The sequence below is a fragment of the Bartonella sp. W8122 genome (genome assembly GCF_016102485.1).
GTDB lineage: Bacteria > Pseudomonadota > Alphaproteobacteria > Rhizobiales > Rhizobiaceae > Bartonella > Bartonella apihabitans.
Genome location: NZ_JACFOO010000001.1, coordinates 2,133,844 through 2,220,446, shown reverse-complemented (window position 1 = coordinate 2,220,446; position 86,603 = coordinate 2,133,844). Strand labels below are relative to the sequence as shown.

The following is an 86,603-nucleotide window of genomic DNA, read 5'->3' as shown; positions in this document are numbered from 1 at the left end:
AAATGCGGTCAAGCCGCAACAACAACCCAAGAGAAATCAAAACGCGATCGGTTGTAACAGATTAGAAAATGCGGTCAAGCCGCAACGGGTAAATATCGTACCGCCAAGAATGGCCGGTTGTAACAGATTAGAAAATGCGGTCAAGCCGCAACATTGATGTGAGCGACTAACTCTTTCATGGGGTTATAACAGATTAGAAAATGCGGTCAAGCCGCAACGGCTGACACTGCTCCCAAAGTTGCAAAAGAATTGTAACAGATTAGAAAATGCGGTCAAGCCGCAATAGAACGCTGGTAAAACGTCGCTATACTCAATCTTTACTTACTTAATTATGTTATTCATTGATTTGTTCCTCTTATTCTGTTATATTTAAGATGCGCCGAGTAAGGAACGCCATGGCTTTTAGCGATGTGGGGATTGCATTTCCGGCCCCCCGGCGTGTTACTTTCCTTTCTGTGATATACTTCTTTTTCTGGTTTTTATCGCAATTTGTTTGTTTTATACTTCAGGAACTGTCGAGGCTTGCGGCAGGTTTCTTCTCTATCGAATGTCGGGTATCCGTTTTTTGCTTTGATACTCACTCATCATTATCAATTTTCCGATTTTATGGTGTAGGTGAGTGATTTCCGAAACAGCAGAGACGATAAGGTCTGATTATAGGTTGCTCGTTGTTAGCAAATGCTAATTTAGAAGGTGTTCCAAGCGGTGAGAGATTTAACCACTTTTCTGAATTGGCAACCCATTTGAAAATGGTTGGATTTTTACGGAAAAGCTTGGAAGACACGTCAAAAAAATCGAAAATTGCCGGTGTTATTTTAATGAAAAACGGCATTTTTTTTAAAAAAAATATCCACTTAAACCTAATAAAACAAAGGGTTAAGTGGACATCGGTTGTAACAGATTAGAAAATGCGGTCAAGCCGCAACAGTTACGTTGTCTGTTTTTATCGGAACCATGTTGTAACAGATTAGAAAATGCGGTCAAGCCGCAACCATATTTTCGGCGAGCTCAAAATATGCTTGTTGTAACAGATTAGAAAATGCGGTCAAGCCGCAACAGGAACTACGATCGTCAAACCTGATCTCTGTGTTGTAACAGATTAGAAAATGCGGTCAAGCCGCAACTTTACATCCGCGCCGTTGAACGGCTGCTTGTTGTAACAGATTAGAAAATGCGGTCAAGCCGCAACTATGTGTACCGCGTCCGGCGCCAACGCCATCGTGTTGTAACAGATTAGAAAATGGGGTCAAGCAGCAACTAGTCGTTGCTCCAAGATAGCGAAACCAATGTTGTAACAGAGTAGAAAACGCGGTCAAGTTGCGACGGAACGCCGGTAAAACTTCGTCATAATCAATCTTTACTTACTTCTTGATACTGTTTGTTGAATTTATTTTTCAATTCCAGTATATTTTTCTTGGACACCGAGCCATCCGGAGCGCCACCTTTTTGGTGTTGGGGGGGGGCGACCCAACGGTGTCGTCAAATTTTGCTTTTTCCGCTTTCTCAAAATTTCCGGCATCGTTTGAAGTAAAGTCGTTATAAATATTTCTTCCGAGCGTGTCTTTTGCAGATCGCTTAGCGAATGTTTACTGCCATAATAATTGAATGCGGAAATATAGCCATTTTGACTTTTTTAAATTCGTTTTCCAAAATTTCGTGTTCGGTGATTGAGGAATAAATTTCCGATGTCGCTTTGATATGATGCTTACGTTTACGGATTAAAACACCTTTGCCTGAACGATGAAATTACGATATTTTTTTGCCTTAAGGGGCAAGCAAATTGATCGTGCGCTTATGTGAAAATATGATTAGATTTTCAGGTAAAACGTGGACGACACGTCAAAAAAATCGAAATTTACCGGTGTTATTTTAATGAAAAACAGCATTTTTTTTAAAAAAATATCCAATTAAATCTTATAAAACAAAGGGTTAAGTGGATATCGGTTGTAACAGATTAGAAAATGCGGTCAAGCCGCAACGACACATGGACGACGTTAAACAATAAAGTGGTTGTAACAGATTAGAAAATGCGGTCAAGCCGCAATTAAACACCTGATCGACAGACGGGCCATAGAGGTTGTAACAGATTAGAAAATGCGGTCAAGCCGCAACTGCTGGCATTGCTTAATAAACTCCATACAGTTGTAACAGATTAGAAAATGCGGTCAAGCCGCAACAAAAGGCAGCGGCGAAATACACTTTAAAGGGTTGTAACAGATTAGAAAATGCGGTCAAGCCGCAACTAAACGAATGATTGAGCAGTGCGGCCTCGAGTTGTAACAGATTAGAAAATGGGGTCAAGCCGCAACTGTCATGGGGAAATCCTTTTGCTTTTCAAAAGTTGTAAAAGGTTAGAAAATGCGGTCAAGCCGCAACAGTGTCGACCGGCACAATCGCTTTCATTTTGTTGTAACAGATTAGAAAATGCGGTCAAGCCGCAACTAAAAATCGAATTAACTTCTTCAACGCTAAGTTGTAACAGATTAGAAAATGGGGTCAAGCCGCAACTATCGCGGTTATGTAGACACAATCGAACGCGTTGTAACAGATTAGAAAATGTGGTCAAGCGACTGTAGAATATGTTTTGGTTTCATCAGTGTTGTGCAGTGGATTGTTTGCTTTTTTCGTTCAAGGCATGGCCTGCATCACAGGGCAATGTGCGGAAGATGAAGAAAGCAAGTGCCGAGATGAAGCCGACGACGAAAAAGCCCGTATGAAAATCGCCAAGTTTCAATATATTGTCGTGAAAGGAGCTCGCAATTTCCAGAACCGCGCCAGCAATTGCAATGCCGAGCGCCATTGAAGCCTGTTGGGCAACGGCTGCAATCGGCGTTGCCTGACTGATGTCTTCTTTGGCGATATCGGAAAAGGCAAGGGCATTGACACCGGAGAAGAAAAGCGAGCGCAAAAAGCCGCCGAACAAAAGCACGACAATCATCAGTAAATAGGGTGTGGTGGGGTAAAACAGGCCATTGGAAGCGGTAAACATTGCCGAGACGAGAGAACCCGCCATCAACACCTTCCGAAAGCCGAAATGGGCATAAACTTCTTTTGCGCCGAACTTCATGCCAAGCGAGCCGATGGCCGCAGCAAGAACCATAAGGCCGGATTCAATCGGCGAAAGGCCAAAGGCAAGTTGCAGCATCATGGGAAGCAGGAAAGGCACGGCTCCAATGCCGAGCCGGAAAACGCTGCCGCCGATAATGGCACGTGCAAAAACCGGATCGGAAAAAAGCTTAAGGTCAAGAAGCGGAGCTGTGCGGTTTTTGGCGTGTTTGATGTAGATGGCGCCGAAAATCACGCCCAAAATGGTGACACTTATGCCGACACTTTGCGGCAAGGCGGGAAGGCTCACAATCGAAAGCCCGAAAATGAAGCCGGAAAGGCTGATTGCCGAAAGGAAAAAGCCTGTCCAATCAAGCGGGCGGATATATCTCTTTTCATTTTTTGGCAGATAGATTGATGACAGCACAAGCCCGATAAAACCGATCGGGATGTTGATGAGGAAAATCCAATGCCATGAAAAAAAGGTGGTAATGAAGCCGCCAAGCGGCGGACCTACAAGCGGGCCGACAAGGGCGGGAATGGAAAACCATTGAAAGGCAATGACAAGCTGGTTTTTCGGCGTGGATTTGACGAGAAGTAGCCGGCCGACAGGTGTCATCATTGCGCCGCCTATGCCTTGCAAAAAACGCGACAAAACAAAGGAATGGAGCGAAAAGGAAAAAGCGCAGCAAACAGAGCCTGCAAGAAAAACCACAATGGCAACACGGAAGATAATGCGCGCGGTGAAACGGTCGGAGATCCACCCGCTTATGGGAATGAAAACCGAAAGTGCCACGAGATAGGATGTCATAGCGAGTTTGAGCGCGATGGGGCTTGTGTTCAAATCGGCGGCAATGGCGGGAAGGGATGTGGAAATCACATTGGAATCCACATGTTCCATAAACAAAGCGACAGCCAGAACCATAGGAAGAATATGCATTAAATAACCCGAACCCGATTTTTGAACGATGGAACCTTTATAACCAGTGTGCCTATATAGACTGAAAAACCTTTATGACTCTAAAACCTTTATAGATGAAAAAACTGATATGGCCTAAACCGATAGAACCTGAAAACTGTTTGTGACAGAAAATCGCGACAATCCCGATACCATCATTTAGACCGACATTATCTTGACCGGTTTCAACTGTGAAGAACAGTGAGAGCGACAAAAACCGGCTTCACTTTATCGTGGTTTTTCATTTCATTCTTGACCTTGAGAGAAAAATAAATTCTTCATCACATGTGTTCATGGAAAGTCCGAAAGGGCTACACATAACATTTACGACACCTATATGTTTTATATCATTCTTTAAAAACGAAGTTTTATCCGCTTCGGGTCAATCATTTTCAAAAAAGCGCTGATGGAGCGTCCACTTGCCGCATAAAAAAACAATTGTTCTCACTAATCTGACTGAAGGCCCGATCACCAGAACGTTGCTTCTCTTTGCCATTCCGACATTGCTTTCCAATGTTTTGCAATCGCTCAACGGTTCGATCAACACAATCTGGGTGGGGCGGTTTTTGGGCGAAAGTGCACTTGCGGCAACGGCCAATGCCAATATCATCACCTTTCTTTTGTTTGCCCTTGTTTTCGGTTTCGGTATGGCGGCAACCATTATGGTTGGCCAATCCATCGGGCGCAAAGATTTGCACCGTGCGCGACAGGCTTTTGGCGCATCTATCGGCTTTTGTCTGTTTCTCTCGGTGGTTCTTGCGGTTTTGGGCTGGTTTTTTTCGCCTGAAATCCTGCGCTTTCTTGAAACACCGGCAGATGCTTTTACGCTGGCTGAAGATTATTTGCGGGTTATCTTCCTTGCTGCACCCCCCGATCTTTTGATGGTCATGATTATGATGGGGCTTCGCGGGGCAGGAGATTCCATGACGCCGCTCATTTTCATGTGCGTCAATGTTGTGCTCGATATTATTTTTAACCCCGTGCTCATCTTGGGCTTGTGGATTTTTCCGGAAATGGGCATTGCGGGGGCTGCCGCCTCGACATCGGTTTCGGGCTATCTCGCGCTTTTTGCCATGAGTATCTATATCTATGTGAAGAAATTGCCTTTGCGGCTTAAAGGGCGGGAACTCACCTATATCTGGCCGGATTTTAGCCTGATGCGCTTTATCGTGCTGAAAGGCTTCCCGATGAGTCTGCAAATGGTCATCATTGCGACATCCGGCCTTGTCATGATTGGCCTTGTCAATCAGGAAGGTGTGACCACCATTGCCGCCTATAACATCATGCAGCAATTATGGACCTATCTGCAAATGCCTTCCATGGCGGTGGGAGCGGCGGTAAGCGCAATGGTTGCACAAAATATCGGCGCCGGTCACTGGAACAGGATTTCCAAAACCACATTGATCGGCTGCGCTGCAACATTTGTCATGACAGCCATTCTGCTTGGGTTATTGCTCATTTTCGATCGGCCGGTCATTATCCTGTTTTTGGGCAATGACAGCGCGGCCGTACCAATGGCGCAGCATATTCAGGCAATTGCAAGCTGGAGCTTTCTGTTTTTCGGCCTTGCAATGGTGCTCTTTTCAACAGTTCGTGCCAATGGCGCGGTTCTTGTGCCGCTCATTTGCCTGTTCATTGCCGTCTATCCGGTGCGGCTTGGCTTCTACTACATGTTTTATGGTTCCATGAAGGCCGATGCCATTTGGTGGAGCTTCACCGTCGGTGCTTTTGCCTCGCTCATTCTGGCGCTTTGCTATTATCTTTCGGGCACATGGAAAAAACAAAAAGTGCTTTAGGTTTCTATAAGGTGTGAAGCAGCGACAGCTTGATCGCGCTTGGCTCTTCAAGCAAATTTAACAGGAAAAGCTTGCTTCAAAAGAGAGCAAAAAAGAGGGAGAAAAGCTCTTTTGTGGCAAGGGATAAAAAGCTGCTTGAAGGGAGGCCCAAGAATAAGCGGCTTAAGGCAAAATCTGCCAAAGCTGGTGGACTTTGAAGAAAGTGACGAAACAGCGAAAGGCCGGAAGCGTGCACCGTTCAGGAATTTTCAAGAATGGTTTTTGGCTTTGGTGTTTTGGGTTTGAGATATTTTTGCCCGAACACCGTTAAAATTAGCGCAAGAAAGCCGCCGACAATGGAAACATAAAAGCCGCTTTCGGGGTTAAAAGCATCAATCAGTTTTCCCGAAATGGCAGCTCCTGCAGCGACCCCCATTGCCATTCCGGTTATTCCCCACGACATGCCTTCGGTGAGTTTTTCAGGCGGTACAATTGTGTCGATCAATGACATGGCGATGATGATTGTGGGTGAACAGGCGGCACCTGCAATAAGAAGCACAATGCTCAAATTCCATAAGTTTGTAACAAGCAAGAGTGGCAATGTTGTAACCGCTGCAATGGCTGTGGCAACGAGAAGCTGTTTTGACAATGTTATGCGGGCAGGCAGTGCACCATAAACAATGCCGGCAATGAAAGAGCCTGCCGCATAAAGCACAAGTGGCAGAGCAGTGTAATTTGTCTGTTGTAGCGATTTGCCGATCGCCACGGCCGAAATTTCCGCAGTGCCGAAAATGGTGCCGACGCAAAACATAATAACTGTGAGTAGCGCAATCGAAAAAAGCCGGATAACCGAAGTGGAGCCTTTTTGCCGCTTGCCATGGGCGACCGGCTCGGTCGATTTTTGTAAGGTAAAGACTAGGCCGGCAATAAGCATGATAAGACCGGCAGCAAGCGGTCCGGCAGCCGGAAACAGATGGTTTGTAAGCTCGATCGCAATAATGGGGCCGACCATGAAGATCAATTCATCAACAATCGATTCATAGGCAAAGGCCGAACGCAAAAGCGGCGAACCATGATAGAGTTGCGACCAACGTGTGCGCACGAAAGAACCGAAACTCGGCATAAAACCGATGAGAATTGCGGCAATAATCAAGATGAAAAGCGGCGCTTTATATTGTGCGGCAATCAACAAGCCGCAAAGCGACAGAAAAGAAATAAAAAGTGCCGGACGCGCCACACGGGCTTGCCCGTATTCATCGGCAAGTTTTGATATTTGCGGCGTAATAATGGCATTGGAGAGAACATAACTTGCCGAAACGAGACCGGCAGTGGCATAGTCCAAGCCTTCAATGGCAAACATCGTCATAATGCCGATGGAAATCATCGATATCGGAATACGTGCAAATACCCCCGTTACCGAAAAGGCAACAGTGCCGGGTTTTTTGAATAATTCGCGATATATATTGGCCATGACAAATGTCCTCAAGCGCCCTTCAAAGGCGTTTCCTTCATCTATTGACATCACGTGCTTATGTCAATTTCTGCAGCCTTTAAATGAATACCGTTTATTGTGGGATGAATAGCTGCTTGAAAAACTATTTACCCATTTTGCCTGATTGGCAGGGGAAAAGCAAAATTATCTCAAAAAACATGGCAGAAACTCAAGCGTGTATTGCTCGACTGAAACGCGTGATCAATTCTGTTCAAAGCATTCTGATTGTTTTTTTCAGGAATGCGGTTGATGGATTAAAATCCTGACCATTTTGCCAAGACTATCGGTGGGAAGAAAAAAGAAGCGCGCGAGTCCCATTCGTTTTATTGGAAAAATGTAAACACAATGCGCTTACTCGCTTGTGTTGCATAGATAAAAGCGAGGCGTTGAATTCATCCGCAAAGATTTGCCGCTATGGGCTTTGAAAGCTATAGCTGAAAAATTTTTTTCTTGAACGGGGCGGATGCCATGAGCCTCAAGATTGTTAAAGGAAAATGTATCTTTGCCAGAACTTTAGTGAGACAAAAGATATTCCCGTTGAAACTGTAGCGTTTTGATGCGCGTTGGTTTTTCAATGCAGACAACGCCGGTTCACGTTCCGGCGTTACACAAAAATCATTTCAAATACGTTAGTCTGGACAATTTATGTTAGTATATCATGTTTAAAATATACAATTTTAAAATTTTAAAAGTTTACTCTTAACTTAAAAAAATAAACATATTAAAATTATTTTGAATGTATCTTGTCACATATATCATCTTTTAATTTTTGAGCTTGAATAAAGTTAACTATAAAATATGCAATAGAAAACAAACAAAATATCAAATTTAAATATTGAATAAAAATATTCGTATTAAATAATATTGTTATATTTTTATACAAATATATATAAATAGATAAGTTAAATTCACTTGTAAAAAATACAGAAATATACAATACAGTTGAAATTGAAAAAAACAATATATACGCATTTCTGATAACATTTAACCGTCTTCTAATAGCTCTGATATACTGTACATTTTTAATATTATTTAAATCAAACGTTATTATCAACCCCATACCGACCGAAAAAATTATACCAGACACATTGTAAATAGTAGATAAAACATTGTTATCCAAAGAAGCCCCAAAGCATCCGTAGATAAACAACGAAAGTAAAAAAATAGAAATTAGCCGTTTAATCTGTATCATCATTTTTTATTTCATCAATGAATCTTAACATATCGAGTCGCATCTGTTTTTCATCTAGACTACCATCGTCTGTTATACTTATATCAATTGTTTTTGTACGTTCAATTTTACTTCCATTAAATTTTCTCCCTTTTTTGTCGGTAAAAGTGATAGCATCTGAATCGTTTATATTCTTTAAAAACGTTCCATATTCCTTCTGGAAATCCTCTTTACTCATGCCGCGTGGTTTTTTAATTCGCAAAATGAGTTTCGCAGTGATGATGTCATTTTCTTCAATGTCCTTAAGTTCAGCATGGTCGGACAATATCAAAGATAATAATTTGTTTCCTAAAGAAATTAATTTTAATTTCTCATCGTGGTACACTCCCTTTTCGGAGCTACGTTCTATACCTGAATTGAGACTTATTTCCTTGAGATCTGTGAGTTTTATTTCTTTAGGTAGAATAAGTTTTGGAGTAAATATGTAAAACTGTGTATTAAGTAACCAGTTGACATAAGTTTCGAAACTGCTCTTTATATTTCTGTTACCTGAAAGGTTACAGATAAGATATTCATCTTGGATGAGAAAATAAAATCTGTTGACGTTAACGTAAGAAGATTTATGATCGTTACCATTGATAAAATCTTGAACACTAAATTTTTTCTTTGATAGCAAATCATCCGAAATGTTACCAACTTCGTTGGAACGTTTTATTCTAAGCATAGTTCCAAATAAGTGTTCTGCTCCGAATTCGTTACTTTTATCATAATTGCAACATAAATCAAATTCTTCATCTGAACTAGATGGGTTCATTGGCATCATTCGGTCTAACGAATTGTTAGTATTATCTAACTTAGTGCTAAGATCATCTAATAAGCTAGTTTTATTCATATCCTTTAACGTAATAATAAAGGCACGTAATTTCACCTTGGATGTGTTTTTCATTTTTTCCCCTTAAGGCTATATTAGATAAATATTAATAACGAAATTTATTGTATTCTCTCCAGCTTTAGGGGTAGCAAAATCTTAAAATTTATGATAGCAAAAAAAAGAGAACAAAACAAGAACAAAATAATTTTATTACACAAAAAGAAGTGTTAAACGAAGCAACTTCGCTTTTGCGAAAAAAGCTAAATTAGATTTTTCCGATGTGAGGTTTAGAAATAATATATTCAAAAATAGGAAAAATCAAATCCATAGTCTAACAGAGTAAAAATAAATAAAAGCGCTTACGATATTTTGATTTTCGTATGCTGCCCATTCAATTATTTTTAATCGTCGGTTATCTCATGCCGGAAGTCTCAGTTACCGATTAAACGAATTACAAGTTATAATGCTGAAACTACTACAAGTAACTTATTCGCCCCAAGTGCGTTCCAGAACGGAGATCCAGTTTTTCGAGGTGATTTTCTCGATCTCGTCATGGTTGAAACCGGATTTTTCCATTTCGGCCACAAGCTTCGGCAATTGTGAACAATCATGCAATTCATTCGGAATTGTTGTGCCATCGAAATCCGAACCGAGGCCGACATGTTCCACACCGACAATATCGACGATATAGCGCATGTGGTTGATAATGGTTTTAAGCGGTGTGTCGCGGTTGCGTTCGCCATCTTCGCGCAGGAATTTGACACCGAAATTGATGCCGACCAGCCCCTTGCTTTTTCCGATTGCGCGCAATTGCTCATCGGTGAGGTTACGGCTTTGATGGCTCAAGTGATAGGCGTTGGAATGGGAGGCAACAAGCGGCGCATCGCTCAATTTTGCAATGTCCCAGAAGCCTTTTTCATTCATATGCGAAAGATCAACCATAATGCCGAGCTTGTTACACTCGCGAACAAGTTTTTTGCCTGTATCTGTCAAGCCCGGTCCAATGTCGCCGGTCGAACCAAATTTGAACGGCACTCCGAAACCGAATATATTGGGTCTGCTCCAGACGGGACCGAGGCTGCGCAATCCATCCTGATAAAGGCGGGCAAGCTCTTCCAGATTTTCGCCAATAGCTTCCGCACCTTCAATATGAAAAACCGCAGCAAATTGGTGCGCCTTGATTGCTTCTTTAATATCACGCGCGGTTTTGCAAATTTTGAAACGTTCGGGTTTCAGCTTTTCAATATCATGGAGAAGCTTTGCCATTTCCATGGTGGGCTTTGTAGCGTCTTTTAACAATAATTCGGGATAGACACCGTTTTCATCCGGCTGAAGATCAACCGATGGCGGATAAACCGCACAAAGCCCGCCAATAAGGCCGCCTTTTTCAGCCTTTGGCAGGTCAAGTTCTGCACTTTCAAAACCATTGATGAAAGCCGAAGGGTCAAGGTTTTTCTCGTCGCGGATTTTGGAGAGAATGTCATTGTGCCCGTCAAAACATTGGATGAGTGTTTCAGCCATAAAAATTGCCTTATCAGAATGTGTTTTCAAATCATTATTCTTATACGCCACTATTGAGCTTTAAAACAGCAACTGACAAAAGTTTGATTGTGGGGGAATTTTCATGTCTATTTTCTGCTCGCCCCCGAACAAAGTTTTCCCTGTGTCGGGAGAGGTGCGTTTAACATTAAGGAAAACGCGAAGAAAACCTGAATGGAGCGGGCTTAGTCCGGCCGCAAGAAGGGCGGCAGAATAGGCCAAAAGCTTGACGAACAAATGCGGCAGGCTCCTCACGACGATGAGCCTTTTAAAGCATGGTTAGCTTTAACGGTTGTTTGCCATTCAAAACTCACGGTTTCAAAACATGAGTAGAGTTTTGGCTTCGAAAATTTTCGCTTTGCTAAAGTTTTGCCCGCCAAAATTTTGCCTTCGCAAAGTCTCGCCTCGACAGCCCGTAGTTTCGCCTTACCAGAGTTTTGCGTGCCGGTTTATATCTTTATAGAGGAGATAACGGAATGGTTCCGGCCCGCCCGCATAGCAGGCTTGCGGACAAAATGCGCGCAACCACATAAAATCGCCTTTTTCGACTTCCACCCAATCATCATTCAGCCGATAAACGCCTTTGCCTTGCAAGACATAAAGCCCGTGTTCCATAACGTGGGTTTCCATGAAAGGAATATGAGCGCCCGGCATAAAGGTGACAATGGCAACATTCATGTCATGGCGCATGTCGTTCATATCCATGAAACGGCTTGTCAACCATACACCCTCATGGCCTTTCATTTCGGCAGGCGTTATTTGCTGGTCGGAAGAAAAAATCGCATCAGGTTTATCAAGCCCATCCACTTTTTCATAAGCTTTGCGGATCCAGTGAAAGCGCGCGGTGGTTTTTGCTTCATTCCATAATTGATAATCTTGCCCCGCTGGAAGATAGGCAAAGCCACCTTTGTGAAGAACATGTTTTTCGCCTTCAAGCACAATGGTGAGTGCACCATCGGTCACAAAAAAGACCGCTTCCGCACGCTTGTCGTTTTCCGGATGTGTGGAGCCACCTGAAGGTTCGATCTCGCCGATATATTGGGAAAATGTTTCTGAAAAGCCGGTCATCGGGCGCGCCAACACCCAGAAGCGGGATTTTGTAAAAAACGGCAATTGGCTTGTGACAATATCCGTCATGACAGAAGCGGGCATCACCATATAGGCGTCTTTAAAGGTGGCTTTGCTGCTTAAAAGTTCGGAACGTGGTTGTAATCCGCCAAGCGGAAAATAATAGTCTTTCTCATTCATGGAATTGTTATCTCCTCTTTTGTGAGCGCTTTTTCAAAAAGTCTCACTTGTTAAAAAGTCTCTTTCGTCGCAAGCCCGGCTCGTCAAAAAGCTTTTAAAACCCCTTCAAAAATTTGCTCCAATTTTTCGTGTTTACTCGTCTTGTTCGTCAAGATTTTTAAAAAATATTTCATCTGACAATCTTTGAACCAGTTTCGCGCTGTCGCAAACAGATGTTATAATATTTACTCTGCCTCTTTTTCTTCTCCGGAAAAGTTTGGATTGCGTGGTCCAAGACTTTCTTTCATTTGTTCCATCAATACATGTTGAAACTGTTGTTCAACCGGTTTTAACACGCGGCTTGTCTGGTGAAACAATGTCAAAATGCGGTAGGCCGGATGGGTAATCACGGGAATGAAGAGAAATTCATCGTTAAACCCTTCCGGCAATTCTGTGCGGCTTAAAATGGAAACATAGTTTCCCGTTGCAACGAGTTGAACGATCAATGGAATGGATGATGTTTCGACAATCGGAACGGCGGTCACAAGCGGGGGCCCAAGCGTTTCGATGAGCGATTTCAATTTTGTGCCTTTTTCGGGAAGCACCAAAGCTTCGCCGATAATTTCGGCAAGATTGACTTTGGTTTTTCCTTGCAAGCGTTTTTCGAGACTATGACCTTTGCGAAGAAAAAGCCCAAGCGGGCATTTCACCTCTTTATCAATTGCAAAACGGGGCTGCTTTTCAATGTCATAGGCCAAAGCAAGATCGGCTTTGCCATCAAGAAGCACATTTTGTACATCTTCATTTTGCGCGGTCAATACGTTGATTTTTGTAGATTTATGGTTTTGCTGGAAGTCGACAATTGCTGAAAAAAGAAGAGTAGCAACGAGATTTTCCTCGCACACAATTGTCAAATTCTGGCGGATAACACCTTTGAGAGCTTTAATCTCGCTCAACATCCGCTCTTCATTGCGCATTGTTTCGCGGATATGTCCAAGCACCAGTTCGCCGGTGGCGGTGAGTTCCAGCCCCTTATGGCTGCGGGAAAAAACCGGTGTGCCGATTTCTTCTTCAAAGAGCTTTATTTGCCGCTGGATGGCAGAAGCGGCAACATGAAGCTTTTGTGCGGCACTCCGTATCGAGCCGGAACGTGCCACCTCGTCAAGATATTTCATCAAACGGTGTTGCAAAATGTTTAATCCCCCCTTGTCCGTTTTTTATGTTTTGGAGCTTTTCTATTTTCAACCCTTTTTGATACTCCACGGGAAGAGAAGTTTCTGGGTAAAAATAACAAGTTGGAACAAGATAAGCGATATGGCAGCCAACACAAAAAGCCCCGCCCAGGCTTGTGGTATTTTATAAATCGAGGTGGAAAGCTGGAGGAAGAAACCGATGCCCTTGTCGGCCGAAACAAATTCGGCAACAACCGCACCGATAACACATAAAGTAATGGAAATTTTCAAGGCCGAGAAAATATAGGGCACGGCATAGGGCAGGCGGATTTGCAATATTTCACGGCGAACCGGTGCGCGGAGCGATTTTGACAATTCGATAAGTTCGGGCGGTGTAGAAAGAAGCCCTGTCGAGGTGGCAATAACCAGCGGAAAAAACGAAATAAGAAAGGTGATGAGAATGCGCGGAAAGTCACCCGAACCGAAGGCAACAATGACAATCGGTGCAATGGCAACAACCGGTGTCGACTGGATAATGACCAATAACGGATAAACCGTTTTTGATAAAAGCGGCGAGCGGATAAGACAGACAGCAAGCGGCAAGGCAATCAGAATGGATACAAAAAAGCCGAGAAGTGCCACCCGCAAAGTTGCAAATATATGAACAGCCCAACGCGATCCATCAATCACATGGAAAGCTTTAAAAATTTCAACCGGCGCCGGCAGAATGAAAGAGGGAACGGCAAATACCGTCACCGCTATTTGCCAGATCACAAGAATAGCCACAATCAGCAACACTGACGGTAAAGCCGACAAGAGCGAGGAGAGGTGAAACAGCTTTATCTTCCTCATTTTAAGCGAGCTTTGGCTTGATGAGGAGGTTTCTGAGGGTGTGAGCGAAGTCATGGACCACCTTTTGGTTTGCAGTTTCGGCGTTGCGTGGCCGTCCGAGCGGCACGTCGAGTTCGGTTAAAACAGTTCCCGGCCGACCGGCGAGAACGAGTACACGGTCGGCAAGAATGGCAGCTTCATTGACAGAATGGGTAATGAACAACACGGTTTTAGGCCGGTCGGCAAAAATTCTTAAAAGTTCAAAACCCATTTCATCGCGGGTTAATGCATCAAGGGCGGAAAACGGTTCATCCATCAACAAAATATCGGGGTCGAGATGAAGCGCACGGGCAATGCCGACACGCTGCTGCATACCGCCCGACAATTCGTCCGGCATACGTTTTTCAAAACCGGTAAGACCGATCATGCGCACAAGTTCGTGGGCTTTATCAATATCGGCGGAATTGACCTTGCCGAATTTGTGTTTGATCGGAAAAGTAATATTGTCCACAATATTGAGCCATGGCAGCAGTGTCGGACGCTGAAAAACAATGCCGACATCTTCGCGTGGTTCCGTAACCGGCATCCCGAAAACTTCCACCTTGCCTTGTGTCGGCTTGAGAAGACCGGCGATCAACCGCAAAAGCGTGGATTTGCCACAACCGGAAGGACCCAATACCGCAAGAAATTCGTGATAGCGAACATCGAAACTAATATTGTGAAGCGCTTCTGTCCGCCCTGTTGATGTTGTGAAAAACTGGCTTAGCCCTTCAAAACGGATAGAGGGGGGAGAAATCGCATTGCCGGATTTCATTTCCATGGATTGCAATTGGCTTGGTGTCATTTGAAGCCCTCCAGATTTTCGGAAAAACCGGTTTTAACGGCACTTTCAGCAGTCACCGCATTCGGGTCGAGGTTTAAAGCTTCGGCAGTCTTTTGCCATGTGCGTTGAAGCTTGTCGCGACGGTAAGTGCCAAGGCCGTATTGATCTGTCTCGTCATTGTAAATGAGCTTCAATGTATCCTGAAGCGACCCTTTAACACTCTGCCGATCAAGTTCGGGAACACTTTCCATCACCGCATCCACCGCCTCATCCGGATGTTCATGCATGAATATGATCGACTGGCGATAGGCCTTGATAAAGCGGGTGAGAACCTCGGGCCGTTCGGAAATGAATTTGTCTGAGGCAATCAGCGAACTTCCATAAAGATCAAGGCCGCTTTCCACCCACGGAAAGGCTCTGATTTCTTTATGCGCAATTCTCGCCTGCTCTTCATAGCGCGTATAATCGGTGAGCCACGCAATAATCACATCGGTCTTTCCTGTTATCAACATCGGCCCCAAAGCACCGGAGTCTACCCGTGTAAGCGCAATATCATCCATGGATAAATTCTGCGTTTTCAGGAAAGGCGGCAAGAAAAGGTTGGAAGCGGTAAAAGGCGAGGTGGCAACGGCTTTGCCCTTTATGTCGGCTATCGAGTGAATGGGACTGTCGGAAAGGACATAAAACGCATGTGGCGTTTTGTTGAAAATTGCCATAACCGCGCTCACCTTCACATTTGCGCTTACACGCGCAGCCATAAGCGCGGTGATGTCGGCTGCCCCCACATCGCTCACTCCGGCAGCAATGCGGGTAATCGCGTCATTGCCGCCACGCCCGGGTTCAATGGCAACATCAAGCCCTTCGGATTTGCAAAAGCCTCTGTTCACACAAACATAAATCGCGGTTTTATCGCCACCGGGTAACCAGTCGAGTTGAAAACGCACTTTGTCAGGGGCTTTTTGAATCTCTTTGGCCTCAATCGTTTGGGAAAACAAAAGAAGCGCCAAACTCCCACAAAGAAGACTTGATGAAAGAAAACTGGCCGAAAAAAGTCTTCTTGGAAAAAGACTTTTCAAAGCAAATTTCATGGCCTGAAAACTAGCAATCGGAAAAGCTTGTTTAAAAGTTGAAAAACCTTGTCTGAGCGTTTTCGGGATAAAGCTTTTTATATCCGCCCTTTCGAGGCGCAGTATTTTTGAAGTTGCAATTTTCATTTTGCCTTCGAGGCAAGAAGTGAGGCTCATTGAAGAGCCGGTGCGAGGAAGGGAATGAAAAGCACTGTCGCTATTGTTTCGGCATTTTGCCTGCATGGACTTTTCCTCTCCCGCTTAAAAAAGCATTGCGGTTTTTTTAAAAAACCCGAAAAACCGAACGGGCATTATGAACAATTTTGAGTTATGCCATTTGTGCTGTCGGGTATTATCCGTTTTCAAAAAACCGGATAATCAGCACAAGAAAGGCGGCGTATAGACATTCAACTTACGAAACCAAGCGTATTTTTTAACCTATAGTGTCATCCTGTATTTGCCGGAAAACCTTATTCTCTCTCTTTGAAGATGTTTTTTTCTTCTTTTAAAAAAGAAAACCGGTTTTATTTCCGACACCCCAAGATTTGCACGAACAACCTTTGAAAACAAGAGAAAAAACTTAAAAAATAGGCGTTTTTAGTTATTGATTAAATTTTATGCAATTTTACAAATAAGAAAATGAAAGAATAAAAAGATCAAATAAAATCAATGATTTGAAAAAACACTATTGACCGGCTCCGGTGCAGCCTCTGCGCTTTTATTAAGCGTTCTTAAAATTCGCACGGGTTGATCTAAATTCTCTTAATACTGCTTTCGACTTTCGAGCGGGGGAAGAGTGAATTCAGGGCTTAAAAAATCAAACATAAGAACAATAAAAATCGCGCCACAAAGGGCGCGATTCTCAATGATATTCAAAGAAAAATGAAAAATTCTGTTGTTTTTCGGAAAAGCCGGTTTTGGCAATTGCCAATTATCCGTTCACCCGAATGGCTTTTAACCGGCTTTTCCCATGGCGACCGGTTGGGGTGCTGTCAATTCCTTCTCGTCAAATGATCTCAGAAGGTCATAATGATAATCGGCATCTTCGCAGAACAATTCACTGCTCACCCCATAGGCAAGTCTGCGAACACCGAATTTCAAAGCCGAAATTCCCGCCGATGCGGCAAGGCTTGGCATACCGGCAAAAGTATAAGTGAAAATGCGTTTGAGATAAGGCGCTTCACCTTTCACCTTTTCCTGAAATTGGAAGTTTTTCCCAAGATAAGGGCAGCTTGCAATCACCGCATGTTCTTCACCCGCTGGCGGGGTAAAATGGTCGCCCCAGGTTTCGATTTTATCGGCAAAACGGGCAATTTCCGGCCGCGTTTTAAGGTCGATAATCAAGCCTGTGCCGACAATCAGAAAATCGAATTTATCACTTTCATGCGGTGTGACAAGAACAAGCTTTTCACCATCCATCCGGCAGCTTTTAATGGGGCTTGCAAGTTTCAGTTCATAATTGTCGAATTTTGTGCACCGTAAATAGGAATCCTGTGTTGGCGGCTGGTTGACATCGAAGAGATATTTCATGAACTGCCATTTCTTGTCGTCATCAAGATCGGCAAAATGGCGCAAAAACCCGCTATATTCCATAAAACGGTAAGGGTTGACTGTTGGCAAAATGGAACGTCTGACAAAATGCGTTACCGATTTTGCCCCATGTTCCAAGGCTGTGGCACTATTGTCGAAAGAGGATGAACCACCACCGACAACGGCAACACGCTTGCCGGCAAGTTTGTCAAAATTGATTGCTTCGGCCGTGTGAGCATAAACTTTCTTGTCAAGATTATCCTTGAACATGTCCGGCACAACCCATTGGCCGCTTCCCTCAATACCGGTCGCTAAAACCACAAGGCGCGTATAGATTATATCGGCTTTGCCGTTTCTTTCGATATGAACTGCAAAAACATCATCTTGCACCGGCTCTATATCGGTGACAATTGTCCGGTTTGTCACCTCTATATGGGTAACTTTTTTCAACCAGTCGAGATATTCTGCCCAAAGATTAGTCGGGATTTTATAAAGCTCTTCCCATGATTTATGCCCAAAACGCGCTTCCCACCAGGCACGCACTGTCAAACTGCCAATGTCGAGATCAGGTCCTGTCACATATTTCGGTGTGCGCAATGTGTGCATACGGGCGTAAGTGCGCCATGGCCCTTCAAAGCCGGCTTCATTTTTATCCAGAATGGCAATGTTTGTAACGCTTTCCCGCCGCAATTGTAGCGCCAATGTCAAACCGCTTTGTCCGCCGCCAATAATCACAACATCCTTCACCGGATTGCCGTGATATGTCTTCGGTTTTACCCATTGACGGGCAGGATAGTTCAAACATTCAAGATCGTATTTTGCCTGCCGTTCAAGCTTGGCAAGATTTATTTCGCTATTTTCTGGCATGTCTATTCCCCATTATTGGCAGGCCAAGGAACAAGCTCCGGCTTTTAAAAGAACCTTGGCTGCCGGTTTAAAACGGGGATGACACTTTCTGTCCGGATCGACCCGATCGACCCGCAATACGCTTTATGCCGGTGGTTGAAAGGCTAAATATAAGGCAGAAAGTTGTCAAGATTAAAAATTAGGCAAAATCAAATATAATTTGCTGTTATTTCAAGCAAAACTCACTGGTTGGCACGTTTAAATAGGTTTTTATTTTGCTTGTTTTCCGTTTTGGTTTGTATTTTTTCGCCAGTTCATCACTCGTTCAATATTATTCATTTTACTTGTGGGTAAATAAAAGAACGGAAACAACCGGTGCGGTCTGCTGCGCCGCAATTAAGAGAGGCTCTGATAATCCGGTGAAACACCGGAAAGGCCATAACTCCCCATAAAGAGCACTGGCGGAATGGATGAAAGCGGACAGATAAAAAGCACTGCCGGAAAGGAAAAACACGCACAAAAATTTTTCCTGAAATATCGGCGCGATTATGCCCCGAAAGTCAAGTGGCATGGCTCTTGCTTTTCATATTTTCAGCAACTGTTCAGATGCGGAAATTCCATTCGACTTCTGGACAGTGTTTTCAATTTTGTTCTTTGGGGAAGAAGAACCATGCAATCCAAGAAAGACTACCGCACCCGCGAATTTTATGGCTATGGGGCGAACCCGCCAGACCCCGAATGGCCGGACGGGGCAAAAATTGCGGTACAATTTGTCATCAATTATGAAGAAGGCGGGGAAAGCAATATTCTTCATGGTGACAAAGCCTCCGAGCATTTATTATCCGAAATTGTCGGCGCAGTCCCTTGGGAAGGGCAGCGCAACCTCAATATTGAATCCTTGTATGAATATGGCGCACGTGTCGGCTTCTGGCGGCTTTACAGGCTTTTTACCGAAAGAAATATGAAGCTTACAGTATTTGCCGTAGCCAAAGCTTTGGAGCTCAATCCGGCGGTTGCAAAAGCCATGGTCGAAGCCGATTGGGAAATTGCCACCCATGGCTTTCGTTGGCTTGAGTATAAGGATGTTGACGAAGAGGAAGAGCGTTTTCACATTCGCGAAGCGGTACGCATCCAGAAACAACTAACGGGTGAACGTCCATACGGAATCTATCAGGGGAAACCGTCAATCAATACTTTGCGGCTTACCATGGAAGAGGGCGGCTTTATCTATTCGTCAGACACTTATGCCGATGAACTTCCCTATTGGGTGGAAGGCATTGATAAGCCTTTTCTGATGATTCCTTACACATTGGATGTCAATGATATGCGCTTTGCAACCGCGCAAGGCTTCAACAGTGGCGAACAATTTTTCAATTATCTGAAAGACAGTTTCGATGTTCTTTATGAAGAGGGCGAAAAAGGCGCGCCGAAAATGCTTTCTATCGGCTTACATTGCCGCCTGGTCGGCCATCCGGGGCGGGCAAAAGCGCTTGAAAAATTTCTTGATTATGTGGCAGCCAAAAAGTCGGTTTACATTGCGCGGCGAATAGATATTGCCCGCCATTGGCAAAAAGTGCATCCGGCCAAATAAGCCTCAAACAGAATAAGAAAAACCGGAGAACACAAAACAATGGTCGAGCAGGAAAATCATAAAAACCAATTGCACGAGCTTGCCGTTTTAAAAATCGGAAAAGCCGAATTTTCTCCTTTTGGCGATGTAATCGACGTGAGGGAAGAAACAATTGCGCCCGACCAAATGGGTAAAGAAAATAATAGAGGCTCGGCTTACCAAAAAAATCCGGTTATGATCCCGATCAATCAGGGGCGGGCAATCCGCTTCCATGATCTTGCAAAGGTTGAAGCAGAGGGGGAAAAGTCCCGCGTCCTCATCAATGTCTTCCGGTCTCTGCCGATCAGTTTTCCCTTAATCATCGACATGATGGAGCGTCACCCTTATGGCTCGCAGGCATTTCTGCCAGCGGGCGACAATCCGTTTCTCGTTGTTGTGGCAAAGGATGACGGGGGCAAACCTTCCGCCCCTCAAGCCTTTTATTGCCCTTCAGGTGTTGGCGTTAATTATCATAAAAATGTCTGGCATTTTCCGCTTCTTGCACTTTTCAAGACGAGCGATTTCTATGTGGTTGATCGCGGTGGTGTCGAAAACAATCTGGAAGAATATTTTTATAAAGACGAGGCTTGGCAAATAAGCCGGTTGCCGGATTTTGCCAAATGACGGAAAGACTTCGCGAACTTGCGTTTTAAAGAACTTTAATAAGTGGAATATCAGAAGACATAAAAATACAGGCAAACAAATAGAGGGAAATAGGCCCCGTGAAAATTGAACAATTGAACACTCTTAGAACCACCGCTTTTATTGATTGTTTAAGCAGCATTTTCGAGCATTCCCCTTGGGTGGGAGAAAGTGTTGCAGGAAAACGGCCATTTGAAAATCTCGATGCGCTTTATGAAGCTATGGTCGAGGCGGTTCGGCAAGCTCCGGAAGAGTTGAAAGACAGGTTGATTTTGGCTCACCCCGATCTTGCGGGTAAACTTGCCCGTTCATCAAAATTGACGGCGCAATCGGAAAAAGAACAAAAAGGGGCTGGGCTTGATCGTTTAAGCGAAGATGAATTCGATCAATTTCAGAAATTGAATGAAGCCTATCGGGCAAAATTTTCCTTCCCCTTTATTATTGCCGTGCGGGGGCATGGTGGCAAAGCCCATGACAAATATTCCATTCTCGCCAATATGAAAAAGCGGCTGAACAATGATAAAGATGAAGAAAAAGCCACAGCATTAACGGAAATCTTCCGCATTGCGCGCTTGCGGCTTGAAGATCTCATCGATAGCGAGGGATAAATCATGACCGGTTTGACAACCCATATTCTTGATACAGCATCCGGTAAACCGGCTTCCGGCATCAAAATTCAGCTCTACAAGCTTTGCAAAAAAAATGTTCCGGAAAATGAAAATAACGGGACAATAAACAAACCTCATGGGATGGATGAAAAAACGCATTTGGCGGGGGAAGAAACGCAATCCGTCGTCAAAAAATTACTTGTTGAAACAAAGAGCAATCAGGACGGGCGAACGGAAAAGCCGCTTCTTGATGAAAAGGCAATGGAAAAAGGGCAATATGAGTTGCATTTTTTCACTGCTGCCTATTTTTTAAACCAAGGCGCAAAACTTGATAACCCGCCTTTTCTTGATGAAATCATCATCCGCTTTTCAATAGCCGATAACACCGCCCATTATCATGTTCCGCTCCTTGTCAGCCCGTGGAGCTATTCGACCTATCGCGGCAGTTGAAAAATGAGGCCGGATATGCAGTTAAAAAACGGGGCCGAATATTAAAATGAGGCCGGATATTATGACCGGATATTATGAGACGCGCACATCATTCTCGCCGCCACTTTCAGGCACAAGTTTGTGCGCACTTGTTTCAGGCTTGCTGAGTTTTTTTAGCGCTCTTGGGTTTAAAGTTCGTCGTAACGCTTGCCGATTTTCTTTCCGGAAATTGCCCAGAGACAGGATAAAACAAGTGCAAGCAGCATAATGACCGGCGGCTGGACAAGGTTTCGGATAAGCGTATCAACCCAGCCCCAGAATGCATCCGACCCGCGATAGACAAAAGTATCAATAGCGTTTTTGGCACTGAAACGCGAATTTTCATCAACTGCCGAAAAGAGCATTTCACGGGCAGGGCGGGCAAGTGCATATTCTCCCACACGCCGCAATATCATCGCAATTGCAACAATCGGAAAACAATAGAATATGCCGAGCAGGCCAAACAGGATCACCATCATGACAGGCAGGCTCACAAGCAAGAATGTCACGCCGAATTTTCTTGCAATGCGGGCGGTAACGAACATCTGGATAAGAATGGACGAGGTTTGCACAACTGTATCCATAATGGAAAAAAACTGTGTCTGTTCAGCAGGATTGGTAAAGGTAGCCTGAACAAGGCGCGCCTGCGCGTAATAAAGAAAAGTGGTTCCGGCCGAAGTGAAAATGGCATAAACGGCAATTTGGCGGAGGTAAGGCGATTGCACAATGAGTTTCAAGCCAATCCATATGCCGGAATAGGTTTCACTGTTTTCTGTTTCCGACGCGGTCACTCTGGGAATATTTTGTTTCATGTCTTTGCCGCGGCCAAAATTGTTTCGCCAGTTCACAAGCAAAAACCAGAGAAAAAGCGTTGATAAAAACAGCGCTGTCGAAATTAAAAGCAGTCCTGCATAGCCCACTTTTTCAACCATAAATGCACTTATCAGCGGGCCGGTTATGCCACCAAGGCTTGCTCCTGCCGATAGGGGGCCAAACAGGCGCTGTGCCTGTTCTTTGGTAAAAACCTCGGCCAAAAAGCTCCATGTCAGCGAAATAACAAACAGGTTATAAACCGAAACCCAGACAAAGAATGCGCGCCCCACCCAGACATTGCCGCTATTATAATAAAGGCTTATCGTAAAGCCGAGCATCACAAGGCTACAAAGAAGCGTCGAATAGATAAAGAGATTGGTCTTTTTTACTTTCTGGCTGATAAAGCCGAAAACGGGCACAACGAGAAACATGGCGCAAAACGTGGCGGTAAAAAGCCATGAGAGATGATCGACACCACCGGCAATGCCGAATGTTTCCCGCACCGGCCGCAACATGAAATAGCTGCAAAAGACAAGAAAAAGTGTGAAAAAGCCACCTAGAAAAGCAACTGTTTCATGCGCTTTTAGCGCGAACAGACGTTCAAATATATGTTGCAGCTTGTTTATCATTATAGGCCAAGGCGTTTTCGCAATTTATCTGCCGGAAGGTGGGCACGAAAACCCGGCTCGCCGGGGGCAAAAATATGCGCTGTTTCAAGTTTGCCGGTCATGACAGGTTCGCAACCGGTTTCGCGCACAAGTTCCGCCGCAATGTCCAACGCTTTTTCATCGTCACTTGCGATTGGCATGCCAACAGCTTTTATCCTTTTATTGAAACAATCTTCAATGACTGTGGCGTCAACCGCCGAAAAAGCACGGACAAGGCGCACATCCGGCACATATTTTACTGTTTCGGCAATACCATTTTTCTTTGCTTCGATTGAAAGAGGCTCTAAATCTCCTCCCCACAAAGGCGGGTTTGTCGCATCAATAACAATTTTCCCCTTCATTTCGGTGGTAAAATCTTTGCCGATTTCTGGCCAGGCTGAAAACGGCACTGCAACAAGAATAACATCACCAAATTGTGCCGCCTGACGCGGAGTGCCAATTGAAGCTTTTTCGCCAAGCGGGTTTGTCAAGCGTCGCAACTCATCCGGATGGCGCGAAGAAAACATCACCGAATGGCCGGATTTCACAAGGAGGGTTGCAACGGTTCCGCCAAGCGAGCCGGCGCCAATGACCCCGATTTTAAGATTTTTGACATCAGCTTCCGTTTTTGTTGCGGGGCTATCGTTGACTGCATCCGCTTTGGATGAATTTGAAGCTTTACCCGCCGAATTTTCGGTATTTTGTGAAAAAGCCTGCGACAGGGAAAAAATCTCGGCAAGAGACAGAGCCAAAGCGGATTTTAATATAAAACGACGATCAAGAGACATGTTGAACCTTCCTGCCTCGAATCTTCTCGTCCAGAACGGGAAAACTTTCTTGCTCAAATCGGGAAAGCCTTATCAAGTTTTGCAAGATCGTCTTCATCAAGATGAAGAGAAAGTGCGGCGCTGTTTTCACGGCAATGGGCGGGCGAACCTGATTGGGGAATGGAAATGGTAAAATTGTTTCGGATTGTCCAGCCAATTGCGACGGCCGCAGCAGTCATTTGATGTTTTTGCGCAATGTCTTTTAACACCGCGTTTTGCAAAAGCGGGGTTTTACCCGAACCAAGCGGTGAATAGGCCATAATCGGCATAGCGTTATTTTTTGACCAATCGAGAAGGCCTCCTTCAATAGTGCGGTCAACAAGCGAATATTCAACCTGATTGGTTGCGCATTGGTCGCCCTTTTCAAGGCTGAAAAGATCATTCATGTCGTTAACGGAAAAATTGGAAACGCCCCAATCGACAATGGAACCTTCGCTTTTTAATTCTTCAAACGTATCAACCACGGTTTTGAGGTTTGAAATTCCGCCACGCCAATGCAAAAGATAAAGATCCATCTGCTTTAATCCCAAGCGTTGAAGGCTGTTTTTGCAGGCATTGCGAATGTCTTCGGCTTTTGTTGCGTGCGAAGGCATGACTTTTGAAACGATATAAGGCTTTGTTCCGGCCTTTTTGATCACACGGCCAACCATTTCTTCAGCTTTACCGGAGCTATAAAGTTCGGCAGTGTCAATGAGGTTCAAGCCAAGATCAAGACCGGTTGTAAGCGCTTCCTCTTCCTGTTCGAGAGGGCGTTGACCGGCTGCAAGTGTCCATGTTCCCATGCCAAGCGTCGGGATCATCCGGCCGGTTTTAAGACGGATTAAAGGGTTTTTTATAGCTGTGGCTTGTGTATTTGCCGAAATTGTCGGGCTAACCATGAAAGCTGCACCACAGGCGATAGCAAATTGTCGACGTGTTATGTCCATTCTAGCGCCTTTCCTGTTTTTAATGAGTGCAAGTATAATCGAGCTTTCAAAAACGAAAAAGATATTATTGTTCATTTGAACGATGAATGAAAATCATGAATGAACGCGCTCGAAACAGAATTTTTATCAAGCCACGCTTTAGAGGCTGAAAAGCTTCTCATGAGGTCACAAGGTTCTCGAAAATAAGCCACTTCGACAGATGAAAGTCTCGAAATTCTGTTTAATTGCAGCGGCAATCAGAGCAAACAATAATCAGAATAACTTTTTTAAATAAATCAAAAATGTAGCATATGTTGAAATATAAAAATATTTATTTGAAAGAAACATATGGTCTGATGACCTGATTAAAATCCGAGATTATTTTATATGCCTCTTCCTGAGTTTTCAAATTAGAAAAGGATAATATTAATCCACTCAAATCTTTTCTTTCTATTTGCCGGTTTGAAATGCAGCCAATTCCAAAATTTTCTTTTTGTGCAATTTTCATTAATTCCAGATCGTTACACTCAACGCGATTTTTGCATAGTAATAATGTATTAAGTCCGTGATTGAAATTTTTTACATGAAATATATCGGAAACATATCTATTCAATGCATTTTGTAAAAATATTTGTCGTTTTTTATAATTAAGCCTCATTTTGTTCAAATGTTTGGCAAAATTACCAGAATCCATAAATTCTGATAATACAGATTGATTTAATATTGGAAATCCATCTATCCATCTTTGATAAAAATCGGTTATTTTTGGAACCATATATTTTGGAACAATAAAATAGCCTAGTCTTAGGTCAGGATTAATTAATTTACTGAAACTACCGATATAGATCATATTGGCGTTTCTATGATTATTAAGACTAGCAAGAGCCGGTAGTGGTTTATTATCATATCTGAATTCACTATCGTAATCGTCTTCTATTATAAATGTACCGTTTTTCTCCGACCAATCTAATAAGGTGTTTCGGTTATCATCTCCAAGGACGTAGCCGAGGGGGCTTTGATGATTGGCTGTGACGATAATAAATTTAACATCAGGATGGTTTTTTAAAGCATCAGAAATTTGCATTCCGTTATGATCGACAGGAACGGGTACAATATATGCATCCGAGCTTTTAACAATATCCAAAGTGGGAGGAAAACACGGGTCTTCTAAAAAGACTGTGTCTTCCGGTTCACCAAGCGCTTGCATGAGCAAATTTAAAGCTCCGCGAAAGCCGCTACTGATGAAGACCTGATCGGGTTCACAAACGATTCCACGGGACAGCCCGACGTAACGGGTGATGCTTTCTTTTAACTTTTTAAGCCCTGTTGAATGCGGATAAAACAGTGAATTATGCGTTTCAGCAATCTTTCGCTTTAAAAGACCACTCCAATATTTTGCGGGAAATAAATCAATGGCCGGTAAACCGATCTGGAGCTTTTTGAAGGCCGTTCCTTCCGCATAAATGGACCGATGTTTTACCGAATTGGTCTTAGTCTTTTTTGACGAGCTTTCAGGGGCGAGGGAATGGCTTGCAACATATGTGCCGGCAGGCCCTCTGGAGACGAGATAACCATCTCCAATGAGGCGACTATATACGCTTTCGACGGTGTTTTTTCCAATCCCCAGTTCACGCGAAAGAGCCCTGATCGAGGGTACGCGCTGTCCTATTTGAAAAGTACCGCTATCGATTAATGCAATGATCTTTTGGTAGAGCCTATCACCAATTCCTGCGCGGGACGACTTGGGCGAATAGCTTGTGCCCGTCAATTTTACGTCTTTAAGCCCGTTTGACATTCGTTTCCTCGCCGTCAGAAACATTCATAACAATCGATTTTAGAAAGAATATATATTCGCATTGAATGGGTCAAACCGGTGAAGAGTAGCGCGAAAATTTTAAACATGAGCGAGAGCGGATTTTTCTGCCCGACTTTGATTTTACTGACTTAAACGAATTATAATCATGACGAGGCGACCCACGGCTCATCACAATCCGGTTTCCCGTCATCGGTTGAAAGTAAAGACATTCTTCAAGAGGTCGGCATCATGAGTTTAACGAATGGCAGAGGGGTTGGCGGGACAATGTCGTTTTCATAAGAAAAATGAACGCATGTTTGATATTTTTCGCATATGTTTTTGCAAAAAAGAAAAACAAAACATGTCTGATTGATACCCGGACGCGCCCGAAGAAGTGACGCCCGAAAAAGCGTAGAAAAAGCCGTTTTCTATTTTTCATGCGGTAGCAGAATTATTAATACGGTAGTAGACGCCATCAAGAGCACAGCCTACCGCGTGCCAGAGTGAACTTTCTTATTCAAGCGATCATTCTTGGACCATAGGTTTTTGGACCAAAGAAGTGGTTCATGCAGCAAAGAGCGCTCTTATTTTATTCTCGATCACATCCAACGTCTCCGCATCTTTTGCAACGGCTGTAATAATACCGGGACAGTTGGCCAAGTCGGTGGTCAAAGGGATTGGACTATTGTCACCGAAAAAAAGTTTTACAGTGGAAACACCCGGAATAGATTGGAAATCTCTGATCAAGCGTGACGTATCGGTGACATGTCTATCCGCTTTTTCATTTATCAAAAAGATGATACGCCCGTTTGTTCCAAGAATTGCGGGTTTTGAATTGAAGTTATCCGAGCATACAGAAACGGCTGTCTCGAGCAATCCGTTACTATAGCACTCGTTGAACAAAAGCGGGGCAATGCCGCCGTGTAATCTCGCTCCGACTTCAACCATCACCGGACCTGTCTTTGTCCATATGAGTTCCAAATGAGCCGGCCCATATTCGATAGCAACAGCTTTGATGCACTCAACAGCATAGGACAATAACGGTGCATAGTCCTTGATTGTCAGGTCCAGAACCTCCAGCGCTTCATAAACAAAATGGCTGTTATTATGCGTTCCTTTTCTGTACCGGCATAAACTACAAACTTTTGTCACTCCTTTGAAGGAAACGAGATCAACGACATATTCATCGCCCGTCAGTCTTTCTTGCAGGAGAAATGACGTGTTTTTCTGGCCAACGGCATTTGTTCTATCCCAGTCGATTTCTTTGATGTGCTGCTTCACTTCATCAGGGTTTTCAAAAAACAGAACATCATCGGTTAAACAGGATTCGTTCGGTTTCAATACATATCCGGCTGGAGACGAAAATATAGGGAAATCCTTCATTTCCCGAGTGATCTCGATTGTCTTGATATGTTTTAATCCATTGATTTTGAGGCGCTTCTGCATGTCAATCTTGCTACGGCGCCAATTTGTATGATGCACGTCATTGCCTGGAACGCCGAAATAATCGGCAAGCGCTTCTGTGCAGTAGACACCCGTTTCAGCGCCGCATAAGACCGCAAACACATCGTTAGAACCGAGCTTTTCTTTAATTTCGTCAGCCGAATATAAATTTTTGTCGAAAAAACCTTCACCGGTAAAACTATTCGCAAATTTGGGGGGAAGATTTGGGTCAGACTGTATACAATAACACAAATATCCAAGTTTCGATATTAAAGGGGCATAGAGAGCGCCGGTTGACATTGGATCAACAATAATAACGCAATTTTTATTCATTCCGTTGCTCCCGATGAACTTCTGACTAAGACTATCCAAACAAACATGATCAGGGCGACAGCGGGGAAAAGATAAATTGCCGAATAAGCCCCAAGAACGGCCTTACCCGTTAGAATTCCAAAAACCATCGGCCCGATGGACTGCGCTAAAGTATACATAAGCGCACTAACGCTACTTACCTGATCGGCCTCGTTGTCACTGCTGGTCTTATCGATGACTGTTTTACGTGCGTGAATGCGTATGGTGTTTATTGAAAAGCCGATAAATAAACATGCGACGATCGCCATATAGGGATGCCAGGAAAGGGTAAAAATCAAATCCGCAAGAAGGAGCGTTATTGCCGGTATCAAAAACCGGAACCAGCCAAGGTTTACAAATGCTGCCGAGAAAGCGCCAAGGCCAGCTACGGCACAGCATAAGCCAAAATATTCGCTGTTCAAATTTTTTACTTTTTGAAAAATGATCGGTGTAAGTACGTTGAATGCGCTAATATGAAGCCCCACCAAGGCAATGACGATACAAAGATAAATCAAACTTCTGGGGAGAGGCTTTCCTGAAAAATGAGCTGGTCGATTTGCTTCCTCAATTGTTGGTCCGGATTTTTCGGAAAAAATAAACCGTGCCGTTGCGCTGACGATGATGTCGAAAATACATATCAGCGCGATCAGCTTATTATAATTTAGAAACAATAACAGATATCCACTCGCCATCGCTCCGAAAAAGGAACCGAGCTGAACGATTGTCTGCATCGTTCTCGATGCCATTTGCGAGCTGATGTATCCCTGAAGAACAAGCTTTGTGTTTGCCGCTTCCAGTACTGTCAGTGTGAGTAGGGAAAGATAACCAATGCAAAGCGATGTGATGATAAAACCTATCCACGTGTCGGCAATAGAAAATAGGCTTTCCACCAATATCACCGCGAATACAATTATTCTTCGAAGATAAAGGCCGGCTAAACTTATCGATTTCTGCTCGTAACCACGTGCCAATTTTTTTAAGATTAATGGAAATATCACCCCTATCGAGAGTATGCAGCCAAGGAATAATGGTGAATTTGTAACCCGAAGAGAATTCCAGATATTGGCGAGTAACAGCACCATATCGGAAAAATAGAGAAGGACGAGCACTGAATAAAATCTGTAGGCATGTGGATTCATAATTTCCATGACAGCGCTCGAGGTCAAAAAGACAAGAAACAGATCTTTACGTTTGTTCTGAAGACATATCCCTACAATGCATTTTTTGTGTTCGAAACCGAAAATCGAATGTCACTATCAAATTGTCCCGATATGTCCCTATCGCAGTCAAAGAGTTTGCGACATTGTCTCATTCACAGAATTTGAGAATGGTGACGCATGTTTGACTTTGGCAAATCGTCTACGCAAAGGCGGGGCATTTTTTTTGCTAAAGGGGGAATATATTTTGCTAAAGTCAGTTTAGCTATCAGCTATCTTTCGGCTGTATTTGACCGTTTCGGTTTTTGGGGTCATTTCGGTGAAACAGGTGTTTCATGGGGCTCGATGACCCAATTTTTCAAACATGTCTCAATCCTGTGTCCCTGGGCTCCGGAAAACATGATTCCTGTTATTGGCTGGGTGGTCACAGTTTTAGAGGCAGTCATCGCTTTATCATATATTATCAACGCAAATAACAAATTCATTAACATTGCGAATATATTTATATTAATATTATTTATTATAAGTATGTCATTTTTTCAAAGTATAAAAATGATGATTAATTTTAATGTTATAGTTTGTTTTGCACTTTCGTTATTAATATATTTTGCAGACAATAATGAGAATAAGGAGAAGAGAATATGAAAAATCTTAGGCTGAAATATTTTGAACTATCACCGGAGCTCATGAGTGGTTTTAGAGCCGTGAAAGTCGGCCTTGAAAATAGCGTTGTCGGACAAAAATTGATTGAACTGGTCTATCTTAGAGTTTCTCAAATCAATGGATGCGCATATTGCCTCAATCTCCATACAAATTCCCTGCTAAAAGATGGTGAAACACAGCGCCGCATAGCGGAAGTGGCCGGTTGGCGTGTGAGTGACCAATATTCTGAAAAAGAACAAGCAGCACTGAACTGGGCCGAGCAGTTAACAAACATATCGACAAGCCACGCCGATGACGAGTCCTACGAGGCATTAAAAAAGGTCTTTAGTGACAAAGAAATATCAGACCTTACATTTGCAATATCGCTTATGAATGGAATGAACAGACTTGCCATTTCTATGCGGCAGTGACCTCTATTAAGGACAATGTCGAACAGTTGTGTAAAGGAACTCATAAGTCATTTTACGGATTTTAGTTGAGGCGCTGGTCATCTCTTTTCTAAAGCTTTAAGCGCTTAATCAGGATAGAGACGAGATCTATCTTGAAACAGAAATGACCAGCGTTTGAGCAAAAGGTCTATAAAAGCTTTTGATTAAATTCTTTCCATGAAGACTTTAAAAGCATTGTGGAATGGTATTGAGACGATAATATTTATAAAAAATACGTTGTTTTTATTTTGTTGAATTTTGTTTTGCACGAATTATTCATTTTTAGCACTCGATAATTTATTTTTAAGACCCGTTCCGATTAATAGAAAAATACATTTTGATATACTTGGTGAATCAGCCGAGAAATTTGCGTTTTCTTCAAGTATTGCGGATAGCCAGACTTGATCTAACAAACATTGAAAGACGTGAAAATATCAGAATTGTCGACGCAAACTTCATTTCTCATTTGAAGATGGAAGTTGTCCGATCGTATCTTGGACTTACTGGTTTTCGGGCGATGATATAGGAATGACTTGCTATTGTTCGGGAGCGATCGGGATTCCTCACGCTGTAACATGTCAACATAAACAATTTTTTGATGGTAAGTGTGAACACGTGCTCGGGCTTGTTCGGAAACAGATTTGATTAAACTTAACCGCCATGCGCCCCGACAAACGCTTAAGATCTTTTGGTAGTATCTGTTCAAAATAGGCTTTGGTGCCGCGCAAGGATTGTGCAGAAGTGTTGATCTGTTCGAACTTGATGGCTGAGGTAAGCGGGTGAATGTGCATGAGAAAATCTGTCTCGGACTTTTGCCAAGGAGCGGGATGAAAAGCGAAGATCGGGTTGATAAGTGAAGATAGCAAGATCGTCTCGCACCTTATAAACAGACGACGACCAATAGAAGATTCAGAAGTCGTATTTCTCTTCGAAATGTGCTAATTCGGATTTATTTGGGTGGAGGAGCAATTCAGTGGTTAAAAATACAGACAAACCATTCGAACCTGTGTTTGCTGTTTTGGATTATGTTGCCAGTTCTCTCAGAGCTGTCTCTACCACTGAAATTTCAGAAGAACCGGAACGGCCACTGGATAAAACTAACCGAATTGTTGCCAACCTCGTAGCACAAGAAATTTTACGCTGTGTAGAAGACGTAAGACAGAGAGTTATCGGTCCGGTTCTTGATCTCGAAACGGGCTTTGCTCGCCGAAAGGTTGCCGACCATATTGTATTTACGGATTACGCCGAAATCATTGAAAAAAACATAGCTGAAACATTTTTTAAATCACCGAAAACCGACCGTGCGCGCGAGTTTTTAAGCCAGATCGTTCATTAAAAAGAGCTATTATCATGACACTACAATTACGAACTGAAACGGATACATTGGGAACTGTAACTGTACCTGCCACAGCCTATTACGGGGCTCAGACAACGAGAGCGATAAACAATTTCCCGATTTCAGGACAACCCATTAGCCGTTTCCCTGATTTGATTAAAAGTCTCGCCTATATCAAGTGGTCGGCAGCGAAAGTGAATATGCGTCTTGGACTGCTTGATCGAAAAAAGGGAGAAATTATTTGTCAGGTTTGTGACGAAATCATCAAGGGCGATCATCTCGACCAGTTTCCTATTGACCTTATCCAAGGGGGAGCCGGCACATCCACCAACATGAATATGAATGAGGTCATCGCCAATCGCGGCCTTGAGATCATGGGCAAAAAGAGGGGACATTATCAGGCACTTCATCCCAATGATGATGTCAACATGTCACAGTCGACAAACGACGTTTATCCGACAGCCGTGCGTCTGGCCATCTTGTTCACTCATGAAAGACTGGTGAAATCCATTTCTGTTTTATGTGCGAAGTTCAAGGAAAAAGGCGTCGAGTTCAAAGACATAAAGAAGGTTGGACGCACACAATTGCAGGACGCCGTTCCTATGACGCTGGGTGAAGAGTTTCAGGCTTTCGCTTCTACACTCGAGCAAGACATCAACCTCATCAAACAAGCCGTTTTACTCGTTCAAAAAGTCAATCTTGGCGGAACAGCCATTGGAACCGGCATCAATGCGAAGCCCGAATATCAAAAATCAATTGTGGAAGAACTGTCTGAAGCAACAGGGCTATCACTCGAGCAGACACCCGATAAGATCGCGGCAAGTTGGGACATGGGCGCTTTTGTTTCGATTTCAGGTGCTTTGAAACGGACTGCAATCAATTTATCGAAAATATGCAATGACCTGCGTTTGCTTTCAAGCGGTCCACGCGGCGGTCTCCATGAAATCAACCTTCCGGCAATGCAACCCGGATCGTCAATCATGCCCGGTAAAATCAATCCCGTTATTCCGGAGGTCGTCAATCAGACGGCTTTTCTGGTCATGGGCAATGACCAGACCATCACACTTGCCGCTGAAGCCGGACAATTGCAGCTCAATGCAATGGAGCCGGTCATTGCGTTCAAAATTCTGGAATCAATGGAATTCATGTCTAATGCCATTCATATACTTGCTGAAAAATGCGTTGCAGGGATAACGGCGAACAAAAATGTCTGCCTTGAATTTTTGGAATCCAGCACGGCAATGGTCACGGCCATGTCACAACAAATAGGCTATGAAAAGGCTGCACAACTGGCTAAGGAAATTATTCAAAATGACCTGAGTTTTTCAGAGGCACTTGAAAAGCATAAGGAAATAAATGCTGAAAAATTCATCTGAAATACGTTTATGAAAATGCCAGAAATTGAATGGTCAATAATCTCGAAGCCCCTATATAAGGATCTTCAGAATAGATTGAGGCTATAATGTATTATAAAAACTTATTTATGAACCTACTGGCAATTGTTGTGCTGTATGGATGTGGAGCTCACCACAGCAGGTTTGAGTCTCAATACCCGGATCGTCCTAGACCAGATAGCGAACGTGATATATTGCAAACTTTTGTGGGTAAACCTGCCTCAACCTTAAACCGCTACTTGGGTAGCCCGGATGACCAACGTTTAGGTATTTGGGTATGGGGAGAAGAAAAATGGGTTTATGCATCAGTTAATCAGAGCAATATAGGATCAACTGATATGAAAAGATCTAATAGAGATACATGTAGGGTTGTAGCAAAGACGAATGAACAAGATATCATTCAAAGCATTTATTATGAGGAAGATATTCTTGAATCAGGAAGCGTTAGATGCCCGACTATAGAAAATTTGAACAAACTTACATATATAGTAAATCCTGCGTTGTATGAATATGATAAGAAACATGGGATAAAAAGAGATAATTACTGGATACCTAACTGATGGGAAACCTCATTGAGTTTTTTAGTCAGGCGGGTTTTAGTTGGCCTCACTCACGTTTAACATATTCAATTAATTTCCTTTACCATCAATTGCGTTTCATAGCTGAGCGGAGATGCTGCAATCAGCCTTCGGAATCAAAATAATTGTAACTTCATTTGTCAGCCAAATATGCTCATCAGCGTACTGGTGCTGTTGATGCTTCTATATATTTCCGTTTTTTCCAAAAAACCAATTCGTTTAGCCCTGAAATAATGGTTTCTGATTATCAGGAAATACCCGAAAATGAATTTCGGTCTATGACAAATTCTAGTACCGCTTTGATAGGTTGTGGTGAACAATAGGACTTGCAAGGTCTGGAAAAATTATGCGCATAGCCGTGGTTCAATGACTTGGTTTAATGCAACGGCAGCACTTGATAAACGTGGAGAGACAGGCGTTCTATCCAATACTGATGTTCATTATTATGGACCTCTCTCCAATGCGTGAAAAAACAGCTGATCTATTAAATAAATTAAGTAAAGGAAACAAATATAGTGTTGAGCTGCAACGTCATAAGTATGATTTTGTTGGTCTGCTCATTGGTGGCAATCCTGCAACAATGTATGAGGCACCCGAAGGTTATAACCAATTAAAAGCAATTGGCGGTATGTTTGGTTTTGATGGCAAAGACTTTTCTGTTCATAGTTGTTATGGTCTTGGGAAGAGTGATTGTGGGATGACTTATGGGAATGCAAAATCTAAAATTATCAAAGCTCAAGGACGCTCGTTTAAAAATGTGGAAACCAATATGAATAGAAAAATTGTTCTATTATTATGCTTGTCGTCATTAAGTGTTTTTAGTGGTTGTGGTACTGTATTTGAGGATGGTTATGTAGATCCCGGCCCCCCACTATCTGGTGCCTCATGGTATCAAAAGCCAGGCGCAACACCAAAAGAAATATCTGAAGCATATGACAAATGTGACGAACGTTATCCAGATGATATGAAACTCGACCAAAATGTTAGACTGAATATCTACTTTAAACAAAGGTTTTGTATGGAAGATCAAGGATATTTTCCAAAGAGTGGAACCAGAGCGATAAAGTCTTGTAAAAATTTTCGTAATCCAAAAGTTCCCATTTGTGAGGCGAGGGGCGCTTATAATTAAAATAATGGAGTAATTATTGAGCTCTGGCCCAGAAGCTCATGCACAATAAACTGTCAATTTATTGAACAAATTGAGTGCTGGTAAAAAAACGGGATGATTTTGTTGGTCTGCTCATTGGTGGCAATCCTGCAACAATGTATGAGGCACCCGAAGGTTATAACCAATTAAAAGCAATTGGCGGTATGTTTGGTTTTGATGGCAAAGACTTTTCTGTTCATAGTTGTTATGGTCTTGGGAAGCGAGGTTGTGGTGATATGTATGGTTCTGCAAAATCTAAAATTATCAAAGCTCAAGGACGCTCGTTTTAAAATGTGGAAACAAAAATGAATAGAAAAATTGTTCTATTACTATGCTTGTCTTCATTAAGTGTTTTTAGTGGTTGTGGTGTGTTTAAGCCTGGTTATATAGATCACGGCCCACCATCTGCTAGTCAATGGTATCAAAAGCCAGGTGCAACACCGAAAGAAATAGCTGAAGCATATGACAAATGTGAAAAACGCTATCCAGATGATATAAAGCTCGACCCAAATGTTAGACAGAATATCGCCTTTCAAACATTGTTTTGTATGGAAGATCAAGGATATTTGCCTAAGGATGGAACCAGAGCGATAAAGTCTTGTAGAAACTTTCATAATCCAAAAGTTCCCATTTGTGAGGCGAGAGGCGCTTATAATTAAAATAATGGAGTAATTATTGAGCTCTGGCCCAGAAGCTCATGCACAATAAACTGTCAATTTATTGAACAAATTGAGTGCTGGTAAAAAAGACGAGATGATTTTGTCGGTGGGCTCATTGGTGGCAATTCGGCCACGATGTATGAGGCACCCGAAGGTTATAACCAATTAAAAGCGATTGGCGGTATGTTTGATCTTGATGGCAAAGACTACTCTGTTCATAGTTGTTATGGTTCAGGAAAGCTTGAGTGTGGAAGTACTTATGGTCCTGCACAATCTAAAATTATCAAAGCTCAAGGACGCTAGTTTTTAAATGTGGAAACAAAGATGAAGAAAAAAATTGTTCTATTACTGTGCTTGTCTTCATTAAGTGTTTTTAGTGGTTGTGGTACTGTGTTTGAGGATGGTTATGTAGCTGACGCTCCACCATCTGCTGGTCAATGGTTTCAAAAGCCAGGCGCAACACCGGAAGAAATATCTGAAGCATATGACAAATGTGAAAAACGCTACCCAGATGATCCAAAACTTGACATACATGTTAGAGAGAATATCGTCTTTCAAAAATTGTTTTGTATGGAAGATCAAGGATATTTGCCTAAGGATGGAACCAGAGCGATAAAGTCTTGTAGAAACTTTCATAATCCAAAAGTTCCCATTTGTGAGGCAAGGGGCGCTTATTAAAAAAGTATAAATTGTATTTTACAATTCGTATATTTTTTGAGGAAATTGAAATGAAAAACAAAACAACCGCTGATCATTCGGTTAGGGATAAAGGTTGGCGGTTGTTTGGCATTGAGCGTTAATTACTATTTTGAAGCTTATGACGCCAATTAACAAGAAATAACAAGTAGAATTCAGTATTCTTCCCACGGTTATGGTATTTGTCGAGTGCGCAATGCATTTTGTTCGAGCCTTAAAAGTGAGGCTTTGCGCATTACTGATGCCGATAAGGGCAATGAGATAAAAAGTGAAAGTTCTTACAAGTGGCGTCCATGCATGAAAATGATATTATCAAAAATAATTCAAGGTGAGGTTTCAATGAGAAAATTTCTCTCTCTTTTATGTGTCGTCTTTATGCTAAGTGGCTGTTGGCTTTCTCTGAACTTTAGTCAGGAAATTCAAGATAAATGGCGTGGGCAACCTATTGAAAATATCATCAACCGGTTAGGCCCATTCCATGTTGCACAAAATAAAAAGGGAGAAAAATATATATACTGGGAACAATCTTTTCAAAAAAGTACACCTACAGGATCTGAGTTAGCTTATTGTGAAACCCGCGCGTTCTATGACGACCACGGCAAAATTACAAGGCTGGATACTTATTCGAGAGGAGCTAATTGCGCTCTTAGTTTTAGAAACTCGTTAAAGTAAAACAGTTGTTATCGGTTGGTTTTTAATTTATTCAGCATGTAGAAAAATTGTCTTTATTAGGGCTGTTGTTAAAATGAAAAAACGTGCAATAACTATATTTGTTTTCATCGTTTCGGGTCTCTTCCTCACCGCTTGTCAACAAACCACCGCGACGTCGTCTCAAGAAAAACCGGCTATGGTAAAAAAAAGCGAAAAGCTTTGTGAACGACTAGGGTGTCATGTGACATATCACCCATAATTCTGAATTATTTTCATGGCCTTTAGAGGCGTTGTCAGAATAAAGTTGTACTTGGGCAAAGACTTAACCCTTTAAAGACGAGATACATTCATGGTGGTGACTTTAGCGCGATGAAGTCACGTGACTGCATGTTGCTACGCGAAAGCCCTTATAAATGTAGATAAACCCACTACTTCAAATCCGAACTATAATGAGCGCAATTCAGTCCTTTATTATAAGTGACAAATCTTGTGATCTTGTCCTCATTATCAACATACACACGCAATTCACATGATTTAGTAGCATACCCCCCGAGCGGATTACCTGAACCAGTTACCAAGAAGTTGCCTTCCTTTTGTCGATAATACTACTTTTCACCCTTTTCATCCACGCTGAAACCTCCCCCTGACCCGATGGCTTTTTATAAATCACTGATTGGCCGACCTCGCCATGTTTCCTGTATGTTAGCAGGGATATTGGTTGAAAACCAACAGCCGCCCAAAAGCACGAAAAGCGGTGCCAGTATAAGCAACTTACGCATTGGCTTTTCTCTCCGTTGGGTTGATAAGTTTAATCTTTATAGAGTGTAACATAGTCAAACAACAATTTATTGCACAAAAATTTATTCAAGAAACATCTTTGTGTAACAAAAGAATAAATTAAATTGCTTTGGGAAGACAAAACTAGGTTTCGTCCGTTTTTTCTACCGTTTTGTTGCAGAACTATAAACCAGTCGGGCTGCAACCAAATAAGATAATCTATTCCGACAACCCAATTCCCGCCGGATATGATCGGGTTTATTGTCGGTTTACCGTTGTTCTCTCCAACACTATCAGTTCTGCAAGGGAATTTGGTCTCAATGATTGATGTCCCCGCAAATTTATCACCGACCTTCATTTCTCCGCATACGTAAAGGACAGCCATTCTCGCTGAACAGCCGGTCATCTATATTTTTAACAGCGATTGCGGGTTTGCTTTAAGGAACCTGAATTTTAAGGAACCTGAATAATGGGGGATTTTCTTCTTGGGGTCAGACGAGAAAGGGCGCATCGTCGACCGTATTTCATCAATAGTTATAAGCGCCACAGATGGAAAAAACGGCTGGCATAAAAGCGCTATCCTCAGAAACGCTGGCGAGACGTTATGGAAAAGGAAAAGAAGTTTATCCATTTTGAAAAAGGCGGTTAGAGCCTATTTCATAATGGCTTCTTCGTACGTCGCTTGGCAGAGAGTAATATGAGCAGTTTTTGAAATCATTTCACATTGATCAGGGGAGTAAGGCAAGGAAAAGGTGCCCATCACGACCATGAGCCGTCATAAAAAGGAAGAGGGAACATCCACTTAAAAGCGCTCATGATGAGTGTGATTGATCAGTCTCGCTTGTTTTTAAATACAATAAACAAAATGCTGTTTTTCCACTCTGGCTCGGAAAGACAAGAGGATTTCGGACGGCAATCATTTCGAAGGAAATGGGGAGGATAGTTTCAAATCATGATTGATTGAAAGCATTATCAATCAAAAGCAATTCCCCTCACATATTTTAAAAAAATAGTAGAGACTGGTTTTTATTTTTTAAAAATGGAAAAGTTTGGTGTTTGGAAGCTATAGTGAAATGCCAAAATTTAAATGGCGCACCCGAAGAGATTCGAACTCCTGACCCCCAGATTCGTAGTCTGGTGCTCTATCCAGCTGAGCTACGGGTGCACTTTTGAAAACCACCGAAATGATGTTTCCAGCCAGTCTCCTCGTCGACATCGGGTTTCGAATATCTTCAATCGACTGACAAGCGGTTTCCTAATTGGTTCGCGAAAGAAATGCAAGAGAAGATTTTATTTTTTTGTTCATTCTTGTCGTTCATTTGCCTATATAAGCGCGAAATTCCAGCCTTTTACACGTTGAAAGAAAAAATTCGTTATTGGCGTTTCATATTGGCAAAACGGTAGAGTGAAGCTTTGAACACCCGAATGCTTCGTGAAAGCCATGATGATTTGTTGTCATAAACGCAATAAATCACTGTTCCGGCTTAGTTTTTCGCTCCCCTGTCATTTTTCGCTCCCCCTGTCATTTTTCGCTTTCTTTCTCATTCTTCGCTATGTGAGGGGAGATCGGGAACGCGGATTTCAAAATGCGCGCCCTCCTGTTCGTCCTCGATGAGTGTAATTGTGCCACCAAGAGCGTGGATAAGCTCTTCGCATATCGTCAGCCCCAAACCCGAACCATTGCGGCGGGTTGACCCCTGAAAGGGTGAAAACAGATGTTCTTTTGCCTTTGCCGGCAAACCGGGGCCGGTGTCCACGACGTCGATAACGGCTACATTGTCGATTCGGTGCCCGCTAATGGTGAGTTTTTTCTGGAACTTTTCGCTGTCTTCCCGCTCCACCATTGCCTGAACGGCATTGCGGCATAAATTGGTGATGACACGGTGGAGCTGTTCTTCATCCGCATCAATGGTCATATCAAAGGGGACGGAATCAATAAATTCGACCTGATCGGAACCGGGAAGAGTGAGCGATTCAAATACATCTTCGACAAGATCGTGAAGGAGAAGCGTTTTGCGCTTTGGGGCTTCTTCCTGTGTGCGCCCGTAAGTGATGACGGTCTGGCTATAAGTGACGGCGCGGTCGATAGCACGGATAAGTTTGGGCGCAATCTTCTTCACCATAGGGTCTTTTGCATCGGCAAGGTGATCCGACATCAATTGTGCGGAAGCCAGAATATTCCTCATATCATGATTGATTTTTGAAACCGCAAGCCCGAGATTGGCAAGATGTTTCTGGTGGGCATAGCTTTTTTGCAATTCGCTTTCGATAACCGAAATACGTTTCTGCGTGATACCGAGTTCATCGCGCCGCGCTTCCGGAACAAGGATTTTGCTCGGATTATGCGGTTCCATCACAAAATCCAGCATATTGGTGTAGATATTCTGTAAAGGGCGCACCAGAAGTTCATGCACAATCAAGTAAATCGTTGTTGCCGCAACAATCGCAATGGTGAGCGAAATGACAATAAAATGCCACGAAAAGTCAATCATTGCCTCACGCAATTTCGCGTCTGCAACCGTTACTTCAAGTGTAATATCTGTCCCTTCAATGGGACCGCGCAGGAGCAGGATATTATTGCCGCCAAAATAGAGCGTCGAGAGAGAGTCAAGCAGCGCCTTGGTTTCGCTATAATCGGGAAGGTTGATTGTTTCATTGACCTTTGTCAAATCCGGCGAGGTGGCAAAATTAATTCTTTGGTTATTTTTAACAATACTGATAGCCAATGCGTCGGTGGCTGTCAGAACATTTTTTTGCAAGCTCGGGCTTAAGGTGATTTCGGGGCTTGAAGCCAGAATCATGCTGATGGCTTTGGTCGACTGGTGGTGGTCTTCAAGCCAGCTTTGTTGCATGCTGGCAATAGAGGGCATGAAAACCATAATTTCAGTGATGAAGACCGAAAGTGTAATGAGCAATATGAGGCGCACACGCATACGCCGGTGGAACGGTATTTGTTCATGCTCATGTTGAAGCGACAGGCCTGCCGATGTCGGCGCTTGTTTACCGCTTGTTTCTTCTTTAGCCATTCAACCTCTTTTGACGACCGTCCTCACGGCAAAATGTCGCGTCGGTTTGACCTATAACGAGTCAATTTTGCCTCATAAAACCCGCATTTTAAATCCAGTCTATAAAAATCCTTGATTAAGAACAAATTGTTTTTTGCACTATGCGTTCGCTATTTGTGATCGTTCTAATATTACCGAAAATTAACTGGACTAAAAATTGCGGATTTTGCATGAATTAACTTTATTGAAATCGGGGCAATAATCTAAACTCCGTTTCACAAGACTCCGAGGAATGTTAAAATTTGTAGAAGACTTTAAAAACAGAGTGACAAAAAACAGTATCGGATAATAATCTGTCCGGTTTTCTCATCCTTTGATGAAAGCAGCGCGATGAAACGCCCGTCGAAAATTACCATCATCGTCATTATTGGTCTCATTATCGTCGGCTTGTTTGTCTGGCAGGGTTTAAAGAACGGAAAAAATGCCGGGCACACTTCCGCATCGGCCCCGAAAACAAACGAGGTGGTTGTAAAACCGGTAAGCCAAAAGCTGATCAATGACCGTTTAAGCGCCATCGGCACGGGAAGGGCCCTTGCAACGGTTGCCGTCACCCCCTGGTCTAGCGGTGTGATGGACAAGATTTATGTGAGTGCAGGAATGCACGTTAATGTCGGCGATCCGGTTGCAAAGCTTGATTCCGATAATGAAGAAATCGCCGTCGAGCGCGCCAAAGTGGAAGTCAATGATGCGGAATTGACCATGGCAAGAACGGTCAAGTTGCGTGCCTCCAATACGGCTACCGAAGTGCAGGAATTGTCGGCAAAACTTGCTCTCGACAAGGCAAGGCTCGCACTGCGCGATGCCGAGCTTGCAGCTGATCGGCGCACAATCCGCGCGCCGGTAAGCGGCATCGTTGGTATTTTACCGGTTGACGCAGGAAATTACGTAACATCCGATACAACAATCGCCCGCATTGATAATCGCGACCATATTCTGATTGACGTTTGGGTGCCGGAACGTTTTGCCCCGCTCATCAAAATCGGCCAACAAGTGAAAGCGACCTCAATTGCCCGTCCCGGTGAAGAATTTGTCGGCCGCATCAGCGCCATTGACAATATGATTGACGAGCAAAGCCGCACTTTGCGCATTCGTGCGGAAGTCGATAATGCCTCCGGTGTGCTCCAGTCGGGCATGTCCTTTTCTGTGTCTCTTGCTTTTCCGGGTGACCCTTATCCGGCAGTAGACCCGCTTGCAATCCAGTGGAACGCCGAGGGAGCCTATGTCTGGCGGGTGAAAAATGGAGTTGTGGAGCATGTGCGGGTGGGCATTGTCCAGCGCAATGCGGATTCGGTGCTGGTCACCGGTGCACTTCATGAAGGAGATCTTGTTGTCACCAAGGGCGTGCAAAATCTGCAAGATAAAAGTACCGTCGATATTTTGCCGGATGAGGGCGTAAAAGAGGCGGGGAAAAGCGTTTCTCTTGGCAATCAGAATAATCGTTCTGCTCAATCCGGCGGCAATAGTGGACACCATGAAAAAGCAGCAGAAGCGACTTCGGATGAAGCCAAGAAAGCAGCCGTTGAACCTCAAGAAGTGAAGGGAAACGAAAAGAAAGCCCCTGAGGGAGCAAACCGGTAATGGCGGGCGCTTCTCAGAAATCCGGTGAAGGCGAAAAGAAACGCGAAAAGGATAAAGGCGGGCTGGTTGCGCTTTTCATCCGCCGACCGGTTTCGGCTTTTGTGCTCAATGTGCTCATCATGGTGGCGGGGCTTGCCGCACTTCAGGGCATTGATGTGCGCGAATTGCCGGATGTCGACCGTCCGGTGGTAACCGTTTCAACCGATTTCGATGGCGCGGCGGCTGAAACAATCGACCGTGAAATCACCCAGAAACTTGAAGATGCGGTGGCGCGTGTTTCCGGTGTCAAAACCATTTCCTCGCGTTCTTCTTTTGCCCGCTCGCGGGTAACGGTCGAATTTAATGACGGTGTCGATCTTAATGTGGCGGCAGCCGATATTCGCGATGCCATTTCGCGTGTTACCAATGATTTACCCGATGATGCCGATTCATCCCGCATTATCAAGGCCGATTCCAATGCCGATGCGGTGATGCGCCTTGCCGTAACGTCAACAACAATGAGTGTCGATGATTTGACGGTTTTGACTGAAGACCAGATTGTCGACACACTTTCGGCCGTTTCCGGTGTTGCGGATGTGCAGGTCAATGGCGACCGTGACAAGATTTTCAGAATAGACATTAATCCGGCGAAACTTGCAAGTTATGGCCTGACCATTGCCGACGTTACGAAAACACTTTCCGATATGGCACTTGATGCGCCGGCCGGTTCGCTCAGAAGTTCCAGTCAGGCGCTGGTGGTGAGAGCAACCGCCAATATCTCCACGCCGGAAGAATTCGAAAATGTCTATCTCAACAATCGCGTCCGTATCGGCGATATTGCCAATGTCACTCTGGGGCCGGATGTAGAAACCTCGATTGTACGGGTCAATGGCAAACCCGGTGTCGGGCTTGGTATTGTGCGGCAGGCCCAATCAAATACACTCGATATTTCCGAAGGGATAAGAGCGGCTGTTGACAATCTCAACAAAACACTTCCTGAAGGCGTGCAGATTACCATTACAAGCGATGATGCAAGCTTCATCAAAGGCGCTATTCATGAAGTCGAGGTTGCGCTTATTGTTGCGGTTTTAAGCGTTGTAGTCATCATTTTTCTGTTTTTGTGGGATTTGCGCGCCACTTTCATTCCCGCCCTTTCTATTCCCGTCGCCTTGATCGGCACATTTGCCGCCATTTATCTTGCCGGTTTTTCGGTCAATATTTTAACCCTCCTTGCGCTTGTTCTTGCGACTGGTCTGGTGGTTGACGATGCGATTGTCGTTCTGGAAAATATTGTGCGTCACCGCAATCTTGGCGCAGGGCCGAGGGCTGCGGCGGTCATTGGCACAAGAGAAGTGTTTTTTGCCGTGATTGCAACAACACTGACCCTCGTTGCCGTCTTTGTGCCGATTTCCTTTTTGCCGGGTCAGGCAGGCGGGCTTTTCCGTGAATTCGGTTTTGTGCTGGCAATTGCCATTCTGCTTTCGGCAATTGTGGCTTTGACACTTTGCCCGATGCTTGCTTCAAGATTTCTGAAAGATGTCAAAAAGCCTGCCGGAGACAGTGCCGATAACGAGGAAAATTTAAACGGTGAGGAAAACCGGCGCGTTCAGGAAAACCAGAGCGTTCGGGAAAATAACGGGCAGGAGGCCTTAAGCGGCGGGCATTCCAAACCGGCATTGCTTTTGAAATTTGCCCATGCATTACAGAACTTCTATGCCCGCAGCTTGCACCGTGCTCTTGACCATCCGTGGATTGTGGTTTTGCTTTCGATCGGCTTTGTTGTTTTAAGCGCTGGTGGCTACCTCACTTTGCGGCAGGAATTGACCCCGTCGGAAGACCGCGCACAGGTGTTTTTGCGCATCAACGGGCCACAAGGAATTTCTGTCGATTATCTCAATGATGAAATGCGCAAGATAGAAGATGCGCTTTTACCGTTCAAAGAAAGGGGCGAAATCATCAATACCTATTCGGTATCAGGCACTTTCGGCTCGTCCAATAACGGTTTTCTCATGCTCAATCTTGCTCCCTGGGGCGAGCGTCACCGCAGCCAGCAGGAAATTGTTCAGGAAATCAATCAAATAATGAAGGGTTTTCCGGCTGTGCGTGTCATTGCGGCGGAAGGTAATTCGCTCGGCATCAGGGGGGCGGGTCAGGGCTTGCAATTTGCAATTCTCGGCACCGATTACGCCAAACTCCAGCCGGTTGCCGATCAACTTGTCAGGAAAATGCAGGAGGACCCGCGTTTTGTGCAGCCGCGCTTAAGTGTTGAAGCAACGCAGCCGCAATTGTTTATCGACATTAATCGCGAAAGGGCAACCGATCTCGGTATTGACATTACCGGCCTTGCCAATGCCGTGCAATCCATGCTTGACGGGCGCAAAATCGGCTCGGTCTATATTGGCGACCGCTCCTATGATGTGAAGCTTGTGTCGAATAGCACACCGGTCAATGACCCGACCGATCTTGAAAATATTTTCATGAAAACGGCAGATGACCGTTTCGTGCCGATGTCGGTGGTGACAACGGTTAAAGAAAAGCCCGTTCCGCCGGAACTCGGGCGGGAATCGCGCATGCGCTCTATCGCCTTGACGGCAAGTCTTGCACCGGGTTTTGCTCTCGGCGAAGCGTATCAGCAGGCGCTTGAACTTGCAAAACCCATATTGCCTGCGGGAAGCTATATCATTCCGCTTGCCGAGGCTGCCACGTTGAGTGAAACCTCTTCCGGTCTTATTATCGTCTTCGGCTTTGCCTTGGTCATTATTCTTCTTGTTCTTGCCGCACAATTTGAAAGTTTCATTTCCGGCCTCATTGTTATGGCAACAGTGCCGCTTGGCCTTGGCAGCGCGGTTTTTGCCATGATGGTGAGCGGGGTGAGCCTTAATGTCTATAGCGAAATCGGGCTGGTGCTGCTTGTCGGCATTATGGCCAAAAACGGCATTCTGATTGTCGAATTTGCCGACCAGCTCAGAAACCGCAACCAGAGTTTGCGCGAGGCAGTGGAAAATGCTGCCAATATACGTTTGCGGCCGGTATCAATGACAATGATTTGCGCCATTCTTGGCGGTGTACCGCTGATCCTTGCAAGCGGTGCGGGTGCGGAAGCGAGAATTTCTTTGGGCTTTGTGATTGTGGGCGGGCTTGGCCTTGCAACCATTGCAACGCTTTATGTCACACCGGTCACCTATCTCTTGCTTGGCCGCTTTATCCGCCCGAAAGCCGAAGAGGATTTCGAGCTTGAGGAGGAACTCGATGCCGCGCAAAATGCCAAAACAACCGGCTGAATGACGAGCGAAACAGGAGACAAACAAAAAAGTGCGGTGATGCACCCGCATTTAAAGGGGAGCAATTTTAAAATCGTCTTACTCGGCTCAAGCGGCGATGATAAAAGCAAACGATAAACACAAAAAGCGCGGGCAGGATAATAGAGATAAGAGATAAGCTATTTTGCCGGTTTGTTGGCGGCCTTGCCGGTCGTATATCGGGAGCCTCAAGAAAACCGGCCTTTAATGGCGCGATAAAGGGCTCTGGTTAAAGCCCCGTCGAGTTTATTTTTCAGTGAAGTTGAACTTTCTTTCAAGCGAAATGGATAAAGGCAATTTTACCTCTTTTACTTCACTATGTTTCATCTTAAATTCTATTTACACAATGGAGGGTAGCTTGCCATGTTCCGCAACGAAGAAAAATTTCGCGCCGCTTTCAATGCATTAAAAACCCATGCAAAAGATCCGGAGCTTGGCGATATTCGCTCACTATTTAAAAATGACCCGCAGCGTTTCGAACATTTTTCATTGCGGCTTGATGATTTGCTGTTCGATTTTTCCAAATGCGGGGTGACAGCGAAAACCTTGGAGCTTCTTGATAATCTTGCCGATGCTGCCGGTTTGAAAGAGCGGCGCGAGGCCATGTTTAACGGCGAGGCGATCAATTTGACCGAAAATCGTGCGGTTCTTCACGTTGCATTGCGTGCACCGGAGGGGAGCACAATTATGCTTGGCGACAAAAATATTGTCGAGGATGTGCAGTCGGTTCTCTCGCATATGGAAAAATTCTGTGAAGGGGTGCGCTCCGGTGCCTTGAAAGGTGAACATGGAGGCAAGATTACCGATGTTGTCAATATCGGCATCGGCGGTTCCGATCTCGGGCCGAAAATGGCAACGCTTGCTTTGAAACCTTATCATGACGGGCCGAATAGCCATTTTGTCTCCAATGTCGATGGCGCCGATATTGCCGATACATTGTCGCGGCTTGATCCGGCAACGACATTGATTATTATTTCTTCCAAAACCTTCACAACCGCCGAAACCATGACCAATGCGCGTGTTGCGCGCCAATGGATTGCAGAAAAACTGGGTGAAATGGCGGTTTCAAAACATTTTGCGGCGGTTTCGACAGCACTTGGCAAAGTGGCCGATTTCGGCATTGACCCCTCGCGTGTTTTCGGCTTCTGGAACTGGGTCGGCGGGCGTTATTCCGTCTGGTCGGCAATCGGCCTTTCGGTGATGATGGCAATCGGGCCGGAAAATTTCAGAAAGTTTCTGGCTGGTGGTCATGCAATGGATGAACATTTCCGCACCGCACCTTATTCTCGAAACCTTGCCGTCCGGCTGGGGTTGATTGGCTTTTATAACCGCGTCATCTGCGGCTATCCGACACGCGCTGTCATCCCTTATGAAGAACGGCTGTCGCGTCTTCCCGCCTATCTCCAGCAACTCGACATGGAATCAAACGGCAAACATGTAACCATTGATGGCAAGCCGGTTACAATGCCAACAGGCCCTGTTGTCTGGGGGGAACCGGGAACCAACGGACAACATGCTTTCTTCCAGCTTTTGCATCAGGGAACCGATATTATACCGGTTGAATTCATTGTTGCTGTGAACGGGCATGAAGAAAACTTGCGTCATCAGCACGACATGCTTCTTGCCAATTGTTTTGCCCAATCGGAAGCACTGATGCGCGGTAGAAGTCAAGAAGCTGCCAAAGCCATGTTGATGAAAGGTGGTATGAGCGAAGCGGAAGCAGAAAAACTGGCCCCGCATAAAAGCTTTGTCGGCAACCGTCCGACATTGACGCTTGTTCATGACAAACTTACCCCCTTCACATTGGGGCGGCTGATTGCACTTTATGAACACAGGGTTTTTGTTGAAGGCACGCTCATGAATATCAACTCCTTCGACCAATGGGGCGTGGAATTGGGCAAGGAACTTGCCAATGAACTATTGCCCATGGTTTCAGGTCAAGAAAGTACTGACGGCCACGATAGTTCGACAAGCGGTTTGATCGCTTATGTCAAAGAGCGCCGCACGCACTGAAAACGCGAATCTGAAACGATAGAAGGCAGCGTATCTAAGAAGGCGCTGCTTTTATATCTGTCTATAAATCCTATTTTTCTTTTCCGTCACATTTTACTTTCATTTGTGACATCCCGCTCACGCCTACATCCCGTTTTGTCCGATAAGCCTTTTGCGATATTTCATTTTGTCGATATGTCGGCCTATCTGACAGATCGGCTTTCCGGTTGCGTTTCGCGAATTTGCAATCATGCTTTAAAAAATTAACTCATTCTGCCTTTGAAAGAGTCACGTGATAGTGCAATGAACAAGAGTGACTTTTGCCAAAGCTGTTTCCGGCGAGGGCTTTTTCCCGTTTTTTGGTCTCGCAAAAAATGGTCTGCAAATGGCTGACGGTCGTTATCGGCGTATATTTTTAAAATTCCGGTTTTGAAAAACTCCGGTTCATGGAAACTTGAAAGCCATGTGAACAAATCTCGCCCGAAAAGCGGTATTTTTGTTTGGCACATTTCGATGCAGCAGGGCTTAAGTAAAAGAAAAAATAGAAACGTGTTTTTCCGATAATCTCTTTTTTGAAGGCAAAGCCGAATACTATGGGGCACTCGAAAAAAATGTCGAGTGAAATAGCAGAAAACGGGGGGATGGCAAAAACGGGAAATGGGGCGATTGCTTTGCTTTTTAAAAGCGCGACGATTTTTATAAGCCAGTATGATTTTTAAAAGGCGCAGTAATTTATCTATAGAGCAGGGGGATTGTTTTGAAGTTGAAAATTTTGATGGCGCGGCACATTTGTTTTTAAGGGCGGGGGGTGCAAGGGTTAAAGGCGCTTCATCCCATAAGTTGGCGGGAATTTTTTCGGAAAGAGCGGGTTTGGCTTAGAATCAATCGTGTACCGAGCGCATAGAGGTCGAAATTCTTTGCCGAATTCAGCCACTCGTGGAGAATGCCGCCCACCACACACACAAGCACGCGCGCGCCATCTTCGGGTTCCCATTCATCGGAAAGCATATCGCGGCTTCGCGCCACATAGAGCATGCGTGTAAAAAGATCGAGCATGCTGTCATGGGCTTCCCTCAGGCGTAATATCATTTGCGAAAAATCATCGACATATTCGCAACGCAAAGTGATGATTGTCATGACCCGCTGCTGGTGCTCGTCCTCGGCAAAACGGCTGAGCGAAGCACAGGCCGATTTTTCTAAAACATCAATCGGATTGACAGAATCATTGCGGCTTACTTCATCAATAAGGTCTTCTTGCGGAAATTTGATGCGGTCGATAATGGCATTATAAATGGCCGGTTTGTCGCGGAAATGGAAATAGATTGCTCCGCGTGTAACGCCGGCCCGTTCGGCAATTTCGTTCAATGACGTTTTGGAAACACCTTTGGTTAGAAAAGCCGTTTCTGCAGCGTCAAGAATGGCTTCACGTGTCTCGCTTGCCGCGGCTTTTGTCCGGCGCATCTTGTTACCCCTTTTTGTCCCGTCATAGTCCCCGCAAACACCACATCTTGTCCTGAAAAAGCAAAATCCTGATTAAAAAAGTTCGATTGAGTCTTTCATGCCGGTTGTGACGCCTTATTATTGCTGTTATTAAGTGGTTATTAGCGAATTAGCTATTTACAAACATCCATGTATGTATATTTTACCGGACACGAAAAAAATATCAAGGTCTGACATCCTATGACACTATTAAGGAAAATATCGGCCGCTCTTTTTGTTGGCGTGCTGTCTTTTGGACTCGTTGCCTGTGGCAAACAGGAAAAACATATGCCGCCGCCATCACAAGCCAGCGGCAAGGTTATCCATCAGGCAGAAGTTCCGTTAAATTACGAATATGCAGCCCGTGTTGTTGCCTATCGTGAAACCGAAGTTCGTGCCCGTGTCGGCGGTATTTTGTTGCACCGCAATTTTGTTGAAGGCTCGGAAGTCAAGCAGGGCGACATATTGTTCGAGATTGATCCGGACAAATACGAGGCTGCTGTTGCATCGGCGCGCGCACAGGTTGCGCAGGCACAAGCCAATTACGACCAGTCGGTTCGTGATGCCGACCGTGCCGAAGAACTGGTCAAGCAAAAAGTCCAGTCAACTTCATTGCGTGATCAGGCTTTTGCCAAACGCGATGCCGATGAAGCAACATTGATGCAGGCAAAAGCCGAATTGCGCACTGCCGAACTCAATCTCGAATATACGAAAGTTGCCGCCCCGATTAGCGGGTTGACCAGTCGCGAGGCTGTTTCGGAAGGTTCGCTTATCGGAACCGACCCGACGTCGAGCCTGCTCACTACAATCACCCAGCTTGACCCGATCTATGTCAACTTCTCCTTTGCTGATGGTGAATATGACCAGATTCGCCATTTAATGGACGAGATGCAGAAGCGCGGCGAAAAGATCGACAATCTGAAAGTCACTGTCCGCCTTGGTGAAGGGGTTGATTACCCCGAACAGGGTACGGTCGATTTTACCTCGCCGACAATTGACAAGCAGACAGGAACCTTGGGTGCACGTGCTGTTATTGCCAACCCCGATCGTCGTCTGGTTCCGGGTATGTTTGTACGCGTAACGGTCACCGGTATCAAATTAGCGAATGCCATGACCATTCCGGAATCGGCTCTCATCCAAAACAGCAGTGGCCAGTTTGTCTATTTGTTGAAAAAGCCCGAGCCGCCAAAGGCCGACCCGAACGCTCCGAAAGGTGCTGAGGCTCAAGCTCCGGCTGCCACCAATGGTGGCGATGCTGGCAAGGGTCAGCCACAAAAGCGGGCCGGTCGGTTGATGGTTGTCGAGCAACGTCCGGTCAAGGCCGTGCGCAAGATGCAAAATGGCGACTGGCTGATTGACAGTGCCGAATTTGATTCAAAAGACAAAAACAAGATCGTTCAGGGGCTTCGTGACGGAGATGAAGTTGTCACCGAAGGCCAGGTTTATATTGAACAGGGGCTGATGCGTGTTCCCGAGGGCAAGAGCCTGATGGTTAATGTCACCGACGATGCGCCGCAACAGGCACCTAACGGGGGCAATGCAAAAGCTTCGGGACCTGCACAATGAGCTATAGTTTCTTTATTAACCGACCGGTTTTCGCGTCGGTTATATCCATTATCATCGTATTGGCCGGCTTTATGTGTATGCGCATATTGCCGATTGCCCAATATCCTGATTTGCTGCCACCGCAAGTGGTGGTTTCGGCGCAGTACCCGGGTGCCAGTGCCGAAACAGTGGCGCAGACTGTGGCTGTGCCACTTGAGCAGCAGATCAACGGCGTTGAAGACATGATCTATATGCAATCGACCAGCAACGCGTCCGGTACATTGCAGATCACTGTTACTTTTGCGCTTGGAACAGACCCTGATCAGGCAACCATTAACGTCAATAACCGCGTTCAACGTGCTTTGACAACTTTGCCGCAGGAAGTGCAGCGTCTCGGTGTTGTTGCCGATAAACGCTCCTCTTCCATTCTCGGTCTTGTTGCCATGCGTTCGACAACCAATGCCTATGACCGTATTTATGTCGGCAACTATGCATTGCTTAACGTTGTTGACGATTTGAAACGTATTCCCGGTGTCGGTGATGCGCAGGTCCTTGGACATGTCGATTATTCGATGCGTATCTGGTTGCGGCCTGACAAGCTTGCCCAATATAATATGACACCGACCGACGTTATCAATGCGGTCAAGGAACAGAACAATCAGTATCCTGTCGGTCGTATCGGTGAACAGCCAGATATTAATGGCGCTTTCACCTATTCGGCAACGACGCAAGGCCGCCTTGTTACAACAGAAGAATTCGGTAACATTATTCTGCGGTCGGATGATACCGGTGCTTCTCTGCGTTTGAAAGATGTTGCGCGTATCGAACTCGGTACCCAACAATATTTCATTGAATCCAATTTGAACGGCAATCCGATGGTGCCGATCCTGATCTTCCTGCAACCGGGTGCCAACGCCCTTGCTACCATGCAGGCGATCAAGCAACGTATGGATGAATTGAAAGTTGCCTTCCCTCCGGGGATTGAATATTCGGTACCTTACGATACCACCAAGTTCATTCAGGTTTCCGTCGAGGAAGTTGTCCACACCTTCATCGAAGCTATTCTGCTTGTTATTGTGGTTGTGTTTATCTTCCTGCAGAACTGGCGAGCGACGCTTATACCGATTATCGCGGTGCCAATATCCATTATCGGGACGTTTGCGGGTATTTACGTGCTCGGCTTTTCGATCAATATGTTGACACTGTTCGGGCTGGTGCTTGCCATCGGTATTGTGGTTGATGACGCGATTGTGGTGTTGGAAAACGTCGAACGCGTTATGTCGGAAGAAAAGCTTTCGCCGCATGATGCTGCAATCAAGTCGATGAGCGAGGTTACAGGGCCGGTTGTCGCTATTGTGCTGGTTCTGTGCGCCGTGTTCATTCCGGTGTCGTTCATGGGCGGTATGGCCGGTGTTATGTATCAGCAATTTGCTGTAACAATCGCCATTTCGGTTGTGATCTCCGGTACTGTGGCTTTGACATTGACACCGGCTTTGTGCTCGCTCTTGTTGAAACCGCGCCATAGCGAACCGATTGCACCGTTCCGCTGGTTTAACGAAACATTCCAGAAGATCACCAATCTTTATGTTTCCGGTGTCGGCTTCTTCGTCCATAAATTCTGGTATGGCATTATCGGTTTTGTGCTGGTTTGTGTCTTTGCTGTCTTTATGTTCGAGAAGGTTCCTTCCTCTCTCGTTCCGGATGAAGATCAGGGCTATGTGCTTGCGGTTTCGTTCCTGCCTTCGGCTTCCTCCCTTGAAAGAACACAAGGTGTTGTCGACAAGGCCTATAAAATTCTCAAGCAGAACCCTGCGGTTGAGAATATTGCCGAACTTGCCGGTTATGACCTGCTTTCGGGCGGTTTAAAGACAAGTTCGGGCGCCATGTTCGTCATGTTCAAGGATTGGAAAGAAAGACCCGATCCAAAGGATGATGCACGTGTGATTGCCCCACAAGTCATCGGCATGACGTCAGGCATCAAGGACGGTGTCACCATTGCTTTCAACCCGCCGCCCATTACCGGCCTTTCGACAACAGGCGGCTTTGAAGTGTATCTGCAGGACCGCGCCGGTGGCTCGATTGATGAACTCTTTAATATGACAATGAAACTCGTCAAAGCTGCCAACCAGCGTCCGGAATTGAAGAATGTCCGCACCACTTTTGACCCGAACGTTCCGAAGTACGACTTCCATGTCGATCGTGTCAAAGCCCGTGCTATGGATGTGCCGATCAATTCGATTTATGATGCCCTTTCGGCAACATTCGGTAACATCTATATCAACGACTTCACCCTTTACGGACGTAACTATCAGGTTAAAATCCAGTCCGAAGGCGAGTTCCGTAAAAGTGCGGAAGACATCAAGCAGGTCTTTGTGCGGTCGAATTCCGGCAGCATGATACCGTTGAATGCGCTTGTCCAAACAACGCGTATTACCGGTTCCGACCAGCTTGAACGCTTCAATGCTTTCTATGCCACCAAGATCATGGGTGATCCGGGAACCGGCTTTACCTCCGGTGATGCGATCAAGGCCATGACCGAAGTTGCCGGTAAGGTTTTGCCCAATACCTACCAGATCGCCTGGACAGGTTCCGCCTATCAGGAAGTTGTGGCCGGTGGTGCCGGTTCAACCGCTATGATCTTTGGTATCATTATGGTGTTCCTCATTCTGGCTGCGCAATATGAACGCTGGAGCCTGCCTTTTGCGGTTGTCACTGCTGTGCCGTTCGCAATTGCCGGCGCCTTGACATTCACTTACCTAAGGGGGCTGAGCAACGACGTTTATTTCCAGATCGGCCTCGTTACACTTGTGGGGCTGGCTGCGAAAAACGCTATTCTGATTGTCGAATTTGCTGTGCTCGAGCGTGAAAACGGCAAATCGGCTATTGATGCGGCGATTTCTGCAGCACGTCTTCGCTTCCGCCCGATTGTGATGACATCTCTGGCGTTTATCCTTGGTGTTGTCCCCTTGGCAAGATCTACCGGTGCCGGTTCCGCTAGCCGTCACGCAATTGGTACCGGTGTTATCGGCGGTATGTTGGCTGCAACATGTATTGCAACCTTCTTTATCCCGATGTTCTACAGGCTGTTTAGCGGAAACCGTGCCGGAAGAACTGCTGGTGGAGAGCCGACAAATGGCGGCAATGCACCGGAAGCGCAATCCGCACCCGACAAACAGTCAGGCAATAATGTTCAACAAGCCTGATTGCTTGTTGACAAAGCCAAAAACAAAACCCCGGTCTCCACCGGGGTTTTTTATTGCCCCGATTGTTCCATAACTTGAATTTCAATGACTTGAATCTCGCGGTCATCCTTTCGGGTCCCACAGCGGCACACGGTACAAGCCAAAGGATTGGGGGAGCGATGTAATTTTAAGGATTTCAAGAAAATGATAGCCCGACGACGAATGGAAAACGGAAAGGGGCAAGATGCAGGCAGAAAAGCCAGACTGCCGGCGGAAAAAGGATAGGGGGAGGATAAAAGAAGGATTGCCGCTGGCAGGAACAATCATCAAACTCGGGGAAACGGGCGGGGATGCGCTACTTTGTAAAACCAATAAATCTATTGAAGCTTAGGAGCAGAACGAGAAGATGGTGCTCGGCAGCGAGAAAATTCCTTTGAATTGAGGAACAGAGCAGCAAAACGCAGCTGACCTGCAAGAGTAGATCTCCGGAGGCTTGAAAACAGGTTAGCAAGTTAGCGCTCGGCAACAAAAATAAATTTACCAAAGTCGAGGAAAAGGGCGGGGATGCGCTACTTTGTAAAACCAATAAATCTATTGAAGCTTAGGAGCAGAACGAGAAGATGGTGCTCGGCAGCGAGAAAACTTCCTTTGAATTGAGGAATAGAGCAGCAAAACGCAGCTGACCTGCAAGAGTAGATCTCCGAAGGCTTGAAAACAGGTTAGCAAGTTAGCGCTCGGCAACAAAAATAAATTTACCAAAGTCGGGGAAAAGGGCGGGGATGCGATATACGGCGGCACCAATAAATCCATTGAAGCCTGCGAATGGGATGAGAAGCTGGTGCTCACCAGCGAGAAAAATTCCTCTGAATAGGGGAGCAGAGCAGCAAAACGCAGCTGACCTGCAAGAGTAGATCTCCGGAGGCTTGAAAATAGGTTAGCAAGTTAGCGCTCGGCAACAAAAATAAATTTACCAAAGTCGCTAAAAAGGGCGAGGATGCGATGCCGCAACACCTTTTAAATCATTGAAGCCAGCGATTGGGATGATAAGTAGCTGTCCACCAGCAAGAAAAATTCCCCGCGTTTGAGGAACAGAGAGGGGATGCGCTACCCCATAGCAGTAATAAATCTAATGAAGGTCAGAACCAGAGTAAAAAGATTTCACTCGACCGCAAGATAAATCTTACGAAGTTCTATCCAGCAAAGTTCACGGGAAGGACGTAAAAGCCGCATGAAATTGGCCGCTCGAATGTTATTAAGCCTGACAAAAACAGTCACGAAAACGGATGTTTCATGCACCTCGACCTTATAGAACGCGTGAAATGGCAGGTAACAGGATATATTGCCCGTTAGCCGATCTTATTCATGAAAACGGACTGAAGATTACGAAAGGCCTTCGATTTCCCCGTTTTCATCAAGGTGGATTTTTTCAGCCATCGGGTGGCGGGGAAGCCCCGGCATGGTCATGATATCACCGCAAATCACCACAACAAATCCGGCACCGGCACTCAATTTGACCTCGCGTACAGGAATGGTGAAATTTTCCGGCGCGCCTAAGAGTTTCGGGTCGGCCGAAAATGAATATTGCGTTTTTGCCATGCAGACCGGCAAGTTCCCGTAACCTTCCTCGTCCCAAGCCTTTAATTGGTTCAGAATATTGGCCGGAATATCGGCACCACGCCCGCCATAAATCTCGCGCACAATGGTGTTGATCTTCTCTTCCAGCGGCAAGTTGTCGGCATAGAGTGGGTGAAAGTTGCTTTTGTTTTCGGAAATCATCTGCACGACAGCACGGGCGAGTTCCTCGGCACCTTCACCACCTTTTTCCCAATGGCGGCAAATAATGGCCTGATGGTGGGTCTCCGCAACGATTTTCTGTAAAGCCTCTATTTCCGCATCGGTGTCGGAATTAAAATAATTGACCGCCACAATGACCGGCACACCATATTTTTCCATATTCGAAATATGGCGCAACAAATTGGCTGTGCCTTTTTTCAATGCCCCAACATTTTCATGGGCAAGATCGCCTTTTGCAACGCCGCCATTCATTTTCAGCGCACGGATTGTTGCAACAATGACGGTTGCATCAGGTTTCAATCCGGCTTTGCGGCATTTGATGTCGAAAAACTTCTCGGCTCCAAGATCAGCACCGAAACCCGCTTCGGTGACCACATAATCGGCAAGCTTCAACGCGGTTTTTGTGGCAATGACCGAGTTGCAGCCATGGGCAATATTGGCAAAAGGCCCGCCATGGATAAAAGCCGGATTATGTTCGATTGTCTGCACCAGATTGGGCGCCAAAGCATCGCGCAACAAAACCGCCATTGCCCCTTCTGCATGAATGTCGGAAGCGGTGACAGGTGTTTTATCGTAACGGTAACCAATAATGATTTTGCCCAAGCGCTTTGTGAGATCGGCAAGGTTTTCGGAAAGGCAGAAAATTGCCATGATTTCGGAGGCCACCGTAATATCGAAACCGCTTTGGCGGCAAAAACCGTTTTTGACCCCGCCAAGGGAAAGCACAACGTCACGAAGCGCACGGTCATTCATGTCGACCACGCGTTTCCATGTAATCCGGCGGGAGTCGATATTCTGTTCATTGCCCCAATAAATGTGGTTATCCACCATGGCGGCAAGAAGATTATTGGCCGATGTGATGGCGTGAAAATCGCCGGTAAAATGCAAATTGATGTCTTCCATCGGAATGACTTGCGAACGTCCGCCACCGGCTGCACCACCTTTCTGGCCGAAATTTGGCCCTAAGGATGGTTCGCGTAATGATGCGACAGCTTTTTTTCCAATATGATTGAGCGCATCGGTAAGGCCGATTGTTGTCGTGGTTTTTCCTTCGCCCGCCGGTGTCGGGTTAATGGCGGTCACTAGAATAAGTTTGCCGTTTTTATTGTTTTTGAGCGTTTCGATATATTTCGCGCTGATTTTTGCCTTGTCATGGCCGTAAGGAACAATATCTTCGTAAGGAATATCAAGCTTGGCGGCAATGTCACGGATAGGCAGTTTGGTTGCTTGACGGGCTATTTCAATATCTGAAAGATTCATCAATATTCTCTATTATCAGGCGCAACAGGTAAAAATTGCGGTCATTTCTTCGATTTGGCAAAATGATTGCCATTTTGTCAATCAATGGGGGTTTCTTACCCCACATTTAACAATAATGCCATTTTTAACCGGCAATAAACAATGACCGTACCATAAAATTGTCTTTTCTTTTAAGCTTTCAACCAAGGCCAATTGCCTTTGCGGCGCGCGTAGCCGGCTGGAAACAGCATAAACTCCGTAAAGTTAGTGAACGGAAATAATTTTGAAAAAAGCCTAAAAGAAAACGGCCAAATGGCGCGAAACCGCTTTAATATTTCGGGCTGTTGAAAATTTAATCCCGCCGCTGCTCAATTCTTCCCTGACATTTTATTTTTTGAAGGAAAACTCTCGCACGAAGACTCATAGGTTAAGCGAGACAGTCGAAAAATAGCCGGAAACCGGTGGACAGGAAAAATCGGGAAAATAAAGGGATTGGGGAGCAGTTGTAATATTTAAACGCTTTTCCTCCGACGCTCATGTTTTTGACCAGAGACGAGAAAAGCAAAACGAATCACAAAGCGCCACATGGGTGGCTTGCCAAAAAAAGCGAGCAGCAGAAACAAAACAACAAATCCATCCGGATTGGTTCGTTCATTTGCCGGTGTTTTTAGTCTCCAAAACACGAGATCAAAGGTTTCAATAAAACCGGATAAGCCCGACTTGGCAAAGTAACAAAAATGATGGGGGAAGAGGAGAAACAAGCCGGAAATCTGATAATCGCAAGACAAGCGGTGAATAGCGCCGCAATACGCAAATGGTTGAAAGCTTCAAGCGGGAAATATCAAAACCGGTTGATTTGCCCCATAATGATACAAAGATTACTTAAAATTGATGAGGAAAGAAAAATCGGAAATTTTTCTATTCAAAAAAGAAAAACGCTTTTTTAAATAATTGAACGGATTTTTTAAGGGACGGTTTTTAGGGCGCATTTTTTAAGATACGTTTTATCCGGATTTTATAGACTTTCTCGTGCGGCAGACCAATAATCGCGCTGCTTTTTCGCTTAATGTTCAGATTTTTCGTTTAACACGCTACTTCTTCAATTACCGCGCCACTTTTTTGCTAAACGCGCTGCGTTTCCCATAAAGCGAATGAAATCTTGATGCGCCTCGGCTACCGGTTTTGTGCTTTTAACCAGCAAAAAGTGCGGCAAAAAGACCGGCGATGCGGCGTTTTTAACTTGAAACAGCAAGACTTGGGGCGCGGCACCTCGGGAACAAGTTTTTTAAAAAATCAAGGCTCCCGATTTCCCGAGACGAAAGCCATTATGAAAGACTTTATCGTTATGAAGCAAGCGATCAAGCGGAAAGCTATTAAAAGCGATCAAGCGGGAAGCAATCAAAAAGGGGAGAAACGGCGGCTTTGGTAGCGGAGGAGGGATTTGAACCCCCGACACAAGGATTATGATTCCTCTGCTCTGACCTACTGAGCTACTCCGCCACAAAAAATGTCTTTTTAAAAAAACATTTAGCCGTGGCGGCGATATAAGGGGTTCAATCCCACTCTGTCAAGCATCGTTTTTGAGCTTTTCTCTTGTCAATGGCGTTCATGACCGATATTGAACAGATAAGATATTGCTTTTCAGTTCAGCAATAAGGATAAGGCATAGACAATGGCTCCACGCGTAGCAGTTTTGGGATGTGGTTATTGGGGGAGCAATCACATACGTACTTTGAAAAGTCTGGGAGCGCTCGCAGCCGTTTCCGACGTGAACGTTCATCGTGCGGAAGGGTTTGCAGCAGAACACGATGTCGAGGCAATCCCCGTTGAAGAGATTTTCACCCGTAAAGATATAGACGCTATGGTTCTGGCACTGCCGCCGCAATTTCATGCGGAAAACGCCATCAGGGCGATTGAAGGCGGTAAGGATGTGCTGGTTGAAAAACCGATTGCGCTTAATGTCGAGGATGCAGAGCGCGAAGTGCGCATTGCACGCGAACACAAGCGCATCTTCATGGTGGGGCATGTTTTGCGCTACCATCCGGCATTTGAAAAATTGCTTGAACTTGTCAATCAAGGCGCATTGGGCGAAGTGCGCTATATTCATGCACACCGTTTGGGGCTTGGCAAGTTCCACACTGAAAGTGATGCATTGTGGGATCTCGCGCCCCACGACCTTTCAATGATTTTGGCTATAACAAAATGCGAACCGTCGGAAATTCACGGCGAGGGCGCGGCGATTATCGACAACTTGTCCGATTTTGCCCATGTCCATATGAAATTTCCCAATGGCATGCGCAGCCACCTTTTTGCGTCCCGCCTTAATCCCTATCGTGAACGGCGTTTGACGGTGGTTGGCACCAAAGCCATGGCCGTGTTTGATGATGTCGAACCTTGGGGAAGAAAGCTTGCCATTTATCGTTTCGAGGTTTGGCAGGATAATAATCAATGGGCATTTACCGCCGACGAGCCGGAATATATTCCGGTTGAAGAAGCAATGCCGCTTACCCGCGAATTGCAGCACTTCCTGCACTGTATCGAAACCCGTGAGGAACCGCGCACCAATGGCGATGAAGCCATTGCCGTTTTGCGTATTCTGACGGCCGGCAGTGTCCATCATAAAGCAAAGGAAATTTCTGGTAAAACGCAGGCAAAAAATAAAGAAACGGCAAAGAAATAATGTAAAAAGCTGTTACATGCGTCATAGAACTTTGATTACATATTGTTCGTCTAAGGCGTTATGTTAGGCAAGCCGCGCCAATGAATGATTCGGCCAGCTAAACAATTATAGCAACGGAGTGAATATGCAATTTATAGATCTTGGAGCGCAAAGGGCGCGTATTAAAGATAAAATCAATACGGCTATTGCCCATGTGATTGAAAGTGGCAAATATATTCTCGGGCCGGAAGTCGAAGAATTCGAAAAACGTATGGCCGATTATATCGGCGTTAAACATGTGATCGGCTGCTCAAACGGCACTGACGCATTGTTGATGCCGCTTATGGCTGAAAACATCGGACCGGGAGATGCTGTTTTCTGCCCAAGCTTTACATTTGCCGCAACCGCCGAAGTTGTTGCATTAACCGGCGCAGAACCGGTTTTTGTCGATATTCTGCCCGATACTTTCAATATGGATCCGGCAAAACTTGAAGAAGCCATTGCAATGATCAAAAAAGAAGGCCGCCTCACACCACGGGCGATCATTCCTGTTGATCTCTTCGGTCTTCCTGCCGACTTTAATAGAATTTCGGCAATTGCTGCCAAAGAAAACCTGTTTATCATTGAAGATGCCGCACAAGCCATTGGCGGAAAACATGAAAATGCCATGTGTGGGGCTTTCGGCAATGTTGGCGCAACAAGCTTCTATCCGGCAAAACCGCTCGGCTGCTATGGTGATGGCGGGGCAATGTTTACCGATGATGATGACCTTGCCGAACGTCTGCGTTCAATCTATTTCCACGGCAAAGGTTCATCCCAATATGACAATGTCCGCATCGGCTTGAACTCGCGTCTTGATACCATTCAGGCTGCCATTTTGTTGCAGAAGCTTGATATTCTTGAAGACGAGATGGAAAAACGCGCTGTTATCGGCAAACGTTATAGCGACGGTTTGAAAGATGTTGTCAAAACCCCAAAAATCGAAAAAGGGTCGCGCTCGGCTTTTGCCCAATACACAATCGTTGTAGAAGACCGTAACGGGCTTCAGGCGCACCTCAAAAATGCCGGTATTCCATCCATGATCTATTACATCAAGCCGTTGCATTTACAGACTGCTTACCGTCATTTCCCGCAAGCCAAAGGTGGCCTTCCGGTTTCCGAACATGCAGCCGATCACGTTTTGAGCTTGCCGATGCATCCTTATTTGCCGGAAAGCGATCAGGACAAAATTATCGGCTTGATCCGGGAATTTTGTGGCAAGTGAGAATAGCTTTGCTATCACCGACCGAACGATCGGGAATAGCGATTGAGAATAAAAGAAGAAGACCGGTTTCATACCGGTCTTTTTTATTTCCAAAAAATTTATCGGGCTGTAAATTTAAAACATAGCAAATTTATAACGTAGCAAATTGATCGGATAATAAATTTATCGCGTAATGAATTTATTCGTCTCAAAAACGTCTTTTTCATTGGGCTTAGCTTTTCCATTCCTCTTGATGAACTTCTCGTCACCCTTGTCATTTATCACATGTGAAAAGACAGCGGATGAGATCGCTCATTCAACAAAAGATTGGCCGCAAATTTTGAGGCCCGCTTTTGGTCCCCCAAAAAAACTCGTTCAGCTTTATTGATTTCAGAATTCGGGCAGGCTGTTCAATGAATGGATGAAAAGCAAAAGCTTGGAAAAGACCAAGCACTCGAATAAAAACCTGCGCTATGTGCCTGACAACCGGAAAGATTTTAGAGGCCAAAAATTGGCGAGTGCTCTATTGCAGACAAGCGCGAGAGGGCATCAGCCCTCCGCAATCCCCGCCTCAATAAGGGGGAGAACGTTTATCCATTCTAGGAACCCTGCTTTAAGGGCGGAAGAACGGAATAGCCGTTTTAGAACACTCCGCCTTCCATCAGAAAACGTATGATGAAGAGGAGAGCGATAATCCACGTTGCGGGGTGAACATCACGCCATTTGCCGGTAATTGTTTTCAAAATAGCATAGCTTATGAAGCCGATGGCAAGTCCATTGGCGACGGAATAGGTAAACGGCATCAAAAGCGCGGTAAGTGCTGCCGGCACCGCTTCGACAATGTCGTCCCAGTTGATTTCGGCAAATTCACGCATCATCAGACAGGCAACAAAAATCAATGCCGGTGCGGTGGCATAGGCGGGAATAGCAAGCGCAACAGGAGCAAAAAACAGAGCGAGCAGGAAAAACACACCTACGGTGATGGCGGTAAGTCCTGTGCGCCCGCCAGCAGCAACGCCCGAGGCACTTTCAACAAATGCGGTGGTCGAACTGGTTCCGATAAGGGAGCCGGCAAGAATGGCCGTGCTATCGGCAAAAAGTGCGCGGCCGAGATTATTGGGTTTGTCGTCGGGAATAAGACCGGCGCGTTTGCCAACGCCGACAAGTGTGCCGGTGGCGTCGAATATTTCGACCAGCACGAAAACCAGAAGCACATGGAAAATGCCGGTATGCAGTACACCCAGAATATCAAGCTTAAGAAAGGTCGGTGCAACAGAAGGAGGAAGCGCAATTCCGCCTGAACTAACCAGAGTTTGAAAACTCTTATAGCCGTCATCGGTAAAGATGAAAGAGAGAATGGTTACAGCAATAATACCAATCAGAATGCCGCCGCGTATCTTGAAAGCATCAAGGGCAACAATAATAAAAAGCCCGATACCGGCAAGAACAGGTCCCGCTTTGGTTACATCGCCAAGCCCCACCAGAGTGGCATCATTATTAATAACAATGCCCGCACTCTGGAATGCCACAATGGAAAGAAACATGCCGATACCGGCACCGATAGCACTGCGCAAAGACTTTGGCACACCGGCAATCAGCCATTGTCTGACACCGGTTGCTGTCAATATCAGAAAGACAATGCCCGAAAGGAAAACCGCTCCCAAAGCCTGTTGCCAGCTATAGCCCATAGTAATGACAACCGAATAGGCAAAAAATGCATTGAGCCCCATACCCGGCGCCATGCCGATCGGCCAATTGGCAAGCAACCCCATGATGAAAGAGCCGACCGCGGCAGCAATACAGGTCGCAACAAAAACCGCCCCCTTATCCATTCCGGCAGCGCCAAGAATAGTGGGATTGACAGCAAGGATGTAGGACATGGTCAAAAAAGTTGTAAGACCGGCACCAATTTCAATTCCGGTACGCGTATTGTTCGCTTTCAAGTGAAATAGTTTTTCGAGCATCCTACCGATCCCTGTTAAAACTGTTTTTCAAGGTGGCTTTGCTATTTTGTTACCGCCACTCAAAACCCTGTTGCGGGTGCTGAACCAGTTAGCCTTTTATAACATTTTGTCGGCATTAGGCTATAAGGGGAGAAGTCTTCAAAGCACAGTTATCGCCTTTGATTCACAGCTTTCTCTTTTGTCGGAAAATTTCTTTTTGTGTGTAGAGGGGCGAAAGCGCTGAAGCCAAAAGATCAAGCAACCCATTTTGGCGTGTGGCGGGCTGTTGAATGAGCCTCTCTTCAGGAGGCTTTCAGTAAAGAAACGATATTTTCGAACTCTCCGAAGAAAAAATAAAAACCGGAAAATATGACGGATAACTTTCTTTTCCCTATCCGATTCGTATTAGCGGTTTATCATGCATCCGTTTTCAAAGACCGGCTGTTGGGTTTCAGCACTGGTCTGAAAAGAAAGGTTTCATCAAAGCTCTTTCGGTGAGCTTATGCTCTTTTACGAAAAACTTTCCAGTAAAATTGTCATTCAACAATATTTTCACAGCGTCCGGCACTTTGCCGTTTGAGCGGGAGAGACTTCAATTTTGTGCCGATTTGGTTGTTTTTTTACGTGTTGACGTTTTCTTACGGGAAGCGGGTTTTGCAACTTTTGCAGTGCTTTCACCGGATTGTTTTTTGTGGTTGTTCAGTTCTTTTTTTATGCGTGCTGCCAGACTTTTTCTATCGCGAACTTTTTCAACAAGCTCCGGTATGGGGGAGGATTGACCTTCGGAAATTGCTACTTCTGCGGTGAATTTTGCAGCAGTGTTCAAAATTTCCTGCCTGAGATTTTCCATATCGGTTTTGGTGGTTTTATTTGCCAAGGCTTCCTTTTTTGCGGCCGCGACTTCTTCTTTCAAAGTTGCGACTTCTTTTTCCAGTGCTTTTAACTGGTTAGTCCGGTCCGCCTCAGCGTGGCTCGCCTGCTTTTCCTGTTGCAACAGATCACGGATTTCGGCAAGTTCCTTGCCTTTATTGGCGGAAAGTGTGGCGGTAAGCTGCCGCTCGGTTTCGAGTTCTTCGGTCTGGTCTGCCAATTGTTCGGCAAGCAGTCCGGCACGGTGTTCGGCATCACCAAGACGGAAAAGCTCCTCTTTGGCGTGGTCGAGTTCACGTTTCTGAGTGGCAAATTTTTCGCTGAGATGTTCGAATTTTTCATCGCGCGTTACGAGCTCAACCGCCTGTTTTGCACGTAGAAAATCCCTGTCTGCCTCGACTTCGGTGAGGGAAAGCGGTACCTCGGCGGCAATTGCCTGACGGGCTAGATAAAGCACACGTCGCCAGATTGTCGGCGATAAAAGAATAAGAACAAAGGTTGTGGCTGCAACGCCAAGAATGAAAAACAGTACCGATTGGATAAGCATAAAATGCCTCGGGAGCCGGACAAAAGTTTAAAACGGATTCCAGGTGGCAGCCGGTGTCAATTTCAGATAACCGATATTGACCCCCAAACGTGCGCCAACACCGGTTCTGACCGGTACCAAAAGGATGTTTCCTTTCTTAAGCACATGAAAGCCTACGCCTGCAACAAAATAAGCTGAACCAGAGATACCTGCATAGCGTCCCCAAAGATTATTGACGTTATCAAGCTCGTAAACCAGAATCATCAGTCGCGACCCTTGACCACCAATATCCCAGCCGACTGTCGGGCCTTGCCAGAAAACCTTATGGTCACCGGCGTTTTTTGTGTAAAGCGTTCCCTCTCCATAGGTAAGGCCGCCGATAATGGCGCCGGAGCCTTCTTCACCCAGAATATAGCCATTCGGCAAACCGTATTTCGCAAATACTTTTTCAATTCCGGTTGCCATGCTACCTGCTGCATCACCAAAAAAACGGTGGCCGGAATCAATAATTTCCTGTGCCGAATAGCGCCCGTTTTGCTGCTGGGTTTGAGCCTGCGCCGGTATCAATCCGATATTTGTAAATAAAGCCAACGCAAAGAGAAGAACGACTTTACGCCACTGAATTTGGATGGAACGGAACATATTGTTTCACCTCTTCTGGTCACTCAATGGTTTGAATCTTGACGTAAGCAAAGATCCGGTTTCTTCTGATTCTAGCGGGCAAAGTTGTTTAAATTCTTAAAAACCATAAAAACACTGAAAAAGGACCGGAAGATTTGGCCAAAAAGGCATGTTTTAAGGAAGTTTGTGTGTTTTCCGGACAATCAAAAACGAAAAATTGTCCATGGAATCTTAAGGGTTTTGATTTAAGGAACGGGAAAAAGAGTATTCTGGAGTTCCAATTATTATGCCACTAGCCGTTACATTAAGCCCTGCCGATCTTGCCGCATTGTTATGCAGCCGCATTTGTCATGATCTTATTTCGCCGGTCGGGGCAATCAATAATGGGATTGAACTTTATGACGAAGCCGATGCACAGGAAGACGCGATTGAACTTATCCGCATGTCGGCGGTCAATGCATCGTCCAAATTGCAATTTGCCCGTATTGCTTTCGGAGCCGCCGGTTCGGCAGGAAGCGAAATTGACAGTGGCGATGCCGAGACAGTGGCAAAAAATTACATGGAAAATGAAAAAGGCAATCTTGACTGGAAAGCGCCACGCCTGCTTTTGCCGAAGAACGAAGTCAAGCTTTTGCTCAATCTCGTTCTGATTGCAAATCTTTCCATTCCGCGCGGTGGTGATATTGTTGTCGAGATTGGCGAGAACAGCGGAAAACGCCTTTTCCAGTTGAAGGTAAGTGGAAAAATGTTGCGTGTGCCGCCAAAATTCCTCGAATTATATAATGGGCAGGTACCGGAAGAACCGATTGATGCCCATAGTGTCCAGTTCTATTACGCTCTTTTATTGTCGCAAATGTCGAATATGCCGATCAAAGTTCAGGTACAGCCAGAAATTATTACCATTGTAGCAGGCTGAGCCGACCAAATTTCTGACCGGAAAGCCAGTCCGGTCAAAGAAGCTGAAACTCGGCGATAAACCACGCACAAAATACCGGTATTGACCGAAAAAGCGGTTAATGCCGGTTTTTAGTTGGAAAAAGCCGTCTGATCTTAAAAAAATTTTGCCGCTTACAAAATTGAACAGCGACAAAATTTATCCGGTTAAAATTGCTTTTTAAGGTCGGAACAGCTTTTAAAGCTCAGGGGGCGAGCCGGTACCGGTTTTTAAAAATCGGGACGGCAATTTTTTTAAAGCACAAATAAAAAGACTGAAAATTCTGGCAAAAAGACAGAAATTGCCGCCCACAAACGATTTCTGCCTAAAAAATTGGTGCCAAAAAAATTACTGGCAAAAAAATGCCGGAACTTTTCCCGAATGGAAAAAACTCCGGCATGATGATTCAATTTTGAAGAGATGAAAGTGTTGAAAAATCAAGCAGTTTCGCGCATCGGTTCTTCATTTGGTTCACGCAGCACATAACCGCGTCCCCAAACCGTTTCGATATAATTGACACCGCCTGAAACGGCATCCAGCTTTTTGCGCAATTTGCAAATGAAAACGTCGATAATTTTGAGTTCCGGTTCGTCCATGCCGCCATAGAGGTGGTTCAAGAACATTTCCTTGGTTAAAGTGGTTCCTTTACGCAATGAAAGAAGTTCGAGCATCTGGTATTCTTTGCCGGTCAGATGAACCGGATGGCCACCGATTTCAACTGTTTTGGCATCAAGATTGACAACCAGATCTCCGGTTGCAATTACCGATTGGGCGTGACCTTTCGAGCGGCGAACAATAGCATGAATACGAGCGACCAGTTCGTCTTTATGAAATGGCTTTGTCATATAATCGTCGGCACCGAAGCCCAAACCGCGTACCTTGTCTTCAATACCACCCATACCGGAAAGGATAAGGATTGGTGTTTTCACTTTGGAAAGGCGCAATGTGCGCAAAACCTCGTAACCGGACATATCCGGCAAATTAAGGTCCAACAATATGATGTCGTAATCATAAAGTTTTCCAAGATCTACACCTTCCTCTCCAAGGTCTGTCGTGTAGACATTGAAACTTTCCGATTTGAGCATAAGCTCGATGCTTGTCGCTGTCGCGTGGTCATCTTCAATCAATAATACGCGCATATCCTATATCCCCTTTCCACTTGCCGAATCAGGCGTTATCAGAGTCCGTACAAATTTCTGCACCGACTATTGTGCAGTTAATTTAAAAAACACCATAAAATCATGGCATTAACTCAAACACGATTTTTTACTTCGGCAGCGTCAGAACAATTCGTTGCCTTCATTAACCAATTTGCACCAAAATGGTTAACAAAATATGATTCTTGTTGGCAAGAAGTTAATAAATTTTTCTGAAAAAAACGTTGTAGTCCGTTGATTCATGGATATAAAAGCTAAAGATTTATGCTTAATTTTTACTTTAAGAAATCGCTCTAACTGACTCTTTCGATTCACTCTTTTCGAATTCGAAAAAAGGTCTTTTGTTTACCGAGCTTTAAGGGACTTCCGCTATAGTGCTCAAAGACCGTAAACAATTGGTTAAGAAAGCTTGTTATCGCAGCTCCATACGGGTTTTTAAGGAGCATGAGCTTCCATGGAGTTTTCCATGGTCTCTTTGTGGGACACGAAGGGAGAAACCGGTTTCCGGTCGTGTGTAAGAGTATAAAGGCGTGAACAGTGTTTGTTCACGGTAGTCAGGGAGTATTGCGTATGAAACCGCGTGAAAGTGTGGTTCGGTTGAAAATGTTTCAGGTGCGCGAAAAACGCCGCCAGATTTCTCAACTCGATATGATGATGAGTGAATTCGACCGTATGGCAAGTGAACTCGAAACGCAAATTGCCAATGAAGAACGCAAATCGGGCATCACCGATGTCAACCATTTTGCCTATCCCACCTTTGCACGTGCCGCCCGTCAACGACGTGAAAATCTCATCAATTCCATTCGTGATTTGCAAATCCAGAAGGCTTCCGGTGAAATGAAGCTGCATGAGCTTGAGGCGGAACTTGAACGCGCTCAAGCTTTGGAAGAACGTGATGGCAAATCTCTTCCCAGTGAAGACGTGGTATTTGTCCAAAGTCGATCAATGATCGGTTGAGGTCTTCCCCTCAAAAAGCAGAATTTGGCAAAACCGAATCTGGCAAAGCGGAATCCGGCAAGACGGAAGTTTTTAAAGCGGACTCCGGCTTTTTGTCATTAAAATAGTCAAACGCCATCGGGACAGTGCTTGCGGTCTCGAAAGGCGTTCTCATCACATAAAAGCTCAAAACTCCGTTTATGAAAACAATAGACGCCAAGAGTGCCGGTTGAAGCCCTCGGTGTCAATATAGGCTGAGTCGATATAGGCTGACACTGTGAATACACGCTATACGCTGATCAAGCCGATAGACACGCATAAACGGGAAAAGATAGCGCATTGTGTTGACTATTCTTGTTTCAGGCCAATCACCGTTTTATCCCACCGTTCAATCTTGGATTGGTGTATTGATTGAACCGTGCATCGGCGTGTATTTGCGTGCGCAGAATTGTGTTTCCCGAAGCTTCACTTGACGCGTGGTTTTGCGTGTCTCTCGCCATTTATTTTTATCGTTCGCCCGTTTGTCTTTTTGATCAACAAAAAGCCGGAAGGATTATTTTCCCGTTATAAATATCAAGAAAACGAAAATACGGAATTGTTGGGGAGTTGCTGCCTGACAAAGCGCGGAAAACAACCGCAATGAAGAAAATTTCTGCCAAACCGGAGCGGCGCAAGCAAGTGATGGGCAAGCGATAGCGATAGCAAGTGATGGCAAATGATGGTGAGGGCTCGTTACTTTATTTGCCAACATGACGGATAAACAGAGTGAACCGTTAAGCACGGAAGATTCGTTTTGCGGCTTGCCATTTTCGTTAGCAAGTGGGCTGTCCGGTTTCAGGAAACATGTCGCCCGACAATTCATGAATTTGCCGGAATATAAAACAACCGTTTCCTGAAATTCAAGAAACGGTTGTTTTATTTACGCTTGAAGGCAAAATGGGTCATGCTTATCAATGGCGGTATTGCTGGATACGCGTTGTACGTAAACCGGCAAGACCATGTTCATCAATCGAGCATTGCCAGGACAAAAATTCTTCCACCGTCAATGTATAACGTTGGCAGGCTTCATCCAGACTGAGCAGTCCACCTCTGACAGCGGCTACTACTTCGGCTTTGCGACGGATAACCCAGCGCCGTGTGTTGCTTGGCGGCAGGTCGGTGATCGTAAGTGGACTCCCATCTGGGCCAATAACGTATTTTACTCGTGTTCTTACTAACTCGGTCATTGTACTCTCTACTCTTATTCAAGGACCTGAAGCGACAATAACCGCCGAGCTTTAAAAAAGAGCTAAACCGCCGGAAAGGAAAATTTAACAAATACACAGGCGCAAAATTGTGTTCGTTTGTAAAATGATAGAAAAATCATAATGTTAGATAAATTTTACTGCAATCAAACAAACTTGAACAAAAAACGCTACTTTATTTTTTTTTGTTTTTTTATAAACTGGGGTTGTGAGTTTTTTAAAAAATGCTCGATTTATAATCTCTTTTTCGAGACGACGGTTGTGTTGTGTCGTTAAAAACACGATATAGTTTAACGAACCGTCCTATGAGTTAGAAGGTGAGTTTATGTCTCTCAACAGTCTTGATCTTCCAAAACGTCCCGAGGATACACGTGTGGTTGTTGCCATGTCGGGTGGTGTCGATTCGTCCGTTGTTGCGGGATTGTTGAAAAAAGAAGGCTATGATGTTGTCGGCGTCACTCTTCAACTTTATGATCATGGTGCTGCGACCCACCGTGTCGGCTCCTGCTGTGCCGGTCAGGATATCGAGGATGCGCGGCGTGTTTCGGAAACTTTGGGTATTCCCCATTATGTGCTGGATTATGAAGCCCGCTTCCGTGAAGCGGTGATCAATCCTTTTGCCGATAGCTATGCCCATGGCGAAACGCCAATTCCCTGTGTTGCCTGCAACCAGACAGTGAAATTTGCCGATCTTCTTGTGACGGCAAAAAATCTTGGTGCTGATGCTCTGGCAACGGGCCACTATATAAGAAGTCGCCCTAATGGTGCGCACCGTGCATTATATCGGCCGGTTGACGCCAATCGTGACCAGAGCTATTTCCTTTTTGCCACAACGCAGGAACAGATTGACTATTTGCGTTTTCCTTTGGGTGATCTGGCAAAACCCCATGTTCGCGAAATTGCTGCCGAAATGGGACTTTCTGTTGCATCCAAGCATGACAGTCAGGATATTTGTTTTGTGCCCCAGGGGCGCTATTCGGATGTGATTGCCAAATTGCGTCCAGAGGCTGCCAATCCGGGAGAGATTGTCCATATTGACGGGCGCATTCTTGGTCGCCATGCGGGTATTGTCAATTATACCATTGGTCAACGTCGCGGCATTGGCATTGCAACCGGTGAAGCGCTTTATGTTGTCTATCTTGATGCGGAAAATTCCCGTGTCATTGTTGGGCCGAGAGAAGCACTTGAAACGCGTAAACTGTTTTTGCGTGATACCAATTGGCTTGGCGATGAAAATCTTGATGAATTCCCCGAAGAGGGAATTGAAGTTGCCGCCAAAGTGCGCTCCACACGCCCGCCAAGACCCGCTATACTCAAATATGAGGACGGCGCTCTGACGGTTGAACTATTGGAAGGTGAAACCGGCGTTGCTCCGGGGCAGGCTTGCGTTCTTTATGATAATGAAAGCAATGATGCCCGTGTTCTGGGCGGCGGTTTCATTACCCGTTCGGAGCGGGACGCCCGTGCCGAAGCGATGCTTAAAAATTTGCTCGATCAATCGCGTGAAAACACGGCTGCCTGATCAGCGTCCAATATTGAAAAGCAAAAACAACAATAAAAGCAGAGGCAATCATGTCTCTGCTATTATCTTCTTGTTTGAAAAAATGATCCGGATATAAGATTGCCCACTAACGGGAATTTCCCGATAAAAATCCGGCAAAACGAATACACTGTAACACTGTTACACGGGTGTTTTTAGCGCTTTTGCACCGATGTTTTCGTTTATCAGTAAAAAAGCTTTTTTGTGTTTGTTTTCAATTCAGTTTGTCGAAATCGGCAAAATGTTCAAGTGCCAGTCCGGTTGCAGTGGCAACGTTCAGACTGTCAAAATCATAGGCAATGGGAATGCGCAAGGTTTCGGTATCTTTCAACACAAAACCCGGCAAGCCTTCGCCTTCTGTCCCGAAAACAAGCGCGGTTCTTTTTGCAACTTCGGCATCTTTCAAATAGTTTGAAGCGGCCGGAGAAAGCGAATAGATACGGAAATCGGCCTTTTCAAGAGCTGCAAGAATAGTCTTAATATCTTCGCCTTGTGTATAGGGTACTTTTAGTGCCGCCCCCACCGAGACGCGAATGGCTTTGCGGTAGAGCGGATCGCAACAGGTTTTATCGATGATGATGCCGTCGGCTGCAAATGCCGCAGCATTCCGGAAGATCGAGCCCATATTATCATGATTGGAAATGCCGCATAAAACCGGAACCAGTGCTTTTTCCGGTAACCCCGCCAGAAATTCATCAAGTGTCGGGGTGCTTACACGTTCTCCAATGCCGAGAATGCCGCGATGCACGTTGAAGCCTGCAATATCGTCCATGATTTTTTGTGGGACACAATAGATCGGGCAGGTGGGTTTTGTTGCATCCAAGACCGGCATTAATCCCAGAAGCTTGGCTGCTGCAACAAGCAGTGACTGTGCTTCAAAGCGTTTGGAGCGCAAAAGAACAGACAAAACAACTTTGCCTTCGGCAATAAAATGATGTTCACGACCGACAAGATCCCGCTCCTTGATATCCCGATAGGGAGCAAGACGAGGATCATCAACATCGCTTATTGTCGTAATATCCAAACTCATAAAACACACCTATCACCGTTTCTGGTGTTCTGCCAGATGATGGATGATGTCTTCTTCGGTAATTACGCCGATGACACGTCCGTCTTCAGCCACACCGATTGCTCCATTTTTCCGGTCACAAACACTGATGAGATCAGGTAAACTCGTATCAGGTTTTGCCATGGCTGCAACTGAAATATCACCATTTTGGAAATTATAGGGGCGCATGACCTGTCGGGCTGTTAAAAAGCTCAACGGATTAATGTGGCGTACAAAATTGGCGACATGTTCATTAGCGGGCGTTAGCACGATTTCTTGTGCTGTTCCGCATTGTAAGATTCGCCCGTCTTCCATAATGGCGATGCGGTTGCCCATTTTGATGGCTTCATCAAGGTCGTGGCTCACAAAGATCAATGTTTTATTGAGCCGCTTTTGCAGTTCCAGAAGCTCGTCCTGCAAATGGTTGCGTATAAGCGGGTCAAGGGCTGAAAACGGCTCGTCCATTAGTAGCACCGGTGCGCCGGTTGCAAAAGCACGGGCAAGGCCGATTCTTTGTTGCATACCGCCGGAAAGCTCGGTCACCATGCGGTTTGCCCATTCATTCAACCCGACGAGATCAAGCTGTTCGGCAATAATGGCCTGACGTTGCTTCTTTGGCACCCCCGCCACTTCAAGGCCGAAGCCGATATTATCGGCAACGGTGCGCCATGGAAAAAGGCCGAATTGTTGGAATACCATAGAAACAAGGCGCGTGCGCACATAACGCAGTTCATCACTCGACGCGGTGGTGACATTAATTTCTTTTCCCGCGTTACCAACATAGATATTGCCTTCAACCGGCTTTATCAAACGGTTGATGGTGCGCAGCAAAGTCGATTTTCCCGAACCGGAAAGCCCCATTAGAACCAGCGTTTCACCTTCGGCAATGTCGAGTGAACATTCATGGACACCAAGCACGGTATTGGTTAAATCTTTTATTTCTGCCCGTGAAGCACCCTGATCTGCAAGATCAAGCGCCTGCTTGCGGCGATTGCCGAAAACCACACTCACATGATCGATAATCACTCTGGCCATTAGCGTACCTTTCCCGGACGGAACAAGCGGTCAAGGACAATGGCCACCACCACAATCACGCAGCCCGCTTCAAAGCCCATGGCAGCATCATGTTGCTGGAGGGCACGGTAAACTTTGACACCCAGCCCATTACCGCCAACAGTTGCGGCAATCACCACCATGGAAAGCGAAAGCATAATGGTTTGTGTCATTCCGGCGCGTATTTCCGGCATTGCATGGGGAAATTCGATTTTCCATAAAATTTGACGACGGTTTGAACCGAATGCTTTGCCTGCCTCAATCAAGGCTTTCGGCGTCGAGACAATACCCTGCTGGGTGAGCCTTATGGGGGCGGGGAGCACGAAGATAATTGTTGCGATCAATCCCGGTACCATGCCGATGCGGAAAAATATGATAGCCGGTATCAGATAGACAAAGGTTGGCAATGTCTGCATAAGGTCGAGAATGGGCTGTATCACACGATAGACTTTGGGCCGATGGGCGCAGGCTATGCCAACGGGAACACCTATTCCCATACAAAGAATGCATGACCAGAAGAGCAGGGTTATGGTTTCCATGGTGTCAACCCAGTAACCCTGATTGATGACGAACAGGAACCCCAGTCCGGTAAGCAGCACGACCCGCCAGTTTCTCTGTATGGCAAAGGCAAGGACACATAAAAAAGCAATCAACAATAAAGGATTTGGCCACAATAACAGTGCCAATGTGGCTTTCAACAAGCTCCCCAGTCCGACACGAAGGGCGGTAAAAAAGAGCCCGCCATGCTCTTTCAAAAATTCGACAACGATATTTGCTGTTTCCCCGACCGGAATTTTATAGGCAAAATGTGTTTCGTTGGCTGGTGATTTCAATGCTTTCTCGACGGCGCGATTAGCATTGCTTCCGTCAAAAGCGGTAACGCCGGAGAGCCAGACTTTCACTCTTTCCGGATTGTCGACGAGAAAGGAACGGGCGGCCTGTTCGGGAGCCTCTCCGCTATTGAGGATTTTATCCATCAAGCGGTTTTCCATATCGACATCAAAGGTGAGATTGCCGAGAAAATGCGCGACATTCGGGCAGTCTGTACGATAATTCCGGCGGATATTCGTGCCCACTTTGGCATTGCCGAAATTTTCCCCGAAAAATTTGTCGCCCCCTGAAAGATAGGCCATTTTGAAGCGCATATTCATCGGGTGCGGTTCCCAGCCTAAAAAAACGATAGGCCGTTGTTCCTCAATGCGCGCCTCGACTTCGGCGAGCATCGCCTGTTCGGATGTTTCAACAATGTGAAAATCGGAAAGTCCGAAGGTGGAATCAGCAAGTAAAGAAAGAATGAGCCGGTTACCGTCATTGCCGGGTTCGACCCCGTAAATGGCATAGCCGAGTTCGGGGCCAAAGCGTTTTATATCCTGAAAAGTTTTCAAGCCTTTGTTGTAGACAAATTGCGGCACAGCCAAGGTATATTTGGCGCCTTCAAGATTGTAACGAAGAAGTTCGACACTGCCGTCATCCCGATAAGGTTTGAAATCGGGCGTCATGGACGGGTTCCAATAGCCGAGAAATACGTCGAGATCGCCGTTTGAAAGCGAAGCATAGGTAACCGGAACCGATAAAATCCTTGTTTCGGTGTTATAACCCAGTGCTTCAAGTAGTGTCGTGGCAATCGCTGTTGTCGCGGAAATATCGGTCCAACCGGTATCGGCAAAGCGCACCATTTTACATGTTTGCGGATCGCTCGAAGGCGCGGCTGCATATCCTGCGTCTACAATCAGAAACAAGCTTACGAAAAATACAGCTATCTGTTTTAAAATGCCTGACAAAGTTTCGGGCTACTCCATGATTACGCAGCATACAGCTTAAGGATGGGGTTAGACTATTTCAACAAAGAATGAAATAAGGTTCACAAGAAAAGCCTTTTATTTACGGAATCCTATCATGCAACTTCCTGCCAATTTGAGAAGCGCACTCGACGAGCTTTTCGAACAGACAAATCCGTCCGAACTCGAAAAAGCGTCAAACCGGCTCACCCGACGCTATCGCGATGAAGTGCTGGACGGGAAAATGCATATAAGCGATAAAAATGCGGCTCTCGGCTATATTGCAGCGCGCTTTCCGGCAACCTATGGCGCGGTTTATTCCGCACTTGATGAAGTGGCTGATATATGCCCTTCCTTTTTGCCGTCTAGCCAGCTTGATGTCGGAGCGGGGCCGGGGACTGCCGTTTTTGCCGCAAGCCGAATTTTTCCGTCTCTTAAAAAGGCAACGCTTGTCGAGCAAAGCAATGACATTATCGCTATTGGCAAAGAATTGTTTTCCCGTTTGAATGACGAAGAAGAACCCGATATTTCCGCCGGACAATCCGACGAATTGTCCCGCGGAGCTTCTTCTGAAAACGATTGTCAAACCACCTTTTCAACCAATTGGCAAAAAGCCGATATTTCCACGCTTTCCGGTGAAAAATTGCCGAAAGCCGATCTTGTCACGGCAAGTTACGTACTCGACGAGCTTCAAGAAAAAACACAGGATTTTCTTGTCGACAGACTTTGGGAAAAAACTATTGGTGTGCTTTTGCTGGTCGAACCCGGAACGCCTGCCGGTTTTAAAAGGCTGATGCGTCAACGCCAAAGATTACTCGAACAATCTGCCCATATCCTCGCTCCCTGTCCGCATGAATTGACCTGTCCGGTTCAATCTCCCGACTGGTGCCATTTCTCTGTCAGGGTTGAACGTTCGCGCATGCACAAGCTAGCCAAACAGGCAGTTGTTCCCTTTGAAGACGAGAAGTATTGTTATCTTGCCGTGTCAGAAAAAAAGCCGGATGTGCAATATTGTCGCATCCTTTCGCGTCCACAACGTTCAAGCGGAAGAATAAATATTTCGCTTTGCTTGCCAAATGGCGAAAAAAACACTGAAATCTCAACGAAAAAGAACAAGAAATTATATAGCCTGATGAGGCGTGTGGAATGGGGATCCAGATTTGAAAATATAAAACCTTAGGTTGTAAAAAATTGTTGACTATTTTAGCCCCTCCTCTATATTTGAAATCACCGCACTAAAGAACCCACGTTCTGGTTGTGTTGGTTACAGGTGTTTAGGTCCCCCGCTATTTCCTACGCCTGTGTCCCCCCTTTCTTAAGAGGGGGAGAAAAGTCCGGGTTCCCAATGCCCGGACTTTTCTTTTTTTGTAAATAGACTTTGCACTTTATTGCTTCGACCGCTATGTATTTATCCAATCTATATTTGCTAAAAAGCCTCGATTTTTGTGAAGAAATATTTCAAGAGCGGTTTTTCTTCTTCATTCCAGAAATCGGCAAGAGAGAACCAATAACTTAAAAAGGTGGGCTTTGACCTGATTGTTGGGAGCAAGTCTTCTCACCGAAGCCTATCCCGATCTATGAGTGGTTTTGTTGGTTCAAAATCCGGTTCAGGTTGACGATTGACGGGCGAAAAAAGCCGGATTTTCAGGAAAAAGCATTTCCGTCAGCACAGAAGAAAAGGCTGAGACGTTTAGCCAAAAAAATGATTGTTCAAAAGGCGGGTGAATAAACCCGATAGTGTCGGACAAACAGTGGCAGTTCAAGGCAATTTTAATAATTTCATTATCGGGATGAGTGCTATCGGTCAAAAATTGGCTCATCCTCTATTCTTGACAAAAAGAGGTTAAAGCTCATCTCTTTTTCATTATTGCTGTTTTCTGTTGCTATAGAATATCGGACAGGTTAAAAGGATTTCCATGAACAATAAACGTACATTCATGATCTGGTGGTGGGGTTGCTTTTAGCGGCCTCAGCTTGTTTGTGCACAAAATTCAGGACAAGGTCGCGACGGAAAACCGGGCGGCCTTTTTTATATACTCCGTTCCGGTGGTGACCTTCAAAACAGGACGGAGTTTTAAATATGGAAAAGAACATGGCTGGTGAAAAAGCTTTTGAATACCGCACGAAAGGGAACATAAAAGTTAGCCGTTCTTGCGAGAATATTGCCTATGAAAGTGCAATTGACAAAATGGTTGATGCACTTGATAGCCACCGTGGGGCAATTTTTTCTTCAAACTATGAATATCCAGGGCGCTATACGCGGTGGGATTCCGGCATTATCGACCCGCCAATTGCCATTACTTCGCGCGGGCGGGTGATGAAAATCGAGGCGCTCAACGAGCGCGGTCAAATCATCCTTGATATGATCGAGCCACGCCTTGAAATTCTTGACGCGGTGGAAGCAACAGAGCGCACCTCCAACAAATTGGCAATTACGGTCAAAAAACCGGGTCGTGTCTTCAGCGAGGAAGAACGCTCCCGTATGCCATCGGTTTTTTCTCTGTTGCGGGCTATTTGCGATATTTTCCATTCGACAGAAGACCAGAGTCTCGGCCTTTACGGTGCTTTCGGCTATGACCTTGCGTTCCAGTTCGAGCCCATCGAGTTTAAAATAAAACGTCCTGACGACCAGCGGGATATGGTGCTTTATCTGCCGGATTCCATTCTCATTGTCGACCATTATTCGGCACGCGCATGGATAGAGAATTACGAATTTTCCGAAGAGAAAAAAACAACTAAAGGTTTAATTCGTCATACCGAAGAAAAGCCGTTTAAAGCAGCCAAAGCGGTTCCGCAAAAAGGCGATCATGAAAAGGGCGAATATGCCGCTTTGGTGAGGGAAGCCAAAGAAAGTTTCAAGCGCGGCGACCTCTTCGAGGTGGTGCCGGGGCAGACATTTTACGAGCCTTGTCCGGCAAGTCCTTCGGCAATCAGCAGAAGATTGAAACTTACCAATCCATCTCCCTATTCTTTCTTTATAAATCTCGGAGAACAGGAATATCTCGTTGGCGCTTCGCCTGAAATGTATGTTCGGGTGACGGGAAGGCGGGTTGAAACCTGCCCGATTTCCGGAACAATCAAACGTGGGCAGGATGCCATTGCCGATTCCGAACAGATATTGGCTTTGCTCAATTCCAAAAAGGATGAGTCGGAATTGACCATGTGCTCGGATGTTGACCGTAATGACAAAAGCCGTGTTTGCGAACCGGGTTCGGTGAGGGTCATCGGGCGCCGGCAAATTGAAATGTATTCGCGCCTTATTCACACGGTCGATCACATTGAGGGGCGCTTGCGAAACGGGCTTGATGCGTTCGATGCTTTTTTGTCCCATGCATGGGCTGTGACTGTAACCGGTGCACCGAAATTGTGGGCTATGCGTTTTATCGAAAACCATGAAAGAAGTGCGCGTGCATGGTATGCGGGTGCTATCGGCATGATTTTCTTTAATGGCGACATGAATACGGGGCTCACTCTTCGCACCGTGCGCATCAAGGATGGTGTGGCATCGGTCAGAGCAGGCGCAACATTACTTTATGATTCCATTCCGGAAGAGGAAGAAAAAGAGACAGAACTGAAAGCCTCAGCCATGATTGCCGCTATCCGTGACAGTGCCAAACCTTTGCCAAAGGCGGTCAGGGAGGAGAAAGAAAAACCCGGCACGGGTATCAATATCCTGCTTGTCGACCATGAAGATTCATTTGTGCACACGCTTGCCAATTATTTCCGTGAAACGGGCGCGAAAGTGACAACGGTGAGAAGTCCGGTGGATGAAAAAGTGTTTGAAACGGTCAATCCCGATCTTGTTGTTTTGTCACCGGGACCGGGAACACCGAAAGATTTCAACTGTGAAGACACAATCAATAAAGCAAGGGCGCGTAAAATTCCGATTTTCGGCGTTTGTCTGGGGCTGCAAGCATTGACAGAAGCTTTCGGCGGCAGCCTTCGGGTGCTTGATCAACCGATGCATGGCAAACCGTCACGCATTCATATTACCGGCAAAACCCTGCTGTTTAAGGATTTGCCGAAAGAAATAACGGTTGGCCGCTATCATTCGATTTTTGCCGACCCGAGCCGCTTGCCTTCCGAATTTAACGTAACAGCAGAAACCGCAGATGGTGTTATTATGGCAATCGAACATAAAAGCCAGCCGATTGCTGCTGTCCAATTCCATCCCGAATCAATTATGAGCCTTGGTGGAAATGTCGGAATGGCAATCATTGAAAATGTTGTTTCAAGACTAATTAAGAAAGCATGGCAATGATAGATGCGAATTCAAGGCTGAAACAATTGGCAATATGGTCTATCCCTGTTGCCATTGTTGTTTTTGCGCTCAAATATTTCGCTTATTATATCACCGGCTCGGTGGCTCTTTATTCCGATGCACTGGAGTCGATTGTCAATGTCATTGCGGCAATTGCTGCTTATGTTGCCATCCTTATCAGCATGAAACCGGCCGATAACGATCACCCCTTCGGCCATACCAAGGCAGAATATTTTTCGGCAATTCTTGAAGGGGCGATGATTTTTGTCGCCGCCATTATGATCTTGCATGAATCATGGCCATTGCTTACTTCGACCCATTTGCCTGAACAACCGGGCTACGGGCTCGCAATCAACCTCCTTGCCAGTGTCATTAATGCAATCTGGGCCTTGGTTTTAATAAAACAGGGCAGGATTTCCCATTCTCCGGCATTGAAAGCCGACGGTATGCATTTGATGACCGACGTTTTTACCTCTTTTGGTGTGCTTGCCGGTCTTCTTGCCGCAATCTTGAGCGGTTGGGCCATTCTCGACCCTGTGCTTGCCATTATTGTGGCCTTGAACATTCTCTGGCAAGGCTGGAAGGTTATCAACAATTCGGTACAAGGCTTGATGGATGTCGGTGTCGAGCTTGAAGAGACAATGCGCATAAGGGACATTATTTCAAGCCATGCAGCCGGTGCTATTGAAGCGCATGATTTGCGCACACGTGTGGCCGGTCAGATCACCTTTATCGAATTCCATCTGGTGGTTCCTTCCAAAATGACGGTAGGAGATGCCCATGATATATGCAACAGAATAGAAGATGCTCTGAAACAAGAAATCGAAAAGGCACGTATTGTCATTCATATCGAACCGGAAGAGGAAGCAAAACTGCCAAAGGGAACCACTGCCGTTCCCATTGCATGAGGAGCATTATGTTAAAAATCAGAAATTTGAAAGAAACTGTATTATCCGACCATTGGACAAAACTGACAGCCGTTTCCTATGAGCAGCAAGATGCTGCCGGCGAATGGAGAACAGTAAAGCGTGAAACCTACCATAATCGCAATGGAGCTGCCGTTTTGCCTTATGACGAGGAAAGAAAAACAGTGCTTTTTGTCAAGCAGTTTCGTGCACCTGTTTATCTTGCATCCGGTTCCATGTATGTGCTGGAAGCTTGTGCCGGCCACATAGAAAAAGACGAATCGGCCGATGAAACCATGCTGCGCGAGGCAAAAGAGGAATTAGGCTACCAGATCCATAATCTCGAACTGGTTTTTAAAGGCTTTACAACCCCAGGATTTTCAACCGAGCAGCTTTGGCTTTATCTTGCCCGCTATCGCCCGCAAGACCACCGTTTTTCGGGCGGAGGGCTCGCCAATGAAGGAGAAAATCTCGATATTGTTGAAATGAGTGTTGAAGAGGCAATCAAGCTTAACGAAAAAGGACAAATCAATGACATGAAGACAGCTCTGTTGATTAACGAGCTCAGTCACCGATTGAAATTGTGAACCGTGCCTATTGAATTGCAAAACTTGAATTTTAGGTCTCAATCACGAAAAGCATGGCCTTGAGTGGCAAGAAGCGCAATTTTGAACACGAACCGGTGAAGCTTTGATAAAACGGGTTGCACTTGAAAAAAAGCTATGTCATATTTTCGCTCATGAAAAATTATGGCGCACAAAAATTATTGGATTTTGACCGCATTAGCGATGCGGGCTTTTGTGCTTTGCCTTCAAATTTGCTTCTTCTCGGGCTTATGAGCGACTGCCGGGGCCGGTGAGGGGCGCCCGGCGGTCGTTACCTGCCGGCGTAAATGCTCCTCTTCAACAATCTTCATTTTAAAATATCAACCGGTTACCGGTGTTTCAGACGAGCATAGATCATGAGTATTTCCCCGAATTTTTCACAAAAAGGCATGCCGACAGCATCGCAAAAATATCAACCTTACCCGCAAGTGACATTGGAAAATCGCCAATGGCCTGACAAACGCATCGAAAAAGCGCCAATCTGGTGTTCTGTCGATCTGCGTGATGGCAATCAGGCTTTGATCGACCCTATGGGGCAAGACCGTAAAGAACGCATGTTCCGCTTGCTTTTGGAAATGGGCTTTCCGGAAATCGAAATCGGTTTTCCATCGGCTTCGCAAACCGATTTCGACTTCGCGCGCTGGTGTATCGAACATGGCAATGTTCCTGAAAATGTGAGCTTGCAGGTTCTGGTGCAATGCCGTCCGGAATTGATTACCCGCACATTCGAGGCGCTGGAAGGAGCCAACCACCCGATTGTGCATTTTTACAATTCAACGAGTGAATTGCAACGGCGGGTTGTGTTCGGAAAAGATGTTCAAGGCGTTAAAAAAATTGCGACCGATGCTGCAAAAATGGTCATGGATATGGCCGCCAAAGCCGGTAAACATTATCGTTTCGAGTATTCGCCTGAAAGTTTCACCGGTACCGAGCTTGAAGTTGCACTGGAAATTTCGAATGCCGTCATCGAAATTGTCAATCCGACGCCCGACAATAAAATGATTTTGAATTTGCCTTCTACGGTTGAAATGTCCACTCCCAATATCTATGCCGATGAAATCGAGTGGATGGGAAGAAATATTGACCGGCGTGACAGTGTTCTGATTTCTCTGCACCCGCATAATGACCGTGGTTGCGGCATTGCGGCCACCGAATTGGGCCTGCTCGCCGGTGCCGACCGTGTTGAAGGGACACTGTTTGGAAATGGTGAACGCACCGGCAATGTGGACGTTGTCGCTCTGGCGTTGAATATGTTTACCCAAGGGGTTGATCCGGAACTTGATTGCTCGAATATCGAGAAAATCAAGGAAGTCTATGAATATTGTAACCAGCTCAGAATTCCGGAACGCCACCCTTATGTTGGTGAATTGGTTTATACTGCTTTTTCGGGTTCGCATCAGGATGCGATCAATAAAGGCATGAAGGCAATGAAAAAGTCCAATAAGACTTTGTGGGAAGTGCCTTATCTGCCGATTGATCCGCAAGATGTCGGCAGAAGCTATGAAGCCATTATCCGCATCAATTCGCAATCGGGCAAAGGTGGCATTGCCTATATTCTGCAATCGGATTACGGTCTGAACCTGCCGCGCGCTTTGCAAATCGAATTTCGCGATGTTATCCAACATATTACCGATGAAGAAGGCAAAGAATTGCCGTCGAAGCGGATTTATGACGAATTCGTCAAGACTTATGTCAAGCAGAACCATGGCCGTTTCGGTTTTGTCGACTATAAAACCAAAGCAGACCCGAAGGAAAAAGGTCGCATTGATGTGACGGCAACAATTACCGATCATGGAAAAGAAAAAACCATCAAGGGAAGCGGTACCGGTCTGGTGGACGGCTTTATCAATGCTTTTTCCAAATATCTTGATAAAAAGCTTTCGGTCGTTGACTATTCGGAACATTCTTTGCAACGCGGTTCGGATGCAAAAGCCATTTGTTATATGGAAATAGCCTATCCGGAAGGCAAAATATTCGGCGTTGCTATTGATGAAAACATTACAACAGCCTCGCTCGATGCTATCGTTTCGGCGGTTAACCGGTTGAAACTTTAATGTTTTACGGGCGGCAATAAAGACATCATGTCTTGACCTTGCCGCCCGTTAAGTTCTCGAACCCCACTAAATTCTCGAAAATCGTGATAACGCGAGAATAGTAACCGGCCTTTGACAAATTGCCAGCGGAAGTTTGAAATCGCCAGCGGACGGTTGAATAGTCTCGTCAAAAAGCCGTTCCAGAACGCTTATTCAGCCTGTAGCCTTTCTCACCACTTCAAAACACTTAATTCACCTTATGTAGCCCTCTGAATAGGGGGGACAAACCACGCTTATTATTCGCTACGAAAAACAGAGCGGTCGAAAAAGGGAAGATAACGAAAAAACGATCGGGAGCAATTGCGCCTCACCAGAGTGACAAAGCAATCGCCACAAAAAGTCCGGAAAAATAGGGGATTTCAGTGAGCCACGCGAAATATCTATTAACAACATGGCAATCGATAGACATGAAAGCCAAGCGATAATTATAATCAAGGCCAACGCTTTGCTTTATATGGATTTTTCGTCTTTTCTTGGGCAAAAATTTTGCTTCAAAATATCGGTGTTCCGTCTATTTTTCATGAGTTTTGTGAGCATATGAAATCCAACTCACAATAGGATATATTCACGGTCAAGCAACGCCGTTTCATACCGCGTTATCATTATTTTGACGCGGAATTATTTTAAACCCGCTCGGTGCCAGCTCGTTACAGGAAAATTGCTGTCAGGCCTTTTGCCCGAATGCACTAAATCGAATGCACTAAAAAAGCGGAACTTTTTCGGTGCAGTGGATTTCGTTCTCTTTATTGACGATAGTATAGCGTTCAAGACCGCAATGCCAACTTTCGCAATCACCATCAATTGTAAACCAGTTGTAATTGGCAGGAGGCTTTTTGCCGCCAAAAGCTTGTGAAGCCGAAGCAACGCCGACAACCGGAACGTCACGTTCTTTCCCTTCAATATGTTCAAGAGAGGGAACATGGGTATGTCCATGGAGAATAAGTTCGGCACCATATTGTTTGATGACGCGCTGGAAACGTTCAATGCCCCATAATTTTTTATGCCAATAAGTTGCATTTTTATAGGGCGGGTGGTGAATCATCACCATTCTGAAAAGATTGCGTTCTTTTGCTTCACGTAAAAGATCAGCCAGATGATAGGCCTGAGCGCTATCAAAACGTCCGGTTGCGAAAAAAGGCGGTGTGGCAATGGCTGAAGAAACCGCGATAATAGCCACCTGATCACGAATGCGCATATAGGGGAAAACGGCACTCCATGCATGGGCTTCTTCGCTGGTAATCCACGGGCGAAAGGTTTTGCAAGCTTTTCTGAAAGCACCCCCCACATAGGCATCGTGATTGCCGAAGGTCAGTGAAATATCGCTTGCAGGGCCTTGCGCCACAAGCCAATCTTTTGCAGCAGCAAATTCTTTCGGCAAAGAGAGATTGACGAGATCTCCGGAAATAACGAGGTGGTCAGCCTGTTTTTCTTTGATACTTTCCATCAAAGCATCAAGTGTTTGCCGTCCCATTTCACCGGTACGGTTTTTCTTCCAGTTAATATAACCGGTTAAACGCTTTCCTATGAGCTCGAAAAAACGAGGGTCTGGAAGCGGCGACAAATGAATGTCGGATATATGAGCCAAGTGAAACATTCCACTGAACATAGCGAGACAATAAAAATAGGCAACAAAAAAACAACAACGGTCCGGAAAGAAAAGATTATAAAGACAAAGATGGCAAATAAAGGTGGAGAATAGCTTGTAAAGCTATAAATAGCAGCAAAAAGAGACAGTTATTTACCTGAAATCCTTGAAAGATAACAAAATACCAAACTGCAACCGGATTTGAGTTTTTTAAAAACAACCGGTTTTTGAACATATCGGGCGGCAATAAAAATGGGGAAACCAGTTTCAATGCGATTGATGAAACCGTAAAGCCCTGAACTTTTTTAAGCTCTCGACTTTCTGTGTTCGAAACCATAAGCGCTTTTCCGGAAAGCTAAGCGAGCCAGTCCCATTGCCTTTCAAAAGAGGAGAACAAACGAAATTGAACCGGATTTTATTTTTGAAACAACCGGTTTTTGAACTTAACGGCGGCAGTGGGAATGGGGAAACTTTCAACACTTTTGAAAGAGCCTCGAAGGTTTTGTAAACAATTATATCAATTTTCATAATCATGTCGAAAAACCGGCATGGCGAAAGACATCCGGTTTTGCAGACAAAAAATTTTATCGAAAATAGACTTGTTTTATAAAGGCTGTGGCCGGTTCAGGTTTTGGTCACTGAATTTTTTGGCGAAAGACGGTTCATTTTATCGTCGTGTTTAATGGCGCGGCGATTTAACTCCACGTCAATAGATATTCACTGTTAAAAGGGATACCGTCCTTCAAAAGATTAAAAATGCCCTTTAGGCTTTGATAATGCATTGCAATATTGTGCGTTTTCATTTGAATTTTTGAACCGGAGCATGATCAACTTCCTTGAAGGCCAAATTGATGCGATAACCGGAAAGATGAGGTAAAATACATTTGTGTAAATAAATGCATTACTGATTTGGCAGAAGAGATGAGAATGAACGACGATAATAGGATATGCTAGCGAAAGAGCAAGCCTGATAAAAAGCAACGTATAAAAAAGCCAGCCTATTAAAAAAGTCTGCTTATAAAAAAATCCAGCTCATTAAAAACCAGCCAATAAAAAGCAGTATCAACAAAATTCATCAGCTTGTTGATGAATGGACAAACTTGTTTCTCGGAAAAACGCATAAATTATTTGGGGAAGAGCATGACATCGGCAATAGAGCGAACAGTTCTATTAAATAACCGGCATTTTTTAAAAAATAACGCATTCAGGAAAAAGCCGGTTGCACATTTTTTACGGAAAAATTGAATTCTTTCCCAAGAAAAATGTACTTATTCTATTTAACCGGAAGCGTAATTGCTGTGTCTTCAGGGGGAGGGCAATTAAGCGGAGATTGTTTGTTGACGGAGGAAATAGTTTTCAGTGAAAGCTGTTCTAAACGCCCTCCATGAAATATCAGCCATTCCAATTTCCCGATTTCCAAAAAAGCGGATACCGAGATTTTCAACGGGAAATTTTATCGAACAAAGTGAAGCTTGCCAAAGCTTGCAAATAAAACGTCTCCCTTTGGCAAAGCAGCTTTTTTGTAACGTTTAAGAGAAAAGTTAGTCGGAAATTGTCGCCGATTTCGCAGAAGAGAACGATTTCTCCACGGAGGTCGATTTCGCCACTGAGGTTGATTGTTCCACAGCGATCGGTTTCGTCACAGAGGTCGATTTTTCGGAAAGCGTGATCAAAAATAAAGCAGGCACAAAAAAAGGACGCTCAATAGCGTCCTTTTTTGTGAAAAGTAAACCAAGCCCCCTCAATTTACTTTATCAAGCCCCCGCCTTTGTTAGAAGCGATAGGTTACACCAGCGCCGATCAGCCAAGGATCAAGATCGGCTTTACCACTGATCTTCGTGCCATTGAGCTTGGCGTCAAAGTCTGGACGAAGGTAAAGTTTCTTCACGTCCATGTTGAAGCCCCAGTGTTGGTCGAGCATGTAGTCGAAACCAACTTGAACAGCGCCACCCCATGTGTTGTCGATGTCGAGGCCGGTGATGCGTCTGCCGCTGTTACGACCAGCGTCGTTGCCGTCTTCGTTGTAGAAGATTGTGTAGTTAACACCACCACCGATATATGGCTTGAATGCACCGAAATTGGTGAAGTGGTATTGAAGAGTAAGGGTCGGAGGCAAAATCCATGTTTTACCAACTTTACCGATGCTACCGATTGAACCACGGCCATCTATTGACGAATAGGTTGTACCCAAAATCAATTCGGCAGCGATGTTGTTGGTGAAGTAGTAGGTGATGTCGAGTTCAGGGATAACTGTGCTCGAGAAGTTCAATTCCGAACCAGGAACACCATTAACATGGCCTTTGTCACGCGGTACAACGCCGAGAGCGCGAACGCGGATCTGCCATGGGCTCTGGGCTTCCTGAACAACAGGCTTGGCACTCTGAACATCGGCAGCCGAAGCTGAACCTGAGAAGCTGAGTGCTGCTGCGATGGCAACGATACTGCTACCGATCAATTTCTTCATATCTATGTCTCCTAAAAAGCGGTGCATGTTTCACAACTGTAATTT

The 86,603-nt window shown here is 45.2% G+C and carries 64 protein-coding genes, 2 tRNA genes, 1 pseudogene and 2 CRISPR repeat arrays; of the genes and pseudogenes, 33 read left to right on the top strand and 34 right to left on the bottom strand.

Annotated features, from left to right (window positions below):
* Positions 1-889: 889 nt before the first annotated feature.
* A CRISPR array of direct repeats spans positions 890-1,324; the repeat unit is 37 nt; unit sequence TGTTGTAACAGATTAGAAAATGCGGTCAAGCCGCAAC.
* Positions 1,325-1,368: 44 nt separating this feature from the next.
* On the top strand, positions 1,369-1,542 hold the full coding sequence (locus tag H3S83_RS11715) for a hypothetical protein (protein ID WP_370541349.1): 174 nt from the start codon (positions 1,369-1,371) through the stop codon (positions 1,540-1,542).
* A gap of 401 nt (positions 1,543-1,943) precedes the next feature.
* A CRISPR array of direct repeats spans positions 1,944-2,559; the repeat unit is 21 nt; unit sequence GTTGTAACAGATTAGAAAATG.
* Between the two features lie 34 nt (positions 2,560-2,593).
* On the opposite strand, the gene H3S83_RS09620 is transcribed toward H3S83_RS11715, so the two are convergent.
* Positions 2,594-3,985 carry an MFS transporter gene (locus H3S83_RS09620; protein ID WP_198239546.1) on the bottom strand — a complete coding sequence of 464 codons (1,392 nt, stop codon included), beginning with the start codon at positions 3,983-3,985 and terminating at the stop codon, positions 2,594-2,596.
* A gap of 437 nt (positions 3,986-4,422) precedes the next feature.
* Here H3S83_RS09620 and H3S83_RS09615 point away from each other — a divergent pair, with 437 nt between their 5' ends.
* Positions 4,423-5,799 (top strand): MATE family efflux transporter, encoded by a 1,377-nt coding sequence (locus H3S83_RS09615; RefSeq protein WP_198239545.1) that lies wholly within the window; start codon positions 4,423-4,425, stop codon positions 5,797-5,799.
* Positions 5,800-6,037: 238 nt separating this feature from the next.
* On the opposite strand, the gene H3S83_RS09610 is transcribed toward H3S83_RS09615, so the two are convergent.
* The 9 genes from H3S83_RS09610 to H3S83_RS09570 form a co-directional block, all read right to left on the bottom strand.
* Positions 6,038-7,249 (bottom strand): MFS transporter, encoded by a 1,212-nt coding sequence (locus tag H3S83_RS09610; RefSeq protein WP_198239544.1) that lies wholly within the window; start codon positions 7,247-7,249, stop codon positions 6,038-6,040.
* Between the two features lie 1,199 nt (positions 7,250-8,448).
* The gene (locus H3S83_RS09605; RefSeq protein ID WP_198239543.1) at positions 8,449-9,387 is read right to left on the bottom strand and encodes a hypothetical protein; all 939 of its coding nucleotides are present in this window, start codon (positions 9,385-9,387) and stop codon (positions 8,449-8,451) included.
* 411 nt (positions 9,388-9,798) lie between these two features.
* Positions 9,799-10,833, bottom strand: a complete 1,035-nt coding sequence (locus H3S83_RS09600) for a dipeptidase (RefSeq protein ID WP_198239542.1) — start codon at positions 10,831-10,833, stop codon at positions 9,799-9,801.
* 444 nt (positions 10,834-11,277) lie between these two features.
* Positions 11,278-12,099, bottom strand: a complete 822-nt coding sequence (locus tag H3S83_RS09595; protein WP_198239541.1) for a bifunctional allantoicase/(S)-ureidoglycine aminohydrolase — start codon at positions 12,097-12,099, stop codon at positions 11,278-11,280.
* Between the two features lie 224 nt (positions 12,100-12,323).
* On the bottom strand, positions 12,324-13,268 hold the full coding sequence (locus tag H3S83_RS09590) for a LysR family transcriptional regulator (RefSeq protein WP_198239540.1): 945 nt from the start codon (positions 13,266-13,268) through the stop codon (positions 12,324-12,326).
* Between the two features lie 51 nt (positions 13,269-13,319).
* Entirely contained in the window at positions 13,320-14,102 is a 783-nt protein-coding gene (locus tag H3S83_RS09585) for an ABC transporter permease (RefSeq protein WP_246741742.1), read from the bottom strand.
* Position 14,103: 1 nt separating this feature from the next.
* Positions 14,104-14,877, bottom strand: a complete 774-nt coding sequence (locus tag H3S83_RS09580; RefSeq protein WP_198232759.1) for an ABC transporter ATP-binding protein — start codon at positions 14,875-14,877, stop codon at positions 14,104-14,106.
* Positions 14,878-14,921: 44 nt separating this feature from the next.
* Positions 14,922-16,214 carry an ABC transporter substrate-binding protein gene (locus H3S83_RS09575; protein ID WP_198239538.1) on the bottom strand — a complete coding sequence of 431 codons (1,293 nt, stop codon included), beginning with the start codon at positions 16,212-16,214 and terminating at the stop codon, positions 14,922-14,924.
* Positions 16,215-16,925: 711 nt separating this feature from the next.
* On the bottom strand, positions 16,926-18,368 hold the full coding sequence (locus tag H3S83_RS09570) for an FAD-dependent oxidoreductase (RefSeq protein ID WP_198239537.1): 1,443 nt from the start codon (positions 18,366-18,368) through the stop codon (positions 16,926-16,928).
* Positions 18,369-19,017: 649 nt separating this feature from the next.
* Here H3S83_RS09570 and puuE point away from each other — a divergent pair.
* The 4 genes from puuE (at position 19,018) to uraH (ending at position 21,656) form a co-directional block, all read left to right on the top strand.
* Positions 19,018-19,938 carry an allantoinase PuuE gene (puuE, locus tag H3S83_RS09565; RefSeq protein WP_198239709.1) on the top strand — a complete coding sequence of 307 codons (921 nt, stop codon included), beginning with the start codon at positions 19,018-19,020 and terminating at the stop codon, positions 19,936-19,938.
* A gap of 39 nt (positions 19,939-19,977) precedes the next feature.
* Positions 19,978-20,580: an ureidoglycolate lyase gene (locus H3S83_RS09560; protein WP_198239536.1), complete on the top strand. Its 603-nt coding sequence runs from the start codon at positions 19,978-19,980 to the stop codon at positions 20,578-20,580.
* A 98-nt stretch (positions 20,581-20,678) separates the two neighbouring features.
* Positions 20,679-21,206: a 2-oxo-4-hydroxy-4-carboxy-5-ureidoimidazoline decarboxylase gene (gene uraD, locus H3S83_RS09555; RefSeq protein ID WP_198239535.1), complete on the top strand. Its 528-nt coding sequence runs from the start codon at positions 20,679-20,681 to the stop codon at positions 21,204-21,206.
* 3 nt (positions 21,207-21,209) lie between these two features.
* The gene (gene uraH, locus H3S83_RS09550) at positions 21,210-21,656 is read left to right on the top strand and encodes a hydroxyisourate hydrolase (protein WP_198239534.1); all 447 of its coding nucleotides are present in this window, start codon (positions 21,210-21,212) and stop codon (positions 21,654-21,656) included.
* A gap of 167 nt (positions 21,657-21,823) precedes the next feature.
* On the opposite strand, the gene H3S83_RS09545 is transcribed toward uraH, so the two are convergent.
* The 6 genes from H3S83_RS09545 to H3S83_RS09520 form a co-directional block, all read right to left on the bottom strand.
* The gene (locus H3S83_RS09545) at positions 21,824-23,116 is read right to left on the bottom strand and encodes an NTP/NDP exchange transporter (RefSeq protein ID WP_198239533.1); all 1,293 of its coding nucleotides are present in this window, start codon (positions 23,114-23,116) and stop codon (positions 21,824-21,826) included.
* On the bottom strand, positions 23,116-23,922 hold the full coding sequence (locus tag H3S83_RS09540) for an NADPH-dependent F420 reductase (protein WP_198239532.1): 807 nt from the start codon (positions 23,920-23,922) through the stop codon (positions 23,116-23,118). The genes H3S83_RS09545 and H3S83_RS09540 overlap by 1 nt, the downstream gene beginning before the upstream one ends.
* A 53-nt stretch (positions 23,923-23,975) precedes the next feature.
* Positions 23,976-24,887 (bottom strand): aldo/keto reductase, encoded by a 912-nt coding sequence (locus H3S83_RS09535; protein ID WP_198239531.1) that lies wholly within the window; start codon positions 24,885-24,887, stop codon positions 23,976-23,978.
* A 310-nt stretch (positions 24,888-25,197) separates the two neighbouring features.
* Positions 25,198-26,661 (bottom strand): PLP-dependent aminotransferase family protein, encoded by a 1,464-nt coding sequence (locus tag H3S83_RS09530; RefSeq protein WP_198239530.1) that lies wholly within the window; start codon positions 26,659-26,661, stop codon positions 25,198-25,200.
* A 564-nt stretch (positions 26,662-27,225) separates the two neighbouring features.
* Positions 27,226-28,437 carry an ATP-grasp domain-containing protein gene (locus H3S83_RS09525; RefSeq protein ID WP_198239529.1) on the bottom strand — a complete coding sequence of 404 codons (1,212 nt, stop codon included), beginning with the start codon at positions 28,435-28,437 and terminating at the stop codon, positions 27,226-27,228.
* Positions 28,434-29,603, bottom strand: coding sequence for a hypothetical protein (locus H3S83_RS09520; protein ID WP_246741740.1), 1,170 nt, complete (start codon positions 29,601-29,603; stop codon positions 28,434-28,436). The genes H3S83_RS09525 and H3S83_RS09520 overlap by 4 nt, the downstream gene beginning before the upstream one ends.
* Before the next feature lie 189 nt (positions 29,604-29,792).
* On the opposite strand from H3S83_RS09520, the gene H3S83_RS09515 reads away from it, so the two are divergent.
* The 11 genes from H3S83_RS09515 to H3S83_RS09465 all read left to right on the top strand — a co-directional run bounded on the left by H3S83_RS09515 (position 29,793) and on the right by H3S83_RS09465 (position 37,185).
* Positions 29,793-30,257 (top strand): hypothetical protein, encoded by a 465-nt coding sequence (locus H3S83_RS09515; protein WP_198239528.1) that lies wholly within the window; start codon positions 29,793-29,795, stop codon positions 30,255-30,257.
* The gene (locus tag H3S83_RS09510; protein WP_198239527.1) at positions 30,254-30,685 is read left to right on the top strand and encodes a carboxymuconolactone decarboxylase family protein; all 432 of its coding nucleotides are present in this window, start codon (positions 30,254-30,256) and stop codon (positions 30,683-30,685) included. Before H3S83_RS09515 ends, H3S83_RS09510 begins: the two co-directional genes overlap by 4 nt.
* Before the next feature lie 991 nt (positions 30,686-31,676).
* The gene (locus H3S83_RS09505) at positions 31,677-32,039 is read left to right on the top strand and encodes a hypothetical protein (protein WP_198239526.1); all 363 of its coding nucleotides are present in this window, start codon (positions 31,677-31,679) and stop codon (positions 32,037-32,039) included.
* A 14-nt stretch (positions 32,040-32,053) separates the two neighbouring features.
* A complete protein-coding gene (locus H3S83_RS09500) occupies positions 32,054-33,415 on the top strand; it encodes an aspartate ammonia-lyase (protein ID WP_198239525.1) in 1,362 nt (453 codons plus the stop codon).
* A gap of 86 nt (positions 33,416-33,501) precedes the next feature.
* Positions 33,502-33,993, top strand: coding sequence for a hypothetical protein (locus H3S83_RS09495; protein WP_198224094.1), 492 nt, complete (start codon positions 33,502-33,504; stop codon positions 33,991-33,993).
* Positions 33,994-34,471: 478 nt separating this feature from the next.
* Positions 34,472-35,140 (top strand): hypothetical protein, encoded by a 669-nt coding sequence (locus H3S83_RS09490; RefSeq protein WP_198239524.1) that lies wholly within the window; start codon positions 34,472-34,474, stop codon positions 35,138-35,140.
* A gap of 74 nt (positions 35,141-35,214) precedes the next feature.
* Complete coding sequence (locus tag H3S83_RS09485) at positions 35,215-35,448, top strand: hypothetical protein (protein WP_198239523.1); 234 nt, start codon at positions 35,215-35,217, stop codon at positions 35,446-35,448.
* A 15-nt stretch (positions 35,449-35,463) separates the two neighbouring features.
* Positions 35,464-35,817: a hypothetical protein gene (locus H3S83_RS09480; RefSeq protein ID WP_198239522.1), complete on the top strand. Its 354-nt coding sequence runs from the start codon at positions 35,464-35,466 to the stop codon at positions 35,815-35,817.
* Between the two features lie 135 nt (positions 35,818-35,952).
* Positions 35,953-36,120 (top strand): hypothetical protein, encoded by a 168-nt coding sequence (locus tag H3S83_RS09475; protein WP_198239521.1) that lies wholly within the window; start codon positions 35,953-35,955, stop codon positions 36,118-36,120.
* 21 nt (positions 36,121-36,141) lie between these two features.
* Entirely contained in the window at positions 36,142-36,495 is a 354-nt protein-coding gene (locus H3S83_RS09470; protein WP_198239520.1) for a hypothetical protein, read from the top strand.
* Positions 36,496-36,702: 207 nt separating this feature from the next.
* Positions 36,703-37,185 (top strand): hypothetical protein, encoded by a 483-nt coding sequence (locus tag H3S83_RS09465; protein WP_198239519.1) that lies wholly within the window; start codon positions 36,703-36,705, stop codon positions 37,183-37,185.
* Between the two features lie 787 nt (positions 37,186-37,972).
* Here the strand turns inward: H3S83_RS09465 and H3S83_RS11595 are convergent.
* The 3 genes from H3S83_RS11595 to H3S83_RS09450 form a co-directional block, all read right to left on the bottom strand.
* Entirely contained in the window at positions 37,973-38,347 is a 375-nt protein-coding gene (locus H3S83_RS11595; RefSeq protein WP_198239518.1) for a proline racemase family protein, read from the bottom strand.
* Positions 38,348-39,029: 682 nt separating this feature from the next.
* Positions 39,030-39,106: transfer RNA gene (locus H3S83_RS09455), tRNA-Arg, on the bottom strand.
* A gap of 376 nt (positions 39,107-39,482) precedes the next feature.
* Positions 39,483-40,967, bottom strand: a complete 1,485-nt coding sequence (locus tag H3S83_RS09450) for an ATP-binding protein (protein ID WP_198232753.1) — start codon at positions 40,965-40,967, stop codon at positions 39,483-39,485.
* A 369-nt stretch (positions 40,968-41,336) separates the two neighbouring features.
* Between H3S83_RS09450 and H3S83_RS09445 the strand changes: the two genes are divergently transcribed.
* The 3 genes from H3S83_RS09445 (at position 41,337) to pgi (ending at position 47,875) form a co-directional block, all read left to right on the top strand.
* Positions 41,337-42,584, top strand: coding sequence for an efflux RND transporter periplasmic adaptor subunit (locus tag H3S83_RS09445; RefSeq protein ID WP_198239517.1), 1,248 nt, complete (start codon positions 41,337-41,339; stop codon positions 42,582-42,584).
* On the top strand, positions 42,584-45,844 hold the full coding sequence (locus tag H3S83_RS09440; protein WP_198239516.1) for an efflux RND transporter permease subunit: 3,261 nt from the start codon (positions 42,584-42,586) through the stop codon (positions 45,842-45,844). The genes H3S83_RS09445 and H3S83_RS09440 overlap by 1 nt, the downstream gene beginning before the upstream one ends.
* A 381-nt stretch (positions 45,845-46,225) precedes the next feature.
* On the top strand, positions 46,226-47,875 hold the full coding sequence (gene pgi / locus H3S83_RS09435; RefSeq protein ID WP_198239515.1) for a glucose-6-phosphate isomerase: 1,650 nt from the start codon (positions 46,226-46,228) through the stop codon (positions 47,873-47,875).
* Positions 47,876-48,682: 807 nt separating this feature from the next.
* Here pgi and H3S83_RS09430 read toward each other — a convergent pair.
* Positions 48,683-49,315, bottom strand: a complete 633-nt coding sequence (locus H3S83_RS09430) for a TetR family transcriptional regulator (RefSeq protein ID WP_198239514.1) — start codon at positions 49,313-49,315, stop codon at positions 48,683-48,685.
* A gap of 219 nt (positions 49,316-49,534) precedes the next feature.
* Here H3S83_RS09430 and H3S83_RS09425 point away from each other — a divergent pair, with 219 nt between their 5' ends.
* The 3 genes from H3S83_RS09425 (at position 49,535) to H3S83_RS09415 (ending at position 54,451) form a co-directional block, all read left to right on the top strand.
* Entirely contained in the window at positions 49,535-50,899 is a 1,365-nt protein-coding gene (locus H3S83_RS09425; protein WP_198239513.1) for an efflux RND transporter periplasmic adaptor subunit, read from the top strand.
* Positions 50,896-54,081: an efflux RND transporter permease subunit gene (locus H3S83_RS09420; RefSeq protein WP_198239512.1), complete on the top strand. Its 3,186-nt coding sequence runs from the start codon at positions 50,896-50,898 to the stop codon at positions 54,079-54,081. The genes H3S83_RS09425 and H3S83_RS09420 overlap by 4 nt, the downstream gene beginning before the upstream one ends.
* Before the next feature lie 223 nt (positions 54,082-54,304).
* Positions 54,305-54,451, top strand: a complete 147-nt coding sequence (locus H3S83_RS09415; protein ID WP_198239511.1) for a hypothetical protein — start codon at positions 54,305-54,307, stop codon at positions 54,449-54,451.
* A gap of 989 nt (positions 54,452-55,440) precedes the next feature.
* On the opposite strand, the gene H3S83_RS09410 is transcribed toward H3S83_RS09415, so the two are convergent.
* Together H3S83_RS09410 and H3S83_RS09405 are read right to left on the bottom strand one after the other, a co-directional pair.
* Positions 55,441-57,114: a formate--tetrahydrofolate ligase gene (locus H3S83_RS09410; protein ID WP_198239510.1), complete on the bottom strand. Its 1,674-nt coding sequence runs from the start codon at positions 57,112-57,114 to the stop codon at positions 55,441-55,443.
* Positions 57,115-58,516: 1,402 nt separating this feature from the next.
* A tRNA-Met gene (locus H3S83_RS09405) sits at positions 58,517-58,593 on the bottom strand.
* A 172-nt stretch (positions 58,594-58,765) separates the two neighbouring features.
* Here H3S83_RS09405 and H3S83_RS09400 point away from each other — a divergent pair.
* Together H3S83_RS09400 and H3S83_RS09395 are read left to right on the top strand one after the other, a co-directional pair.
* Positions 58,766-59,773: a Gfo/Idh/MocA family protein gene (locus H3S83_RS09400; protein WP_077972234.1), complete on the top strand. Its 1,008-nt coding sequence runs from the start codon at positions 58,766-58,768 to the stop codon at positions 59,771-59,773.
* Positions 59,774-59,897: 124 nt separating this feature from the next.
* Positions 59,898-61,016 carry a DegT/DnrJ/EryC1/StrS aminotransferase family protein gene (locus H3S83_RS09395; protein ID WP_198224126.1) on the top strand — a complete coding sequence of 373 codons (1,119 nt, stop codon included), beginning with the start codon at positions 59,898-59,900 and terminating at the stop codon, positions 61,014-61,016.
* A gap of 620 nt (positions 61,017-61,636) precedes the next feature.
* Here the strand turns inward: H3S83_RS09395 and H3S83_RS09390 are convergent.
* The 3 genes from H3S83_RS09390 to H3S83_RS09380 all read right to left on the bottom strand — a co-directional run bounded on the left by H3S83_RS09390 (position 61,637) and on the right by H3S83_RS09380 (position 64,976).
* Positions 61,637-62,959 carry an NCS2 family permease gene (locus H3S83_RS09390; RefSeq protein WP_198239509.1) on the bottom strand — a complete coding sequence of 441 codons (1,323 nt, stop codon included), beginning with the start codon at positions 62,957-62,959 and terminating at the stop codon, positions 61,637-61,639.
* Positions 62,960-63,530: 571 nt separating this feature from the next.
* A complete protein-coding gene (locus H3S83_RS09385) occupies positions 63,531-64,355 on the bottom strand; it encodes a hypothetical protein (protein WP_198239508.1) in 825 nt (274 codons plus the stop codon).
* A gap of 27 nt (positions 64,356-64,382) precedes the next feature.
* Positions 64,383-64,976 (bottom strand): DUF1134 domain-containing protein, encoded by a 594-nt coding sequence (locus tag H3S83_RS09380; protein ID WP_077972221.1) that lies wholly within the window; start codon positions 64,974-64,976, stop codon positions 64,383-64,385.
* Between the two features lie 265 nt (positions 64,977-65,241).
* Here H3S83_RS09380 and chpT point away from each other — a divergent pair, with 265 nt between their 5' ends.
* Complete coding sequence (chpT, locus tag H3S83_RS09375; RefSeq protein WP_198239507.1) at positions 65,242-65,871, top strand: histidine phosphotransferase ChpT; 630 nt, start codon at positions 65,242-65,244, stop codon at positions 65,869-65,871.
* Between the two features lie 455 nt (positions 65,872-66,326).
* Here chpT and ctrA read toward each other — a convergent pair whose 3' ends face one another.
* On the bottom strand, positions 66,327-67,028 hold the full coding sequence (gene ctrA, locus H3S83_RS09370; RefSeq protein WP_077972217.1) for a response regulator transcription factor CtrA: 702 nt from the start codon (positions 67,026-67,028) through the stop codon (positions 66,327-66,329).
* Between the two features lie 588 nt (positions 67,029-67,616).
* Between ctrA and H3S83_RS09365 the strand changes: the two genes are divergently transcribed.
* Positions 67,617-68,003, top strand: a complete 387-nt coding sequence (locus H3S83_RS09365) for a flagellar export protein FliJ (RefSeq protein WP_077972215.1) — start codon at positions 67,617-67,619, stop codon at positions 68,001-68,003.
* Positions 68,004-68,535: 532 nt separating this feature from the next.
* On the opposite strand, the gene H3S83_RS09360 is transcribed toward H3S83_RS09365, so the two are convergent.
* Complete coding sequence (locus H3S83_RS09360; protein ID WP_198239506.1) at positions 68,536-68,844, bottom strand: hypothetical protein; 309 nt, start codon at positions 68,842-68,844, stop codon at positions 68,536-68,538.
* Between the two features lie 88 nt (positions 68,845-68,932).
* The gene (locus tag H3S83_RS09355; protein WP_075868936.1) at positions 68,933-69,208 is read right to left on the bottom strand and encodes a DUF1153 domain-containing protein; all 276 of its coding nucleotides are present in this window, start codon (positions 69,206-69,208) and stop codon (positions 68,933-68,935) included.
* 343 nt (positions 69,209-69,551) lie between these two features.
* Between H3S83_RS09355 and mnmA the strand changes: the two genes are divergently transcribed.
* A complete protein-coding gene (gene mnmA / locus H3S83_RS09350) occupies positions 69,552-70,748 on the top strand; it encodes a tRNA 2-thiouridine(34) synthase MnmA (protein ID WP_078039803.1) in 1,197 nt (398 codons plus the stop codon).
* Positions 70,749-70,980: 232 nt separating this feature from the next.
* On the opposite strand, the gene H3S83_RS09345 is transcribed toward mnmA, so the two are convergent.
* The 4 genes and pseudogenes from H3S83_RS09345 to choX form a co-directional block, all read right to left on the bottom strand.
* A complete protein-coding gene (locus H3S83_RS09345; protein ID WP_198224134.1) occupies positions 70,981-71,796 on the bottom strand; it encodes an RNA methyltransferase in 816 nt (271 codons plus the stop codon).
* A gap of 12 nt (positions 71,797-71,808) precedes the next feature.
* Positions 71,809-72,849, bottom strand: a complete 1,041-nt coding sequence (locus tag H3S83_RS09340; protein ID WP_198237581.1) for a glycine betaine/L-proline ABC transporter ATP-binding protein — start codon at positions 72,847-72,849, stop codon at positions 71,809-71,811.
* Positions 72,849-73,700, bottom strand: coding sequence for a choline ABC transporter permease subunit (gene choW, locus H3S83_RS11500; protein WP_225868370.1), 852 nt, complete (start codon positions 73,698-73,700; stop codon positions 72,849-72,851). The genes H3S83_RS09340 and choW overlap by 1 nt, the downstream gene beginning before the upstream one ends.
* A 9-nt stretch (positions 73,701-73,709) precedes the next feature.
* Positions 73,710-74,606 (bottom strand): annotated as a pseudogene (gene choX / locus H3S83_RS11495) (choline ABC transporter substrate-binding protein); the annotation flags it as partial.
* Positions 74,607-74,763: 157 nt separating this feature from the next.
* Here choX and H3S83_RS09330 point away from each other — a divergent pair.
* The 5 genes from H3S83_RS09330 (at position 74,764) to leuA (ending at position 82,470) form a co-directional block, all read left to right on the top strand.
* Positions 74,764-75,825 carry a small ribosomal subunit Rsm22 family protein gene (locus H3S83_RS09330; RefSeq protein ID WP_198239505.1) on the top strand — a complete coding sequence of 354 codons (1,062 nt, stop codon included), beginning with the start codon at positions 74,764-74,766 and terminating at the stop codon, positions 75,823-75,825.
* A gap of 900 nt (positions 75,826-76,725) precedes the next feature.
* A complete protein-coding gene (locus tag H3S83_RS09325; protein WP_198239504.1) occupies positions 76,726-78,906 on the top strand; it encodes an anthranilate synthase in 2,181 nt (726 codons plus the stop codon).
* Entirely contained in the window at positions 78,906-79,814 is a 909-nt protein-coding gene (locus H3S83_RS09320; RefSeq protein ID WP_370541372.1) for a cation diffusion facilitator family transporter, read from the top strand. Before H3S83_RS09325 ends, H3S83_RS09320 begins: the two co-directional genes overlap by 1 nt.
* 8 nt (positions 79,815-79,822) lie before the next feature.
* On the top strand, positions 79,823-80,398 hold the full coding sequence (locus tag H3S83_RS09315; protein ID WP_198233194.1) for an NUDIX hydrolase: 576 nt from the start codon (positions 79,823-79,825) through the stop codon (positions 80,396-80,398).
* A 374-nt stretch (positions 80,399-80,772) separates the two neighbouring features.
* Positions 80,773-82,470, top strand: coding sequence for a 2-isopropylmalate synthase (gene leuA / locus H3S83_RS09310; RefSeq protein ID WP_198239502.1), 1,698 nt, complete (start codon positions 80,773-80,775; stop codon positions 82,468-82,470).
* Between the two features lie 739 nt (positions 82,471-83,209).
* Here the strand turns inward: leuA and H3S83_RS09305 are convergent.
* Positions 83,210-84,115, bottom strand: coding sequence for a metallophosphoesterase (locus tag H3S83_RS09305; protein ID WP_198239501.1), 906 nt, complete (start codon positions 84,113-84,115; stop codon positions 83,210-83,212).
* 1,750 nt (positions 84,116-85,865) lie between these two features.
* Positions 85,866-86,585 (bottom strand): OmpW family protein, encoded by a 720-nt coding sequence (locus H3S83_RS09300; protein WP_370541348.1) that lies wholly within the window; start codon positions 86,583-86,585, stop codon positions 85,866-85,868.
* Between the last annotated feature and the right edge of the window lie 18 nt (positions 86,586-86,603).

Bases quoted from the DNA above. Each gene is read 5' to 3' on its own strand.
- H3S83_RS09525 (WP_198239529.1), bottom strand. From the start codon at position 28,437: ATGAATAAAAATTGCGTTATTATTGTTGATCCAATGTCAACCGGCGCT.
- H3S83_RS09355 (WP_075868936.1), bottom strand. From the start codon at position 69,208: ATGACCGAGTTAGTAAGAACACGAGTAAAATACGTTATTGGCCCAGAT.
- H3S83_RS11595 (WP_198239518.1), bottom strand. From the start codon at position 38,347: ATGACCGGCTGTTCAGCGAGAATGGCTGTCCTTTACGTATGCGGAGAA.
- H3S83_RS09385 (WP_198239508.1), bottom strand. From the start codon at position 64,355: ATGCTTATCCAATCGGTACTGTTTTTCATTCTTGGCGTTGCAGCCACA.
- H3S83_RS09545 (WP_198239533.1), bottom strand. From the start codon at position 23,116: ATGATAAACAAGCTGCAACATATATTTGAACGTCTGTTCGCGCTAAAA.
- H3S83_RS09600 (WP_198239542.1), bottom strand. From the start codon at position 10,833: ATGGCTGAAACACTCATCCAATGTTTTGACGGGCACAATGACATTCTC.
- H3S83_RS09585 (WP_246741742.1), bottom strand. From the start codon at position 14,102: ATGAGGAAGATAAAGCTGTTTCACCTCTCCTCGCTCTTGTCGGCTTTA.
- H3S83_RS09300 (WP_370541348.1), bottom strand. From the start codon at position 86,585: ATGCACCGCTTTTTAGGAGACATAGATATGAAGAAATTGATCGGTAGC.
- H3S83_RS09360 (WP_198239506.1), bottom strand. From the start codon at position 68,844: ATGAATTGTCGGGCGACATGTTTCCTGAAACCGGACAGCCCACTTGCT.
- H3S83_RS09305 (WP_198239501.1), bottom strand. From the start codon at position 84,115: ATGTTCAGTGGAATGTTTCACTTGGCTCATATATCCGACATTCATTTG.
- H3S83_RS09595 (WP_198239541.1), bottom strand. From the start codon at position 12,099: ATGAATGAGAAAGACTATTATTTTCCGCTTGGCGGATTACAACCACGT.
- H3S83_RS09530 (WP_198239530.1), bottom strand. From the start codon at position 26,661: ATGTCAAACGGGCTTAAAGACGTAAAATTGACGGGCACAAGCTATTCG.
- H3S83_RS09515 (WP_198239528.1), top strand. From the start codon at position 29,793: ATGTTTGACTTTGGCAAATCGTCTACGCAAAGGCGGGGCATTTTTTTT.
- H3S83_RS09470 (WP_198239520.1), top strand. From the start codon at position 36,142: ATGAAGAAAAAAATTGTTCTATTACTGTGCTTGTCTTCATTAAGTGTT.
- H3S83_RS09575 (WP_198239538.1), bottom strand. From the start codon at position 16,214: ATGCAGGCAAAATGCCGAAACAATAGCGACAGTGCTTTTCATTCCCTT.
- H3S83_RS09420 (WP_198239512.1), top strand. From the start codon at position 50,896: ATGAGCTATAGTTTCTTTATTAACCGACCGGTTTTCGCGTCGGTTATA.
- chpT (WP_198239507.1), top strand. From the start codon at position 65,242: ATGCCACTAGCCGTTACATTAAGCCCTGCCGATCTTGCCGCATTGTTA.
- H3S83_RS09510 (WP_198239527.1), top strand. From the start codon at position 30,254: ATGAAAAATCTTAGGCTGAAATATTTTGAACTATCACCGGAGCTCATG.
- H3S83_RS09480 (WP_198239522.1), top strand. From the start codon at position 35,464: ATGAATAGAAAAATTGTTCTATTACTATGCTTGTCTTCATTAAGTGTT.
- H3S83_RS09430 (WP_198239514.1), bottom strand. From the start codon at position 49,315: ATGCGCCGGACAAAAGCCGCGGCAAGCGAGACACGTGAAGCCATTCTT.
- H3S83_RS09340 (WP_198237581.1), bottom strand. From the start codon at position 72,849: ATGGCCAGAGTGATTATCGATCATGTGAGTGTGGTTTTCGGCAATCGC.
- H3S83_RS09570 (WP_198239537.1), bottom strand. From the start codon at position 18,368: ATGCCAGAAAATAGCGAAATAAATCTTGCCAAGCTTGAACGGCAGGCA.
- H3S83_RS09445 (WP_198239517.1), top strand. From the start codon at position 41,337: ATGAAACGCCCGTCGAAAATTACCATCATCGTCATTATTGGTCTCATT.
- H3S83_RS09520 (WP_246741740.1), bottom strand. From the start codon at position 29,603: ATGGAAATTATGAATCCACATGCCTACAGATTTTATTCAGTGCTCGTC.
- H3S83_RS09325 (WP_198239504.1), top strand. From the start codon at position 76,726: ATGGAAAAGAACATGGCTGGTGAAAAAGCTTTTGAATACCGCACGAAA.
- H3S83_RS09365 (WP_077972215.1), top strand. From the start codon at position 67,617: ATGAAACCGCGTGAAAGTGTGGTTCGGTTGAAAATGTTTCAGGTGCGC.
- H3S83_RS09410 (WP_198239510.1), bottom strand. From the start codon at position 57,114: ATGAATCTTTCAGATATTGAAATAGCCCGTCAAGCAACCAAACTGCCT.
- H3S83_RS09400 (WP_077972234.1), top strand. From the start codon at position 58,766: ATGGCTCCACGCGTAGCAGTTTTGGGATGTGGTTATTGGGGGAGCAAT.
- H3S83_RS09315 (WP_198233194.1), top strand. From the start codon at position 79,823: ATGTTAAAAATCAGAAATTTGAAAGAAACTGTATTATCCGACCATTGG.
- mnmA (WP_078039803.1), top strand. From the start codon at position 69,552: ATGTCTCTCAACAGTCTTGATCTTCCAAAACGTCCCGAGGATACACGT.
- H3S83_RS09330 (WP_198239505.1), top strand. From the start codon at position 74,764: ATGCAACTTCCTGCCAATTTGAGAAGCGCACTCGACGAGCTTTTCGAA.
- H3S83_RS09540 (WP_198239532.1), bottom strand. From the start codon at position 23,922: ATGTCTCTTGATCGTCGTTTTATATTAAAATCCGCTTTGGCTCTGTCT.
- ctrA (WP_077972217.1), bottom strand. From the start codon at position 67,028: ATGCGCGTATTATTGATTGAAGATGACCACGCGACAGCGACAAGCATC.
- H3S83_RS09390 (WP_198239509.1), bottom strand. From the start codon at position 62,959: ATGCTCGAAAAACTATTTCACTTGAAAGCGAACAATACGCGTACCGGA.
- H3S83_RS09440 (WP_198239516.1), top strand. From the start codon at position 42,584: ATGGCGGGCGCTTCTCAGAAATCCGGTGAAGGCGAAAAGAAACGCGAA.
- H3S83_RS09495 (WP_198224094.1), top strand. From the start codon at position 33,502: ATGTATTATAAAAACTTATTTATGAACCTACTGGCAATTGTTGTGCTG.
- H3S83_RS09560 (WP_198239536.1), top strand. From the start codon at position 19,978: ATGGTCGAGCAGGAAAATCATAAAAACCAATTGCACGAGCTTGCCGTT.
- leuA (WP_198239502.1), top strand. From the start codon at position 80,773: ATGAGTATTTCCCCGAATTTTTCACAAAAAGGCATGCCGACAGCATCG.
- H3S83_RS09535 (WP_198239531.1), bottom strand. From the start codon at position 24,887: ATGGACATAACACGTCGACAATTTGCTATCGCCTGTGGTGCAGCTTTC.
- H3S83_RS09490 (WP_198239524.1), top strand. From the start codon at position 34,472: ATGCGTGAAAAAACAGCTGATCTATTAAATAAATTAAGTAAAGGAAAC.
- H3S83_RS09415 (WP_198239511.1), top strand. From the start codon at position 54,305: ATGCAGGCAGAAAAGCCAGACTGCCGGCGGAAAAAGGATAGGGGGAGG.
- H3S83_RS09450 (WP_198232753.1), bottom strand. From the start codon at position 40,967: ATGGCTAAAGAAGAAACAAGCGGTAAACAAGCGCCGACATCGGCAGGC.
- H3S83_RS09605 (WP_198239543.1), bottom strand. From the start codon at position 9,387: ATGAAAAACACATCCAAGGTGAAATTACGTGCCTTTATTATTACGTTA.
- H3S83_RS09380 (WP_077972221.1), bottom strand. From the start codon at position 64,976: ATGTTCCGTTCCATCCAAATTCAGTGGCGTAAAGTCGTTCTTCTCTTT.
- H3S83_RS09425 (WP_198239513.1), top strand. From the start codon at position 49,535: ATGACACTATTAAGGAAAATATCGGCCGCTCTTTTTGTTGGCGTGCTG.
- H3S83_RS09610 (WP_198239544.1), bottom strand. From the start codon at position 7,249: ATGGCCAATATATATCGCGAATTATTCAAAAAACCCGGCACTGTTGCC.
- H3S83_RS09395 (WP_198224126.1), top strand. From the start codon at position 59,898: ATGCAATTTATAGATCTTGGAGCGCAAAGGGCGCGTATTAAAGATAAA.
- pgi (WP_198239515.1), top strand. From the start codon at position 46,226: ATGTTCCGCAACGAAGAAAAATTTCGCGCCGCTTTCAATGCATTAAAA.
- H3S83_RS09620 (WP_198239546.1), bottom strand. From the start codon at position 3,985: ATGCATATTCTTCCTATGGTTCTGGCTGTCGCTTTGTTTATGGAACAT.
- H3S83_RS09500 (WP_198239525.1), top strand. From the start codon at position 32,054: ATGACACTACAATTACGAACTGAAACGGATACATTGGGAACTGTAACT.
- uraH (WP_198239534.1), top strand. From the start codon at position 21,210: ATGACCGGTTTGACAACCCATATTCTTGATACAGCATCCGGTAAACCG.
- H3S83_RS09475 (WP_198239521.1), top strand. From the start codon at position 35,953: ATGTATGAGGCACCCGAAGGTTATAACCAATTAAAAGCGATTGGCGGT.
- puuE (WP_198239709.1), top strand. From the start codon at position 19,018: ATGCAATCCAAGAAAGACTACCGCACCCGCGAATTTTATGGCTATGGG.
- H3S83_RS09345 (WP_198224134.1), bottom strand. From the start codon at position 71,796: ATGAGTTTGGATATTACGACAATAAGCGATGTTGATGATCCTCGTCTT.